At 71.8% G+C, this 89,655-nt stretch carries 85 protein-coding genes, 2 pseudogenes and 1 riboswitch; of the genes and pseudogenes, 48 read left to right on the plus strand and 39 right to left on the minus strand.

Annotated elements, in window-relative coordinates; all coding sequences use genetic code 11:
- Positions 1–219: 219 nt before the first annotated feature.
- The 4 genes from DSC45_RS32120 to DSC45_RS32135 all read left to right on the plus strand — a co-directional run bounded on the left by DSC45_RS32120 (position 220) and on the right by DSC45_RS32135 (position 3,588).
- Complete coding sequence (locus tag DSC45_RS32120; RefSeq protein WP_119295545.1) at positions 220–1,125, plus strand: MerR family transcriptional regulator; 906 nt, start codon at positions 220–222, stop codon at positions 1,123–1,125.
- A gap of 88 nt (positions 1,126–1,213) precedes the next feature.
- Entirely contained in the window at positions 1,214–2,089 is an 876-nt protein-coding gene (locus DSC45_RS32125; RefSeq protein ID WP_119295546.1) for an alpha/beta hydrolase, read from the plus strand.
- A gap of 330 nt (positions 2,090–2,419) precedes the next feature.
- A complete protein-coding gene (locus DSC45_RS35940; protein WP_162929408.1) occupies positions 2,420–2,659 on the plus strand; it encodes a hypothetical protein in 240 nt (79 codons plus the stop codon).
- Entirely contained in the window at positions 2,656–3,588 is a 933-nt protein-coding gene (locus DSC45_RS32135; protein WP_119295548.1) for a protein kinase family protein, read from the plus strand. The genes DSC45_RS35940 and DSC45_RS32135 overlap by 4 nt, the downstream gene beginning before the upstream one ends.
- A 171-nt stretch (positions 3,589–3,759) precedes the next feature.
- On the opposite strand, the gene DSC45_RS32140 is transcribed toward DSC45_RS32135, so the two are convergent.
- Positions 3,760–4,614, minus strand: coding sequence for an NAD(P)H-binding protein (locus DSC45_RS32140; protein WP_119295549.1), 855 nt, complete (start codon positions 4,612–4,614; stop codon positions 3,760–3,762).
- A 190-nt stretch (positions 4,615–4,804) separates the two neighbouring features.
- Here DSC45_RS32140 and DSC45_RS32145 point away from each other — a divergent pair, with 190 nt between their 5' ends.
- Complete coding sequence (locus DSC45_RS32145) at positions 4,805–5,398, plus strand: TetR/AcrR family transcriptional regulator (protein ID WP_119295550.1); 594 nt, start codon at positions 4,805–4,807, stop codon at positions 5,396–5,398.
- A 66-nt stretch (positions 5,399–5,464) separates the two neighbouring features.
- On the opposite strand, the gene DSC45_RS32150 is transcribed toward DSC45_RS32145, so the two are convergent.
- The 5 genes from DSC45_RS32150 to DSC45_RS32170 all read right to left on the minus strand — a co-directional run bounded on the left by DSC45_RS32150 (position 5,465) and on the right by DSC45_RS32170 (position 10,447).
- Positions 5,465–6,334, minus strand: a complete 870-nt coding sequence (locus DSC45_RS32150; protein ID WP_119295551.1) for an alpha/beta fold hydrolase — start codon at positions 6,332–6,334, stop codon at positions 5,465–5,467.
- Positions 6,335–6,414: 80 nt separating this feature from the next.
- Entirely contained in the window at positions 6,415–7,284 is an 870-nt protein-coding gene (locus DSC45_RS32155; RefSeq protein ID WP_119295552.1) for an SGNH/GDSL hydrolase family protein, read from the minus strand.
- A gap of 1,169 nt (positions 7,285–8,453) precedes the next feature.
- Positions 8,454–9,290 carry an NAD(P)H-binding protein gene (locus DSC45_RS32160; RefSeq protein WP_119295553.1) on the minus strand — a complete coding sequence of 279 codons (837 nt, stop codon included), beginning with the start codon at positions 9,288–9,290 and terminating at the stop codon, positions 8,454–8,456.
- 66 nt (positions 9,291–9,356) lie between these two features.
- Entirely contained in the window at positions 9,357–9,614 is a 258-nt protein-coding gene (locus tag DSC45_RS32165) for a DUF397 domain-containing protein (protein WP_119295554.1), read from the minus strand.
- Positions 9,611–10,447 (minus strand): helix-turn-helix domain-containing protein, encoded by an 837-nt coding sequence (locus tag DSC45_RS32170; protein WP_119295614.1) that lies wholly within the window; start codon positions 10,445–10,447, stop codon positions 9,611–9,613. The genes DSC45_RS32165 and DSC45_RS32170 overlap by 4 nt, the downstream gene beginning before the upstream one ends.
- A 146-nt stretch (positions 10,448–10,593) precedes the next feature.
- On the opposite strand from DSC45_RS32170, the gene DSC45_RS32175 reads away from it, so the two are divergent.
- Complete coding sequence (locus DSC45_RS32175) at positions 10,594–10,992, plus strand: hypothetical protein (RefSeq protein WP_119295555.1); 399 nt, start codon at positions 10,594–10,596, stop codon at positions 10,990–10,992.
- On the opposite strand, the gene DSC45_RS32180 is transcribed toward DSC45_RS32175, so the two are convergent.
- Positions 10,959–12,455 (minus strand): MFS transporter, encoded by a 1,497-nt coding sequence (locus tag DSC45_RS32180; protein WP_276145484.1) that lies wholly within the window; start codon positions 12,453–12,455, stop codon positions 10,959–10,961. The two genes, DSC45_RS32175 and DSC45_RS32180, sit on opposite strands and share 34 nt — an antisense overlap.
- 142 nt (positions 12,456–12,597) lie before the next feature.
- Positions 12,598–13,596, minus strand: coding sequence for a helix-turn-helix transcriptional regulator (locus tag DSC45_RS32185; protein ID WP_119295556.1), 999 nt, complete (start codon positions 13,594–13,596; stop codon positions 12,598–12,600).
- A gap of 108 nt (positions 13,597–13,704) precedes the next feature.
- Here DSC45_RS32185 and DSC45_RS32190 point away from each other — a divergent pair, with 108 nt between their 5' ends.
- Complete coding sequence (locus DSC45_RS32190) at positions 13,705–14,103, plus strand: VOC family protein (RefSeq protein ID WP_119295557.1); 399 nt, start codon at positions 13,705–13,707, stop codon at positions 14,101–14,103.
- Between the two features lie 55 nt (positions 14,104–14,158).
- On the opposite strand, the gene DSC45_RS32195 is transcribed toward DSC45_RS32190, so the two are convergent.
- Positions 14,159–15,763: a hypothetical protein gene (locus DSC45_RS32195; RefSeq protein WP_119295558.1), complete on the minus strand. Its 1,605-nt coding sequence runs from the start codon at positions 15,761–15,763 to the stop codon at positions 14,159–14,161.
- A 165-nt stretch (positions 15,764–15,928) separates the two neighbouring features.
- Here DSC45_RS32195 and DSC45_RS32200 point away from each other — a divergent pair, with 165 nt between their 5' ends.
- From DSC45_RS32200 to DSC45_RS32220, 5 genes are all read left to right on the plus strand, one after another.
- Entirely contained in the window at positions 15,929–16,948 is a 1,020-nt protein-coding gene (locus DSC45_RS32200) for an ABC transporter ATP-binding protein (protein ID WP_119295559.1), read from the plus strand.
- Entirely contained in the window at positions 16,945–17,685 is a 741-nt protein-coding gene (locus DSC45_RS32205) for an ABC transporter permease (RefSeq protein WP_119295560.1), read from the plus strand. The genes DSC45_RS32200 and DSC45_RS32205 overlap by 4 nt, the downstream gene beginning before the upstream one ends.
- Positions 17,686–17,798: 113 nt before the next feature.
- Positions 17,799–18,935 carry a sensor histidine kinase gene (locus DSC45_RS32210; protein ID WP_119295616.1) on the plus strand — a complete coding sequence of 379 codons (1,137 nt, stop codon included), beginning with the start codon at positions 17,799–17,801 and terminating at the stop codon, positions 18,933–18,935.
- Positions 18,936–18,945: 10 nt separating this feature from the next.
- Positions 18,946–19,602 (plus strand): response regulator transcription factor, encoded by a 657-nt coding sequence (locus DSC45_RS32215; RefSeq protein ID WP_276145483.1) that lies wholly within the window; start codon positions 18,946–18,948, stop codon positions 19,600–19,602.
- Between the two features lie 163 nt (positions 19,603–19,765).
- Complete coding sequence (locus DSC45_RS32220; RefSeq protein WP_119295561.1) at positions 19,766–20,008, plus strand: hypothetical protein; 243 nt, start codon at positions 19,766–19,768, stop codon at positions 20,006–20,008.
- A gap of 184 nt (positions 20,009–20,192) precedes the next feature.
- On the opposite strand, the gene DSC45_RS32225 is transcribed toward DSC45_RS32220, so the two are convergent.
- Positions 20,193–21,206 (minus strand): helix-turn-helix transcriptional regulator, encoded by a 1,014-nt coding sequence (locus tag DSC45_RS32225; protein ID WP_119295562.1) that lies wholly within the window; start codon positions 21,204–21,206, stop codon positions 20,193–20,195.
- Between the two features lie 108 nt (positions 21,207–21,314).
- Here DSC45_RS32225 and DSC45_RS32230 point away from each other — a divergent pair, with 108 nt between their 5' ends.
- Positions 21,315–21,737 carry a VOC family protein gene (locus tag DSC45_RS32230; RefSeq protein WP_119295563.1) on the plus strand — a complete coding sequence of 141 codons (423 nt, stop codon included), beginning with the start codon at positions 21,315–21,317 and terminating at the stop codon, positions 21,735–21,737.
- On the opposite strand, the gene DSC45_RS32235 is transcribed toward DSC45_RS32230, so the two are convergent.
- The 5 genes from DSC45_RS32235 to DSC45_RS32255 all read right to left on the minus strand — a co-directional run bounded on the left by DSC45_RS32235 (position 21,651) and on the right by DSC45_RS32255 (position 27,770).
- The gene (locus DSC45_RS32235; RefSeq protein WP_119295564.1) at positions 21,651–22,568 is read right to left on the minus strand and encodes a methyltransferase domain-containing protein; all 918 of its coding nucleotides are present in this window, start codon (positions 22,566–22,568) and stop codon (positions 21,651–21,653) included. The two genes, DSC45_RS32230 and DSC45_RS32235, sit on opposite strands and share 87 nt — an antisense overlap.
- 145 nt (positions 22,569–22,713) lie before the next feature.
- Positions 22,714–24,291 carry a substrate-binding domain-containing protein gene (locus tag DSC45_RS32240; RefSeq protein WP_119295565.1) on the minus strand — a complete coding sequence of 526 codons (1,578 nt, stop codon included), beginning with the start codon at positions 24,289–24,291 and terminating at the stop codon, positions 22,714–22,716.
- Between the two features lie 174 nt (positions 24,292–24,465).
- Positions 24,466–26,490, minus strand: a complete 2,025-nt coding sequence (locus DSC45_RS32245; RefSeq protein WP_119295566.1) for a serine/threonine-protein kinase — start codon at positions 26,488–26,490, stop codon at positions 24,466–24,468.
- 90 nt (positions 26,491–26,580) lie between these two features.
- Positions 26,581–27,090 carry a MarR family winged helix-turn-helix transcriptional regulator gene (locus DSC45_RS32250; protein WP_119295567.1) on the minus strand — a complete coding sequence of 170 codons (510 nt, stop codon included), beginning with the start codon at positions 27,088–27,090 and terminating at the stop codon, positions 26,581–26,583.
- Positions 27,087–27,770: a type 1 glutamine amidotransferase family protein gene (locus tag DSC45_RS32255; protein ID WP_119295568.1), complete on the minus strand. Its 684-nt coding sequence runs from the start codon at positions 27,768–27,770 to the stop codon at positions 27,087–27,089. The genes DSC45_RS32250 and DSC45_RS32255 overlap by 4 nt, the downstream gene beginning before the upstream one ends.
- Before the next feature lie 259 nt (positions 27,771–28,029).
- Here DSC45_RS32255 and DSC45_RS32260 point away from each other — a divergent pair, with 259 nt between their 5' ends.
- The 4 genes from DSC45_RS32260 to DSC45_RS32275 all read left to right on the plus strand — a co-directional run bounded on the left by DSC45_RS32260 (position 28,030) and on the right by DSC45_RS32275 (position 33,721).
- On the plus strand, positions 28,030–29,382 hold the full coding sequence (locus DSC45_RS32260; RefSeq protein WP_119295569.1) for an aspartate aminotransferase family protein: 1,353 nt from the start codon (positions 28,030–28,032) through the stop codon (positions 29,380–29,382).
- A gap of 469 nt (positions 29,383–29,851) precedes the next feature.
- Positions 29,852–30,505, plus strand: a complete 654-nt coding sequence (locus DSC45_RS32265) for a GntR family transcriptional regulator (protein WP_119295570.1) — start codon at positions 29,852–29,854, stop codon at positions 30,503–30,505.
- On the plus strand, positions 30,502–33,000 hold the full coding sequence (locus DSC45_RS32270; RefSeq protein ID WP_119295571.1) for a dolichyl-phosphate beta-glucosyltransferase: 2,499 nt from the start codon (positions 30,502–30,504) through the stop codon (positions 32,998–33,000). Before DSC45_RS32265 ends, DSC45_RS32270 begins: the two co-directional genes overlap by 4 nt.
- A 70-nt stretch (positions 33,001–33,070) precedes the next feature.
- Positions 33,071–33,721 carry a hypothetical protein gene (locus DSC45_RS32275; RefSeq protein WP_119295572.1) on the plus strand — a complete coding sequence of 217 codons (651 nt, stop codon included), beginning with the start codon at positions 33,071–33,073 and terminating at the stop codon, positions 33,719–33,721.
- A 344-nt stretch (positions 33,722–34,065) separates the two neighbouring features.
- Here DSC45_RS32275 and DSC45_RS32285 read toward each other — a convergent pair whose 3' ends face one another.
- On the minus strand, positions 34,066–34,719 hold the full coding sequence (locus DSC45_RS32285) for an SLATT domain-containing protein (protein ID WP_119295618.1): 654 nt from the start codon (positions 34,717–34,719) through the stop codon (positions 34,066–34,068).
- Positions 34,720–35,320: 601 nt separating this feature from the next.
- Between DSC45_RS32285 and DSC45_RS32290 the strand changes: the two genes are divergently transcribed.
- The 3 genes from DSC45_RS32290 to DSC45_RS32300 all read left to right on the plus strand — a co-directional run bounded on the left by DSC45_RS32290 (position 35,321) and on the right by DSC45_RS32300 (position 37,076).
- Positions 35,321–35,662, plus strand: coding sequence for a YbaB/EbfC family nucleoid-associated protein (locus DSC45_RS32290; RefSeq protein ID WP_119295573.1), 342 nt, complete (start codon positions 35,321–35,323; stop codon positions 35,660–35,662).
- Positions 35,663–35,776: 114 nt separating this feature from the next.
- The gene (gene recR / locus DSC45_RS32295) at positions 35,777–36,376 is read left to right on the plus strand and encodes a recombination mediator RecR (RefSeq protein ID WP_119295574.1); all 600 of its coding nucleotides are present in this window, start codon (positions 35,777–35,779) and stop codon (positions 36,374–36,376) included.
- Between the two features lie 52 nt (positions 36,377–36,428).
- On the plus strand, positions 36,429–37,076 hold the full coding sequence (locus DSC45_RS32300; RefSeq protein ID WP_119295619.1) for a DUF5063 domain-containing protein: 648 nt from the start codon (positions 36,429–36,431) through the stop codon (positions 37,074–37,076).
- 31 nt (positions 37,077–37,107) lie between these two features.
- On the opposite strand, the gene DSC45_RS32305 is transcribed toward DSC45_RS32300, so the two are convergent.
- Positions 37,108–37,461: a MerR family transcriptional regulator gene (locus DSC45_RS32305; protein WP_119295575.1), complete on the minus strand. Its 354-nt coding sequence runs from the start codon at positions 37,459–37,461 to the stop codon at positions 37,108–37,110.
- Between the two features lie 80 nt (positions 37,462–37,541).
- On the opposite strand from DSC45_RS32305, the gene DSC45_RS32310 reads away from it, so the two are divergent.
- Both DSC45_RS32310 and DSC45_RS32315 read left to right on the plus strand, forming a co-directional pair.
- The gene (locus DSC45_RS32310) at positions 37,542–38,186 is read left to right on the plus strand and encodes an RBBP9/YdeN family alpha/beta hydrolase (protein WP_119295576.1); all 645 of its coding nucleotides are present in this window, start codon (positions 37,542–37,544) and stop codon (positions 38,184–38,186) included.
- A 54-nt stretch (positions 38,187–38,240) separates the two neighbouring features.
- Complete coding sequence (locus DSC45_RS32315; protein WP_119295577.1) at positions 38,241–39,467, plus strand: cytochrome P450; 1,227 nt, start codon at positions 38,241–38,243, stop codon at positions 39,465–39,467.
- 22 nt (positions 39,468–39,489) lie between these two features.
- Here DSC45_RS32315 and DSC45_RS32320 read toward each other — a convergent pair whose 3' ends face one another.
- The 6 genes from DSC45_RS32320 to DSC45_RS32345 form a co-directional block, all read right to left on the minus strand.
- Positions 39,490–40,830, minus strand: a complete 1,341-nt coding sequence (locus DSC45_RS32320; protein WP_240434971.1) for a cytochrome P450 — start codon at positions 40,828–40,830, stop codon at positions 39,490–39,492.
- Positions 40,827–41,441: a GTP-binding protein gene (locus tag DSC45_RS32325; protein WP_119295578.1), complete on the minus strand. Its 615-nt coding sequence runs from the start codon at positions 41,439–41,441 to the stop codon at positions 40,827–40,829. The genes DSC45_RS32320 and DSC45_RS32325 overlap by 4 nt, the downstream gene beginning before the upstream one ends.
- A complete protein-coding gene (locus tag DSC45_RS32330; protein WP_119295579.1) occupies positions 41,422–41,781 on the minus strand; it encodes a DUF742 domain-containing protein in 360 nt (119 codons plus the stop codon). The genes DSC45_RS32325 and DSC45_RS32330 overlap by 20 nt, the downstream gene beginning before the upstream one ends.
- Positions 41,778–42,200 (minus strand): roadblock/LC7 domain-containing protein, encoded by a 423-nt coding sequence (locus tag DSC45_RS32335; protein ID WP_119295580.1) that lies wholly within the window; start codon positions 42,198–42,200, stop codon positions 41,778–41,780. The genes DSC45_RS32330 and DSC45_RS32335 overlap by 4 nt, the downstream gene beginning before the upstream one ends.
- 111 nt (positions 42,201–42,311) lie before the next feature.
- Positions 42,312–44,300, minus strand: a complete 1,989-nt coding sequence (locus tag DSC45_RS32340; protein WP_119295581.1) for an ATP-binding protein — start codon at positions 44,298–44,300, stop codon at positions 42,312–42,314.
- Positions 44,301–44,738: 438 nt separating this feature from the next.
- Positions 44,739–45,407 (minus strand): class I SAM-dependent methyltransferase, encoded by a 669-nt coding sequence (locus DSC45_RS32345; RefSeq protein ID WP_119295582.1) that lies wholly within the window; start codon positions 45,405–45,407, stop codon positions 44,739–44,741.
- A gap of 365 nt (positions 45,408–45,772) precedes the next feature.
- Between DSC45_RS32345 and DSC45_RS32350 the strand changes: the two genes are divergently transcribed.
- The 4 genes from DSC45_RS32350 to DSC45_RS32365 all read left to right on the plus strand — a co-directional run bounded on the left by DSC45_RS32350 (position 45,773) and on the right by DSC45_RS32365 (position 50,334).
- Complete coding sequence (locus DSC45_RS32350; protein WP_119295583.1) at positions 45,773–47,053, plus strand: aspartate kinase; 1,281 nt, start codon at positions 45,773–45,775, stop codon at positions 47,051–47,053.
- Positions 47,053–48,126: an aspartate-semialdehyde dehydrogenase gene (locus tag DSC45_RS32355; RefSeq protein ID WP_119295584.1), complete on the plus strand. Its 1,074-nt coding sequence runs from the start codon at positions 47,053–47,055 to the stop codon at positions 48,124–48,126. The genes DSC45_RS32350 and DSC45_RS32355 overlap by 1 nt, the downstream gene beginning before the upstream one ends.
- A 415-nt stretch (positions 48,127–48,541) precedes the next feature.
- A complete protein-coding gene (locus DSC45_RS32360) occupies positions 48,542–49,189 on the plus strand; it encodes a SigE family RNA polymerase sigma factor (RefSeq protein ID WP_240434975.1) in 648 nt (215 codons plus the stop codon).
- The gene (locus DSC45_RS32365) at positions 49,186–50,334 is read left to right on the plus strand and encodes a hypothetical protein (protein ID WP_240434972.1); all 1,149 of its coding nucleotides are present in this window, start codon (positions 49,186–49,188) and stop codon (positions 50,332–50,334) included. The genes DSC45_RS32360 and DSC45_RS32365 overlap by 4 nt, the downstream gene beginning before the upstream one ends.
- Here the strand turns inward: DSC45_RS32365 and DSC45_RS32370 are convergent.
- From DSC45_RS32370 to DSC45_RS32380, 3 genes are all read right to left on the minus strand, one after another.
- A complete protein-coding gene (locus DSC45_RS32370; RefSeq protein WP_119295585.1) occupies positions 50,318–51,211 on the minus strand; it encodes an SURF1 family protein in 894 nt (297 codons plus the stop codon). The genes DSC45_RS32365 and DSC45_RS32370 overlap by 17 nt on opposite strands.
- 64 nt (positions 51,212–51,275) lie before the next feature.
- On the minus strand, positions 51,276–51,656 hold the full coding sequence (locus DSC45_RS32375; RefSeq protein WP_119295586.1) for a VOC family protein: 381 nt from the start codon (positions 51,654–51,656) through the stop codon (positions 51,276–51,278).
- Between the two features lie 156 nt (positions 51,657–51,812).
- Positions 51,813–53,615, minus strand: a complete 1,803-nt coding sequence (locus tag DSC45_RS32380) for a S9 family peptidase (RefSeq protein ID WP_119295587.1) — start codon at positions 53,613–53,615, stop codon at positions 51,813–51,815.
- 207 nt (positions 53,616–53,822) lie between these two features.
- Between DSC45_RS32380 and DSC45_RS35945 the strand changes: the two genes are divergently transcribed.
- The 8 genes from DSC45_RS35945 (at position 53,823) to DSC45_RS32415 (ending at position 66,453) form a co-directional block, all read left to right on the plus strand.
- On the plus strand, positions 53,823–53,981 hold the full coding sequence (locus DSC45_RS35945; protein ID WP_158574116.1) for a hypothetical protein: 159 nt from the start codon (positions 53,823–53,825) through the stop codon (positions 53,979–53,981).
- A 390-nt stretch (positions 53,982–54,371) separates the two neighbouring features.
- Complete coding sequence (locus DSC45_RS32385) at positions 54,372–54,794, plus strand: BlaI/MecI/CopY family transcriptional regulator (protein WP_119295588.1); 423 nt, start codon at positions 54,372–54,374, stop codon at positions 54,792–54,794.
- Positions 54,795–54,806: 12 nt separating this feature from the next.
- Positions 54,807–55,790 (plus strand): M56 family metallopeptidase, encoded by a 984-nt coding sequence (locus tag DSC45_RS32390; RefSeq protein ID WP_119295589.1) that lies wholly within the window; start codon positions 54,807–54,809, stop codon positions 55,788–55,790.
- Positions 55,791–56,069: 279 nt separating this feature from the next.
- Positions 56,070–56,540: a cation:proton antiporter regulatory subunit gene (locus DSC45_RS32395; protein ID WP_119295590.1), complete on the plus strand. Its 471-nt coding sequence runs from the start codon at positions 56,070–56,072 to the stop codon at positions 56,538–56,540.
- Position 56,541: 1 nt separating this feature from the next.
- Positions 56,542–58,020 (plus strand): cation:proton antiporter, encoded by a 1,479-nt coding sequence (locus tag DSC45_RS32400; RefSeq protein WP_240434973.1) that lies wholly within the window; start codon positions 56,542–56,544, stop codon positions 58,018–58,020.
- A gap of 337 nt (positions 58,021–58,357) precedes the next feature.
- Entirely contained in the window at positions 58,358–59,089 is a 732-nt protein-coding gene (locus tag DSC45_RS32405; RefSeq protein ID WP_240434974.1) for a hypothetical protein, read from the plus strand.
- A 147-nt stretch (positions 59,090–59,236) separates the two neighbouring features.
- Positions 59,237–61,282 carry an SPFH domain-containing protein gene (locus tag DSC45_RS32410; protein WP_119295591.1) on the plus strand — a complete coding sequence of 682 codons (2,046 nt, stop codon included), beginning with the start codon at positions 59,237–59,239 and terminating at the stop codon, positions 61,280–61,282.
- Between the two features lie 224 nt (positions 61,283–61,506).
- On the plus strand, positions 61,507–66,453 hold the full coding sequence (locus DSC45_RS32415; protein WP_119295592.1) for a DNA repair ATPase: 4,947 nt from the start codon (positions 61,507–61,509) through the stop codon (positions 66,451–66,453).
- A gap of 80 nt (positions 66,454–66,533) precedes the next feature.
- Here DSC45_RS32415 and DSC45_RS32420 read toward each other — a convergent pair whose 3' ends face one another.
- Entirely contained in the window at positions 66,534–67,112 is a 579-nt protein-coding gene (locus tag DSC45_RS32420) for a TetR/AcrR family transcriptional regulator (protein ID WP_119295593.1), read from the minus strand.
- 91 nt (positions 67,113–67,203) lie between these two features.
- On the opposite strand from DSC45_RS32420, the gene DSC45_RS32425 reads away from it, so the two are divergent.
- Together DSC45_RS32425 and DSC45_RS35950 are read left to right on the plus strand one after the other, a co-directional pair.
- On the plus strand, positions 67,204–67,650 hold the full coding sequence (locus DSC45_RS32425; RefSeq protein ID WP_119295594.1) for an anthrone oxygenase family protein: 447 nt from the start codon (positions 67,204–67,206) through the stop codon (positions 67,648–67,650).
- A gap of 127 nt (positions 67,651–67,777) precedes the next feature.
- Positions 67,778–67,924: a hypothetical protein gene (locus DSC45_RS35950; protein ID WP_162929409.1), complete on the plus strand. Its 147-nt coding sequence runs from the start codon at positions 67,778–67,780 to the stop codon at positions 67,922–67,924.
- 24 nt (positions 67,925–67,948) lie between these two features.
- On the opposite strand, the gene DSC45_RS32435 is transcribed toward DSC45_RS35950, so the two are convergent.
- The 3 genes from DSC45_RS32435 to DSC45_RS32445 all read right to left on the minus strand — a co-directional run bounded on the left by DSC45_RS32435 (position 67,949) and on the right by DSC45_RS32445 (position 69,642).
- On the minus strand, positions 67,949–68,416 hold the full coding sequence (locus DSC45_RS32435; RefSeq protein WP_346426693.1) for an SgcJ/EcaC family oxidoreductase: 468 nt from the start codon (positions 68,414–68,416) through the stop codon (positions 67,949–67,951).
- Complete coding sequence (locus tag DSC45_RS32440; protein ID WP_205571479.1) at positions 68,413–69,045, minus strand: PadR family transcriptional regulator; 633 nt, start codon at positions 69,043–69,045, stop codon at positions 68,413–68,415. The genes DSC45_RS32435 and DSC45_RS32440 overlap by 4 nt, the downstream gene beginning before the upstream one ends.
- A gap of 153 nt (positions 69,046–69,198) precedes the next feature.
- A complete protein-coding gene (locus DSC45_RS32445) occupies positions 69,199–69,642 on the minus strand; it encodes a hypothetical protein (RefSeq protein ID WP_119295596.1) in 444 nt (147 codons plus the stop codon).
- Between the two features lie 250 nt (positions 69,643–69,892).
- Between DSC45_RS32445 and DSC45_RS32450 the strand changes: the two genes are divergently transcribed.
- Positions 69,893–70,870 carry a DMT family transporter gene (locus DSC45_RS32450; RefSeq protein ID WP_119295597.1) on the plus strand — a complete coding sequence of 326 codons (978 nt, stop codon included), beginning with the start codon at positions 69,893–69,895 and terminating at the stop codon, positions 70,868–70,870.
- Positions 70,871–70,885: 15 nt separating this feature from the next.
- On the opposite strand, the gene DSC45_RS32455 is transcribed toward DSC45_RS32450, so the two are convergent.
- On the minus strand, positions 70,886–71,959 hold the full coding sequence (locus DSC45_RS32455; protein WP_119295598.1) for a PucR family transcriptional regulator: 1,074 nt from the start codon (positions 71,957–71,959) through the stop codon (positions 70,886–70,888).
- Positions 71,960–72,161: 202 nt separating this feature from the next.
- Here DSC45_RS32455 and DSC45_RS32460 point away from each other — a divergent pair, with 202 nt between their 5' ends.
- The gene (locus DSC45_RS32460) at positions 72,162–74,102 is read left to right on the plus strand and encodes an NAD-binding protein (RefSeq protein ID WP_119295599.1); all 1,941 of its coding nucleotides are present in this window, start codon (positions 72,162–72,164) and stop codon (positions 74,100–74,102) included.
- Between the two features lie 113 nt (positions 74,103–74,215).
- Here DSC45_RS32460 and DSC45_RS32465 read toward each other — a convergent pair whose 3' ends face one another.
- The 3 genes and pseudogenes from DSC45_RS32465 to DSC45_RS32475 form a co-directional block, all read right to left on the minus strand.
- On the minus strand, positions 74,216–74,791 hold the full coding sequence (locus tag DSC45_RS32465; protein WP_119295600.1) for a TerD family protein: 576 nt from the start codon (positions 74,789–74,791) through the stop codon (positions 74,216–74,218).
- A gap of 546 nt (positions 74,792–75,337) precedes the next feature.
- Positions 75,338–76,144: pseudogene (locus DSC45_RS36675) on the minus strand (SigB/SigF/SigG family RNA polymerase sigma factor); the annotation flags it as partial.
- 478 nt (positions 76,145–76,622) lie between these two features.
- On the minus strand, positions 76,623–77,483 hold the full coding sequence (locus tag DSC45_RS32475; RefSeq protein WP_119295601.1) for an alpha/beta hydrolase: 861 nt from the start codon (positions 77,481–77,483) through the stop codon (positions 76,623–76,625).
- 217 nt (positions 77,484–77,700) lie between these two features.
- Positions 77,701–77,927, plus strand: a riboswitch (cobalamin riboswitch).
- Positions 77,928–77,956: 29 nt separating this feature from the next.
- Here DSC45_RS32475 and DSC45_RS32480 point away from each other — a divergent pair.
- The 4 genes and pseudogenes from DSC45_RS32480 to DSC45_RS32495 all read left to right on the plus strand — a co-directional run.
- Positions 77,957–78,607 (plus strand): annotated as a pseudogene (locus tag DSC45_RS32480) (energy-coupling factor ABC transporter permease); the annotation flags it as partial.
- 134 nt (positions 78,608–78,741) lie between these two features.
- Positions 78,742–79,188: an energy-coupling factor ABC transporter substrate-binding protein gene (locus tag DSC45_RS32485; RefSeq protein WP_119295602.1), complete on the plus strand. Its 447-nt coding sequence runs from the start codon at positions 78,742–78,744 to the stop codon at positions 79,186–79,188.
- A 15-nt stretch (positions 79,189–79,203) separates the two neighbouring features.
- Entirely contained in the window at positions 79,204–79,968 is a 765-nt protein-coding gene (gene cbiQ / locus DSC45_RS32490; protein WP_119295603.1) for a cobalt ECF transporter T component CbiQ, read from the plus strand.
- Between the two features lie 82 nt (positions 79,969–80,050).
- On the plus strand, positions 80,051–80,932 hold the full coding sequence (locus tag DSC45_RS32495) for an energy-coupling factor ABC transporter ATP-binding protein (protein WP_119295604.1): 882 nt from the start codon (positions 80,051–80,053) through the stop codon (positions 80,930–80,932).
- Positions 80,933–81,099: 167 nt separating this feature from the next.
- Here the strand turns inward: DSC45_RS32495 and DSC45_RS32500 are convergent, their stop codons facing one another.
- From DSC45_RS32500 to DSC45_RS32510, 3 genes are all read right to left on the minus strand, one after another.
- Complete coding sequence (locus DSC45_RS32500; protein WP_119295605.1) at positions 81,100–81,930, minus strand: phosphotransferase; 831 nt, start codon at positions 81,928–81,930, stop codon at positions 81,100–81,102.
- Positions 81,931–82,012: 82 nt separating this feature from the next.
- Positions 82,013–82,555, minus strand: a complete 543-nt coding sequence (locus tag DSC45_RS32505; protein ID WP_119295606.1) for a GNAT family N-acetyltransferase — start codon at positions 82,553–82,555, stop codon at positions 82,013–82,015.
- Between the two features lie 120 nt (positions 82,556–82,675).
- Complete coding sequence (locus tag DSC45_RS32510) at positions 82,676–83,647, minus strand: zinc-binding dehydrogenase (RefSeq protein WP_119295607.1); 972 nt, start codon at positions 83,645–83,647, stop codon at positions 82,676–82,678.
- 224 nt (positions 83,648–83,871) lie between these two features.
- Here DSC45_RS32510 and DSC45_RS32515 point away from each other — a divergent pair, with 224 nt between their 5' ends.
- Complete coding sequence (locus tag DSC45_RS32515; protein WP_119295624.1) at positions 83,872–84,291, plus strand: DUF6336 family protein; 420 nt, start codon at positions 83,872–83,874, stop codon at positions 84,289–84,291.
- A gap of 72 nt (positions 84,292–84,363) precedes the next feature.
- On the opposite strand, the gene DSC45_RS32520 is transcribed toward DSC45_RS32515, so the two are convergent.
- Both DSC45_RS32520 and DSC45_RS32525 read right to left on the minus strand, forming a co-directional pair.
- Positions 84,364–84,969: a TetR/AcrR family transcriptional regulator gene (locus DSC45_RS32520; protein ID WP_119295608.1), complete on the minus strand. Its 606-nt coding sequence runs from the start codon at positions 84,967–84,969 to the stop codon at positions 84,364–84,366.
- Positions 84,962–85,351: a DUF6204 family protein gene (locus tag DSC45_RS32525; protein WP_119295609.1), complete on the minus strand. Its 390-nt coding sequence runs from the start codon at positions 85,349–85,351 to the stop codon at positions 84,962–84,964. Before DSC45_RS32525 ends, DSC45_RS32520 begins: the two co-directional genes overlap by 8 nt.
- Positions 85,352–85,419: 68 nt before the next feature.
- On the opposite strand from DSC45_RS32525, the gene DSC45_RS32530 reads away from it, so the two are divergent.
- The 5 genes from DSC45_RS32530 to DSC45_RS32550 all read left to right on the plus strand — a co-directional run bounded on the left by DSC45_RS32530 (position 85,420) and on the right by DSC45_RS32550 (position 89,560).
- Positions 85,420–86,856: an amidase family protein gene (locus tag DSC45_RS32530; protein WP_119295610.1), complete on the plus strand. Its 1,437-nt coding sequence runs from the start codon at positions 85,420–85,422 to the stop codon at positions 86,854–86,856.
- Positions 86,853–87,422, plus strand: a complete 570-nt coding sequence (locus tag DSC45_RS32535) for a DinB family protein (protein ID WP_119295611.1) — start codon at positions 86,853–86,855, stop codon at positions 87,420–87,422. The genes DSC45_RS32530 and DSC45_RS32535 overlap by 4 nt, the downstream gene beginning before the upstream one ends.
- A 71-nt stretch (positions 87,423–87,493) precedes the next feature.
- Positions 87,494–87,847, plus strand: coding sequence for an ArsR/SmtB family transcription factor (locus DSC45_RS32540; RefSeq protein WP_119295612.1), 354 nt, complete (start codon positions 87,494–87,496; stop codon positions 87,845–87,847).
- Entirely contained in the window at positions 87,840–88,463 is a 624-nt protein-coding gene (locus tag DSC45_RS32545; protein ID WP_119295613.1) for an SRPBCC family protein, read from the plus strand. The genes DSC45_RS32540 and DSC45_RS32545 overlap by 8 nt, the downstream gene beginning before the upstream one ends.
- 266 nt (positions 88,464–88,729) lie before the next feature.
- A complete protein-coding gene (locus tag DSC45_RS32550) occupies positions 88,730–89,560 on the plus strand; it encodes an alpha/beta fold hydrolase (RefSeq protein ID WP_240434977.1) in 831 nt (276 codons plus the stop codon).
- The last annotated feature ends 95 nt before the right edge of the window (positions 89,561–89,655 follow it).

An 89,655-nucleotide genomic window follows, 5' to 3' on the forward strand; every position in this document is an offset into this window, starting at 1 on the left:
GGTCTTGTTGCAGGGTCGGCTTCCCTGCGCGCCTCGCGCCCGTCCTCGACCGCGCGGACCGACAAGGGCACGCGGGCGAATGCGGGATCACCCGCATCGAGCAGCACCGGGCACAGGGCGCGGGACGGTGCTTACGGGGTTGCACCTTCCGTAGCGGCATGTGGTCCGGTGGACTCCGGTGGACTTACGTCCCGATGCCTTGAGGAAAGGTCCTTGCTCATGCATTCGTCTTTCGTGCCGCCCCGCCGGGTCAAGATCGGTGACGCGGCGGCCTTCGCCGGCAGCACGCCACGGGCGATTCGCCACTACCACGAGATCGGCCTGCTCCCCGAGCCCGAGCGGGGCAGCGATGACCGCCGCCGCTACGGGTACGAGGACATGATCCGGCTGCTGTGGATTCGCAGGACGGCCGATGCCGGGATCGCCCTGGACGACATCCGGGACGCCTTCACCACCGGCCCGGCTTCCGCCGGTGCGGACGGCGCAGCAGGTATCGCGGACATCCTGGAACGGTTGAAGGAAACCCTCGCCGAGCGGGAGGCGGAATTGCGGCGGCAGCGGGCCTCCGTGCAGCGGATGCGCACCCGAGGCAGCCGGATGGGCCTGCTCTCCGACTTCGTCACCGAACGCCTCGAGGGCCTGCCCGAGGGCTCCCTGCGGCAGGCGGACCTGGACAGTCTGCTGGTCACCGAGCGGATCTTCGGCCCGCTCGGCGCGGCCGTCCAGGCCACCCGCTTCGTCGTCCTGGCCACGCATCCCACTCTGCGGGAGGAATCCGACCGCATCGATGACGCCGAGGAGGCACTCGACGACACTGTCGCCGTCGACGATCCACGGGTGGCGCGAGTGGCCGTCGAGCGGCACGCCTTCGAGAGCGCCCTGCACGCCGTCATCGAGGAGTCCGGCCTGGACGAGGACGACGACGCGCTCTTCGACGCCTGGGACACCTTGCACCCGGCCACCGCCGACGACGGCGAGGACGGCGTCAGTCCCGGCAGGCGCGAGGCCGACTCCATGAGCGTGCTCGAAGCCACCGGCAAGATGCCCTACGACTTCTCCCCGGCCCGCCTGCGCTGTATGGAACTGGCCGTAGAACTCTCCGTCCGAGACTCACCCGCTGCCTGAGACACGTGCTGGTCGTACGGCCCGAAGCGCCCTGCACACGCCGGGCACTGCCGGCGGGGCGGTATCCGGGCACGGCACAATACGAGCCATGGACTACGGGGTGCGGGAACCAGCCCGGCTCGGACAGACCCGGTTGCCGGACGGCCGTCTCCTCGGCTGGGCGGAATGGGGGCCGGCTGACGGCGCACCGGTGCTGGTGTGCCCGGGTGCGGCCACCAGCAGACGGCTCGGGTTCGGCGGCGACGTCGTCGACTCGGCGGGTGTCCGGCTCATCAGCGTGGACCGCCCGGGCCTGGGCGCGTCGGACCCGGCCCCCGGCCGTTCGCTGACCGGCTGGGCCAGGGATATCCGGCACCTCGTCCAAGTGCGGGCGCTGCGCGCGCCGTTGGCGGTGGGGTTCTCGCAAGGAGCGCCGTTCGCACTCGCGTTGGCGGCGGACGGTCTGGTGGACGCGGTGGCCGTGGTGTCCGGCAGCGACGAACTCGCCCACCCTCGTTTCACCTCCTCGCTGGACCCGCAGGTGCGGGACCTGGTCGACGCCGTGGCGTCCCGACCCGAGGACGCCGAGGCCGACTTCGCCCGCTTCGGCAGCGCCGATGCGCTCTGGGACCTGATCATCAGGACGAGCCCGGAGGCCGATCGCACGGTCTACTCCGACCCGGTCTTCCGGCGCGCGTTCCGGCGGGCGATGCGCGAGGCATTCGGTCAGGGCCCGGCAGGCTACGCGCGTGACACCGTCCTGGCGATGGGCCGCTGGCCCTTCGACCCGGCCGACATCGCCGCGCCGGTCGACCTCTGGTACGGACAGCAGGACACCAGCCCGACCCACTCTCCGGACCTCGGCGCCTCGCTCAGCCGACTGCTCCCGACATCGACCCGTCACCTGCTTCCCACCGCCGCGGGATCATTGCTCTGGACCCACGCCGACGACATCTTGCGCACGTTGCTGAGCCGCGCCCGATGAACGCCCACCGGGTCCGCCACGTCGTAGGTGCGGGCTGTTCGTCACGCCGTTCGCCCGGGAGGTCGTGTGACGGTGAAGGCCGAGCGTTCCGGCGCAAGGTGCGCAGGGCTCTGCGGGGCGGGGGTGACCGTGGCCGTGCTGACGGCCGCCGGGTGTGATGCAGGAGCGAAGGACGCTGGTGATGCTCTGCGGGAGCGGGCCCGGGAAGTCGCCGCGGCCTGGGACGAGCGGGCCGTCACAGCCTCGCCGCCGACGAGGCCTCCCGTCGCGCCGAACCGAGATCTCCCCGGCCACCCGGTCCGCGGGTCGATCGCTGTCGAGGGGCTGAGGGTGACGGTCATCGCCGTCCGCGGCGCCTGCGACACCGGTGCGCAGGTAGATGTACTGGAGACGCGCCGCAGCGTCGTCCTGTCGGGATCGGTCGAGGGCCACCAGGACGGCGGCTCGTGTACGAAGCAGGCGAAGCAGCAGGAGGTGACGGTGAGGCTCGAACGGCCCCTGGACGAGCGTCACTTGCTCGACGCCCGCACCGGGCGGCCCCTGCGCCACAAGGGGGCGTCGCCGTCATGACCGACCTGCTGCAGGCTCACGGTGCCGCGCGCGCGATCGCCGCGTCGGTGCTGGGGCGTGACCCGGGGCCCATGGCCACCGCACAGAGCAGTTCCCACCACGTCTACGTCGGCGACGAGATCGTCGTGAAAATCATCGAGGCCGACGGTCACACCCGCCTGGACCGGGAGACGGCTCTCGCACCGCACCTGCCCAGCGGACTCACCGCACGACTCCTCGACGCCGGGCTCCACAGGCTGGGAACGCGCCACGTCCGCTACGCCTGCTACGCCCGTGTGCCGGGAGCGGTCCTCGGCATGGGCCTGCCGGGAGTGGACGCCGCGACCGCACGCTCATCGGCCGAGGAAGCGGTCCGTCAACTCGACCGCCTGCACGCCTGGTTGCCCGGCAGCGACAGCGAGCGGGTGTTGAGCGAACCACTCGACCACGGCGGCTTCACCACCCGGACCGCGCTCTTCGCCGAACTCGAGCGCATCGCCGCCCTGGACCGGCACGGCACCGTCCCCCGCCCCTTGCTCGCCGGCCTGGCGGCCATCGCGCGGCGCGCGCCGACGGGCGGCGCACGAGCCGTCGTCCCCGTTCACGCCGACTGCCACTGGGGCAACTGGCTTGTGCGCGGGGCGGGTGTGGCGGTGCTGGTGGACTTCGAGTGGGCCCGTTTCGGGGAACCCGCCGACGACTGGTTCTTCCTCATTCGATTCAGCGGCCCGCACCTCGACGCCGTCCTCGACGTGGTCGCGTCGGCGACGGGGGCCGTACCGGAAGACCTCCGAGCGGAATGCGAGGTACGCGAAGCGGCCCATCTGGCGTCCGACCTTCGCATCGCCCTCGGACAGCCCGATACACGAAGGCGGTTGAGCACCGAAAGGCTGCGCGCACTCGACGACCTGGTCACCGGGCGTACCTGGCACGCGTCCAGGCCCTCGTGACGGTGGGCGTGCGCTGTCCGGAACGCCACCTGCTCAACCGGTGACGTCCCGGTCGGCGTTCCGGGGGCGGCGCCCGGAACGCCGGGCTCCCCGCGGGCAGGCACCGGCCCGGTCGTGCAGAGGTCGGGCGTCTCGCCCGCCGCTGTCGCTCCGGCGCGAACGGCGTGGGCCTCAGGCGGCGATCTGGGCGGCGAGCCGGTCCGCGGCGGTGCGGGGCTCACGGCCGAGGAGTTCGGTCAGGAGGGGGCCGGTCTCGGCGAAGTGGCCGGCGCGGGTGGCCTGGTACCAGGTGAGCATGAAGCGGGCCATCGGCTCGGGGACGCCGGCCGCGATCTGGTCGGCGATCCACTGGTCGTCGTCCAGGACGGTGCGCTTGACGGTGCGGCCGGTGAGGTCGGAGGCGATCCTGGCGAAGTCGTCGAAGGTGACGGCGGTCGGCGCGGTGAGGTCGACCGGGCCGTCGACGGTGCGGTCACCGGCGAGGAGGGCCGCAGTGGCCTCGGCCACGTCGTCACGGTCGGTGTACGGGACGGGGCCGTCCTGCGGCTGTGCGATCTCACCGGTCCGCTGCCACGGGCCGAGTACCTGGTCGAGCGGTCCGTAGGCGCCGTTGCGCAGTGCGGTCCAGGCGACCCCGGAGTCGGCGAGGGCCGCCTCGGTGTCGATGTGGAGGGCCGACGCCGGGTACGGGTTGCCGGGGACGGCGCCCTGCTGGCTCGTGTAGAGGATGCGCCGGGCGCCGGCCTCGACGGCGGCCTCGATGGCCGTGCGGTGCAGGCCGGCGATGTCGGCGGCCGGGTCGTTGCCGGACACGAGCAGGACCTGCTCGGCACCGGCGAAGGCGTCGCGCAGCGCCGCCGGATCGTCGTAGGAGCCCTGGCGTACGCGCACGCCGCGGTCGGCGAAGTGCCGGGCCTTTGCGGTGTCGCGGACGCTGACGCCGATCCGGTCCGCGGGTACGCGCTCGAGGAGGTGCTCGACGGTGGCGCCGCCGAGACCACCGGTGGCGCCGGTGACAACGATCATGTTCTCTGCCTCTTCCTGTGCCCGCGCCGTCCGTCTCGGAGATGGGCGGCAGCGTAAGTTGACCACGGTGGTCAGTTTCTCTTCCGTCGACGAGCGTAGGTAAGCTGACCGCAGGAGTCAATTTATGGCCCAGAGGTGCAGAGACGCAGCGACGCAGTGGCGTCGGCGACAGTGGAGAGGGTGAGCGGACATGGCCGGTGCGGTGCCTTCGTCGGAATCCCGGTTGCGCGCCGACGCCAGGCGCAATTCCGAGCAGATCCGTGCCGCCGCGGTCGGCGCCTTCCAGGGGCGGGGCCTGACGGTCCCGCTGGATGAGGTCGCCAGAGCGGCAGGGGTGAGCAAGGCGACGGTCTTCAACCGGTTCGGCGGCCGGATCGGCCTCATCGACGCCGTCATCGAGGAGGTCGTCGCGGCGGAGCTGCTCGCCGTCATCGATCGCGCCCGGACCATCGGCGACATCGACGAGCGGATCGTGTACTACTTCACCGCGCTCCGCGATCTCCAGTACCGCCAGCCCGCCGTGAACGACGTCCTGCTGCAGACCTATCCCAATTCGCAGCCACTGATGGAGATCTGCCGGGCGGGGAGCGAGGCGAACGAGGAACTCATCGCAGCCGCACGGGTCTCCGGCGCGCTGCGGCCGGAGTTCACGGCGGGCGACCTGCACGCACTCGTCGTCGACAACGCCCTCGCCCTGAAGCACGGTGAGCGCCCTGCCCGGGACGACTACGACCGCCGCACCACGTACTTCCTTGACGGAATCCGCGGCCGCCCGTCCGCTTAGGACGCACGGCCCCGCGGATGCACGGCCCCGCGGACGCACGGTGGAGCCGCGGGCTGAGCGGCGGGGTCAGGAGGCGCCGTCGAGGACTTCCCGCAGTCGCTGCGCGAACTCGTCCGGCTTCCCCGGGTATCCGAACTCCTCGTCGCAGAACCCGCTGTGGTGGCTCGGGAACACCGTCACCCGCTGCCCGAGCAGTTCGGCGGCCGCGACGGACGTACGCCCGGTCTGCACGGCGTCGGACTCCTCGCCGACGGCGATCACCGTGCGGGTCGGCGCGGCGGCGATCGCGTCGACGTCCGGCCGATAGTCGCTCAGCGCCCAGGACAGGTCGGACAGCAGCGGATCGCCGCGCGACCCGTCGTCCTCCGCGGGCATCCCGAACGCGGCGGGATCGGCCTCCGGCTGTGCGAAGTACGCGTCCGTGAACTCGCCTTCCCACGAGGTCATGACCACGAACGCCGCCATCCCGGCTCCCCACCCCCGCTTCTCGTACGCGTCCCGGACACCGGCCCGGGCCCGCACGGCCGCCGGACCGTCCGGCGTGAGCGTGATGAGCGGCGGCTCGTGCGCGACCAGGGTGGTCACGTCGGCGGGGTACTCCGCCACGAGCGCGAGCGCGGTCACCGCTCCACCGCTGCTCGCGAACAGCTCGACCGGCCCGGCCCCGAGCGCCTCGATCACGGCGTGCACGTCCCCGGCCTGGGTCTGCGGCGTGTGGTCCACTCGCCCGTCCTTACGGGTGCTGCGGCCGAGCCCGCGCGGGTCGTACGTGACGACGGTCCGTTCCGGAAACCGCGCGGCGAGCGCGGCGAAGCCGGTGGCGTCCATGGGCTGCCCGATCATCAGCAACGGCGGGCGTCCCGCTGGGGCCGGCAGCGGCCCACGCACGTCGTACACGAGGTCCGCGCCGGCTGTCTCAAGCGTGTGAGTCTTCATACCCATGGTGACCGGCCACGTCCCGCGAACTCATCGGAGCGGCGGGAGGGGGCCGGCCCGCGACGGGTGTCTGCCTTCCGTCAGCGCAGACCGAGGGCGTCCATGGTGATGTCGGCCATCTGCTTCTCGCCCTCCGCGTTGGGGTGCACGGGCACGAAGTTGGTGCCGAACAGGGCCGGTTCGACCCAGCGGTCGCCGGAGCAGCTGTCGTGGCCCTCGGACTTCTCGGCCAGGTCGACGAAGGTGGACCCGGTCTCGTCCGACGCCTGCTTGACGACGCCGTTCAGGGTGGACTGCAGGGAGCGCAGGTACGGCACGTCGCCTTCGGCGATCGGCATCTTGGCGAAGCAGGACTTGTCGAAGGCGGCGGGCATGATCCAGGGGTACCCGAGCACGGCGACCTCGGCGTCGGGTGCCTTCTCGTGCACCGCGGCCAGTGCGGCCTTCACGGCGGGGTACGTCTTGTTCCGCACGTCGTCCTCGAAGGAACTGCCGTTCTTGTCCTTGCAGGGGCTCCCCTTGCCGAGGCTGCCCGCTCCGGCCAGTCCGCAGGCGAGCACGGCGTCGAGGAACGTGCCGTTGTCGTTGCCGCCGATAGTGAGGGTGACCAGCTCGGTGTTCTCGCTCACGGCATCCAACTGCGGTGCCACACCCGCGTATTGCGAGTTCGCGAAGTGCTCCGTGGTGGCGCCGCCGCAGGTGGCGTCGGTGAGGTGTGCGCCGGTGGCCTGCGCGATGACGTTCGGGTAGTTCTTGGTGGACCGTGCGCAGAGCAGGTGTGCGGTGGGGTCGAGGGGCAGTACGCCGGACGCGGCGCTGTAGCTGTCGCCGAGCGCCGCGTACTCGGACCCGTCCGAGGGTGCTGCCTGTGCCGGAGATACGAGGGCGGTTGCTCCGAGGACTCCGGTGACCGTCGCTGTCACAGCCGCGGCACGAGCGAGCTTGCGCATGGCGTCTCCAATGTCGTCTCAAGGTGGGGGGAGTGACCGGCCGGGTGCAAGTGGAGGCCTCTCCAAGAGAGTTGGCTCATCATGGGGCAGTCCACGCGTGCGCACCAGACGCCGGATGCAGGGATCTGGATGACTCCGCGTGTGGTTCGTGGAGTATTCATCCGGGCTCGGAAGTGGTACGGGACGGCTCCTGAGGGAAGTTGAATGGGCGTCAGACAACTCGCTCGGTGAAGTCGGTGAAGTCGGTGACGTCAGCGACTTCGGTGAATGCGGGCGGATCGGGCAACTCGGACAACATAGTCGCGATGGTCGACTGTTCGGTGGAACGGCGCCCGGTGCCCGTGTCTGCCGCGGCCGGACGCCCTCGTCGAGTTCGCGGAACTCGGGGCCTGGTTCGACTGCGCGTACTCGGGTCAGGGTGTCCGCGGGGGTGTACCGCCGGCTGGGCATGCACGGGAACGCCCGCCCCGTCCAGCTCTCCATCGGCGTGAGCTTCCTCGGCGAGTCCCTCGTGATCGGCTACCGCGGCGTGACTTCGGGAACCCCGTTCGCCCCGTCACGCGCCCCGTCGCGAGTCCGGTCGGGCCGCCGTACGTAGGCCGTATGCCGGGGCGGCGCACGGACGGGGCCCGCCCCGCGTGGACGCTGCGACCGCGCGCCCGTCGGGCCGGGGGAGCGGTCCAGCAGCTCGGCCGACTGCACAGCTGGGCGCCCGGGGACGGACGCCGAACCGGGGCTGAGCGGCCCCCGATCACGGCGGTCTCACCGGCCGGCCCCGCGCCCCGCGCCCCGCGCTCTGCGTCGAACTCGAGCGCATCGCCGCCCTGGACCGGCACGGCACCGTCCCCCGGCCCGTGCGCGCCGGCCTGACGACTCGTGCGGGCAGCGGCGCGCGCCTCGACTCCGTAGTCGACGTGATCGCGTCGGCGGCGAGGCCCGTGCCGGAAGACCTCCGGGCGGACCGAGGTGCGCGTAGCGGCCCCACCTCGTGTCCGACCTGCTCGCGTCCGACCTGTGTACCGCGCTCGAACAGCCCGATACACAGCAGCAGTTGGGTGCAGACAGGCCCCGTGCCCCCGACGTCTGCCAGCGGGCGAACGCGCGGCATGCCGCCGAGCGTCGCGACGGGCGGGTGCCGCATGCCGTGAACGGGCGCGGCGCCGGACGGATCAGCGGAAGGCGGCGGCGTTCTCCGAGACCCACTGACGGAAGGGCCGGGCCGGGGAGCCGGTGAGCTGCGAGACCGTGTCGCGGACCTTCAGCAGCTCGTCGTTGACGTCACCGCCCGTCACGTCGAGCACCGCGTCCGCGGCCTCGTCGCCCAGGAATGCCGCCATGTGCCGGTGGGCCTCCTCCCGGCTGATCTCGGCGAAAGGCACCTCCCGCCCCAGTGCCGCCGCGACGGTCGCCACCTGTTGGCGGGCAGTCACCGGCTCCGGGCCGGTCAGGGCGTACGTACGGCCTCGGTGACCGGGCTCGGTCAGCGCCACTCGCGCCACCGACGCGATGTCCGCGGGGTGGATCGTGGGGAGAGCGATGTCCGCGTACGGCACCTGGACCGGTTGGTGCCCGCGGATCGCATCGGCCCACCACAGGGCGTTCGAGGCGAACTGCGTCGGCCGCAGAATCGTCCACGCCATGCCGCTGTCCTTGAGCAGCTGCTCGACAGCCCGGTTCTCGGCGGCTGGGCCGAGGTGTGGATGTGTCTGGACGGTGATGGACGACACCACCACCACGTGCTCCACGCCTGCCTGCCGGGCCGCGTCGAGGATGTCGGCGTCCGAGCCCATACGCGATACGAGAAACATCAAGCGCACCCCTGCCAGGGCGCGCTTCAGCGACGCTCCGTCCTCGAAGTCCCCTTCGATCGCCTCGACTTCGTCCGGGAACGAGGCCGCCCGGGCAACGTCACGAGTGAGGCCCCGCAGTGGCCCGGCCCCGCTCGCGTGCAGCTCCCTCAGCAGCGAACTTCCTGTGTTCCCGGTGGCTCCCGTCACGAGAATCATGAGCGCGTTCTCCCCTCCTCGGATGCTCGACCGAAGGGGACGCTAGAAGCTCAATCGCGCTTCAGGTCAAGGGGACGCGGGGGACGGCTCGGACCAGGTGGCGAGGAAGTCGGTCCAGGTGGCAGGGGCGACGGTGAGGTGCGGTTCGTCGGGCTGCTTGGAGTCGCGGATGTGGATGGCGGTGGGGTGGCCGGCGATTTCTACGCAGTCGCTGCCACTGCTGGCGCTGTAGCTGGACTTGTGCCAGTCGTGGGCAACCTCTACGCACTGGCCGCCGCTGCTGTCGCTGTAGCTCGACCTGAACCAACGCAGAGTGCTGGTCACTGTTCTTCTCCCGCCAGCCGTTCGATGAGGGTCAGGGATTGGTCTGGGTCCAACGCTTGTGCGCGGATCTTCGCATACTGCTGTGCTCGTGAACTCACCTTTTCAGGTTCGCTGATCAGCAGACTCTCGTCCTGGATCTCCATGTAAAGCAGGTGATCGTGACTTGGGGTCTCGATGAGGGTCATGCCGCCTCGGGCGCCAGCGTGATCGCCCCTGATTCCTCGTTCCAGCGGAAGAACCTGCAACGTCACGTTGCGTCGCTCGCCCAGTTCCGTCAGATACAGGAGTTGTTCCCGCATGATCTCGCGGCTACCGAACGGGCGTCGAAGGACGGCTTCTTCAACGACCAACTCGACGAGGGCGACGGGTACGCGATCGAACAATGCGCGACGAGCCAATCGTGCTTCGACGAGCTCCTCGACTCGTTCCTCCTCGAGTGGCGGGTAACCTCCGCCGATGAGCGCGCGTGCGTAACGCTCGGTCTGGAAAAGGCCGTTGATAACGAAGGTTTCGTATGAGGACATCGTCAAGGCCGCCTGCTCCAGGGGAACGAAGTTCTTGAACTGCACCGGATACTTCTCCAGCCGTACGAACTCCCGCGCATCCTCGAAGAGCCCCAATCCGCCCCCGAGCGCTGCCTCCAGCGCGATCAGCATCTGATCGCTGGCGGGCTGTGCGCACGTCTCCATCGCGCTGATGGCTGCCGCAGTGAAGCCGGTGCGTTCGCCCAACTCCCGTTGGGACAGGCCTTGTTTCTCGCGGAGTTTGCGGGCCATGCCGGCGACGTAGCGCGTGGCGGAACCTGCCGTGTGCTTGTTCTGTGCCCGCGCCATCGCGGTCACCCCCGGGCTCGACGGGACTCGACTCTGACTCAACCGAAATCAACCGGTCACAACCGGGCCGCGCCCCGCCGCAACCATCCTCGGCAGTTGATCCGCAGCCCTGGAAAACGCTAGTCCGACCTGCGGAAACTGACCCCATGAATACGGAAAGTGACAGGCTGTGTCCCGCTTGGGTGCCCCTGCGCGGGTTCCAACTCCGCAAGGCGGGCGTGCAGTTCGATGCCGTGAGGGTCGACGGGGACGGCGGGCGCGCGCTCGCGGACGGGCTGGCTCGGCTCACCGCCGGTGACCCGGGGCCCGTGGTGGAGGAGGCGAACGGGCGGCGTTCGGTCTACTTCCTGGTCGCGGCGGGCAGTACGGCCTACCGACCGTGGCCGGTCGAGGTGACTCGGCTCGCGGCAGGCCCGGGGCACATCGCGTACATCCCGGTGCCCGCTCTCAACGGCTGTACGTGGCCGCTGAGTTGGCGGCACCGGCCGCGCGGCGCGGACCTGGTGCACACTCAGCTCTTGCGCAGTGCGTTGTTCGCCCTGTGATCCGGGCCCGGAGCCGTCTCGCCGTCCTCGGCGATCAGCAGCCGCGCGGTGCGTTCCGCCGTCCCACGCGCCCACCGCCCCGAGGTGACCGCGCCGAGGATCAGTACGGCGAGGCCGCAGCCGGCGAGGATCCACCAGGCGATGCGTTCCGTGTCGCCGAAGTTGCCGTACGACCCGCTGCCGACTGCTGCCGAGGCCATCACCGCTCCGACCACGGCGACGCCCAGCGAGGAGCCGACCTGGCGACTGGTGGAGGCGACCGCGGCGGCGACACCGGCCTGGGCACGGGGCATGCCGGAGACGGCGGTGTTGGTGATGGGGGCGTTGACCATGCCGAAGCCGATGCCGAACAGGACGTACCCGGTGAACAGGACCCCGAGGTGCAGTTCGGCGGACGAGGTCAGGGCGAAGAGGACGCCCGCCGCCGTCATGCCGGTACCCGCGGCGAGCAGTGGGAGGCGAGGGCCGCGGGCGCCGACGATGCGGCCGGACAGCGGCGCGAACACCAGGGTCATCGCGGCCATCGGCAGCAGGTGGAGCCCGGCGTCGAGGGCGTCCATGCCCCGTACGTCCTGCAGATACAGCGAGGTGAGGAAGAGGAAGCCGCCGAGTCCGGCGAACGCGCACACCGCGATCGCGGTGGCTCCCGCGAACGGTGCGCTGTGGAAGAACCGCAGGTCGATGAGGGGTTCCGAGCGCCGTGCCTCGTAGCGGAGGAGGGCGAGCAGGGCGAGGGCCGCGATGCCTGCGCAGGAGAGCACCAGCGGGGAGCCGAGGCCGTGATGCGGACTCTCGATGATCCCGTACGTGAGGGACACGAGCAGGACGATCATCAGGAGCTGGCCGACGGGGTCGGGGCGGCGGGCGCGCGGGGCGCGGGACTCGGGGACGTAGCGGGTGGTGAGGAGGAGGGCGGCGATACCGATGGGGACGTTGACCCAGAAGATCGCGCGCCAGCCGCTGAGGTCGACGAGGAGTCCGCCGAGTACCGGGCCGGCGGCCATGCTGAGGCCGACGACGCCGCCCCAGACGCCGATCGCGCGGGCGCGCTCGCGGGGCTCGGTGAAGGTGTTGGTGATGATCGACATGGCGACCGGGTTGAGCATCGAGCCGCCGACGGCCTGCATCGCGCGGGCCGCGACCAGCCAGCCGAGCCCCGGCGCGAGGCTGCACAGCAGCGATCCGACGACGAACACCGTCAGACCCCAGCGGAACACTCTGCGCCGCCCGATCCGGTCGGCTGTCGCGCCGGACAGCATGAGCAGGGCGGCGAGGACGAGCGTGTAGGCGTCGATGACCCACTGCAGGCCGGAGACGGAGGTGTCGAGGTCGCGGCGGATGTCGGGGAGCGCCACGTTCAGAGCGGTGGTGTCGAGGCTGACGATCAGCAGGCTCATGCAGCAGATGGCCAGGACGAGGAGCCGGCGGCGGCTGCTGAGCGGTTCTGCCGGATGCGGTTCCACGTGACGCTGTTCTGCGGGACGCGGTTCGATGGGACCGGGCACGGTGGAGCCAGCCTCCTTCCGCCCGACAGGTACGTGCGGCACACGGCGCGGCCGACAACCGTTTCAGCGTACAACCATCTGCGGTGGGGTGCGGGGCCGGTCAGGGGGCCCGGCGGGCGGAGGACTTGAGCCGGTCGGCGAGTGCGGTGACGAGGTCGCGCAGTGCATCCGGGCGCTCGATGACGAACGGCCGGTCGAGGGCGGCGAGTACCGGCGGCAGCCAGTCGAGCCGCTCCGCCCGCAGCTCGACGCGCAGCCAGCGCTCGGCCTCCGGGCCCGCGTCCGCCGAGGTCCCGGGGTCGGCCTCCGCCACGCTCGCCACGCCGGCGGGAAGCCGGACGCGGACCTGCTCGACCGTCCCGTGGATCCGCAGCGTCACGCGATGCCGGTACTCGGCCGTCGCGAACCCGGACAGCACGCGCTCGGCGGGGCCGGGTCCCTCGGGCTCGTCGAAGGAGCCGGGCAGGGCCCTCGCGTCCGCGATGCGGTCGAGCCGGAAGGTCCTGTTCTCGCCGATCTCGGGGTCGGGGCCCGTGACGTACCACCGGCCGGAGTGGGCGACGATCCCGTACGGGTGCAGCGTGCGTTCGCTGCGCCGGCCGTCGCGGTCGGTGTACTTGACCGAGACCGGCCGGCGGTGGCGTACCGCGTCGGCGACGGTGAGCAGGACCCCGGCGTCCGGGGTGTCGAACTCGCCGGGCGGGGCGGTGAAGGCGAGGGATTCCAGGACGGTGTCGAGCCGGCGGGCGATGCGTGCGGGCAGCACCCGGCGGATCTTCGCGGCGGCCGTCTCGCCCGCCGTGTCCGCGGCCGTCATCAGCCCCGCTCGTCGGCCCGCGACCAGGCCGAGCAGTACGGCGAGCGCCTCGTCGTCGCTGAGCATGAGCGGGGGCAGGCGGTAGCCGGGGCCGAGCCGGTAGCCGCCGTAGCGGCCGCGCACCGCTTCGACGGGTACGTCGAGGTCGATCAGGTGGTCCACGTACCGGCGGACGGTGCGGCCGTCGACGCCGAGCCGTTCGGCCAGTTCGGCGATCGTCCGGGTGCCGCCCGACTGCAGCAGCTCGAGGAGGGTGAGTACGCGGCCGGTGGGGCGGGACATGGGCAAGAGCCTAGCGTCGATAGTGGACCGATTCTGTCCACTATCTGTCCTAGCGTGCGAAGGGCAAGGGCTCCACGGCGGGCCGCCCGACAGCTCATGGAGAGCACCATGGAATTCGTCTCGATCCGGATCATCACCGACGACGTCGCACGCCTCGTCGAGTTCTACGAGCGGGCCACGGGCGTCCGGGCGGCCTGGTCCACCGACGACTTCGCCGAACTCCGCACGCCCGGCGCCACGTTGGCGATCGCGGCCACCCGCACAGTGCCGCTGTTCGGGCCGGGCGCCGCACGCCCGGCCGACAACCGCAGCGTGATCATCGAGTTCCTCGTCGACGACGTGGACCGCGTGCACGGGAACCTGGCCGGGTTCGTCACCGACTTCGTCAACGAGCCCACGACGATGCCGTGGGGCAACCGGTCGCTGCTGTTCCGCGACCCGGACGGCAACCTCGTCAACTTCTTCACCCCGGTGACCGAGGCGGCCGTCGCGAAGTTCGCCCGCTGAGGCCGGCGCGGGTGCGGCCACCGGGAGTCGTGGCCTGCCGAGGAGCCCTCCGCCGTCACTGCACGTCGGAGCCGAGCGTGTCGGACTTCGGTCCCGGCCCGTGCGCGAAGTCGCCCGGCCGGTGCAGACGTGCCGTGTCCTGCGGCCACTTCCCGTCCCGGGCGGGGAAGGTCCACAGCGCGCCGTCGAAGTCGCCCGTACGACTTGCTCCGATGGTCAGGTCGCCGGAGCCGTCGCCGTCCGTGTCGCCCAGGCGCAGGCCGCTGCCGAACCCGGAGCGGGGGTGCGTCTCGTCCTGCTCCCGGGCTTCCTTCCGGGACGAGGCGGGTTCTTCGGCCAGGCCGGCGCCGCGTCCGGTGAGGCCCTCGGGTCCGCCGTGCAGCAGGACGACGCCGTTCCTGCCGTCGTCCTCGCCCAGGGACGCGCTCGCCGCGACATCCGCGTAGCCGTCGCCGTCCGCGTCGCCGGCGTCGATGGTGCCGGCGAATCCGTCGAACTCCCGCTTGTGGCCGGGCACTCCGGGGGAGTCCTGGTCGAGTTCGGTACGCCGCTCCGGGTCGGGTCCCTGCTCGGAGCCGGGGAAGACCTCGAGGGGGCCGGTCCGGCCCGATTCCGGTCCGACGTCCTTCGGGTAGCGGCGCATGATGAAGTCCGTGAAGCCGTCCTTGTCGACGTCGCCGAAAGTCGCGGTCTGGATGCCGGGCAGCACGTCGGTGTCGGGCTTGCGGAAGCCGTCGGGGCCGCCCGCCGTCCAACTGGTCTCGACCTTGCCGCTGTCCATGCCCTCGGGATCGGTGCCGTGGGAGCTGATCAGGTCGTCGCTCCCGTCGCCGTCCAGGTCCGCGGCGAACACGCCGACGAGTCCGTCCGTGTCGGGGAGCGGCGCGGGGACGGCGGCCGTACCGCCGGTACTGCCGTCGCGGCCGAACGGGCCCTTGAGCAGGCCCTGTCGGGACCCCAGCCGCAGAACGAGATCACTGTGTCCGTCGCCGTTCATGTCGCCGGCGACGAGCTGGTCCTCGTCGAGCGAGGTGCGCAGGTAGTTCTTCGGTACGCCGTCCAGGTACGAGCCGCCGTCGAGGCCCTTGGGCGATCCCCACAGGACGACGATGCCACCGTGGGTGCCCCCCGGCAGCTTGCTCTTCTTCCTCCACGTCTCGACCGACGCCGCCAGGTCCGTGTAGCCGTCGCCGTCGAAGTCCCGGGCCACGGTCAGCCCACCGAAGCCGACACCGTCACCCTCTGCCCCGGGAACGCCGGGGCTGTCGAGGGTCATACGTATCCGACCCTGCTCGCCGACCCCGGAACCGGCTTTGTCCGCCCCGGACTTGGCCTTGTCGCTGCCCGAACGACCCTTGTGCGACCCGTAGATGACGTAGACGCCACGACCGACGCGGCCCTCGCCCGTGCTGTGGACGTCCTGCGTACCGTCGTTGTCGAAGTCCGCCACCGGTGAAGTTCCCGCGGGCCCCTCCAGCGCTGCGGAGCGCGGCTTCGGATCCTCGGCCTCCGTGTCGTCGCCGCTCAGCGATCCCCACAGCAGCGGGACCGCGGCGATCACGGCGACGGCCACCGCCGCCGCGACGAGCGCGAGGCGCCGCCGGTGGCGGGAGGGCCCTTCGGGGGCCGGTTCTGGTGTCGTCTCACCGAGGTCGTGCACGGGCGGTTCCCCCAAAGCCGAACGCTGTGTGGTGCGGGTGCGCGGGTCAGGCCCCGCGGAGCGGGTGACCACCGGCCCGCCCCTGCCCCGTATGACAGCTGTCATGCCGGAGTCCCGACGGCAGACACTGCCGCACGACCCGCCCCGACGGCCAGGATCGGGGGCATGAAGAGGACAGAATCCGGGACCACGACGGGCACAGCACCCGAACCCACGACGGGCACCACACCCGCGGTCGCCTTCACGGCGGTCACCAAGTGTTACGGCCGACTCCGGGCGGTCGACGGCATCGACCTGAGGCTGTACCCGGGAGAGACGGTCGCCCTGCTCGGGCCGAACGGCGCCGGCAAATCCACCGCCCTCGACCTCTTGCTCGGCCTGCGCCCGCCGGACAGCGGCTCGGTCAGCCTCTTCGGCACCAGCCCGCGCGAGGCGATCGTGCGCGGCCGGGTCGGCGCGATGCTGCAGAGCGGCGGCCTGATGGACGAGGTGACGGTCGCCGAGCTGGTACGACTCGCCTGCGACCTGCACCCGCGTGCGTACCGGCCGGAGGAGGTCATGACCCGGGCCGGTGTCGCCTCGATCGCCGACCGGAAGGTCAACAAGCTCTCCGGCGGCCAGGAGCAGCGCGTCCGCTTCGCGCTCGCCACCGCCGGTGCGAACGACCTGATCGTCCTGGACGAGCCGACCACCGGCATGGACGTCACGGCACGCCGGTCCTTCTGGGCCACCATGCGGGAGCAGGCGGGGCAGGGCCGTACGGTCCTGTTCGCCACCCACTATCTGGAGGAGGCGGACGCGATCGCCGACCGGGTGATCGTGCTGCACCGGGGCCGGGTGCTCGCCGACGGCACGGCCGCGGAGATCAAGGCGAAGGCCGGGGCGCGCAGTATCGCCTTCGATCTGGAGGGCGAGGCCGACGAGGCGGCGCTGCGCGGCCTGCCGTTCGCGACGACCGTCACCGTGTCGCCGTCCGCCGGCAGCCGCGGTGTCCGGATTCAGTCCACCGATGCCGACGCGACCGTGCACGCGCTCTACGGGCTCGGCGTCTACCCGCGCAATCTCGAGGTCGCCGGTCTGGGTCTCGAGCAGGCCTTCGTGGCGATCACCGAGGCCGGGGAAGCGATCACCGACCGGCAGCAGCAGGCAGACACCGACCGGCAGCAGGAGGCGACGACCAAGTGAACAGCCTGATCAAGCTGGAGATCACCCGCGCTCTGCGCAACCGCAAGTTCCTCTTCTTCTCGGTGGTCTATCCGTCGCTCCTCTTCCTGCTCATCGCGGGCGGCGCGGACAGCAAGACGCTGGTGGACGGCACGGGCCTGAACCTGGCCTCGTTCATGATGGTGTCGATGGCCTCCTTCGGCGCGCTGACCGCCGTACTCCTCGGCAACAGCCAGCAGATCGCGAAGGAGCGCGAGAACGGCTGGGTGCGCCAGCTCCGCCTCTCCACACTGCCGGGCCGCGGCTACGTCCTCGCCAAGACGGCGAGCGCTGCCGTCGTCTCGCTGCCGTCGATCGTGATCGTCTTCGTGGTGGCCGCGGTGTTCAAGAACGTCACGTTCGACGCCTGGCAGTGGCTGGCGCTGACCGGCGCGATCTGGGCCGGCAGCCTGTGCTTCGCGGCGCTCGGGGTCGCCATCGGGTACCTGGTGAGCGGGGACGCGGTGCGGCCCGTGGCGATGCTCGTGTACTTCGGGCTCTCGATCCTGGGCGGCCTGTGGATGCCCACCACGACGTTCCCGCAGTGGCTGCAGGATGTCGCCGACTGGATGCCGACGCACGCGTACGCTGCACTCGGCCAGGCCATCGAGCTGGGCAACGCCCCGCACGCGCAGGACGTCGCACTGATCGCCGTGTACTTCGCGCTGTTCGCGGGCGGCGCTGCCTGGCTGTACCGGAAGGACACGTTGAAGGCGTGAGCGACAGCACCCGACCGGGGCCGGCGGCCGGCGGCACCGGCGACCAGGCCCCGGACTCGTTCCTCGACGGGACCTGGACCGGCACCGGATCCGGCCCGGGCGAGGGCCGCGGGATCGGCCCGGGCTTCGGAATCGGTCAATCCCCCGATGCCCGGCGGGCGTTGACGGCCAAGGTGCTGTGGATCGGACTGTGGCTGTTCTTCCTCGCCGAACCGGCCGACGACCTGCTGCACGGTCGGCACGGCGTCGTCGCCAGGGTCTGCGGCACACTCGGACTGCTGCTGTTCGTCGGCACGTACGTGGTGCTCGTCTTCCGGCACACCAGCCGGCTCACCGACCGGGTCGTCGTGCGCATCGTGCTCGGCGCCCTGCCGGCCGGCGCCGTGGTGCTCGCCCTCACCCTCGGCGAACCCTGGCTCGTCCTCTTCGTGTACGTCGCCGTGGCCTGCGGTGCCGTACTGCCCGCCCGCCGCGCCCGGTTCGCGATCCCGGCCGCGACCAGTCTGATGGTGGTGACCGCGCTGGTGCTCGGCGTGGGGCCCGAGGTGGGTCTGATGATCCCGGCGCTGCTCGGCGGGTTCTCCATGGTGGCGGTGGGCCAACTGGTCCGTACGACCGTGCAGTTGCGGGAGGCGAGGGCACAGGTGGCGCAGCTCGCGGCGAACGAGGAGCGACTGCGGCTCGCCCGCGACCTGCATGATCTGCTCGGCCACTCGCTGTCCCTGATCACGCTCAAGAGCGAGCTGGCGGGGCGGATGCTGCCCGACCGGCCGGAGCAGGCGGCGAGTCAGGTCGCCGACATCGAGGCGGTCGGCCGCCAGGCACTTGCGGACGTACGGGAGGCCGTGACCGGTTACCGGCGACCGCGTCTCGCGGGCGAACTCGCCGCCGCACAGGAGGCGTTGCGGGCCGTGGGTATGACGGCGGCGGTGCCCGGCGAGCTGCCGTCCGCGCTGGGCGACGCCCAGGAGGCGGCGCTGGCCTGGACGTTGCGTGAGGCGGTCACCAATGTCGTACGGCACAGCGGCGGGCACCGTTGCGTGGTGGGTGTCGTACGGCGCGAGACGCTCGACGGGCCGGTGGTCGAGCTCTCGGTGGAGGACGACGGCGCGGGCCCCTCCGGCGCCGCCCCGGGCAACGGCCTCGCAGGCCTGACCGAACGCCTCGCCGCGGCCGGCGGCACGCTCGAGACCGGCGCCGCCCCGGGGCACGGCTTCCGCCTGGTGGCCCGGGTCCCGGCGGCTCCGTAGGATCCGGGACGTGAACGGCGAGGGCGACGACGAGCAGGACACTGCGGCGGCGGGCGGTGGCACGGTCCGGGTGCTGCTCGCCGAGGACCAGGCGATGGTGCGCGAGGCACTCGCCGCGCTTCTCGGGCTCGAACCGGACATCGAGGTAGTCGCGCAGGTGTCGCGCGGCGACGAGGTGGTCGAGGCGGCGCGTCGGCACGCGGTGCACGTGGCGCTGCTCGACATCGAGATGCCGGGCAGTACGGGAATCGAGGCGGCGGCCCGACTGCACGCGGAACTACCCGGGTTGAAGGTGATCGTCCTGACCACCTTCGGCCGCCCCGGCTACATGCGCAGCGCCATGGAGGCCGGCGCGCACGCCTTCCTGGTGAAGGACGCCCCCGCAGCCCAACTCGCCGACGCCGTACGCAAGGTGCTCGCGGGCGAGCGGGTCATCGACCCCGCCCTGGCGGCGGCGGCCCTCGCGGAAGGCGCGAACCCGCTCACCGACCGCGAACGCGAGGTCCTGCGCGCAGCCGCCGACGGCCGCACCAACGCCGAACTCGCCACCGCCCTCAACCTCTCGCAGGGCACGATCCGCAACTACCTCTCCACGGCCATCCAGAAACTCGCCGCCCGCAACCGCGCCGAGGCGATCGCCCGGGCCCGCGACAAGGGCTGGCTCTGACCGGGTGACTCCCACCCGCCGTCCGGGGATCCGTTTCGGGGGACGGCGCCAACACGCCTTCTGTACCGTCGAGTCCGCGCGCCTCGGGTCGGGCCGGACACAGAGAGCCGGAGCCTGAGCCGGAGCCGGGGCGTGACGGGGAGCATGCAATGGGGGCAGTTCAATGATGTCGGCACCGGACGGGCTTCCGTGGTGGTACCGGACGCGGCACCAAGTAGCTGGTTTCGTCGGGTACTTCGTCTCGCTCGGCATCGCGCATCTCGTCTCGGACGTGTCCTGGGACGCGGGCCTCGCCTGGGGCATTCCGGGCGCTGTCGTCGCGACGGTGGGTCACGGCGCGGCCAAGCGGCGCTACGAGACGTTGCACGACCTCGACATGGAGGGCCGGCCGCGCGACTGGGCCTGAGGTAAGGGGGCGTCGACCATCCCTGGTGCGCGATCGGTTCGAGCAACGCTCGTCTGCGCGACTGATCCGGACGACGGCCGGGCGGCGCAGGGAAGGGCGAACCGGCCCGCATCCGGCTGGCCGCTCCTGCAGAGCGCCATGCTTCCGGTCGGTGCGGTCGGTGCGGTCGGTGGGTCGGTCTGCACTACTCCCGGACGGCCTGTCCCTCTGCTCCCTCTGCTCCCTCTGCCGCGTCCGCGTACCGAGCCGCGAGGTGGCGGAAGGCTTCCGTGAGGGCGGGTGGGCCGACGACTTCGACGGCGGTGTCGAAGCGGCCGATCGCGGAGGCCAGAGCGATCCAGGACCAGGAACCGAGGGTCAGCCGGCAGCGGTCGGGGCCGAGCGCCTCGACGAGTCCGTCCCCGGCGAACGGCGCGACGTCGGCCGCCGGTCGGCCGAGCACCACCACCCCCTGACACGGCCAGTCGGAGCCGGTGCCGTCCGAGCCGCGGAACCGGCTCATGACGAAGGCGGAGACATCGCCGCCGGGCACCTCGCGCGGCGTGAAGCGGGGGCCCGTGGGAGTACGCGGCCGGATGCGGTCGACGCGGAACGTCCGCCAGTCCTCCCGGTCGAGATCCCACGCGAGCAGATACCAGCGGCCGTGCCGGGTGACCAGGTGGTGCGGCTGGACGCGGCGGCGCTGCCCGGGAGCGGCGGTGTCCGCGGCGCCGTCCGGGACGTGGTCGAAGCGGAGTTCGGCGTGGGCGTGGACGGCGGTGGCGAGGTCGGTGAGGACCTGGGTGTCCGGGGTGGGGTCGTGCGCGTCGCCCGGTGGGTGGACGGCCGTGACGCGCAGCGTGTCCATGCGGTGCCGCAGCCGCGGCGGCATGACCTGGCGGATCGTGGCGAGCGCGCGGGCCGCGTCCTCGGCCAGCGTGGTGCCCGCGACCGCCGACTGCAGCGCCAGGGCGACGGCGACGGCCTGATCGTCGTCGAAGATCAACGGCGGCAGCTGCGCCCCCGCCTCGAGCCGGTATCCCCCGGCAGGCCCCTTGACGGCGGTGATCGGATACCCGAGCTCGCGCAGGCGGTCGACGTCGCGGCGGACCGTGCGCGCAGTGACGTCGAGCCGCCCGGAGAGCTCGTCCCCGGACCAGTCACGGCGGGTCTGCAGCAGGGAGAGCAGAGCGAGCAGGCGCGAGGACGTCTTGTGCATGCCTCTCAGGGTGCCCGCAGTACAGGACACAACCTGTCCGCCATCCCTGTGACAGTCGACGCAGAGCGGGGAACGACCGAACGACCCGCACCCGAGCGAGGAGCCGACATGACCGTGACGACCACCACCCATCTGAATTTCCGGGGCGAGGCGCGTCAGGCGCTGGAGCACTACGGCGACGTCTTCGGCGGGCGCGCCGTCGTCGTCACGTACCGCGACGTCGGCAACGTGCGGCGGGAGGACGAGGCGGACTGGGTGACCTGGGGCGAGGTGCGGGGGGAGAACGGCTTCCACGTGATGGCCTACGACGTACCGTCCGCACTCCCTTGGAGCCGGGGTGAGAACCCGTTCTTCGTCTCTGTGCGCGGCGAGGGCACCGCCGAGATCGAAGCGCTCTGGAAGCGCCTCGCGGAGGGCGCCACGGTGGTGCAGCCGCTGGCCGCCTCACCGTGGGCGCCGCTCTACGGCATGCTGACCGACCGCTTCGGCATCACCTGGGTCCTGGACGTCGCCGCCCCGTACAACGGCTGACGGACGCCTGGGCGCCGGCGTTGTGCACGGGTGTCGGCGGCCCCAGGCCGAGATCATCGGGGCCGTGGCCAGGTCGAGGGTGCCGGTGGCGACGTTCGCGAGATGCCGTTCGATCTCCTCGTCGGTGGCCAGGCCCTCGGCCACCAGAAGGCCGCGGATCTGCCGTACGGTCGCGGCCTCGAGTACGGCACACGCGGGCGAGGTGATCGGGAAGAAGGCGTCCGCCCGGACGTCGTCGAGGCCCGCCTCACGCAGCAGCCTCGGCAGCGTTCTGCCGTACGCGAGGTCGGCGCCGCGTGCCGCCATCAGCTCGCGGAAGCCGGTGCGCAGCCGGTTGGCGAGCCGCTGTTCGGGCCCCGATTCGTCCGGGCAGAGCAGCGGCTGCAATCCGGGATCGGCGTCCTCGAGGAGCAGTCGGCCGCCGGGGCGCAGCGCCCGGACCATGCTGCGCAGCGCCGCGGCGCGATCGGTGACGTGGACCAGGACGAGACGGGCGTGGACGAGGTCGAAGCCGCCGGGCGGTGGGGGGTCGGCGGCCACGTCGTGGCGCAGCACCTCGATCACGTCGTCGGCGGCGTCCCGGGTCCAGGAGACGTCCAGGTCGGTGGCGACGACCCGTCCCGTGGGGCCGACGCGTTCGGCCAGGCCGAGGGGTACGGAGGGGCCTCCGGCACCGACCTCCCAGCACCGCATCCCCGGACCGATACCGAGTGCGTCGACGTGCCGGAACGTCACCGGATCGAAGAGCTCGCCGAGCGCGCCGAAGCGGATCCCCGCCTCGGTCTGCCGGTTGTCCAGGAGGTAACCGCGATCGTCGTCGTGCTGGGACATGCCGGGATTCTGCCACGGGGTTGTCGAGGGCAGCGGGCACTGAGCAGCGGGGCCAAGGGGCAGGTGGCGGGCGGCGGGTGCGCTGCGACGGTTCTTGCCCGGGCTCACTGCACCCGGCTGAGGATGCCCTCGGTGGATCCGGCCGTCACGTCCCCGGCGGATCCGATCCCGCGCACAGCGCGACCCCGTCCGGTGCCGCGCACGGCACATGGCCGTGGGTGCGCATGACGTCCTGGCCGCTGCCCCGGCTCATGTAGTTGAGGAAGCTGGAGACCAACGAGTTCGCGGGCGGCCGCCCGTAGGTGTAGGCGTACTCGGTCTCCCGGAACGGGTACGCCTCCCCGCTTCCGCCCGACCCTCCGCCCGACGGATCGGCCTCCTCGCCGACGGTCGGGGTGTGCCCGTCCAGGCGCAGCACCTTCGTGCCCTCGGGCCGGCTTCCGGAGCGCAGTTCGCTGTAGCCGATGGCGCCCGGTGTGCGGGCGACGGTGTCCAGGACCTGGGGTGTGGAGTCGAGTTCGCAGCGGATGACCGCGGCCCCGGGGTCGTCCCTGGTACGGCAGTCGCGGGACGAGTTGGCGGGTTCGTTGCGGCCGAGGACGCGGCGCTGGAAGACCTCACGGGTGCCGGAACCGGCGTCGCGGCTGATCAGGACGATGGGCAGGTTCGGGCCGCCGAGCGGCTGCCAGTTGCGGATGTCGCCGCGGTAGATCCGCCGGACCTGGTCGAGGGTGAGGTCGTCGACGCCGCTGACGCCCTGGTGGACGACGAGGGCGAAGGCGGACACGGCGACGCTGTTCTCGCGCAGGTCGCCGAAGCCGCGCGGCTTCGGTCCGTCGGACATGCTGATCACGGCCGGTGATCCGCCGTCCGACGCGCGCCCCTCGGCGTCGAGCGCCTGGATGCCCGCCGTACTGCCGCGAGTGTCGACGTCGACCTTCGAACCCGGGCAGTCGCGCATGTACTTCTCCGCCAACTCCTCGGCGACCGGCTCGAACGCGGTGGATCCGGTGACCTTGATCGTGCCCTTCTCGCAGCCCATCGGAGGCCCGGGGTCTTCGTTGCCGCGCAGCAGGATCATCGACGCGAGGACGAGAACGAAGAGGGTCAGGACGGTGGTGAGGCCCTTGGCCATCCGGTGGAAGCGGGTGGGGCGTTCGTCCAGGGTGGTGGACTGGTTGGGCTCCACCGAACCGTTCGCGATGCCGCCCCGCACGTCGATCCTGCTGTCCGCGGGCCCGCCGGTGAGCATCACCAGGATCTTGTAGAACTCGCCGCTGTTGATGGGCACCTTGGGCAGCCGTACGAGGTTGTCCTCGCTGGTGTAGCCGGAGTCCGTGCCGAAGTGGTCCGTCAGGTCGTCGATGTTGCGTTCGGTCAGCGCGACCCCGCGGACCGTGCGGCCGGCGAACTCGACGGTGAGCCCGTGGGCGCGCGGACTGGTGTAGTCGGCCGCCAGGATGGCCGCTGATCCGTCGTTCTCGATACGGATCAGTACGAGGGTGGCGTCGGGCAGTCCGGCTATCTGGTCGAAGACGCCGAGGCGCGACTCGTCCTCCGCGTCCACCTGGGCGCTGCCGATCGGGGCGTCCATCTGCACGCGGTGGCCGATCCGCCGCCGGCGCGGCACGCGGCGTTCGTACCAGAAGATCGCCACGGGTGCGATGACACCGACGATCAGGGAGAACACGGCGATGACGTTCTCGGCGTTCAGCCACTCCACGGGTGCCTCGCACGGTGATCCGGCGGTGTTCCGGCGGGTGGTTCCGGCCGGTCGGTCCGGTCACCGTACGAAGTTCCGGCGGGGTGTGGAGGAGGGTCGCCGAGTACGTCGACCCGTGTTCGTCGATTGTTCAACTGCCGTGCCTGCACGGCGAGTTCCAGCGCCGCGGAGGCGTCAGTCCTTGCGGTACGTGAGCGGGTCGCCGCCGCTGCCGACGAGTTCGCGCTCCAGGGTGTCGGCGTCGCGCAGGTGCAGCACGCTGATCTGGCCGGGCTGACAGCTGCCGGTGTCGCCCCTGATGACGGAGGACGGGCCGAGGGTCAGTTCGTCGCCGGTGCCGGAGCGCAGCGTCGCCTCCCAACGGCAGTCGTGGTTCGGGCCCTTGCCGTCCAGGGTCATCACCACGTCGTCGGTGTCGCCCTGGACGATGGTCATGACGCGGGTGTTGGCGCCACCCTGCGCCTGGAAACTCGCCCGCCAGGTGCCGATATAGCGTTCGGGCACGGTGCCGGCCCCCGAGGGCGAGTCGCTCGGCGACGGGCTCTCCGGGGCCGGCGAACGTCCGCCGCCGTCGGATCCCGGGGAGGCGTCGCCGCGCTGCTTCGGGTCCTGGCTGCTCCCGGCTCCCGCCCCGGTCCTCCCGTCGTCGCCCTGCATCAGCGCGTACACGGCCCCGCCCGCACCGATCGCCACGACCAGCGCCACCGCGACGAGCACGGCGGTACTCCGGCCGCTGCGCCGCGGCGGCGGGGGGCCGTACGGGGGTGTGTGGCCGTACGGGGAGGTGGTGCCCCACCCGTCGGGGCCGTACGGGGGCCTGGGGGACTGGTAGTTGGGGTGGCCGTGGGCGCCCTGGGGGTGCGGGTAGCCGTAGGCGATGCCCTGCGCGTGTGCGGGGCCGTGGGTGGGGGTGCCGCCCGGGTACGGGGCCCCCGCTGCCGCGGCGCCCGGTGGCGGGCCCGGGGGTGGGGCACTGCCGGCGGCCATGGTCGGGAGGTGGTCGACGGGGGCGGCGCCTGGGGTGCCGGGCGGGGGCGGGGTGGCGTTGTCCGCGGGGGTGCCGGGGGTGCCGGTGCCGTCGGCCCGGTCCTCGCCCGGCCGGTCTCGGCCCTCCCGGTCGTCGCTCTCCCGGGCACTCGCGGGGCCGTCGTCGGACGGTGCGCCGTCGGCCGGTTCTCCTGCTGCCGATCGACCGTCGACCGGAGCCGCCGCCGCCTCTTCCGCCCTCGCCGCCGCTCCCGCGTTCGCCGCGTCCTGAGGCTCCGGCGCCGACAGGTCATCCGGGCCCTCGGAGTCGAGCAACTCGACCGCATGGCGGCCGAGTTGGGCCACCAGGACCCCGGGAAGCCAAGGGTCCCCGGTGCGGCCGCCGTCGACCGTTCCCTCGGCGTCGGTGCGTTCCAGGATCGTCTCGAGCGAGGGTCGTCGCTCCGGGTCCTTGGCCAGGCAATCAGCCACCAACTCCTGGAGGGACTCCGGAAGTTCGGAGAGGTCCGGGTCCTCCTGCGCGATCCGGAACATCAGTGCGTGCACCCCGCTGGTGGCGGTGCCGAAGGGCAGTACGCCGCTCGCCGCGAACGCCAGGACGGAGCCCAGGCAGAACACGTCGCAGGCGGGCGTGATCCGGTCCCCGCGCACCTGCTCGGGCGCCATGAACCCGGGCGATCCGACCAGCGCGCCGGTACGGGTGAGTCCGCCGTCGGTGACGGTCTCCAGAGCGCGGGCGATGCCGAAGTCGATCACGCGGGGGCCGTCGATGGTGACCAGGACGTTGGACGGCTTGAGGTCGCGGTGCACCAGGCCCGCCGCGTGGATGTCCTGCAGCGCGTGCGCGAGACCGGCGGCCAGGATGCGGGTCGAGCGCTCGGGCAGCGGCCCGTGGTCGCGCGAGACGACCGTGCCGAGCGAAGGGCCGACCACGTAACCGGTGGCCACCCAGGGGACGGGCGCCTCGGTGTCCGCGTCGAGCACCGGCGCGGTCCAGCGGCCGCCGACCTGCCGGGCCGCCCGCACCTCCTGCCGGAACCGGGCCCGGAATTCCTCCTGTTCGGCCAGTTCCTGCCGGACGAGCTTCACTGCGACCGTACGGCCGCGCGCCGAACGCGCCAGGTAGACCTGCCCCATTCCTCCCGCGCCGAGCCGCGCGATCAGCCGGTAGGCCCCGATCCGCTGCGGATCCGTCGGCCCGAGCTTGTCCATGAAGGCACCTTTCCCCCGTTCCCCCGTACCAGCCGTACGCAGTGAGAATAGTGCCGAATTCCAGGCGCCCGACCGACCGTGCCGCAATGGTTACCCGGGTCCGGGGGCTGCCCGCTGCGCCGTGTCCCGGCCCTGGCTCCGCACCCCGTTCTCGCTCTCCCCGAGCACGGCGTCCATCGCTGCGGTGAGCCGCCCGAGGGTGCGGGCCGTGCGGGCGAACTCCTCCTCGCCCAGCTCGGCGGCGAGGCGCGTCGCGAGGAGCGCGTGTCCCGGGTCGATGCGCCGCACCGCCGCCCGGCCTCGTTCGGTGGGGGCGACGAGTTTGGCCCTGCGGTGTGCCGGGTTGGGTGCGTAGTCCGCGAGGCCGTCGGCGACCAGGCGGTCGGCGACGCGCTGCACGCTCTGCCGGGTGATGCCCATCGTGCGGGCGATGCCGGACACCGACCTGGGTTCGTCGAGCACGGCGCCGAGCACCTGCCACCACGCCGCGGTGAGACCCGCCGGGCCGGCCAACTCCTCGGAGATACGCAGGAATTGACCATTCAGCCGGAAGACGTCGAGCGCCGTACGGCTGAGCAGATCCTGCTGCGCGCGGGTCATCGGGCGTCCTCTCCGGATCCCGCGCCCGCCTCGCCGTCCGCCGCCCCGGCCTCCGCTTCCGCCTCCGCCTCCGCCGCGGCGACGATCTCGTACGCGGCCGGGTCCGAGTCGTGGAACAGGCGGTACCAGGCGTCGAGCACCTTGCCCTCGTACACCCCGAGCAGGCCGAGCAGCTCGCGGGCGAACGCCACGGGCTCGGTCGGGCCGGCCGTCACCACGCCTCGGTCGGTGACCGCGTCCGTCTCGACGTAACTCTCGCCGCCGCCGTAGCCGGTGGCCGCGAGGTAGTACGAGATGGCGCTGGTGTGCTTGCGGTCGTCGAGCAGTCCCTCGCGGGCGAGACCGGCGGTCGCGCCGCAGATCGCGCCGACGGGCACGCCCGCGTCGACGAACTCGCGGGCCTTGCGGGCGAAGGGCGCCAGTTCGTCGCCGGTGTCCCAGCGGCCGCCTCCGGCCAGGATCAGCAACTCGGCGTCCTCGGGGCGGAGTTCGTGGAGAGCGAGGTCGGGGGTGATGCGGAGGCCGCCCATGGTGGTGACCGGGTCGCGGGTGAGGCCGACGGTGCGGATGTCGTAGGCGCCGGCCAGATGGGCGGTCGCGTGGCCGGTCTCCCAGTCGGCGTAGGCGTCGTAAACGGCTGCGTAGACGGTCTTGCGGGGTGCGGCGGTGCTGGTGCTCATGACGTCCTCCGGGTAACCCACTGGGATGCGTTCTGTAAGCATGCTGTCAAAAAGGCAGCATGCTGTCAATCGCAACGGAGGTCACTCCGCTCACCCACACCGTCCGTGCCCCTCGTGACCTCGGTTTCACGTGAAACTGCCGGTCACCCGCCGCCGGTGCTCCGTGCCGCCGGGGCGGACACTGTGTCGCGTGGGGCCGGGCAGGCGCAGACAGGGCGCCGATGCACAGCTCACATGCCGGACATCTACCCTCGGCCGCATGACCCCTCATGCCGATCCCGCCCAAGGTGCCGCGGTCAAGGCCGCGGACCGTGCCCATGTGTTCCACTCCTGGTCAGCGCAGGAGCTGATCGATCCGCTCGCCGTCGCAGGCGCCGAGGGAGCCCACTTCTGGGACTACGACGGCAATCGCTACCTCGACTTCACCAGCGGCCTCGTCTACACCAACATCGGCTACCAGCACCCCAAGGTCGTCGCAGCGGTCCAGGAGCAGGCGGGCAAACTCACCACGTTCGCGCCCGCCTTCGCGATCGACGTACGGTCCGAGGCCGCACGCCTCATCGCCGAGCGCACCCCGGGCGACCTGGACAAGATCTTCTTCACCAACGCGGGCGCGGAGGCCGTCGAGAACGCCGCCCGGATGGCCCGGCTGCACACGGGCCGCCCCAAGATCCTCAGCGCGTACCGCTCGTACCACGGTGCGACCGCGGCGGCGATCAACCTGACCGGGGATCCCCGGCGTTGGGCCTCCGACAACGGCAGTGCGGGCGTCGTCCGCTTCTGGGCTCCGTTCCTGTACCGCACACCGTTCTACGCCGAGACCGAGGAGCAGGAGTGCGCCCGCGCGCTGCAGCACCTCGAGGACACCATCGCCCATGAGGGCCCGCAGTCGATCGCCGCGATCTTCCTCGAGACGATCCCCGGCACCGCGGGCATCATGGTCCCGCCGCCCGGCTACCTGCCCGGCGTCCGCGAGATCTGCGACCGGTACGGCATCGTGCTCGTCCTCGACGAGGTGATGGCCGGCTTCGGGCGTACGGGTGCATGGTTCGCGGCCGACCACTTCGACGTCGTTCCCGACCTGCTGACCTTTGCCAAGGGTGTGAACTCGGGGTACGTGCCGCTCGGCGGGGTGGCGATCTCGGGCGAGATCGCGGACACCTTCGCGCGCAAGCCCTACCCGGGCGGGCTCACGTACTCGGGCCACCCGCTGGCCTGCGCGGCCGCGGTGGCGACGATCAACGTCATGGAGGAGGAGGGCGTCGTCGAGCACGCGGCCCGGATCGGCCGCGAGGTGTTCGGTCCCGGCCTGCGAGAGCTCGCGGAGCGGCACCCTTCGGTGGGCGAGGTGCGGGGTCTCGGCGCGTTCTGGGCGCTCGAACTGGTCCGTGACGCGGAGACGCGCGAGCCGCTGGTCCCGTACAACGCGACCGGCGCGGCGGCGGCGCCGATGGCCGCGTTCGGCGCGGAGTGCAAGAAGCGGGGCCTGTGGCCCTTCATCAACATGAACCGCACCCACGTGGTCCCGTCGTGCAACATCTCCGAGTCGGAGGCGAAGGAGGGCCTGTCCATCCTCGACGCCGCACTGTCGTCCGTGGACGACGCCCTGTGAATCCACAGGCCTAGCCCTGCCGGCTGGTCCTCAACCGCCGACCCCGCCCTGCCGGCTGGTCCTCAACCGCCGACCCCGGAGCCCGCCCGGCGTTTGAGGACAAGCCTGCGAGGGCGAATCCGGAGCCCGTGCGGCGTTTGGGGGCGAGCCTGTGAGGGCGAATCCGGAGCCTGTCCGGCGTTTGGGGACGAGCCTGTGAGGGCGGGCACACCCGGAGCCCGCCCGGCGTTTGAGGACGAGCCCGCCAGGGCCGAAACAGAGCCCGTCCGGCGTTTGAGGACAAGGCGCCCCAGCGCCGGGGCTGGAGAAGTGCCCCCACCCCACCGGCAGAGAACGAGACGATCGGCTGAAACCCCACCCCCTGTCCGGGAGGACATAGGGTGGCTGCCGACCAGGCCCGCAAGGGCCACCCGCACCACCGAACCACCAGCCCGTGAGGGCACTCGCACCCCCGGGGGAGGGCAGCCGCATGCGCGTGACCCGCAGCACCCTGCGCCAGCAGATAGCCGACGCCCTGCGCGACGAGGTGCTCGCCGGGCGCCTCCACCCGGGCCACGAGTTCACGGTCAAGGAGATCGCCGACCAGTACGGCGTCTCCGCGACCCCCGTGCGCGAAGCGCTCGTCGACCTTTCCGCGCAGGGCCTCCTGGACTCCGTCCAGCACCGCGGATTCCGCGTGCACGAGTTCACGCTCCCCGACTACCGCGGCATGGTCGAGGCCCGCCGCCTCGTCGCCGAGGCGCTGTTCCAGGGCATCGCGGAACGCCCCCTGCCGGATCTCGCGGACGCCGTGCTCTCGGTGCGGCGCCGTGCGGAGGAGGCCCAGCGTGCGGCCGGCGCCGGCGACCTGGACGTACTGATCGGCTACGACCTGCGCTACTGGCGCGAGCTGAGCACGCTGTTCGGCAACCCGTACCTCTCCGAGTTCCTGCACCGGATGCGCGTACAGGCCTGGGTGTTCCTGGTGCCGCTGCTGCGCCGCGACGACCGCCGCGAGCAGCTGTGGTGCGGCCACCTGGAACTGGCGGCCGCGGTCGAGGACCGCGACGCGGAACGGGCGCGGGCCCTGGTCAGGGAGTACTACGCGGACGCGCTCGCCCAGGCCGAGCGCCTCGCCGGATGACCGGCGTGGCCGTGGACGCGGGGACCGGCGCGGACGTGGCCGAGGTGGAGCTGACCGTCGTGGTGCCGGCTTACAACGAGGAGCACCGGCTCGGCCCCACGCTCCGCTCGATCGCCGACCATCTGCGGAAGAGTCGTTTCGCCGGCTGGGAGCTGATCGTCGTGGACGACGGTTCCACGGACGGCACCCGCGCGGTGGCCGAGGCGGCCGCGGCCGAGGAACCGTCCGTGCACGTCGTCTCCGGCGACGTCAACCACGGCAAGGGCCACGCCCTGCGGCTCGGCGTCTGCGCCTCGTACGGCCGCCGGGTGCTGGTGACCGACGCGGATCTGGCGACGCCGATCGAGGAACTCGACCGGCTCGACCGGGAGCTGACCGAGGCGGGTGCGACGGCCGTGATCGGCTCGCGCGCGCTGCCGGGCGCATCGATCGAGACCCACCAGCACCTGGCCCGTGAACTGCTCGGCCGGGGCGGGAACTTCCTGATACGCGCGGTCGCGGTGCCGGGGATCAAGGACACCCAGTGCGGGTTCAAGTTGTTCGACGGTGACCGGGCGCGCGAGGCGTTCGCGGCGACCCGGGTGGACGGCTGGGCGATCGACGTCGAGGTACTGCAGTACTTCCGCCGCAAGGACTGGCCGCTCGCGGAGGTCCCGGTGCGGTGGGCGCACCAGGAGGGGTCGAAGGTCCGGCCCCGGGACTACGCGGGCGTACTCGCGGAGCTGGCGGCGCTGCGGACGCGGCGGCTGCCCGGCCGGGGCCGGAGGCCTCGGGCGGCGAGGGATCCGAGGAATCTCGCCGTGGCCGGTCTCTTCCTGCTCGCCGCGTTCCTGCTCCAGGTCGGCCGCTGGGTCGATCCAGGGGGCCGGTACCTGCCGGACTCCCTGCAGGACCAGAACCAGTGGGAGTGGTTCTTCGCGGTCACCGCGGACAACGTCCTGCATCTGCGGAATCCGCTCTTCACCGACCTCCAGGGCTTCCCCGACGGCGTGAACCTGATGGCGAACACGGTGATGCTCGGCCTCTCCGTCCCGTTCGCCCCGATCACCGAACTCCTCGGCCCCGCGGTCAGCCTGGCCCTGGTGATGACGCTCGGCCTGGCCGCCACCGCCTACGCCTGGTACTGGCTGATCCGGCGCAGACTCGACGTGGGACGGGCCGCGGCGGTGACCGGCGCGGCCCTCGCGGCGTTCGCGCCGCCGATGGTCAGCCACGCCAACGCGCACCCGAACTTCGTCGTCCTGTTCATGCTCCCGCTGATCGTCGACCGCGCGCTGCGGCTGTGCGAGGGCACCCGTGTGGTGCGCGACGGGGTGCTGCTCGGCCTGTTCACCGCGTACCAGGTCTTCCTCGGTGAGGAGCCGCTGCTGCTTGCGGCGATGGGGCTGCTGCTGTTCGCGATCGGCTACGCGGTGGTGCGCAGGGACGTGGCGCGGGAGGCGATCCGGCCGCTGGCCCGCGGGGTCGGCATCGCGCTCGCGGTGTTCCTGCCGATCGTGGCGTTCCCGCTGTGGTGGCAGTTCTTCGGTCCGGGGAGCTACCACTCGGTGCTGCACGGCGACGGCGCGGGCAACAGCCCGTTGGCCCTGCTCTCGTTCGCGGAACGCTCGCTGGCCGGCGACCGGGAGACCGCGGACGGCCTCGCGCTGAACATCACCGAACAGAACGCCTTCTACGGCTGGCCGCTGGTCCTGCTCGCCTTCGCGATCGTCGTACGGCTGTGGGAGCGGCCGGTCGTCAAGGCGCTCGCGTGGACGGCGCTCGCGGCGGCCGTCCTGTCGCTCGGCCCGGAGTTCCGGATTCCGGGGACGGACACGGTGCTGACCGGGCCGTGGCGGGCTCTCGCGCACCAGCCGCTCTTCGAGTCGGTCATCGAGTCGCGGGTGGCGATGGTGTGCGCCCCGGCGCTCGGGATGCTGGTGGCGCTCGGCATCCATCAGCTCGTCACGGCGCGCGGGGTGCGGCGTCCGCACCGGGTCGCGGGACTCGCGGCGGTCGCGGCGGCGCTGCTGCCGATCGTGCCGGGGCCGCTGCACACGGTGGACCGGGCGGAGGTGCCGGAGTTCGTCGCGGACGGAACGTGGCGCGATTACGTCGACACCGCGGCCGGTGAGTCCCTGGTGCCGGTACCCCTGCCGGATCCGGGTGCCGCGGAGGCACTGCACTGGCAGACCACCGCCGGTCTCGGCTTCCGGCTGCCGGGCGGCTACTTCAACGGCCCGTACGGCGAGGACCGCAAGGGCATCTACGGGGCGGTGCCGCGGCACACCTCGAACCTGCTGCGGGAGGTCGCGGTCAGCGGCCGCGTACCGCAGCTGTCGAAGGCCTGGCGCGAACAGGCCCGCGCGGACCTGGAGTTCTGGCGGGCGGGCGCGCTGGTGGTGGCACCGCAGCGGCACACCGAGGCGCTGCGGGCGACACTGGAGGGACTCCTGGGGCGCAAGGGAACGTGGATCGGCGGCGTCCTGGTCTGGGATCTGCAGGGGGGCAGCTGACCGGGCCCTTCGGCCATTACGCTGCCTGGACGGCCGCCCACCTGGCCGGACGACGAAGTGAGGAGCTCTCTTGGCCTGTGACCTGTGGCTCGTCCCCTTGGTCGATGTGCTGTGCCACAGCCCCGACAACCCCTTCTCCGAAGAGCTCGCCCTCTACGACAGAACACTCGGCGAGGCAGGACTGCCGCCGGTACCGGTCTTCTCCTACATGCCGGGACTGTCCGGGGACGTCGCCCCGGTCGCCGGCTTCGACTACGACGCGCTGCACTTCCTGCGCCGTGCGTACCTCCTGCAGATGTGCGGTCTTCCGGTGACGCCGGTGGACGAGCTCGGCGGTGACTACGAGCAGCTCCTGGAGATGTTCGAGACGACCGCGCAGCAGTCGCACCTGGTCTGGCACTACGACCACGCCGGCGCCTACGTCCCCGTCGACTTCGCCGAGCCGCTGGTGAACGACGACCTCCTGGAGGGCGGCGGCCCGCTCGGCTCGGCGCAGGCCCTGCTGCGGGAGCTGGAGTTCGTGGGCCCCGCGATCGGCATCGACCCGGCGAACCCGCCGGCCGCGCCGCAGGCCCCCGAGGGCCCCACCGACCTCGAGGAACCGGCGGCACCCGCTCCGCACGACGACAGCCCCTTCGCCCGCGAACGCCACGTCTGGCTCGGCCTCCACGCGGCCGCAACCCGCAGCCTCGGCCAGGGCTCCATGATCGTCTTCAGCTGAACCGGCGAGTGGCCGGAGTGTCCGCCTCCACCGTGACGGCGTTCCGCTCGCCGGAGCGGGTGGCCCGTCCACGTCGGGGTTCCCGCGCTTCCGGGAGCCCCGCCGGAGGGGCCTCGTCGCCTTCCACGACCCGCTGCGGGAGCCTGCTGCACCGCTTCCTCAGCCGAGTACGAGGGACTCGTCCCCGAAATCGGCGACGCGCTTCAAGCGGCCGCCGAGGGCGGCGACACGGGCAGCCGAGGTGTCGACCTCGGCGCGCGTGACGGCGCCACTCTCGAACCCGGAGACATACGGGGGCGTCCGGAAGACGTGCCCCCGACTCGAACGACCGGAGTCGGCCGTCGTCAGATTTCCGGCGGCCGCTGGCGCGGCATGTTGGGACGGGGGACCGGGGGAGTCGGGAAGCGGCCCGGCGGCGGGGTTTCGGGGCGGAAGGACGGGCCCGAGGCCTGGATCATCAAAGGGGTCGGGCCGGAGCGGAACTCGACCATCCAGTCGGCTGTCTCCGAGCGGACGAGTTCGGTGACGTCCTCCGAGAAGCGGCGCAGGACACCGAGGCAGCGCTCGGCCGCCTCGCTCGCCGTGCCCTCCGTGGGGCCGAGCATCTCGCGCACACTCTCCGACGCCCAGTCGAACTGCAGGACCTGCAGGCGCCGTTGGACCGCCTGGGCGGTGGCGACATCTCTTATCCAGCCGGAGGTGAGACCGAAGTACCGGTCACAGCCGACGCAGGCCACCGCGAGCAGCAGGGCCAGATAGCCCCACGGTGCGGCGCCGTCGGCGGTCGCCGTCAGGTCGAGCAGGGGCAGCGCGGCGCCGGCGACCGCGCCGAAGGCGGCGCCGCTGCGCAGCGCGCGGGCGAGGCGCCGCTTCCATGAGCGGTCGTCGAGATACCAGCCGGCGGTGCGCAGGGCGTTCGACTCGACCCAGCGGTAGAGCTCGTCGAGCCGCTCGGCCGGTGCGCCCCAGTCGCCGAGCGGGAAGGGGCGGCCGGTCAGGTCCCCGCGCGCGGTGTCGGCGCTGTCACTCGCGGGGGAGTCCGGGCCGCCGGCCGCTGCGCCCCGGTCCGTGGCGCCGTGCGCCGGCGCCGTGCCGCCCGTCGTCTCGTGGTCGTCCGCGCGCTCGGGCTTGCCCCCGTCGGGGCGGGGAACCTCGGGTTGCCTCTCCGGCTGGCTCACCGGCACTCCCTCGACTTCTACGGCTGGGACCGGGGCGTACGCCACCGCTCGGCGCGGGCGCCGCGGAGGGTGCCGCGGAACCACGGAGGGTGATCGGTGCGCGCCCCAGGGCCCGGCTCGGGGAGGCGGGCCCTGCTGTGCAGCCCCCTTCCTACCGCCGTGCGGGTGGCTGTGCGGCCCGTTTGGCGCCTTTTCCGCCCGGAAGGGGGCCTTGATCAGGTATAGGGCCCCGGTGCCACTCACTCGAAAGAGTGCTGGGGCGATCCGTCCCCCGAGCACGTACGCTCGTGCCAGGCGGGAAAAGCCGCACCCGAGGCGACTTCCCGCCCCGCGGAACAGCAAGAAGCACACCGTCCGGGGGCAGGCCCTCGGAACGGCGGCAGAACCCCAGAAGCCGTACGACGAGAGCCAGGAGCTGATCGTGATTCCCGGTGGTGGCCAGCCCGACATGCAGCAGCTGCTGCAGCAGGCCCAGAAGATGCAGCAGGACCTCGCCGCCGCGCAGGAGGAACTGGCGAGGACCGAGGTGGAGGGGCAGGCGGGCGGCGGTCTCGTGAAGGCCACCGTCAACGGCTCCGGCGAGCTGCGCGGCCTCGTGATCGACCCGAAGGCGGTGGACCCCGAGGACACCGAGACCCTCGCGGACCTGGTCGTCGCGGCGGTCCAGGCGGCGAACGAGAACGCGCAGGAACTGCAGGAGTCCAAGCTCGGCCCGCTGGCGCAGGGCCTCGGCGGCGGTGGAATGCCCGGACTTCCGTTCTAGGTGTCGGCGGGGCGACCGCAGATGTCCGAGGGATGTCCCTTCGGAGTATCTCTTCTGGGGTCGGCCCCGCACCAACTACCGTACGAGCCAGGCAAGTGACAGGAAGGCAGTCCGTTGTACGAAGGCGTGGTCCAGGACCTCATCGACGAGTTGGGCAGGTTGCCCGGCGTCGGTCCCAAGAGCGCGCAGCGGATCGCCTTCCACATCCTGCAGGCCGAGCCGGCCGACGTACGGCGGCTCGCGCACTCGCTCCTCGAGGTCAAGGACAAGGTCCGCTTCTGCGCCGTGTGCGGCAATGTCGCGCAGCAGGAGCTGTGCGGTGTCTGCCGCGACCAGCGCAGGGACCCTGCGGTCATCTGCGTCGTGGAGGAGCCGAAGGACGTCGTGGCGATCGAGCGGACGCGTGAGTTCCGCGGTCGTTACCACGTGCTCGGCGGTGCGATCAGCCCGATCGAGGGCGTCGGACCGGACGACCTGCGGATCAGGGAACTGCTCGCCAGGCTCGCCGACGGCACCGTCACCGAGCTGATCCTGGCGACCGATCCCAACCTGGAGGGCGAGGCCACGGCCACGTACCTCGCCCGGATGATCAAGCCGATGGGCCTGAAGGTCACACGCCTGGCCAGCGGACTCCCCGTCGGGGGAGATCTGGAGTACGCGGACGAGGTCACCCTGGGCCGCGCCTTTGAAGGGAGACGACTCCTCGATGTCTGAGCTGACCGAGACCCACGCCCCGAACCCCCCGATCGCCGAGCGGTCGGACGCGATGCTGCACGCCAGGGCGCACGACCCGGGTGATTTCGCAGTGCAGATCGCGGACCAGGTCGAGAGTTTCCTCGTCGCCGTCACCGAGGTCGCGAAGGGCGACGAGCCGGACTCGGCCGTCCCGTTCCTGCTCCTCGAGGTGTCCCAGCTGCTCCTCGCGGGCGGCCGGCTCGGCGCGCACGAGGACATCGTGCCGGACGAGCGCTACGAGCCGGACCTCGGCCCGGAGCCGGACGTCGACGAGCTGCGCGAGCGGCTCGCCGCGATGCTCGACCCGGTCGACGTGTACTCCGAGGTCTTCGACCCGTACGAGCCGCACAAGGCGCCCGTCCCCTGCCGGATCTCCGACGACCTGGCCGGTGTGATCACCGATCTGCGGCACGGCATGGCGCACTACCGCGCGGGCCGCACCGTCGAGGCGCTGTGGTGGTGGCAGTTCTCGTACTTCTCCAACTGGGGCTCCACGACCTCCGCTTGCCTGCGCGCCCTGCAGTCCCTGGTCGCGCACGTGCGCCTGGACCAGCCGCTGCAGGAGCTGAACGGCCTGGACACCGACCAGGACCTGGGCGAGGACGAACTCGCCGAGGAGGCGGGGCGCGTCATGGCGGAGGAACTCGCGGGCCCGCTGGGGCTGCAGGACGGCAAGTAGGCGTCGCTGGGCCGCGACGCGCTCCCGTCCGTCAGCCGGTCAGCATCTCCAACCGCCCCCGCGTGTCGCGGAGTTCGGCCATCTGTGCGTCCAGGCGGGCGGCCAGGGCGTCGAGTTCCGCGCGCAGGTCGGGGCACATGTCCAGGCGGATGCCGTGGGTGCCGTGGGTTCCGGTGCGGGCGCAGTCGAGGTAGCGGCGGATGACCGCAGTGGAGAGGCCCGCGCAGAGCATCGCGCGGATCTGTGCGACGCGGGCGGTGTCGGACTCGGCGTAGACCCGGTATCCGCTGCCGTTGCGTGCCGGGGCCAGCAGGCCCCGGTCCTCGTAGTGACGCAGTGCCCGCGCGCTCACTCCGGTGCGCTCGGCGAGTTCGTTGATCAGCACCGTCACTCCTCTCCCTGCTGTCCCGACCCCGTCGGGCGGCTTGACCTTGACACCGGCGTGAACCGTTAACGTCCCGCCGTATGACGAACGGAACAACGCCTCGGCACGCCACGATCTTCCACGGGTACGGAGCGACCCCCGACGACCACTGGTTCGGATGGCTGGCCGGCCGGCTCGCCGCGGACGGCATCGAGACGACCGTCCCGCCGCTCCCCGACCCGCAGTCCCCGGACACCGAGCGCTGGGCCGAGGCCCTGCGGGCCGAACTCGCCACCCCCGCACGGGATTCGGCCGTGATCGCGCACAGCCTGGGCACTGTGGCCGTACTGCGCCACCTCGCCGGGCTGCCCGGGTCCTGGCGGCTCGGCACTCTGGTCCTGGTCGCCGGATTCGTCGACCGGCTTCCCGCACTGCCGGAGCTCGACGCCTTCATCGGGGGCGCGTTCGCGGACGCCGGGCGCGCGGAGGCCGCCGCGCGCCAGATCGCCGCCCGGGTCGACCGGATCGCGGTGATCAGGTCCGATGCCGACCCGCTGGTGCCGACCGGACACACCGACCGGCTGGCCGGACTGCTGGGCACGGACGCCCAAGTAGTGCCCGGGGCCGGTCACTTCCTCGCGTCGGACGGGGCCACTGAGTTGCCCGAGGCGTATGCGGCGGTACGGGCCGGACGGGAGGCGGCGATGTCCGGACTTGGCCGGGAGGCGGGGATGCCAGGACGTTGATCCGTCAATAGGGTGACCGTTGTTGGCAGTTGACCCGCTCGACGGAGGTGCTTGGTGACTACGGTTCAGGACGTTCCTGACATACTTTCGCCCGAATTCGCGAGGAATCCGTATCCCGTCTATGCGTTGATGCGGGAGCGGACGCCGCTTTTCTGGCACGAGGCGACGCAGAGCTACGTGGTCGCGCGCTACGACGACGTGGAGCGGGTCTTCAAGGACAAGGAGACCCAGTTCACCACCGACAACTACGACTGGCAGATCGAGCCCGTGCACGGCAGGACGATCCTGCAGCTCAGCGGCCGCGAGCACGCGGTGCGGCGGGCGCTCGTCGCACCGGCGTTCCGCGGCGCCGATCTACGGGACAAGTTCCTGCCGGTGATCGAGCGCAATTCGCGCGAGCTGATCGACGCCTTCCGGGATCGCGGCGAGGCCGACCTCGTCGCCGAATACGCGACCCGGTTCCCGGTGAACGTGATCGCCGACATGCTCGGTCTCGACAAGGCCGACCACGCCCGTTTCCACCGCTGGTACACGAGCGTGATCGCCTTCCTCGGCAACCTCTCCGGTGACCAGGACGTCGCCGCCTCCGGCGAGCGCACCCGCGTCGAGTTCGCCGAGTACATGATTCCGATCATCAGGGAGCGGCGTTCCGCGCCGGGCGACGATCTGCTGTCGGCGCTCTGCGCCGCGGAGGTCGACGGGGTGCGGATGAGCGACGAGGACATCAAGGCGTTCTGCAGCCTGCTGCTCGCCGCCGGTGGCGAGACCACCGACAAGGCGATCGCCTCGATCTTCGCCAACCTCCTGGCGAACCCTGACCAGTTGGCGGCCGTGCGGGAGGATCGTTCGCTGATCGAGCGGGCCTTCGCGGAGACCCTGCGGTACACGCCGCCGGTGCACATGATCATGCGGCAGTCGGCGACCGATGTGGAGCTGTCCACCGGCAAGCTGCCCGCAGGCGCGACCGTCACCTGCCTGATCGGCTCGGCCAACCGGGACGGCGGGCACTACGCCGAGCCGGACCGGTTCGACATCTTCCGGGACGACCTGACGACGACCAAGGCGTTCTCCGCCGCCGCGGACCACCTGGCGTTCGCGCTCGGCCGGCACTTCTGCGTCGGCGCGCTGCTCGCCAAGGCCGAGGTGGAGACGGCCGTGAACCATCTCCTCGACGCCATGCCCGACATGCGCCTCGCCGACGGCCATGTCCCGGTGGAGACCGGGGTGTTCACCCGCGGGCCCTCGTCCCTGCCCGTACGGTTCACGCCGAACGGGGCCTGAGTCCCGCCATGGACGCCCCCGGCTAGCGGGTCATGGGGGTGAACTGGACGGGCATGGCCGACAGTCCGCGCATCCAGATCGAGTCCCGCCAGGTCAGCTGGTCGCCCGGCACGCTCAGCATCAGGTCCGGCAGGCGCTCGAGGAGCGTCTCGAGCGCCGTACGGGCGATGAGGTCGGCGAGCAGCGGTGCCGGATAGGGGCAGCGGTGTTCGCCGCTGCTGAACGACAGATGGGCGGCGTTCTCGGCGCCGACGTGGCCCTCCGGCCAGATCTCCGGGTCGGAGTTGGCCGCGGCGAGGCCGAGGACGACGCAGTCGCCGGAGCGGATCTGGCGGCCGCCGAGTGTGGTGTCGCGGGTGGCCCAGCGGCCGATGAAGTTCTGCGTCGGGGTGTCGCGCCACAGCACCTCGTTGAGGGCCTGGTCGACGCTGAGCCGGCCGCCGGAGACGTTCAGGGCGAAGCGTTCGTCGGTGAGGAGCAGCCGCAGCGAGTTGCAGATCCAGTTGGCGGTGGGCTGCTGGGCGGCGGCGATCACCGAGATCAGGTCCTGGACGATCTCCTCGTCCCGCAGGCCCGCCGGGTGGGCGAGCATCCGCGAGGTGACGTCGTCGCCCGGTTGCTCCTTCTTCTCCTGGACGAGGCGGTGGACGCGCTCGCCGACCCTGACGTACGCGGAGGCGGGGTCGTCGCCCTCGGCGGCGTCCAGGGAGATCCGCAGGTCCTCGACGAGCTGGTCGGTGTCGGCGGTCCCGGACGGCATCCCGCACATGTGCACCGCGGCCCGCATCGCGAGCGGGTGGGTGTACTCGGTCATCAGCTCGGCGCCGCCGCCGCCCGCGAAGGTGTCGATCAGGGTTCCGGCGATGTCCCGGCATTCCTGGGACAGTTCGAACTGGTCGACCTGCTGCAGTGCGTTGGTGATCACTCCGGCCCGTCGCTGGTGCTCGGCGCCCTCGGCGAAGAGCACGGAGGGCTGGTAGCCGACGAACGGGAGCAGTGCCCAGTCGGCCGGGATGTGCGGCCACTGGTTCCAGCGGCGCGAGTCGCGGGCGAAGAGGGCGTCGTTGTCGGTGACGGCCTTGAGCTCGGGGTAGCCGAGCACCAGCCAGGCCGGGATGCCGCCCTCCAGGAGTACGGGCGCGACGGCGCCGTGGTCCTTGCGCAGGCTGCGGTACAGGTCGGACGGCGACTGCTGGTACTCGAGCCCGCTGAGCTCGATCGCCGACGACTGGTGGGCGGGGCATCCGGCGGCCGCGGCGTGCGCGGACGGGCTGCCCGGCGACGGGTCGTCGGCGGGGAACGTCTGCGCGGGCGGTGTGTTGGCGGCGGGGGCGTGCGACGACGGGGCGTGGGCATCGGTCATGGCTGGATCTCCTGGGCCTGGATGAGGTCCTGCAGGTGTTCCACGAGGGTGATCAGGACCCTTTTCACCGAATCGCGGCCCCGGGCGTCGCAGTCGAGGAGCGGCACGTTGTCGGGCAGAGCGAGAGCCATCCGGATCTCCTCGAGCGTGAAGCGGGCCGTGTCGGACTCGAAGCGGTTCACCGCCACCACGAAGGGAGTGCCGTGGTGTTCGAGGCGGTCGATCGCGTACCAGGAGTCGTTCATGCGGCGGGTGTCGACCAGCACGATGGCTCCGAGGGTGCCGGAGAACAGCCGGTCCCACAGGAACCAGAAGCGTTCCTGGCCGGGGGCGCCGAACAGGTAGAGCACGACGCGTTCGCCGATGCTGATCCGGCCGAAGTCGAAGGCGACGGTGGTCGTGGTCTTCTTCTCCACGCCCAGGTTCACGTCGACGCCGGCGCCGGCCTGCGTCATGACTTCCTCGGTGTTGAGCGGACGTATTTCGCTCACCGACCGTACGAGGGTGGTCTTGCCCACCCCGAAGCCGCCGACCACCACGATCTTGAGTCCGGTGTCGGCGGACTGGCCGAGTGGTGTGCGGGCGGGCAGCTCAGAGGTTGCGAAGCCCATGGAGAACCTCCGTGAGAAGGGCGGAGTCGGGCAACGAGCCTGTGGATCGCGCCAGTTGGGGGTGACGTGCCGTGATGTGTCCCATGTCGAGCAGGTCCTCGAGCAGGATGCGCACCACGGTGACGGGCAGGCCGAGCTCGGCCGAGATCTCGACCATGGCCGTGGGCCGCGCGCAGATCTGCAGGATGCGGGCGTGCTCGGACTGCATGCCGGAGGTGGCGACGCTCTCGGCCACCACGAGGGTGACGAGGTCGAACGCCTTGCCGTCGGCGTGGCTGCGGCCGCCCGTGACCGTGTAGAGGCGGTGCGGGCTGCCCAGGTCCACGGGCCGCCGTGTCATGCCGTACCCGCGCCGGCACCGTCTTCGGCGCGCGGGGCCGCCCGCAGGTGGTCACCGATCTGCTCGACGAGCTCGCTCATCTCGTGCCCGATCATCCCGGCGTCGGCGGAGTCGTCGGCGACCAGGGCGAGGTGGGCACCGTCACCGGCCTCGACGACGAAGAGCAGTCCGCCGTGGAACTCGGTCATCGAGTGCCGGACGCCGCCGCTGCCGTCGCCGAACTCGACCGAGGCGCCGTGCGAAAGGGCCTGCAGGCCCGCGCAGATGGCGGACAGCTGGTCGGCCTGATCGAGGGTGAGGTGCGGTGTCCAGCAGAGTTTCAGGCCGTCGCGCGACAGGACCAGGGCATGCCTGGTGCCCGGGGCGCGTTCGAGCAGGGTTTCCAGCAACCAGGTCACGCTGTTGTCCGTCGTCTGCATCGCGCTTCGGGCCCGGTCTCACCGGCCGTGGCCCGTGCCTCCATTCGGGGTTCTGGGGCGGGGTGGGGTCGTGCGGCGCTCGGGGGATGCGCCGCACCAGGAGAGCGGGTCCTAGCGGTGAGTGCCGCCGGCCTCCTCGGGTGCGTTGCCGTCGGGGCTTTCGGCGGTGTCGCCGGATCCGTGGCCCGCCCCGGCTTCCTTGCCGGTACGCCGGGAGCGGTGGAACGCGCCGAACTGGGCGCCCAGGTCGCGGCGCGGCGCGGACCGTGCCGCGGGCCGGGAGCCCGCGTCGGGGTGCTCGTCCTGGCCGGTGTGCGCGGCGGCCATGGTCCGGCCCGCGGGGCGTACGGGCAGGCCGTTGGGCGTGGACCAGGTGGAGGCCGCCGGGGCGGGTGCGGCGTGCCGTCCGGCGGGGGGCTCGGGCGGGGTGCCGGTGTCGGGTGCGGGGGTGCTGCTGTCGGTACTCGTCGAGGTCGCTGCGTCCGCGGCGTTCGTGCGGCGTACCCGTCGCGGCAGCCCTTCCGGTGGCTGGGCCGGTGCCGGTACCTGCGGTGACCGGGCGGGTGCCGCGGGCGGTTCAGGCGTGTGACCGGCGGCGGGTGCGGGGGCCTCGTCGGCGCGGGTGTGCGGGAGGCCCGGCGACTGCGGGACGTCCGGCGACTGCGGCAGGCTCGGCGGTTGCGGGGCGCCCGGTGCCTGCGGTGCCTGCGTGTGCGGTACGCCCTGCGGGTCGGGCAGGCCGACCGCGGCCGCGAGCGGGGACGACTGCGGCAGTCCCTCCAGGAGCGGCGTCTGGTCCGCCTCCTGGGAGACCAGACGCGTGGGGATCAGGACGACCACGCCGGTGCCGCCGCGCGAGGACGGACGGAAGTTGACGTCCACGCCGTACTTGGCGGCGAGCCGGCCGACGACCGGGAGCCCGAGCCGGGTGCCGTGCAGCACGGCCAGGTCGTTGTTGCGTCCGCTGACGGACTCCTCCGCGCGCACCATCGCCGCGTCGGCCATCTTCAGTCCGCTGTCCTCGATGGTGATCACGACACCGGCGCTCGCCTCCTCGACGTACACCGGGACGATGTCGATCGGGGGTGAGAACTTGGTGGCGTTGTCGACGAGTTCGGCCAGCAGGTGCATCAGGCCCTCGGCGGCGAATCCGACGATCTTGGCGTCCGTGGCGCAGTGCAGTCGCACGCGCTGGTACGCGGCGATGCGGCCGATGGCGCCGCGCAGGATGCTCTCCATCTCGATCGGCCGGTTCCAGGCCCGGCTCGCGCGACCGCCCATGAGCAGCGCGATGCGGTCGGTCTCCATGCCGAGCTGGGACGTCTTGTGGTCGAGCTGCAGCAGGTCGCCGAAGATCTCGCCCTCGTAGCGGTCCTGCATGTCGCGCAGGTCGGCGAGGATGCTGACGGTCTTGGCCTGCACCCGGCCGAGCGCCTTGGAGCTGGCGCCCTGCGCGGCGGCCGCCCGTCGCTCGCTGATGCCGAGTGCGCGGACCGCGGTGTCGACGAGGCTGTGGAGGCGGGGATCGGCCGGCTTCTCCATCTTGTTGATGACACGTGCCACGGCCTGGCCCTCGGCGAGCGAGGTGATGGCGAACGGCAGGATCCTGCCGTTCACAGCGTCCAACTCCTCGCTGAGCGCGGCATGTTGGCGCCGCAGCAGCTGATGGTCGGCCACCGCTGCCGCGTACGACTCGATGATCTGGCGGTGTGCCTCCTCCTGCGGAGCCACCGTCGCCAGTACGTCGCCGACGCCCGCGCCGTCGCGCACCATGCCCGCCACCGCCGGCAGGGTGGTGTGCCCGAGCGCGCCGACGGCGCGGGCCTGGCGCTGCGCCTGGTCGTGCAGGCCCCGTATCTCGTCGTTGCTACGGGTGAGGAGAGCCTGCCGGCGCCGCAGCACCGTCACGCTCACCGCCAGTGTGAGAGCCAGCACCGCCCAGGCCACCACCACGCACCCGACGACCCAGCCGCGCGCGGCGTCCGGCGCGACGGCGGCTGCCGTCCCGCCGCCCGCTGCCGCGACGCCGAGCAGTCCGACCGGCCACCATCGCTCCCACCAAGGAGTGCGCTGTGGACGGCGATTGGCGTGGAAAGACATTCCGCGGCCCCTTGGGGGAAGGTGATGCAGAGGCGGGCCGGGTGGCCCTTCGGCGGCGCGACGAAGGGGCGTTGACGGGTCGTCACCCTGGCCGCGTGTGGCGTTCATGCTATCCATCGTGCAGCGCGGCGATGCGGTGCATTCGGCATATGACGCCCCGAGGGTCAGATCGGCGCGAAGTCGCCGCAGCCGCTTACCACTTGTGGTATTCCCGCTTTCTGCGCCCACCCGGCCCGGCGCCCCCACCTGCGCATTCTCCCGGGTGCCCGCGTTCCCGGGGTGCGCCTCGCCCGCCGCCGCGCCTCCGCTTCTGTTCGCCAAGTCCCGCACACGGGCACGCAATTCGGACGCGCGTGCTGCCGGATGCGACCGTACCGGCCACCGGATGCAGCCCCGTCCGCGGTGTGACGCCCGGTGGTCCGGGGCGTCGCCCGGGGGTCAGGAGGCCGTCGCGCGCCGCCGGGCCAGCACCGTGTGGTCCGTACGCGTGCCGGGGGTGCCGTCCGGGCGGGTCTGGGCGCGCTCGTGCTCCGCGCACAGCAGCACCTCCCATTCCGTGTCCGGGAGTCGGAGGAAGGCGAGGGTCTCGGCGGCGGTGGGGAAGTCGATGTCGGGCCGGCCGTGTCCGGTCTCCCAGTCGGGGAATCCGGCGTGGCTCTCGATCAGCAGGTGCCCGCCGGGCGCGACGGCCGCGGCCGCCCTGCGCAGCACCTGCTCCCGGGGCAACTTGCCGGGCGAGTACAGGAATTGGGCCGACACCAGGTCGTAGGTGCCCTCGGGGAAGGAGTCCGAGAGGTTGCTCGGACGCCAGTCGATCCGGTCCGCCACCCCTGCGTCGGCGGCATGCTCGGCGGCGCGTTCGAGCGCCACCTGCGAGACGTCGGTCGCGGTGACCCGCCAGCCGCGTCCCGCCAGCCACACCGCGTCGCCGCCCTCGCCGCAGCCGAGGTCCAGAGCGCGACCGGGGGTGAGCTGTGCCGCCTCGCGGGCCAGCACCGCGTTCGGCTCGCCGCTCCAGACCCGCTCGCTCTCGCGGTACCGCTCGTCCCAGAGCTGCGCCTCGTCCTCGGCGGGGCCGCCGTCGTCGTGCTGTGCCGTCGTGGTCATAAGGGGCCTCCTCGGCCATGCGGGACCCCCCGGTCGTACCCGGGGTCTCCTCGGTCGCACGGGCTTCCTGCCCGTGTCCCGCCACGGTGCGTCCGCCGCCCGCGGGGCGGCAAAGTTTCTTGCGGGTACGGCAAAACCCGGTCCGGGGACGGGTACGGGCCGGCCCGTCGCCCGCACCCGCTGTGTGAGCACGGCCACTTTCCGGAGTGCGGGCGGCAGATGGGGGCAGATGACGTCTCGGAGCGGGCCGGGGAGCCCTCTGACCGGGTCGTGGGCGGGACATCTCACGATGCGGTACGAACGGGGTGCATCCCGGCCGCTCGTTAAACTGAGCCGACCGAGACAGAAATGAGCGAGGAGCGCACGTGGGCCTTGTCGTGCAGAAGTACGGAGGCTCCTCCGTAGCCGATGCCGAAGGCATCAAGCGGGTCGCCAAGCGGATCGTGGAGTCCAAGAAGAACGGCAACCAGGTGGTTGCCGTGGTCTCCGCGATGGGCGATTCGACGGACGAGCTGATCGATCTCGCAGAGCAGGTATCCCCGATCCCTGCCGGACGTGAGCTCGACATGCTGCTGACCGCGGGAGAGCGGATCTCCATGGCCCTGCTGGCCATGGCCATCAAGAACCTGGGCCACGAGGCCCAGTCGTTCACCGGCAGCCAGGCAGGTGTCATCACCGACTCGGTCCACAACAAAGCGCGCATCATCGATGTCACGCCGGGCCGCATCAAGACCTCCGTCGACGAGGGCAACATCGCCATCGTCGCCGGGTTCCAGGGCGTGTCCCAGGACAACAAGGACATCACCACGCTCGGCCGCGGCGGTTCGGACACCACCGCCGTCGCGCTGGCGGCGGCGCTCGACGCCGACGTCTGCGAGATCTACACCGACGTCGACGGCGTCTTCACCGCGGACCCGCGGGTCGTGAAGAAGGCCCGCAAGATGGACTGGATCTCCTTCGAGGACATGCTGGAGCTGGCCGCGTCCGGCTCCAAGGTGCTGCTCCACCGCTGTGTCGAGTACGCACGCCGGTACAACATCCCGATCCATGTGCGGTCGTCCTTCTCCGGACTGCCCGGCACCTGGGTCAGCAACGAACGACCCTCTGAAGGGGGAGCCGAGCAGGTGGAGCACGCGATCATCTCCGGAGTCGCCCATGACGTCTCCGAGGCCAAGGTCACCGTCGTCGGCGTCCCCGACAAGCCCGGCGAGGCCGCGGCCATCTTCCGCGCCATCGCGGACGCGGAGATCAACATCGACATGGTGGTGCAGAACGTCTCCGCGGCGTCCACCGGTCTGACCGACATCTCCTTCACGCTGCCCAAGACGGACGGCAAGAAGGCCACCTCCGCCCTGGAGAAGATCAAGCCGAAGGTCGGCTACGACTCCCTGCGCTACGACGACCAGGTCGCCAAGATCTCCCTGGTCGGCGCCGGGATGAAGACCAACCCGGGCGTCACCGCGCAGTTCTTCGAGGCGCTCAGCGACGCCGGGGTGAACATCGAGCTGATCTCGACCTCCGAGATCCGCATCTCGGTCGTGACCCGCGCCGACGACGTACTCGGTGCCGTGCAGGCCGTGCACACCTCGTTCGGCCTGGACAGCGACTCCGACGAGGCCGTGGTCTACGGAGGCACCGGCCGCTGATGGCCGCCGCCGCGCCGCACCCGGCGCTCCCCACTCTCGCGGTCGTGGGAGCGACCGGCGCCGTCGGCTCGGTACTGCTCCAGATCCTGTCCCAGCACGCGGACATCTGGGGCGAGATCCGCCTGGTCGCCTCACCGCGTTCCGCCGGCAAGAAGCTGGTGGTGCGCGGTGAGGAGGTCGAGGTGCTCGCACTCGCCGACGAGGTCTTCGACGGCGTGGACGTCGCCCTGTTCGACGTACCCGACGACGTGGCGGCCCGCTGGGCGCCCGTCGCGACCGCCGAGGGAGCGGTCGTCGTGGACAATTCGGCGGCCTTCCGGATGGACCCCGAGGTGCCGCTCGTGGTGCCGGAGGTCAATCCGCACGCCGCACGGGTACGCCCGCGCGGCATCGTCGCGAACCCCAACTGCACGACGATCTCGATGATCGTCGCGGTCGGCGCGCTGCACGCCGAGTTCGGCCTGCGCGAGCTGGTCGTCTCCTCGTACCAGGCGGTCAGCGGGGCCGGACCGGCCGGAGTGGCCGCGCTGCGCGACCAGGTGAAGATGGTGGCCGGCACCGAGCTCGGCACGTCGCCGGGCGACGTACGGCGGGCCGTCGGCGACGCCACCGGACCCTTCCACGAGCCCATCGCACTCAACGTGGTGCCGTGGGCCGGCTCGCTCGGCCCGGACGGCTGGTCGTCCGAAGAGCTCAAGGTCCGCGACGAGTCCCGCAAGATCCTCGGCCTGCCGCATCTCAAGGTCTCCGCGACCTGCGTACGGGTCCCGGTGGTGACCACGCACTCGGTGACCGTGCACGCCCGCTTCGAGGACGAGGTCACCGTCGACCGCGCGCACGAGATCCTCTCCACCGCTCCCGGCGTCGTGCTCTTCGACAATCCGGCGGCAGGCGAGTTCCCGACCCCCGCGGACGTGGTCGGTACGGACCCCACGTGGGCCGGCCGGGTACGCCGATCCCTGGACGATCCGACCGGCCTCGAGCTGTTCGTCTGCGGCGACAACCTCCGCAAGGGCGCCGCTCTGAACACCGTGCAGATCGCCGAACTCATCGCCGCGGAAATGCGCGCATAGGGCTCACAACCGGCCTGAAGGGGGCGGCGTCGGGACCCCGCCGCCGCACCGGCCCCGTCCGTACCTGTGTAATTTATGTGAGCGGGCCGAGGGGGAACCCGGCCCGGTGCCGGTCGACGTGGCCCGGTACGAAGGACCCGCCGCACGACTCGATCCCCGTCCCGTGCAACCGCGCACAGGGCGGGGTGCGTCTTTGCCGACGCCCTGCGCGCGGGCTTGCAGGGGATGCCGCACCGGACGCGGTCAGCCGCGGGGGCACAGGGGAAGAGCGGGTACGCATGAGGGCAGGGAATGCTGGTACGCGGACGCGAGGCGCCGGAATCGCGCAGGCCGCCGCAAATACGACGCCTTACGCGTACAACCCTCGCGGGGGGACGCGTGTCCAACAGACGTGGCAGAGGTACTGGATTTCCCGATGGTCCCCGGCGTCGTCGGCGCCCGGCCCCGCCGTGCCCGTCCGGCCGGCGGGAGCAGCTCCGCCGGCGGGATGCCGGTGATCGCCCCCATGCCCTCCACACGACCGGCCACGGTGCCGGGCCAGCGTGAGGGCGCGGACGACTCGATGACGGCAGGGACCACGGTCGACCACCTCACCGAGACGTACCGCGCGCACTACCGCTCGCTGCTCGGTCTCGCGGCCCTTCTCCTGGACGACACCGCCTCCTGCGAGGACGTGGTGCAGGAGGCGTTCATCCGGGTGCACTCCGCGCGCAAGCGCGTCCGAGACCCCGAGAAGACCCTCGCCTACCTGCGTCAGACGGTGGTCAACCTCTCCCGTTCCGCGCTGCGCCGCCGCATCCTCGGTCTCAAGCTGCTCTCCAAGCCGATGCCGGACATGGCGAGCGCGGAGGAGGGGGCGTACGACCAGCTGGAGCGCGACGCCCTGATCAAGGCGATGCGCGGACTGCAGCGCCGCCAGCGCGAGGTGCTGGTGCTGCGCTACTTCTCGGACATGACCGAGGCCCAGGTCGCCGAGACCCTCGGCATATCGCTCGGCTCGGTCAAGGCTTACGGTTCGCGTGGCATCGCCGCTCTGCGCGTCGCCATGGAGGCGGGGGCATGAGTACGCAACGACCGGGCGAGCCGGGGCCGGAAGGCCACGAGCACGGACAGCATGGTGGGAACGAAGCAGTGAACGGCCCCTGGAACACCCCCTTCGGACGCGGATCCGAGGACCACGCACCGGACGCCGGTGCGGCGGGCCCCGACGGCCCGGACATCGGCGGGCCGGGTGGCCCCGGCGGCCTGGACGCCGACGAGGAGGCGCTGCGCGCGATGATGCGCGGCGCCGTGCGGGAGATCGAGCCGTCCGACGCCTCGCTCGAGCGGCTGCGCCGCGCGGTGCCGGTCCGCCGGGCCCGTAAGCGGCAGGCCGTGGTCGGGATGGCGGCGGCCGCGCTCTTCGTCGGCACCGCGGTGCCCGCGCTCCTGCACGTGACCAACTCGCCGGGTTCCTCCGACGATCATCCGTCCGCGGTGGGCCACACCTCGCAGGTGCCGGGGGACTCGGCGCACGCCGACGGCGGCAGGTCCGGCACGGACGAGGAGCGTCCGTCCGGCAAGGACGGCCAGAAGGACAAGGACGGCGACAAGGGCAAGGGCAAGGGCGGCAAGGGCGAGGAGACCGGCGGCGGCGCCACGGCCGGCACCGGACCCTCGGACCCGGGGATGGCGCCCGCCTCCACCTGCGGCGCGGGACAACTGGGCAACGCGGTCGGCACGGTCGGCGAGCCCGCGGCCGACGGCAAGGTCTACGGCTCCTTCCGGGTGTCCAACGTCTCCGCGAGCGACTGCACCGTCGGTGGCGGCGGCAGCGTGACGTTCGAGGTACTGGGCTCGGCGGAGCGCGCCAAGGTCGGCATGGCGGAGGTCGCCGCGGGCGACTCGTCGGTGGGCCTCCCGGCCGCACCCGCCGAGGGCACGGTGCGGCTCGCGCCGGGCGAGGCGTACGAGGTGCACTTCGCCTGGGTGCCGTCCGAGACCTGCCCCACCGAGGGCAGTTCGCCGGATCCGACGCCGAGCGAGGGCGGTACGGGCGGCGGCGACCAGCCGGCGACGGAGCCCCAGCTGGCTCCCGGTGAAGGCACGGCGGACGGCAGCGTCGCGCTGTCCCACACGGCCCAGCCCGGCGCCCCTTCGGCGGCCGCGACGATCCCCAACGCCTGCGCGGGGACGGTCTATCGCACGGGAGTCATGGCCGCGTCGTAGGCGCTGCCACGGAAGCGGCGGCGTCCTCCGACGACTCCGAGCCTTCGGCGTCGTCGGTGTCGGTGGCGTCCTCGGCATCGGTGGGTTCCTGTTGCTGGGCGTCCGCCCCCAGCAAGCCGAGCTCCGCGTCCCGTGCGAACTCGAGCTCACGGCGGAACAGCCGGAACCACATGAAGAGCACGAAGCCCGCGAAGATGAACCACTCGCCGGTGTACCCGAGGTTCTGGAACGCCTTCAGATCGAGCCCGCTGCCCTGCGCGACCTTCGGCGGCACCGGCCGCATCCCGTCCGTGGCCTTCTCCGACGTCACCCAGGCGTCCTCGACGTCGTACGGCACCAGGTTCACCAGGGAAGCCGCGCTGATCACCGCGAGCTGGCCCTTCGGCAGGCCCGCGCGGTCGCTGACGCCGTTGCTGCCGGCGCTCTCCGAGGCCTGCAGTGCGCCGGTCACCTCGACCTCGCCCCCGGGCAGTGCGGGTGCCTTGCCCGCGGCGGCGTCGCCGGGCAGCCAGCCGCGTACGACGGGCAGGACCTTGCCCTTGCCCTCGCCGGGGCCCTCGGTGCGGAGCAGGCCCAGGACGTAGTAGCCGTCGCGGTCGTCGAGCATGCGGTCGGGCACCAGGAGTTGGCGGTCCCAGGTGCCGCTGGCCGTGGCCCGCCGGCCGGAGGTGTCCTGGCTGACGGGCAGGAGTTCCGCGAGTGGGGCCGATGCGCCCTTGCCGGCGGAACGGCTCTGCTGCTCGGCCTCCTGGTGGGTGTCCACGCGGTCCTCGAACCGGCCGAGCTGCCAGGACCCCATGAAGATGCAGAAGGGGATGGCAAGAACGAGAAAGACGTTGATGCCCCACCAGCGCGGAGTCAGCAGAAACCGGTACACGCCCCCAACGGTACGGGGCGGGGCCCGTGACGGTGGCTGCAGGGTGCGGATCCCCGGGGCACGCTCAGGCCGTGACCGGACCCTGCAGGAACTGCACGTAGTTGCCGACCGGGTCGGTGATCGTGGAGAAGTACCAGCCGTCGCCCACGTCCTCGACGGGGCGTACCCAGGTCACGCCCAGGCTGTTGAGATGGGACTCGGCCGCGCGGATGTCCCGCACCAGCACGTTGAGCATCTGGCGGCCCGGTTCGACGGACTTCTCGGCCACATCGTCGCGCTCGTCGAAGCCGATGATCGTGGGGCCGACGACCAGCATGTGCTGGTCCCAGCGGCCGCCGAGCGGCTCGAGAGCGGCGCGGTACCAGTCGATCAGGGCGTCGGCCTTCCGGCAGCCGAGGATCACGCCGAGGCCGATGGCGTTGGGCTCGGGGGGTGTGGACGTCATCGGGGTCCCGCCTTTCGGGTGCTTGCTGCGTGCACAGTGCAGACCGGCGCGGGGTGCGGAAGTCATCGGAGCTGCCGCCCCGCCCTCTCCCGGAACTCCCCGGAGGGGCTCCTCGGACGCCGGAGGGGCCGGACCAGCCCCTCCGGCGACGGAGGGTCAGCGCAGGTACCGCTCCGCGAAGTCGATCTCCAGGCGGACCTGCTTGATGCGCTCGTCGACGACCAGCGACCCATGACCCGCGTCGTACCGGTACACCTCGTGCGGAGCACCCTTCGCGGCCAGCCGGTCCACGTAGTTCTCGACCTGCCGGATCGGGCACCGGGGGTCGTTCACCCCGGCCGAGATGTAGACCGGCGCCCGTACGTCGTCGACGTACGTCAGCGGGGAGGAGGCGGCGAACCGCTCCGGCACCTCCTCGGGCGTACCGCCGAGCAGCGTGCGGTCCATCGCCTTCAGCGCCTCCATCTCGTCGTGGTACGCCGTGACGTAGTCCGCGACCGGCACCGCCGCCAGGCCCACGGCCCAGTCGTCGGGCTGGGTGCCGAGGCCGAGCAGGGTCAGATAGCCGCCCCAGGAGCCGCCGGCGAGGACCAGCTTCGCCGGGTCCGCGAGACCGGAGGAGACCGCCCAGGCGCGGACCGCGGCGATGTCCTCGAGTTCGATCAGGCCGACGCGGTGCTTGAGTGCGTCGGTCCAGTCGCGTCCGTATCCCGTCGAGCCGCGGTAGTTGACCCGTACGACCGCGTATCCGTGGTCGATCCAGGCCGCCGGGCCGGCCGCGAAGGCGTCGCTGTCGTGCCAGGTCGGGCCGCCGTGGATCTCGAACACGGTCGGGAACGGGCCCTCGCCCGCCGGCTTCTGCACCAGGGCGTGGATCCGCCCGCCGGGCCCCTCCACCCAGGCGTCCTCGACCGGCACCGAGCCGGGGCACTTCATACCGGGCGGGTCCAGGACGACGCCGCCCGCGGTGGAGCGGACCTGCGGCGGCTCGGCGGCGGACGACCAGAGGTATTCGACGGCCCCGTCGGGCCGGGCGGTCGCGCCGGACACCGAGCCGGGCGGGGTGTCGATGCGCTCGAGCGCGCGGGTGGCGAGGTCGAGGCGCCACAGGTCGCTGCGCGCCTCGAAGCTGTGCGCGACCAGCAGGGCGGAGCCGTCCGGGTACCACTCGGCGGAGACGTCGCCGGGCAGATCGAGGGCGAGGTCGCTCTCGACGCCGGACGTCACGTCCCACACCATCGGCTCCCAGCGGCCGCGCCGCTGATGGCCGACGAGCAGCCGGGTGTCGCCGGCGACGGGCGCGAAACCGAGGATGCTCAGGCCGAGTTCCTCGGTGCCGTCCTTGGTGTCGTCGAGTTCGGCGAGGGTGCGGCCGTCGAGGTCGACGACGCGGATCGCGGAGTGCATCGCGTCGCCGTGCTCGGTGTGCTCGAGGGCGATCAGGGTGCCGTCGTGGCTCAGGTCGCCGACGCCCGCCGATTCGCGGTGCCGGTAGATCTCGGCCGGCTCGCCGCCGTCGCGTACGACGTGCAGCGTGGAGCCGTCCTCGTCCGTCGAGCGGCCGACGACGACGGTGGCGCCGTCGCGCGCGATGGCCAGGCCCGCGGGGTAGGAAGGGGCGAGTGCCGGCACGGCCGGGGTGTCGTCACCGCCTTCGAAGGGCTGCCTCTTCCAGACGCCGAACTCGTCGCCGTCCTTGTCGTCGAACCACCAGATCCAGTGGCCGTCGGGCGACAGCAAGCCGTCGGTGGTGCCGTTGGCCCGGTCCGTGGCCTGCCGCTGTGCGCCGGTCGTACGGTCCCAGGCGTACAACTCGTAGGTCCCCGTCGCGTTCGAGACGAACAGCGAGCGCTCGGGTGCGTCCTCGGCCCAGTCGGGCAGCGAGACGCGGGGCGCCCTGAAGCGCTTCTCCCAGTCGGGCAGGTCATTGGTTCCGGGCGTGGCCGCTACGTCACTCATGCGTCCATCAAACCCGATCGCGCGGCAGGGCGGTGGCGGTGCCCTGCCCCAGGTCGCCCGCCGCTCGCGACGGGCGCTTTCGAGGCCCGCTGACTGCGTCGGCTTCGCAGGTCAAGGCGCTGCGGATGCCGATGCCCCGGGGCGGGGTGACAGTGGAAGGACGGGCGCTGTTCGGTCTGCCGCGCCCGACGAGGAGGAGGCTGCATCATGGCCAAGGAGCGAAACCACCCCAAGGACCCGCAGCACGCGAAGATCTCCGCCGCTCAGGCTCGGATGAAGAGCACGAGCCCCGAGGTGAAGTCGATCTCGGCGAAGACGCGCGGTATGCAGCAGAAGGCCCAGGCCCGCCGCCAGGGCAACCGCTGACGTTCCGCATTCTTCGAGAGGCCCGTCCCGTTGTTCCCGGCGGGACGGCCGACCTTCCGAGGGGGTACGAGCCCGTCTCCTGAGGTGGGACCGGGGAAAGGGGGCCGGCGGGCACCGGAAGTCACTTCCGGTGCCCGCCGGTTGTGCGCGGAGCGGGCTCGGGGACCGTCGTGTAGCGCTGAGTTCGCCCCTCGATCCGGTCGCGCTGAGTGCTCGTCCGAAGACTCCGTGCGACGCGTGCCTCCACTGCGGCATCCGCGCCCCTGGTCACCCCGGCCCGCACCGTCTCCCCGCACCCGCTCCGCCCGGAGACCGCCGGAATCCGCCGCGTACGATGGGGCGCTCCCCGCCGCTGTCCGCGCCGGGGATGCGGCCGGAGGGAGGCGGGCGATGACGCGCAGCGACGACGACCGGCAGCACCGTCCCCGCAGAAGGGGCCAGGGCGAGCTCGAGGCGCAGGTACTCGCGGCGCTCGGTGCCGCGGACGGTCCGGTCACGGCGGGCTGGGTCCAGGAGCGCGTCGGCGGCGATCTCGCCTACACCACGGTGATGACGATCCTGACCAGGCTGCTCGCCAAGAACGCGGTCACCAGGCAGCGCGACGGCCGCTCCTTCGTCTGGACCGGCGCCGCCGACGAGGCGGGTCTCGCGGCGCTGCGGATGCGCAAGGTCCTGGACGGCGAGGAGGACCGCAGCGCGGTGCTCGCCAACTTCGTGACCGCGCTGCCGCCGGGGGACGAACAGCTCCTGCGCACACTCCTCGACCGCGCGGACGAGGCCGGCGAGGGTCCGCCGCCGGCCCGGGAGAGTTAGGTCGCGGCTCGTATGGGCGTCTTCGTCTTCCTGCCGCTCTTCCTGCCGCTCACCGCCTGGCCGGTCGCCAGGCTCGCCGGGCACCGGCTGCACCCGCGCACCGCCACCCGCCTGCTCACCGCGGTCGCCGTGGTGATGGCCCTGTGCAGCACCCTGTGCCTGGCGCTCCTGATGGTCGTCGGCACCGCCCAACTGCCGGGCAACCCACTGCCCGACGGCTGGTCCGACCCTGAGGTGCGGGCGGCCGTACCGTACGACGCGCTGGTCGGGCAGGCCGCGATCCCGGCACTCGCCGCGGTGGCGATCGCCTGCGGCCGCACGCTGCGACGGCATCTGCGCCGCACCCGTGACGCGCATCGCGCGCTCGACGATCTGCCCGGTTCGCCGGTTGCGGTGCTGCGGGACGGCAGGCCGTACGCGTACGCCCTGCCGCCGGCCGGGACCAACGGCGGCCGGGTCGTCGTGACGACGGGACTGCTCGGGCAGTTGGCGTCGCCGGAGCGGCGGGCGTTGTTCGCGCACGAGCGGGCCCATCTCGCCGGGCGGCACGACCGCTATCTGCTCGCGGTGCGTCTCGCGGCGCGAGCGAATCCCTTCCTGCTGTCGTTGCGTACGGCCGTGGAGTACGGGGCGGAGCGCTGGGCCGACGAGTGTGCGGCGCAGACCGTGGGGGACCGTGCGCTGGTGGCGCGCGCCATCGGCAAGGCGGCACTCGCACTGTCCACCGCGCGGTCGGCGGGCCTGCCCGGATTCGCCGGGATCACCGGAGGGTTGGGTGGGAGCGCAGGTCAGGGTGCGGGCCCCGGGCCGGTGCCGCGTCGGGTCGCGGCGCTGCTCGGCCCCGCGCCCGCGGCGCACGCCTGGCCGCCGTCGGTGTTCACCGCGGCCGGGCTGGCGGCCTGGGCGGCGGCCGGGGGCACGGTGCTCTCGGCGATGTCGTCCGCGAACTCCGCGGTGACGATGGTCCTGCTGCTGCACGCGGCCACCCCGCTCTGACCGCGGCCGACGCCACCGGCCACCCGGCGACGACGGCACCCTGCTCCGCACCGGCCACCCCGCGACGACGGCACCCCGAACCCCAGCGGCCACGCGCCGCACTCCCGTGCGCCCGGAAAGTGCCGACAGATACCGCATTTCATGGCATACGTCACACATCAACTTGCCCTGGTAAGGCAAGGGTTCGGCAATGATAGGGTCAACGCCCACTCAACTCGTCGGCGCGGTGGGCTGTGCCGCCCCGGCTGCTGTCCTCCGCCTGTCTTACGGAGGCAGACCATGGGCACGCGGCGCACCAACCTTCCCGGTGTCGGTACACAGATCGACTTCACCACCGAGGCCGGACGGCACATCTCCGTGGTGATCCACGAGGACGGCCGCCGCTTCATCGGGTTCTACGACGTCGACGACCCCGATTCGTGCCAACTGTCGGTGCCGCTGTCGACGGAAGAGGCCACCGCGCTCGCGCATCTCATCGACCCCGCGCCGATCGACGCGGTGCGCACCGACGGGATCGACCTCGTCACCGAGCACATCCCGGTGACCTCGCGCTCGCCGTTCGTGGGCCGGCTCCTCGGTGACACCGGGGCCCGTACCCGTACCGGCGCCTCGATCGTGGCGGTGCTGCGGCGCACCGCCGCGCACCCGTCACCCGGGCCCGACTTCCGTTTCGCGGGCGGCGACACGCTCGTCGCCGTGGGTACCCGCGAGGGCGTGGACGCGCTCGCCGAGATTATTTCTGGAGGGTGACGTGCACGACACGACCGCACTGCTCATCGAACTGGGCGCCGTCATCCTCGGCCTCGGTCTCATCGGCCGGTTCGCCGGCCGGATCGGACTGTCTCCGATCCCGCTCTACCTGCTCGCCGGGCTCGCCTTCGGGCACGGCGGGCTGCTCCCGCTGGACGCCAGCGAGGAGTTCACGATGGTCGGCGCCGAGATCGGCGTCATCCTGCTGCTTCTGCTGCTCGGTCTCGAGTACACCGCGTCCGAACTGGTCACCAGCCTCAAGACGCAGTACCCGTCGGGTGCGGTCGACTTCTGCCTGAACGCACTGCCGGGTGCGGCGGCGGCACTGATCCTCGGCTGGGGCCCGGTCGGTGCGGTCGCGCTCGCCGGTGTCACCTGGATCTCGTCCTCCGGCGTGATCGCCAAGGTGCTCGCCGACCTCGGGCGGCTCGGTAACCGTGAGACCCCCGTCATCCTCGGTGTCCTCGTCATGGAGGACCTGGCGATGGCGGTCTACCTGCCGCTGCTCACCGCTCTGCTGGCCGGGGTCAGCCTCGCGGGCGGCAGCCTGGCGCTGCTCATCGCGCTCGGCACCGTCGGCCTCGTGCTCTATCTCGCGCTGCGGCACGGCCGGTTGATCAGCAAGGCGGTCTCCTCGGACAACCCGGAGATGCTGCTGCTCGTCGTGCTCGGCCTGACCCTGCTCGTCGCCGGTATCGCGCAGGAGCTGCAGGTCTCCGCCGCGGTCGGTGCCTTCCTGGTCGGTATCGCGCTCTCCGGTGAGGTCGCCGAGGGCGCGCGCAAGCTGCTCACGCCGCTGCGCGACCTGTTCGCCGCGGTGTTCTTCGTCTTCTTCGGGCTCTCCACCGACCCCGCGGCGATCCCGCCGGTCGTGCTGCCCGCGCTGCTCCTCGCCCTGATCACCACCGGCACGAAGATCTACACCGGCTGGTTCGCCGCGAAGCGGGCCGGTGTCGGCCCCCGCGGCCGCCTCCGGGCCGGCGGCACCCTGGTCGCCCGCGGTGAGTTCTCGATCGTCATCGCCGGTCTCGCGGTCGGCGTGGAGCCCCGCATCGGGCCGATCGCCACCGCGTACGTGCTGCTGCTCGTCATCATCGGCCCGCTGGCGGCCCGTTGGACCGAGCCGCTGGGCCGCAAGTTCCTGAAGCTCGACGCGAAGGGCGGGCCCGCCGGGGCCGCCAAGGCGCAGCCGCTGCCCGCCGACGGCGACCCGCTGGCGAAGGAGAGCGCGGTGGCTGCGGAATCCGGTGGCGCGGAGGCTGCAGTGGGTGCCGAGTCCGGTGCCGCGGAGTCGGCCCGTAGCGAGTCCGCCCGTACCGAGTCGGCCGCCGCCGAGGTCGCGTCCGAGGTCGCGTCCGAGCGGGAGCCTGCCGCGGAACGCGCTGCCGTGACTTCCGCAGGCGAGCAGGACGGTGCCGGGGACTCGGCCACGCGGTCGTCCTCCACCACCGGTTCCTCCGGGGGCGGTTCCGGCTCCTGACGGAGGCCGAAGCCGATGCTCAAAGGCCCTGCGCCGCCTTCCCCGCGAAGGCCGGCGCGGGGCCTTTCGCTGTCTCCGCGGATGTCACCGGCTGATGACACCAGGCATTAAGAACCCGTAAAGATTGCCGGATCACGGCAATGTGCCGAGGTCCTCCCGGATGTCAGGATGGACCTGCACAACCGGGGGACGAATCCCGGATGCCGGGTTACGGAAGCGTAGCCCGGCATCCGGATCCCGTCCGGTCGCCCGCAAGGGAACCGCAGGGGGCGAACCGTAGTCCCTACAGATGCAGCACAGCGCACAAGATCGACGGCCGAACCGGGGGGTGAATCCGATGAACGAGTTCTTCGACGCAGCGCTCGGTTTTCCGGCCGCTCTGTTCACGGCGGCTCTCGTCGTGGTCGTCTGCTTCTGGCTCCTGGTCCTGCTCGGGGCCTGCGAGCACGACTCCTTCGACGGTGACGTCAACACCGGTGCCGCGGGCCTCGGGGGCGTCCCGGTGGCCATCACGGCCTCCCTGGTCATCACCGTCGCCTGGGGACTGAGCCTGACCGGCTCGGTGCTTGTGGAACGCAGCGCCGCCCAGGGAACGCTCCGCCAGGCACTCTCGGCCGCCGTCCTGGTCGTCGCGCTGCTGCTCGCCTGGGCCGTCACCCGGATCCTGCTCCGCCCGCTGCGCGCGCTGTTCCCGGACGAACCCGAGCCGTCCCGGCTCGACTTCATCGGCCTCACCTGCACCGTGCGCACCTCGCGCGTGGACCAGTCCTTCGGACAGGCCGAAGTCACCGCCGCGGACGGCGCCGTCGCCCTGGTCCAGGTCAGGGTCGATCCGCACGCTGCGGACTCGGGACTCACCGCCGGCAGCACCGCGCTGCTCTACGCGTACGACGACGACGGCGAGTTCTTCTGGGCCGCGCCCTACGACGCGGAACTCGACCCGCGCCGCGGCCGGAACTCGGGCCTCGGCGGCCCCGCACTCGGCGGACCGCCCACCGGGAGTATCGAGTCCGTCCGTTCGCGCCCGCCGCGAACCGGCCTCGGCCGGTCCGGACCCGAACCGGCCTGACCGCGCCGCCCGCACACGGGGCGCAGCCACCCGTCGCACCTACCGAGCCGACGTCAAGCACTCCGTCATCTGTCGCACCCCCGACAGCGATTCACCTTCCGCTCACGAGGCGTCGCACGCCGGCGCCTCCGGCACTCTAGGACTCCCATGGACGCCATCTCCTTGGGCATCGGCGTGACGATCGCCGTTGGCCTGCTGCTCGTGATCGCCCTTCTCTTCACCGTCACCCGGCTCTTCCGCAAGGTCGAGCAGGGCAAGGCGCTGATCGTCTCCAAGATGCGCAAGGTCGATGTGACCTTCACCGGACAGGTCGTCCTGCCGGTGCTGCACAAGGCCGAGATCATGGACACCTCGGTGAAGACCATCGACATCGCGCGGACCGGCCACGACGGCCTGATCTGCCGGGACAACATCCGTGCCGACATCCGCATCTCGTTCTTCGTACGGGTCAACAAGACCGTCGAGGACGTCATCCGTGTCGCCCAGGCCATCGGCACCGCCCGGGCCAGCGACAAGGAGACGCTGCAGGAGCTGTTCAACGCCAAGTTCTCCGAGGCGCTGAAGACCGTTGGCAAGCAGATGGACTTCACCGACCTGTACACCAAGCGGGACGAACTCCGCGACCGCATCATGCAGTTGATCGGCACCGACCTCAACGGCTACAGCCTCGAGGACGCGGCGATCGACTACCTCGAGCAGACACCGCTGGCCCACCTGGACGCCAACAACATCCTCGACGCCCAGGGCATCCGGAAGATCACCGAGCTCACCGCCGTGGAGCACGTACGCACCAACGAGTTCCAGCGCCACGAGGAGAAGGAGATCACCCGGCAGAACGTCGACGCCCGGGAGGCCATCCTGGAGCTGGAACGCCGCCAGGCCGACGCCGAGATCAAGCAGAAGCGCGAGGTCGACACCGTGCGGGCCCGCGAGGAGGCCGAGACCGCACGGGTCGTCGAGGAGGAGCGGCTGCGCGCCCAGACGGCGTTCCTCACCACCGAGGAGCGGCTCGGGGTGCAGCGCGAGAACCAGGCGCGCGAGGTCGCGGTGGCGGCCAAGAACCGCGAGCGCGTCATCGCCATCGAGAACGAGCGCATCGAGAAGGACCGCCAGCTCGAGGTCATCGCCCGTGACCGGGAGACCGAACTGACCCGTATCTCCGCCGACAAGGAGGTGGAGACGGAGCGGCGCGACATCGCCGACGTGATCCGCGAGCGCGTCGCCGTCGACCGTACGGTCGCCGAGCAGGAGGAGTCCATCAAGAAGCTGCGGGCCACCGAGGAGGCCGAGCGCAACCGGCTGCAGGTCATCATCGCCGCGGAGGCCGAGGCGCAGGAGAACCTGGTCAAGGACATCAAGGCGGCCGAGGCCGCCGAGACGGCCGCGGGCCACCGCGCCGCCGAGGAAGTCACCCTGGCCGAGGCCCGGTTGAAGTCCAGCGACCTGGACGCGCGCGCCAAGCTGCGGCTCGCCGAGGGCATGCAGGCGGAGGCCGCGGCCGAGGGCCTTGCCCTGGTGCAGGTGCGCGAGAAGGAGGCCGACGCGATCGAGAAGGCGGGCCGCGCCGAGGCCGAGGCGACCGAGGCACGGATGCGTGCGGAGGCCGCGGGAAGCCGCGAGAAGGCGCTGGCCGAGGCTGCCGCGATCGGCGAGAAGCTGAAGGCGGAGGCCGAGGGTCTCACCGAGAAGGCCGCCGCGATGGCCGCGCTCGACGAGGCGTCCCGCACGCACGAGGAGTACCGGCTGCGTCTGCAGGCCGAGAAGGACGTACGTCTCGCCGGTCTCGACATGCAGCGGCAGGTGGCCGAGGCGCAGGCCACGGTGGTGGCGACCGGTCTGGAGAAGGCCGACATCTCCATCGTCGGCGGCGAGTCCGTGTTCTTCGACCGGATCGTCAACTCGATCTCGCTCGGCAAGGGCGTGGACGGGTTCATGCAGAACAGCGAGACGGCGCAGACGCTCGCCGGGCCCTGGCTGGACGGGAGCAAGGACTTCACCGAGTCGCTGACGTCGGTGCTCGGGTCCGTGTCGACGGGGGACGTGCAGAACCTGACCGTGTCCGCGCTGCTCATGAAGTTGATGAACGGGGGAGGGGCGCAGGCCTCCCAGGTTCGTGAACTCCTCGATAAGGCCGGTCAGTTGGGGATTGCGGAGATGCCGATCGCGGAGCTGAACGGGGTTGCCGCGAAGTGACCTCCGGTCCGGGTGGGCCGGGTTGAGCCGGGGACCGGAGCTGCCGCACGGGGGGCGGCGGGTCCGGTCCCCTTCGGGGCGCGTGCCCCAGGCCCGCACCTTCCCGAAACCGGGGCATCGCCCCTGGACACCCTTGTCCTCGAACTCCCCCCGGACTCCGTCCGGGGCGACCCCCGGACGGGCTGAGACCCCCGGGACGGGCTGGAAACAAGGAGCTATTCACCATGACCACCACCGTGGACGCCGGCACCTACGAGGTGCTGCGGGACCGGCTGGTCGCGCAGGCCAAGGAACTGGCCGATCGTGCCGGACAGTTGAACGTGCGCCGGACCGAGGAGTTCGGGTCGGCCGAGCTGAAGCTCGTCGGGACCGAGCGGCTGCGGACCGAGCACAACTCCGTACCGCGCGACATCCTCGCCGTCGGTGACGTCCTGCTCTTCGGCTACAACGTCCACGCGGGCGTCCGGCCCGAGACCACCGTTGCCGACGTATTCGCCCTGCACGACCGCGAGTTGGAGCCACTGCCCGCGGACGCCGTGCCGGGGCTGCTCGACGACCCGGCGTTCCGGCGGGAGTTCGAGGCCCTCTACCGCTACTACCGCGAGACGCGGCTGATGCAGCTGCGGCACGTCGACGGCAAGGTGCTCGCCGTCTTCCGCACCGGTGAGCGCGCCGCGGACATCCGGGTGCTGCGCTGGGCCGTCGGCACCGACGGCACGGCGACGTTCCTGGACGCCCGGGGCGAGCGCGACCACGTCTTCCCGGACTCGCACGACTTCGACTGGACGCCCGCGCCGCGCGAGGCGCACGTCCTCGGCCGGCACCCGCACATCTCCATCGGCGACGAGGTGTTCGTCTCGGCCGTCGGCGGGGCGCTGACCGTCAAGCTCGACAACGACACCGAGACCGACGAGGGCATCCACTCCGAGCCCGTCGACGAACCGCTGCAGTCCCTCGCCGACGCGAGCGTCGAGCACGCGCGCGTGGGCCCGCTCCTGCTGCTGCGGATCCTGCCGTACAAGGAGAAGCAGCACCGCTACCTGGTGTTCAACACGCTCACCAAGGGTGTCGTCCGCCTGGACGGCATCGGACAGGCCTGCCGCCGCCTGCCCGAGGACCAGGGCATCGTCTTCCCCGGCGGCTACTACATCGCCGCCACCGGCTCCGCGAAGACCTTCGACACCGACACCGCCGACCTGGAGTACGAGCGCACCGTCCGTTCGCCCAACGGCGAGGACGTGCTCTTCGCCTTCCACGCCCGCGAGGCCGGCCGCACGCTGCTCCTGCCCTACAACGTGATCCGCAAGGAGGTCGCGAGCCCGCTGTCCTGCCACGGGTACGCGGTCTTCGACGACGGCACCCTGTTCGTGCTGCGCGCAGGCGACGACGAGCCGGCGCGGGTGCATCCGCTGCAGGTGTGGCAGTCACCGTTCGTGTCGGACACCTACGCCGCGGCCACGCCCGCCGGCTCCGGTCCGCTCGCCCGGATCGGCAACGCCGACCTGGTCCGCGGCATCTCCGACTCGCTGTCCGTGGCCCGCGCCGTCACCGAGACCACCCCGACCGCCGAGGTCTACGACGCGCTCGCCGCCTCCTGCGTACGGGCACTCGACCAGTACCACTGGATGTCCGACCCCGAGGCGGGCGGGCTGCTCGAGCCGCTGACCGGCATCCGGGACACCGCCCAGCAGGTGCTCGCCGAGTTCGAGACCGTGCAGTCGCTGACCCGCGAGGCCGCGGGGGCGCTCACCGAGGCCGCCGAACAGCTCACCGCCCTGGTCCGCCGGGTGCGCGGAGAGAGCCCGCGCAGCGCCGACGTCTGGGTCTCCCAGCTGACCGAACTCCGGCACGCGCAGGGCCATCTGCTCACCCTGAAGGAGATGCGGTACGCCGATGTCGAGCGTATCGACGAGCTGTCCGACGGTGTCGAGGCGGACATCGCCTCCACCGCGGGCCGCGCCATCGAGTTCCTGCGCCGCGACGACGCCTTCGACGACCAGCACGCCGAGGTCGCCCGCCTCACCGAGCAGGCCGCCGGACTCGCCACCGTCGCCGAGGCCGAGCCGGTCGCCGCCCGACTGGACGAGCGCACCGAGGGCCTGCAGATCCTCACCGAGACCGTAGCCGGGCTCGACATGGGCGACGCCACCGTGCGGACCGCCGTGCTGGAGCGGATCGCCGAGGTCCTCGGCGGAGTCAACCGTGCCCGCGCCACCCTCGACGCCCGCCGCCGCGAACTGCGCGGCCAGGAAGGCCGAGCAGAGTTCGCCGCCGAGTTCGCGCTGCTCGGGCAGGCCGTCACCGGGGCACTCGCCGCGGCCGGCACCCCCGAGGCCTGCGACGAGCAACTCTCGCGTCTGCTCCTGCAGTTGGAGAATCTGGAGTCCCGGTTCGCCGAGGACGACACGTTCCTCGGCGAGCTCGCCGACCGGCGCAGTGAGATCTACGAGGCCTTCTCGTCCCGCAAGCAGACCCTGCAGGACGCCCGCGCCCGGCACGCCGAGCGGCTCGCCGAGTCCGCCGTCCGCGTGCTCGACACCGTCACCCGGCGCGCAGCGACCCTGCCGGACCAGGACGCGGTCGCCACCTTCTTCGCCTCCGACCCGATGGTCGCCAAGGTCCTGCGCACCGCCGACGAGCTGCGCGAACTCGGCGACCAGGTAAGGGCCGAGGAGCTGGCGGGGCGGATCAAGTCGGCCCGCCAGGAGGCCACCCGCGCGCTGCGCGACCGCACCGAGCTGTACGCGGACGGCGGCGACACCATCCGTCTCGGCCGGCACCGCTTCGCCGTCAACACCCAGCCGCTCGACCTGACCCTGGTCCCCTCCGGCGACACCCTGGCGTTCGCCCTGACCGGCACCGACTACCGCGCCCCCGTCACCGACCCCGGCTTCGCCGCGACCCGCCCGTACTGGGGCCGCTCGCTGCCCTCCGAGACCGCGGAGGTGTACCGGGCCGAACACCTGGCGGCCCGGCTGCTCGCCGAGCACGGCCACGAGGCGCTCGCGGCCGCCGACCTGCCGGTCCTGGTGCGCGAGGCCGCCGAGGCGGCGTACGACGAGGGCTACGAGCGCGGGGTGCACGACCGGGACGCCACCGCGATCCTCACCACCCTGCTCCGCCTGCACGCCACCGCCGGCCTGCTGCGCTTCCCCGCGCGCGAACGCGCCGCCGCCCAGCTGTACTGGGCACACGGCACCACCGACGACGAGCGCACCGCACTCACCCGCCGCGCCGTCTCGCTCGCGCGCGCCCGTGAAACCTTCGGCCTGGCCCCCGCGATCGATGAACTGACCGCCGAACTGGCCCTGTCCCTCGGGGAATTCGCGTCCACGCACCAGATCGCCGACGCGGACCCGGCGCTCGCCGCCGGCTACCTCTTCGAGGAACTCACCTCCGAACAGGCCGGGTTCGTCACCGGCGCACCCGCCCGCGCACTCCTCGACGGCTTCCGCGCCGCGCTCGCCGACAAGTCCGAGGGTTACGACGCCGACCTCGTCTCGCTCGCCACCCTGCGGTCCCGCCGCCAACTCGTCGACGGATGGCTCGCCTCGTACGCCGCGACGCTCGACCCCACGGCCGACCCGGGCGACCTCGCGGAGGCCGCGGCCGTCGAACTCTGCCCCGATCTGGAGCGGTACGCGCCGGACGCCCCGCTCACCGCCACGGTCGACGGACTGCTCGGCGCGCATCCGAGGGTCGAGGGCGGCAGCCTCGCGGTACGCGTCGACGAACTCCTCACCCGTACCGCCCGGTTCAGGTCCGAGGACGTGCCCGGCTTCCGCGCCTACCAGCGCCGCCGCACCGAAGTGGTGGACGCGGAGCGGCGCCGGCTTCGCCTGGACGAGTTCCGTCCGCGCGTGATGTCGTCCTTCGTCCGCAGCCGCCTCATCGACGAGGTGTATCTGCCGCTGATCGGCGACAGCCTCGCCAAGCAGATCGGCGCAGCGGGCGACAGCAAGCGCACCGACACCGGCGGCCTGCTGCTGCTCGTCTCACCGCCCGGCTACGGCAAGACCACCCTCGTCGAGTACGTGGCGGACCGCCTCGGCCTGGTCCTGGTGAAGGTCAACGGCCCCGCCCTCGGCCACGACGTCACCTCGCTCGACCCCGCTCAGGCGCCGGACGCCACCTCCCGCCAGGAGGTGGAGAAGATCAACTTCGCGCTCGAAGCCGGGAACAACACCCTGCTCTACCTGGACGACATCCAGCACACGTCGCCCGAGCTCCTGCAGAAGTTCATCTCGCTCTGCGACGGGCAGCGCCGCATCGAGGGTGTCGTCGACGGTGAGAGCCGCACCTACGACCTGCGCGGAAAGCGGTTCGCGGTGTGCATGGCCGGTAACCCGTACACCGAGTCCGGGCAGCGATTCCGCATCCCCGACATGCTCGCGAACCGGGCCGACGTGTGGAACCTCGGCGAGGTCCTCACCGGGAAGGAGGACGCTTTCGCGATGAGCTTCGTCGAGAACTCGCTGACCTCCAACTCGGTGCTCGCCCAGCTCGCCGGCCGCGACCGCGCCGACCTCGACCTGCTCGTCCGCCTCGCCGAGGACGACCCGACGGCCCGCCGCGACCGCCTCACCCATTCCTATCCGCCGGCCGAACTCGACCGGATACTTCGCGTGTTGAGGCATCTGCTCGCAGCCCGCCGCACCGTCCTCGCGGTCAACGAGGCGTACATCGCGTCCGCGGCCCGGACCGATGAGAGCCGCACCGAGCCGCCGTTCCAACTCCAGGGCTCCTACCGCAACATGAACAAGATCGTGGCCCGTATCGACCCGGTCATGAACGACGAGGAGCTGGCCGCCGTCCTCACCGACCACTACGCCGGCGAGGCCCAGACCCTCACCTCCGGCGCCGAGTCCAATCTGCTGAAACTGGGGGAGCTGCGCGGGACGTTGACCGCCGAGCAGGCCGAGCGCTGGTCCGCCGTCAAGTCCACGTACCAGCGGGGCCAGGCCCTGGGCGGCCCGGAGGAGGACCCGACGGTCCGTGCGGTCGCCGCCCTCGTCCTCCTCGCCGACCGCATCACCGCCGTCGAGACCGCCATCACCCGGGCCACCGACCCCCGCCACCTGCTCGCCAACCCCGAAGCACGGCATGCCGTGCCGCGCAACGGCGCGGGGCCGGCGCTCGGCGGAGGCTCTCGCGAGGCCGATGTGATCTAGAGGTCCGGGAGCGGGGCCACCGCCTCAAGCGGCTCAACAGGCCGGCAGATACGGGTAGTTCGGCGGTGCAGGAGGTGGCCTCAGGTCACGGCGAGGCGGTCCACCAGCAGTTCCACCCTCGGTTCGATGTCTGCCGGCGGCAGCCGTCCCGCTCGGGTCAGGGTGGCCAGCCCGTGCAGGGACGCCCAGAACGTTTCGGTGAACAGCCCCGGGTGGACGCCGTCCCCGGCGACCTCGCCGAGAGTCTCCAGCAGTGCGGCGAAGGCGTCCTTCAGCGGCTCGGGCGTGTCCTCGTGTGCGAACGCCAGGCCGCCGTCGAGCTGGAAGATGGCGTCGTAGACCGCCGGGTTGCGTGCGGCGAAGTCGAGGTAGGCGCGGGAGAGAGCGGTGACCCGGGCGCGCCGGCCCTTCGCGGCGGAGGCCGCGGCCCGCACCGCCGCGGCCAGCTCGGTGGCGCCGTCGAGGGCGACGGCGCCGATGATCTCCCGCTTGCCGCGGAAGTGGCTGTAGAGGACGGGTTGGCTGTACTCGATGCGCTCGGCGAGCCGGCGGGTGGTGACCGCGTCCCAGCCCTGCTGCTCGGCGAGCTCGCGGGCCGTCGCCACGATGAGCCGCTCCCGGCTGGCCCGCTCACGCTGCTTGCGTTCCTGTACCGACATGATGCGAATCTAGCATCGCTAGACAATCGAGCGATAGCAGTACTAGCGTCACCTCACCGGCTAGCGATGCTAGATATTTGGAGGGGTCGTCATGCTCGACGCACTCGAGGTCGTCACCACCGTGGTCGTCGGCCTGATGGTGGGGGTGGAGTTCTCCGTCGCCTTCGTCATCAACCCGATCCTCAACGCCCTCCCCGACGACAGCAGGGTGCAAGGCCAGGCACACGGAGGCCGGATGCTCGGCGCCGTGATGCCGGTCTGGTACATCGGGTCGCTCGTCCTGGTCGGCGTCCGGGCTGCCGCCGGATGGGACCGCCAGGGCACCGGCCTCGTCGTCACCGCCGCGGCGCTGCTGCTGGTGAGCGTGATCATGTCGGTGCTGCTGCTCGTCCCGATCGCCAACCGCGGCAAGACCTGGACCCCGGAGAACCGTCCCGAGGACTGGAAGGAGCAGACGGGTCGCTGGGACCGCCTGCACTACGTCCGGGTGGCCGTCATCGTCACCGCGTTCACGCTCCTGGTCGCGGCGCTTGTCTGACGGGGGCCTCTTGCGCGGCTGGGGAGTTGTCCGGCTTGGAAGCGGGCGTGACGACGACCCCGTGCGGCGCTCGTGGTGGGCGTGGTGCGGGGCTCGTGCGCTGGTGGCGCGCGGGGGCGATGCCCACGTGGCGGGTGAAGTGCCGGTTCGGCCGGGCCTGATCGTGCAGGCCGACGGTCGCGGCGACCTCGGCCGGGCGCAGACCGTCCTCGACGCGGGTGGCTCGACCGGCTCGACCGGCCTCATGGCCGAGCCGGCCGAGCCCCTCGGCTGAGCGTGCGCGACGAGCGGCCGGCGGTCACCTCGGCGGACCGGGGATCTCCTGCTTCCTGGTGTTCTGGAACGAGGCGAACCGCCACCGCTCCGCCTGTCGCACGGCCGTGAAGCTGACCACCGACGCCTGTCCGGCCAGGCCGCCCGCACTCAGGACGAACGCCACGTCGGGCGCGAGGAACCGGACGCTCGCCCCGCCGTCGTCCGCCGCGGCGCTGTTGCTCAGCTTCGTGCCCTTGAGCGGCCCGGCGAACAGGAAGCGGTGCGACTCCTCGATCGCCTCGCGCCCGCTGCTGTGCGACCCGAACCAGGTCACGTAGTCGGCGTCCTCGGTGAAGAGGTCGGCGTAGGCGGTCGCATCACCCGCGTTCCACGCAGCGGTCATGTCCTGCAAAAGTCGGTGTACGTGAAGCTCGTCGCGGCTCCGCACGCGGTCGGACATCGATCCACACTCCTCTGCCAGGTCGTTGGTCGCTCTTCGGTCGCTCTTCATTCGCTCTTCTCGCCCGGCTCGTCGGGCTCGTCCCCGGGCATCGGCATGAGTTCGGCGAGGTTCTCCGGCCAGCTCAGCGCGTCATCGTCCAGATCGCTCAACAGGCCGCGCGTCCAGTCCAGTTCGGCCCCGATCCGGCTCTGCTCGTACTCCAGCTCGACGAGCAGCACCCGGGGCAGACGCACGCTGAGCGTCTTCAACTGCTCGCGTGCGGTGGTGAGTTGCCCCTCAAGCCCCGCCACCCGCTCGCCCAGCGCCGCCCGCGCCCCCGCCACCGGCAGGCAGCCGATGAACGACAACGCCGCATGGAACAGCGTCGCGTCCGCATCGGGCGTGGCCAGCAGTCGATGGACCCGCGAGCCCAGCTCGGCCCGCCCTTCGCCGGTGAGTCGATAGGTGATGCGCTCCGGCCGGTTCCCGTCCTTGCTGGTGCCGGTCGACTCGATCAGTCCGTCCCGCACCAGCCGCTCGACCGCGTGATACATGCTCCGCGGCAGCCCGGTGACGAAGTCCTTGTGCGTGTCCAGGATCAGCCGATGCATCTCGTACGTATGCCGGGGCCCCTGCAGCAGCAGGGCCAACACGGTCACCGCCACCAGATCCCGCTCACTCTTCCGCAGCCGCACCATGCTTCCTCCCTCGCTAGTATATTGCAGTCTGCACTATGGCAGATTGCAATACAAGGGCGAGGGGGCGCTCGGGGTCAGGGGTGACCCGACGGCAGCTGTGTACGCCGGCGGGGGTGGCTGCAGATCGCGCACGAGGCGGGTCGTGCGGCCAGGTCAGTGGCCCGTGGGCTCGACCGCGGTGATGCGCAGGCGCCCCTCGCCCAGTACCGGCGGACCGTAGGCGTAGGTGATGTGCAGTGCCGGGCAGTCCTCGAACGTCTCGCCGTCGATCTCGGTGACGTACTCGGAAGGTTCGCCGGTGGGGCGGCCGAGTCGCGGGTTCTCGTCGAGCAGGAGGGCCAGGGTCCTGACGGCGTACGCGACTCCGGCGGCCACTTCCGCGCAGCGGTGGTGTATCTCCGGCGGGATGTCCACGGCCGCGATGGCTGGGCGCCTCTTTCGCGGCGCGGGGTTCTCGGCCCTGGCCTGCGCCGGGAAGTCGGAGTCGGACGCGATCGTGCGGGTTCGTATGAACGTCAGTGATGACGAGTTGGACGTGCCGGGGTGCGGAATGGGCGTGTATTCGGGAATCTCGTCGTCGGCGGGTGGTGAGGGCAAGGGGCGGGGCCTCCGGTTCGGCGGGGAGGGTGCGGCAGTCTATGGCTCGGGTCGGACAGGGGGTCCGGGTGGCTCGTCGGGCGTCAATCGTTCAGATGTACTGAATGGTGGTGGCGCTTTTTTTCGATGGACCTGGATGGATGAGGGCTGGCACCTTGGGGGCGCAGGGCCGTTCAGCCGGCCTGCGATGCAGTTGCCCGTCTCCCGCCCGCCCCCGCGCCGCTCCACGCGGTCAAGTACCGAGGAATTCATGGCAGTTGATACCGAGCCGCATGCCGGCTCCGCCGCGTCCGTCGCCACCACCACCGCCCGTGCCGAGTCTGCCGACTCCCCAGCGCCCGCCGGCCTCCGCACCTCCGCCCTCGTAGGTCTCCTGCTCGCCCTCGTCGCCACCGTCGTCTGGTCCGGGAGCTTTGTCACCAGTCGGGCGCTGCATGACACCGTGCCGCCGGTGCAGCACGCGTTCTGGCGCTGGATCATCGCCATCGTCGCGGTCGCGCCGTTCGCGGCCCGTGCCGCGTGGCGGCAACGGGCGCTGATACGGAGGCACTTCGGGTTCCTGAGCCTGGCCGCGTTCCTCGGCGTCGCCGTCTACAACACCCTCGTCAACCAGGCCGGCGTGACGACCCCCGCCGGCACCATGGGCATGATCATGGCGGCCTCGCCGGTCCTCATGGCGCTCGGCGAACGGCTCGGCGGTACTCGGCTCGGTGCCCGCCGGGTCACCGGGCTTGCGATCGCCTGTGCCGGAGTGCTGCTGCTCACCGTCGGCGGCGGCTCCGGCACGTCGCTCGGATCGGGCGCACTGTGGATGGCGGGAGCCGCCGTCAGCTTCGGCTCGTACAGCGCGCTGCTGCGCCGTCGCCCCGCCGAACTGGCCGGCTCCGTCGTCCTGTTGACGACCTTCGTCCTCGGCGCGCTGATGCTGGCGCCGGTCTACGCGGTCAGCCTCGCCACGCAGGGCGGCTTCCAGGTCACCACGGGCACCGGGCTGCCCCTCCTCTACGTCGGCGTCTGCTCCTCCGCCCTGGCCTTCTTCGCCTGGAACCGCGCCATCGCCGTCATCGGCGCCGCCCGCGCCGGCCTCGTCTACTACCTGCAGCCGGTCTGCGTGGCCCTGCTCTCGGCCGTACTCCTCGCCGAGACCACCGGCCCCCTGCAGTGGCTCTGTATGGCCCTGATCCTCGGCGGCGTCGCCTTCGGCACGACCACCACGCGCACGCGCTGAGGTGCCCGCTCCTCGTCAGATCGCTTCCTCCCACGTCGGCCAGTCCAGGAGGCGGGCGCCGATGACCGCGGTCTGGAGGGTGTAGCGGTGCAAGGGGTCCGAGGGGTCGGAGCCGGTGAGCTGGCGGATGCGGTCGAGGCGGTAGGTGAGGGCGCGGACGCTGAGGTTGAGGCGGCGGGCGGTCTCGGCGGCGACGCAGCCGGAGTCGAAGTAGGCGTTCAGGGTCTCCAGGAGCGGGCCCGGGCCGCCCCTGGCCTGGCGGAGCGGTCCGAGCGCACTGCTCACCAGGTCCGCCATGGCCTGGCGGTCGCGGGTGAGGACCGGGTAGACGAGCAGTTCGGCGACGCGCAGGACCGGGTCGTCGAGGTGCATGCGGTCGGCGAGATCCAGTACGCCGACGGCCTCCTCGTACGACTGGACGACGCCGCCCGCGCCGGGGTGCGCCCGTCCGATCGCCGTGCGGCCGCCGTCCGTCGCGTCGTGCGCCTGCTTCGCGAAGTACGTCAGTACGTCCCCCTGGTCGCCCGGGGCGATGCAGATGAGGCGGCCGTCCTTCGTGGTGAGCAGGATGCTCCGGTCCCCGAACCGGCCGTGCAGGGCGGCCTCCACGCGGCGGGCCACCGGGTCCGCCTCGTGGTAGCTGTCGGGGCCCTCCGCCACGGCGACGGCGTGGGCCAGGGAGAGGCGCAGGCCGAAGCGTTCGGCGCGTTCGACGAGGCTGCCCAGGTCGCTGCGGCCGTGCAGCAGGTCGTCGATGAACTCGCGCCGGGACCCCTCCTCCTGGCGTACGGCGAGGTGCTGGGCGCGTTCGTAGCCCTCGGCGAGCGCGTCGACGGCCTGCTCCACGGCAGCCAGCACGCGGTCCGCGGAGTCCTGGGCCGAGGCGGCGGGCGGCCAGCTCTCGCGGGTCGCGGCGAGGTGCTGGCTGATCAGGGCGCGGAGGCTGTGGCCGGCCTCGGCGGCCTGTTCGCCGACGACGCGGCGGGCCTTGAGCTCTTCACGGTTGAGGCGGCGGCCCGTACGGGCCACCTCCGTGAGCATGTCGGCGTAGCCGTCGAGGAACTCCTCGGGTATTTCCCAGCGTGGCATGGGGGACAGGATCCCAGACGGGGCCGCTTGCCGGCCGCCGCCCTCCGGACCGCGTCGACCCACCCGCCCCGACCGGGAAGACCGGCCGGGGCACCTTGATCCGTATTGCCGTACGGGGCACGCTCGTTGTGTGACTCATGTGCCTCCGCAGCCGTACCCACGGCCGCAACCGCAGCCGCCCTCGGGGACCACCGCAGGCCACATGGTCGTCTGCGGGGACGACGCCCTCGCGCAGCGGCTCGCCTCCGAGCTGCGGGACGTCTACCGGGAGCGGGTCACCCTCGTCGTACCGCCCGCGGAGCGCCGTCCGGCGATGCCGCTCACCGGCCGTGCCCGGGCGACCGCACTGCTCGGGCGGATGTCGGCGGCGATGGGGCGCGGCGGTGCGAACGGCGGCGACGAGCCCGAGCGGCTGATCGAGGCACCGGACCTGACCGACGAGGTGCTCCTCGACGCCGGCGTGGAGCACGCCGGTGCGCTCGCGCTCGTCCACGACGACGACGAGGCGAACATCCGGGCCGCCCTCTCCGCCCGCCGTCTCAACCCCCGCCTCGCCCTGGTCATCCGGCTCTACAACCGCAAGCTGGGCCAGTACCTGAAGGATCTCCTCGACCAGGCCGCCGTCCTGGCCGAACCGGACGCTCCGGACACCGGGCCGGACGCGCAGGGCTTCCCGGCCGACTCCGCGACGACGGTCCTGTCCGACGCGGACACCGCCGCGCCGTCGCTCGCCGCGACCGCCGTGGCCGGCACCAGCAAGGTCATTCAGGCCGACGGGCTGCTGTTGCGTGCCGCGGAGCGGCAGCCGCCGCGCCCGGGCGCCGTCCCCGATCCCGGCCTGTGCACCCTCGCCCTACTGTCGTCGACGAGCAGTGACCCGCAGGGCGCGGAGGGGTCCGACGACAGCCGCGACGCACCCCAACTCCTGCCCGACGACGCCACGGTGGCCGCCGCGTCCGACCGCGGAACCGTCGTACTGGAAGCCGTCTCGCACGCGGGCCCGGCCGTGCCGCCCGGGCGCCGGCTCGCGCGGCGCGGGGCCCGGCTCTCGCACCTGTTCTCGCTACGGCTCCGCTGGTCGCTGTTCGGCCTGATCGTCTCGGTCCTGGTGCTCGCGATGGCGTCCTCCTGGCTCACCGACGACCATCCGCTGCACGCGATCTATCTGGCGTTCCTCGACCTGTTCTCGATCAATGAGCCTGCGACGGAGGGTCCGTTGAGCAGGCAGATCCTTCAACTCCTCTCCGGCTTCGTGGGATTGCTGCTGCTGCCGGTGCTACTGGCCGCGGTACTCGAGGCGTTGGGCGCCTTCCGCTCGGCCTCCTCGTTGCACCGGCCGCCGCGCGGGCTCGCGGGGCACGTCGTACTCCTCGGGCTCGGCAAGATCGGCACCCGGGTGCTCGCCGATCTGCGCGAACTCGACATCCCGGTGGTCTGCGTGGAGGAGGACCCCGAGGCGCGCGGTATCGCGCTCGCCCGGCGTCTGCGTGTCCCGGTGGTGCTCGGCGACGTCACGCAGGACGACGTCCTGGAGGCGGCCAAGGTTCACCGCGCGCACGCCCTGCTCGCCCTGACCAGCATCGACACCACGAACCTCGAGTCCGCCCTGTACGCCCGCACCCTCAAGCCGGGTCTGCGGGTCGCCCTGCGGCTGTACGACGACGAGTTCGCCACCGCCGTGTACCGCACCCTGCGGGCCGCGCACCCCGACGCGTTCACCCGCAGCCGCAGTGTCACCTCGCTGGCCGCGCCGTCGTTCGCGGCGGCGATGATGGGCCGGCAGATCCTGGGTGCGGTGCCGGTCGAGCGCCGGGTGCTGCTGTTCGCCGCGGTCGAGGTCGCGGGGCATCCGCTGCTCGAGGGGCACAGCGTCGCCGACACCTTCCGGCCCGGTCACTGGCGGGTGATCGCGCTCGACTCCAAACCGGCGGCCGAGGGCCTGCCGGACCTGACGGCGGCCCCGTCCCCGTACACCGAGGAACCGCACGAACCGCGCCTGATCTGGGACATGCCCGCCGACCGCGTACTGACCGCCCGCGACCGCGTCGTGGTGGCCGCCACCCGCCGTGGTCTCGCCGAACTCCTCGGCCATGGCAACTCCCCGGACAGCAGCTCGGCGGCGCGGGGGCGCACGGCGCCGTGAGTGCTTCGAGCGCTGTGATTGTGCTGTGAGTGCCGGGAACGAGCGGACCGGCCGGCCCCTGGTGGGGTCCGGCCGGTCCGTCTGGGTGCGGAGGTACCGCTGACGCCGAGAGCTCAGACGTTGACGCCGAAGTCCTGGGCGATGCCGCGCAGGCCCGAGGCGTAACCCTGGCCGACCGCGCGGAACTTCCACTCGGCGCCGTGCCGGTAGAGCTCGCCGAAGACCATGGCGGTCTCGGTGGAGGCGTCCTCGGAGAGGTCGTAGCGGGCGATCTCCTGATTGTTGGCCTGGTTGACGACGCGGATGAACGCGTTGCGGACCTGGCCGAAGGACTGCTGGCGGTTCTCGGCGTCGTGGATGGACACCGGGAACGAGACCTTCGCGACCTGGGCGGGCACGGCGGCCAGGTTCACCTTGATCGACTCGTCGTCGCCCTCGCCCTCACCGGTGAGGTTGTCACCGGTGTGCTCGACGGAGCCGTCGGGGCTGGTGAGCTGGTTGTAGAAGATGAAGTGGCTGTCGGAGAGGACGCGGCCGTCCTCGCCGCAGAGCAGCGCCGACGCGTCGAGGTCGTAGTCGGTGCCGGTCGTCGTACGGACGTCCCAGCCGAGGCCGATCAGGACCGCGGTCAGACCCGGTGCTTCCTTGCTGAGTGAGACGTTGCCGCCCTTGGCGAGGGAAACCCCCATGCTGATGTCTCCTTTCGGTGCGCCCGTGCCGGACGCTCTGCGATCACGCGCTGACTCGTTGGCTCGTTGACTCGTTCGCTCACTGATTCGTTAAGCCGGATACCGAAAATCTACAACACTGTAGAAATCCACCGTACGGCCACCCGTGCGGCTGTGCGTCCGGTCCGCCTTCGTAGGGCTCCAGTATCCGGCCCCGCATCCTTGGGGGACGCTGCTTCGGCCGAGCCGGTTCACTGTCGGCCGTGACGGATCGGGGCGGGGCGGCAATCAGCGGGAGGTCTGGCCCGAGGTCTGGCGCGCGGCCTGGCTTGAGTCGGTGCGCGGCTTCGGGGGCCTTGCCGACTTCACGGACTGCACGGATGTCGCCGCCTTGACGGCTTTCAGGGATGTCGCCGACTTCGCCGACTTCACCGACTTCACCGCCTTCACCGGCTTCATCGACTTCACGGACTTCACGGACTTCACGGACTTCACGGACTTCACGGAAGGGGTGACTCCGCGCGAGTCCGGGCGGAGGCCCGTGCGTGCGGACGCGCGGCGGGGGCGTTCGACGGCCAGGCCCTGGCGTTCCATCCGGGTGCGGAGGGTGGTGAGGATGCGGGTCAGCAGGCGGGAGACATGCATCTGCGTCACTCCGATCTCCTCGCCGATCTCGCTCTGCGTCATGTCCGCGACGAAGCGCAGCGCGAGGATGTGGCGCTCGCGCTCGGAGAGGCCGGCGATGAGCGGCTTGAGGGTGTGCAGGTCCTCGACCAGGGCGAGGTCGGGATCCTGGTAGCCGATGTGGCCGGCGATGGTGTCGTCGAAGTCCGGGCTGTCGGCGGGGAAGTCGAGTGAGGTGGCGGTGTATCCGTTGGCGGCGGCGAGGCCCTCGGCGACCTCGGCCGTGTCCAGGCTCAGATGGTCCGCGAGTTCGGCGGTCGTCGGCCGGCGCCCGTTCTGCTGCTCCAGATCGGCGGTGGCGCGGGACAGGTCGAGCCGGAGTTCCTGCAGGCGGCGCGGGACGTGCACGGCCCAGGTGGTGTCGCGGAAGAACCGTTTGATCTCGCCGATGACGGTCGGCAGCGCGAAACTGGTGAACTCGACGCCACGCTGCAGCTCGAACCGGTCGATGGCCTTGATCAGGCCGATGGTGCCGACCTGTACGACATCCTCGTGCGACTCGGGCCGCGGGCGCAGGCGGGTGGCCGCGTAGTGCACGAGGTTCAGATTGAGCTCGACCAGACTGTTGCGCACGTAAGCGAACTCCGGTGTGCCTTCCTGGAGTTGACTCAGTCTGGTGAACAACGTCCGTGACAGGCGCCGCACATCGGCCGTGGGCAGCTGCCCGGCCGGGACGACGGGACGCCCGATCTCTTTCCCGAGGCGGAGCGCACCGGGCCCGCCGGTATGTCGCTCCCGACCTGCCTGGGTTCCGGGGCGCGCGGCCGCCGCGGTGGAGCTACTGCTGACCCGAGTCGCCATCGTCTCTCCCGAGGTCGAGCGCGCCCTCCGGCCGAGAGCACGGCGTGGCCCGCACCTACCCGGGAGTTCCCGTTACATGTCCGTGACTTGACTTCCCCCACGCCGACACGGCGCCACCCCCACCGCCCTCACCTCACCGGGATGCCTTCTTGATCCAGGAACTCCCTTACGCGGTAAGGGTCTTGGCTCAGTGGTCGAGTACTGGAAAGTGCCTCGCCGTCGTTCGTATTTCACACGTGGACCGCGGCAAGGGGCGGGCGGAGCGCCGGGTCCGCCCCCGGCCGCCGGATCGCCCACCGCGCGCCGGGCATTGGCTCGGTGGCTGCAGTGGGACCACCTCGGGCGGAGGGGGCGGGAGTGAGTAGTCCTACAGGGTGGACAGTTCGGCCAGCATGCGGGCCGCCGGGGCGGGATCGACGAGCCACTTGAGGTGGCTGGAGGGGACGGTGCGGACGTCGTAGGGGTTGTCCGGGTTGAGGGCGTTGCCCTCGCGGATGAGGCGGTCCTGGAGGGCGAGCGGCATGCTCGTGTCGTGCTCGAGCCGGATGTACGTCTTCGGGATGCTGCCCCAGGTGTCGGCCCGGGCGCGGTCCGCGGAGGTGCCGGCGTCCAGGTTCTCGTCCGGCTGGAAGGTGTTGAGGAACGTCAGGAACTGCTCGTCCGTACCGTCCGCCAGGAAGGCCGCCTTGGTCGCGGTGAGGAAACTCGCGTCGTTCGTGCGGAAGTTGACCCGCAGCAGGCCGAGTCGGGCCGGGTCGGCAGCTACGCCGGGGCCGAAGGCGCCCGGGTCGACGGTGGCCATCTCCGGCTCGGCGTAGTAGTCGTTCACGTCGAGGTCGACCGGGCACCACGAGGAGACGTAGACGATGCGGTCGATCAGGTCGGGGCGGGCGTTGGCCGCGACCGTGGCCGTGGCGCCGCCGCGGCTGTGCGAGACGAGGATGACCGGACCGTTCTCCTTGGCCCGCTCGAGGATCCCGGTCAGGTGCGCCGCGTTGTCCGCGAGCGTGACGCCCTTGATCGCGCCAGGCGCCGAGGCCAGACCCTCCGGGTCCTGCGGCGCCTGGTAGGCGCGCGTGTACGTGGCCCCGAACCCGTGCCCCGGCAGATCGACGGCCACCGAACGGTGTCCGAGCAGTCCCAGCTCGGCCTGGAGCGGGGCGAACGAGAAGGAGTTCGCGAACGCTCCGTGGACGAGTACGAAGGTCGGTTGTGTCGACTGCGGCATGCGGGAGGCTCCATCTCGTCAGGCCCGGTCGTGGATGTGGTCCGGGCGGGGCGCACCGCGGGCGGAGGCCGATGCCCTACCCGAACGTCACGCTAACCACCAGATGATCATTCGCACACCGGTATCACTCACTCCGTTTGACTCTTTCCGGAGGTCGTGGGCCGAGTCGTCCCCGTATCGCCGTCCGGCGCCGCCTTGTCACCGCCGACGGCCACCACTACTGTCACCACGCCTTGGTGCACGGGAAACCGGTGAAGAACCGGTGCGGCCCTCGCCACTGTGATCGGGAAGTCCGGCTCCAGCCTCCGCCGGGACGACCGCACCACCGAAGTCCGGTGGGCGGCGGCCCTCGGGGGCGGCCACTGGGTCCTCGGACCCGGGAAGGCGGAGTACGGGCGGTGTCACCCGTCAGCCAGGAGACCGGCCAGGGCGCGTCAACCATCCACGAGGTGCTGGAGAGGGTCTGTTGCGCCATGCATATAGCCGAGGGCTTTCTGCCCCCTGTGCACGCGGTCGCCTGGGGCGTCGCGGCCGCACCGTTCGTCGTCCACGGGGTACGGTCGCTCACCCGCGAGGTACGGGAACACCCTGAGAGCACCCTGCTCCTCGGTGCCTCCGGAGCCTTCGCCTTCGTCCTGTCCGCACTCAAATTGCCGTCGGTCACCGGCAGTTGTTCCCATCCCACCGGCACAGGACTCGGTGCGATCCTGTTCCGGCCGCCGGTGATGGCGGTCCTGGGCACGATCACCCTGCTGTTCCAGGCGCTGCTGCTCGCGCACGGTGGCCTGACCACACTGGGTGCCAACGTCTTCTCGATGGCGATCGTCGGCCCCTGGGCCGGTTACGGCATCTACCGGCTGCTGCGGCGGTACGACGTGTCGCTGATGGTCGCCGTGTTCTTCGCCGCGTTCGTCGCGGACCTGTCCACGTACTGCGTGACGAGCGTGCAGCTGGCGCTCGCCTTCCCCGACCCGGGCAGCGGATTCCTGGGCGCACTCGGCAAGTTCGGCTCGATCTTCGCCGTCACGCAGATCCCGTTGGCGGTGAGCGAGGGACTGCTCACGGTCATCGTGATGCGTCTGCTCGTGCAGTCGAGCAAGGGGGAACTGACGAGGCTGGGCGTGTTCTTGACGGGGCGTAAGGAAAAGCTCGGGGCCGGGTCCGGGTCCGGGGCCGCCGCTCCCGCCGCAGTCGACACCGCAGCCGACGCCCACGCCCACGCCGACGCCGACGCCGACGCCGAGGAGGGCGTGACCCGATGAAGCGCAGCACGAGGATCAACGCCCTCCTGCTCCTGGCTGTCGCCGCCCTCGCCGTGATCCCGCTGGTGTTCGGCCTCGGCGACCACAAGGAGGAGCCGTTCGCCGGCGCCGACGGCGAGGCGGAGACGGCGATCACCGAGATCGAACCGGACTACGAGCCATGGTTCACCCCGCTCTACGAACCCCCCTCCGGCGAGATCGAATCCGCACTCTTCGCCCTGCAGGCGGCGATCGGCGCGGGCGTACTGGCCTACTACTTCGGCCTGCGGAAGGGGCGCAGGCAAGGCGAGGCGCGGCGGCGGACGGAGCCCGCGGAGAACGGCACGGGAGAGCCGGCCGACTCCGGCGAGCCGGCGGGCGGTCCGGAGCCCGGCGGCCCGCCGCATCGGGAGACGACCCCGAAGCCGGAGCCGTCATCGAGCCCCGAAGCTCCCCGGCCCTGACCCGGCCCCGCCCGCATGCTCCCCATAGACGCGGCGGCGCACAGCAGTCGCTGGCGCCGCCGCCACCCCGTGGACAAGGCCGTACTGGGCCTCGGCCTCACCGTCCTGGCCATCTCCCTGCCGCCGTGGCCGGGCGCCGCCCTCGTCCTGGTCACCGCTCTGACCACGCTGCTCGGGCCGGCGCGAGTACCGGCGCGGCGGCTCTGGCGCGCCTACCGCGTCCCGCTCGGCTTCTGCGTCACCGGCGCGCTGCCGCTCCTCGTCCGGATCGGCGGTCCCGACGCCTTCATCGGCCTCGCCGACCGCGGCCCGCAGCACGCCGCCGAACTCCTCCTGCGCACCTCCGCCGCCTCCCTCGGCGTGCTGCTCTTCGCGTTCACCACCCCGATGTCCGACCTGCTGCCCCGCCTCGCCAGGGCCGGCGTACCGGCGCCCGTCGTGGACGTCGCCCTGGTCACGTACCGGATGAGCTTCCTGCTTCTGGATTCCGTACGCCGCATCCGGGAGGCGCAGGGGGCGCGGCTCGGGCACACCACGCGGGCGGCGACCTGGCGTTCGCTCGGAGGGCTCGGCGCGACGGCGTTCGTCCGCGCCTTCGACCGTGCGTCCAGGCTGCAGGACGGCCTCGCGGGCCGCGGCTACGACGGCACCCTGCGCGTCCTGGTCCCAGAGACCCGCGTCTCGCCGCGCTTCGTGGGCACGGCGCTCGCGCTCCTCGCGACGGTCGCCGCCCTCACCTTCACCCTGCGGGCCGCACTGCCCTCCGTACTGCACCCCTGACCCCGCCGGCACGCCGTAACTCCTCGACTCCCGCACGCCGTAGTTCCTCAACTCCCGTACCCCGTACCGGAAAGGCCGCCCCGTGAACGACCCCGCAGGAGCCGCCTCGCCCACCGCCCCCGCCGAAACCGCGGCACCGCCCCTGGTCGCCCTGTGCTCCACCGCCTTCGCCTACGAAGACACCCCGCCCGTCTTCGACGACCTGGACTTCGAAGTACCCGAGGGCGAAGCCTGCGCCCTGCTCGGTCGCAACGGCAGCGGCAAGACCACCCTCATGCGCCTTCTGAGCGGCGGACTCCGGCCCACAGCAGGGAAGTTGACGCTCGACGGCGAACCCGTCGCGTACAGCCGCAAAGGCCTGACCCGCCTGCGCACGACCGTCCAACTGGTCGTCCAGGATCCGGACGACCAGCTCTTCGCCGCATCCGTCGCCCAGGACGTGTCGTTCGGCCCCCTCAATCTCGGCCTGCCGGACACCGAGGTCCGCATCCGCGTCACCGAGGCCCTCGACGCGCTCGACATCACCCCGCTCGCCGACCGCCCGACCCACCTGCTCTCCTACGGCCAGCGCAAACGCACCGCGATCGCCGGTGCCGTCGCCATGCGTCCCCGCGTCCTGATCCTCGACGAACCCACCGCGGGCCTGGACCCCGACGGCCAGGAACGCCTCCTCGCCACCCTCGACAGTCTTCGCACCACCGGCACCACGATCCTCCTGGCCACCCACGATGTGGACCTCGCCCTTCGCTGGTCCACCAGAGCGACCCTCCTCACCCCGAACGGTGCCCACACGGGCCCGACTCCCGAAACCCTCTCCCGCCCTGACCTCCTCCGGGCGGCGGGACTCCGCCTGCCCTGGGGTGTTGCCGTCTCCCGACTCCTGCGCGCGCAGGGCCTGTTGGAGCCGCGCACTCCCGGCCCTCGTACGCCCGAGGAGTTGGCGGCCCTGACCGGCGACCGGTGAGTCCGTGTCGAACGCCGTACCGTCCACCACCAGTACGGAAGGCCGATGGTGGCCCTTGCCTTGCCTCGCGTTGCCTTGTCCCTGCGACTCGGCGCGGGGCCAGGAACCGCCCAACCGACCGATCGCGCAGCCGAGTTCGCGGTCAGCGGCGCATATGGCCGGCCCTGCTACTCGAACGCTTCACGGATCTGCCCGAGCCACTGCGTGCCGAGCTCGGTCCCGTTCGGCAGCTGGTCGTCCCGGTCCCAGCGCCAGGCGGTGACGATGGCCAGGACGAGGAGCCGGCACTCGCGCAACAAGTCCCGGTCGACGCCGGGGTAGTGGTCGCCGACTGCCTCGGGCGCATGTGCGAGGTCGAACTCGACAGGCCCGCGGCAGAAGGTCTCGAGGTCGATGAAACGCAGACCGTCGTCGGTGGTGGGCAGCAGGTTGCCCGGGTGAGGTTCGCCGTGCAGCAACTGCTCGGCCGCACCGCGCTCACCGATCGCCCGGCTCACGTTCCGCAGCGTACGGACGAGGAGGTCCCGGTCCGCGTCCGAGAGTGCCGGACTGCGCTCGGGACAGGACACGACCAGCCGGGCCTGCTCCACCCGTTCCATGAAGTGCGGTGCCCTGACGTCCAGTTCACGCATCCCGGCATGCAGCCGCCCGAGCGCACGGGCGTAGTCGGCCGGCGGGACCTCATCCGCAGTCGTGGACGCGTAGTACGTCCAGAACGTGATGGCGAACCCGTCGCGCTGGTAGACGCGCGGCTCGACGCGCGGCTCAAGTGCCGCCACAGGACTGCCGTTTGCCGTGAGCCGCTGGGCGAGATCGATCTCGAACTCCGCGACATGCTGTGCCGCGGGCGCCACCCGCGCCATCACGTCGCACGGCAGCAGCCGCAGTGCGAGCTTGTTCGAGTTCTGCAGGACGACCACGTCGTCGACGTCGAGGCCGAGCGACCGCGCGAGCGCGGTGCCGCCGGCCACGGCCTGCCGCACCTCATCCACCAGCATCTTCGACCGCCCCCTGCCGCGCACTCTCGCGGCTGTACGACAACCCGGCCACGTTACCAATCCGCGCCGCGTCGCGCGCCGTTCACAGCGGGTCGAGAACCATGAGGATCTCGTCCCGGTCGTCCCCGGGCGCCAGCCGCAGCGCACCGGGCCACCGGCCGATCTCCTTCCAGCCGAGCTGTCCGTAGAACCCTTCAAGACCGACACCCGCGCGCGCCGCGAGGCGCAGTTGTTCCAGGCCCATGTCGTCGCGGGCGAGCCTGCGGGCCTCGTTCATCAGCGCGGCCCCGTGCCCGCGACCGCGAACGGACGGACGCGTCTGTACGTGGTGCAGCGTGCCCCAGTGCGAGATCAGCGACCACGGATCACGCCGCACATGCAGCCAGCCGACGAGCTCGCCGCGACGGGTCGCCCTCAGCAGGCGGCTGGTGGCAGGCGCGAGACCGTCGACGATTCCGTCGACCGCTGGCGTCGCCTCGGCGTCACCGATCGGCGGGAACGGAAAGCCCGCGGCCCCACCCGCATTGGTCACCTCGACCCAGCACCTGGCGAGCGCCCGCCGCACCTGCGGCGCGACAGCATCGGCCGACGTGAACTGCCTGAAGACGGATGCACTGTCGATCATCGGCGGATCGTCGCACGAGGGTCTGACAGGGGTGGCTCCGCCTCATCTCCGGCCCGCACCGACCGGCCAGATCGCCAGGGTGCGGGCGGCCGTTGAACGCACCCGGCGAAATGCGCGGCCCTACTCGCCCCCGGCAAGCAGCAGTGACTTGCCCACCGTGGTGCGCGCGGCCAGCGCGCGGTGCGCGTCGGCGGCCCGGTCCAACGGGTAGGTGGCGCCGATCGCGGGGCGGAGACGTCCGTCGGCGGCGTACTTCAGGGCCTGGTCGAGGAGTTCCCGGACGTGCCCTTGGTCCGGCGGGCCGTCCGCGAGCGGCTCGAGCAGCCGTATGTTCCGGCGTTCGGCTGATTCCCGGTCCGGGGCGGCGAAACCGTCGGCGGTGCCGTAGGTGACGAACCGTCCACCGTCCGCGAGCGCATCGAGGGTGCTCGAACCGAGCGCACCGCCGGCGCCGTCGTAAGCGAGCGCCGCACCGCCCCCGGTCGCCTCGCGCACCTGCTCGATCCAGTCCGCCCGCGTGTAGTCGACGACGACCTCGGCGCCGAGGTCGCTGGCGAGGGCCCGCTTCGCGTCACTGGACGCGGCGGCCACCACCCGCGCTCCGGCGTCGACGGCCAACTGCACCAGCAGCGAGCCCGCCCCTCCGGCCGCCGCCGAGACGAGTACCCACTCCCCGCTGCGCGGCGCCCCCAGCCGGTGCAGGTCGAGCGCGGTCACGCCGTCGTGCACCAGAGCGGCCGCCGTCGTGGGGGCCAGCCCGTCCGGGATCGGCATGACCTCCTCCTCGCTCGCGACGACCTGCTCGGCATAGCCGGTCCCGGTCCGTACGGCCACGTGCCGGCCGATCCGGTCCGGGTCCACGCCGTCACCGACGGCCAGCACCTCACCGGCACCTCCGCCACCCGGCACGTACGGCAGCGTGCGCGGGAAGATGTCCTGGCCCCAGCCGCTGCGCAGCAGGGTGTCCAGGAAGATGACGTCGGCCGCCACCATGCCGACGACGACCTGTCCGGGGCCGGGCACGGGATCGGGCAGGTCCACCGGGGCCAGTACCTCCGGTGCGCCGAACGCGGCCACCTGTATCGCACGCATGAGCAGCTCCTTTCGTCGAGGACGACGTTCCGCCCACTGTCCAACCTCAAGTCCGGTCGAGGTCAAGGAGAGCTCCCGGCCGCCGGCTGGACCGCCTTCCCGGCCGCGCCGACTCCGGCGGCCGAGCAGGTGTACCCCGGCGGCCGAGCAGGCGTACTCCGGCGGCATTGCTACCGTGCGCGGTGGCCGAGAGGGTGATCCGGAGCGGGACCCAGGGGGTGGTCATGGCCGAGGTGAGCCGGGGCGAGGACGGCGTGCTCGAGCCGCGTCTGCGGTTGGGCGGGGTCGCGTTGCGCGGGGCTGCGTACGGAGTGGGGGCGGCGGTCTGCGTGGGCGGCGCCGCGTTCGTCTTCCAGGAGCACGACGACCGTGTCGACTTCCTGGAGGCGACCACGTTCCTCGCCCTCCTGACCGGGGCGGTCTGCCTGCTGACGGGGCTGTTCTTCTGGGCCTCCAGCTCCGGCGAGGTCCTGCGCTGGCGCGACTTCTTCACGACGAGCTCGCCCCACGACGTGGTCTCGATCGTCGCCCCTTGGCTGGTCCGCGCCGGAACCTTCCTCCTGGTCCCGGTCCCGTTCGCGTACGGCCTGTCCGAACTCGTCGCATCCGCCACGGTCGGATCCTGGCTGTGGGGCGGCGCCTGACGGGACCCGGGGTGCGTCCCGCGAGCTCGCGCGCCCCGTTCCCCGAGCCGCCATGGGAACGCCGTCGCGGCCTCACGACTCCCCGGTACCCGACCGGCGCAGACCGCGCAGGACGAGTTCCGTGGCCGTCACCACCGCGTCGGCCGGGACCGCGTCCGGGTCGAGGGCGCGCTGGATGGCCAGGCCGTCCTCCAAGGCGTGCACGACAAGCGCGGGGAAGGCGGCCTGACCGGCGTCGATCCCCAACTCGTGGGCCACGGCGCCGGTCAGCGCGTCACGGGCGATCGCCTCGCGGTCGGCGAGGACCGAAGGGCGGCCGAGTTCGCGCTGGAGTGCGTGGCGGATCAGTTCAAGGCGTAGCGCCAGCCACTCCTCGACGTGCTCCGAGCGCGCGCGGTGCCAGGCGCGCAGCGCCTCCCAGGTGTCGCCCTCGGCCGCGGCGAGTTCGGCCACCTCGTCGCGCTCGCGGCGGGTGCGTTCCTCGAGCAGGGCCGCGACGAGGGCGTCCTTGTCGGCGAAGTGGCCGTAGAACGCTCCGCGTGTGTAGCCGGCCCGTTCGGCGATCCGCTCCACCGAGGCCCCGGCCACCCCGGTCTCGGCGAACACCTCGGCGGCCGCGTCGAGCAGCCGGGACCGGGTCCGTTCCTGTGATTCCCGCCGGGAAAGACGCTCAGCCACGCGTGCTCCTCCCCGCGGCGTCGCCGGCAACGCGGCTCCTGCGGCCGCTCGGGCGGCGGATCTTGATGTCGTCCATGCAGGTCACGTCGATGTGGTCGGCGGTCACGGTCACGCCGTAGCGCTCCGCCCAGGCCTGCAGCGCTCCCGCGCCCTCCGCCTCGGCCGCGAGCTGCGGGTCCTCGACGTCCTCGTCCAGGCGGGTCTCGAACCGGAAGGCCAGACCGTGCAGTTCGGGCCCGTACGTCACCGTGCCCTCGGCGGTGTACCGAGCCGAGAGGACCCCGTGCTCGCCGGCCTCGGCCGCCAGCCGGCCGCGGGCACGTGCGGACAGCTCCACGAACTTGCCTCTGATCGTCACCCGGTAAGTACGCGACGCACCCATGGCTCCCTCAGCACTCCCTCACTCAAAAACATCGGCGAATCCAGATACAAGTATGTATCTTAAATGCCATGACCGCCACGACGCACCACGTGCACGACCTGCACCACCCACACGACCCCACCACCTGGACCGCGACCCGGATCCGGGGCTCGGTCGCGTCCGGCGACACCCGCGCGGCCGACGTCGTCGAGGCCCACCTGGCCCGTCTCGACCGCCTCAACCCCCGTATCGCGGCCGTGACTTCACGCCGTGACGAGGAAGCGCGGCGGGACGCGGCGGCCATCGACGACGCCGTCGCACGCGGCGAGGAGGTCGGGCCGCTGGCCGGAGTGCCGATCACGGTCAAGGAGACGACCGACGTCGCCGGCCTCGCCACGACACACGGTCTACGAGCCTTCGCCGGCCGCGTGGCCCAGGCCGACGCCCCGCCGGTCGACCTCCTGCGCCGCGCCGGCGCGATCGTCATCGGCCACACGAACATGCCGACCCTGACCCTGACCGGCATGCACCCGCGCAGCGAACTCTTCGGGGACACCGTCAACCCGTGGGACCCGCAGGTCACCCCGGGCGGCAGCAGCGGTGGCGACGCCGCGGCCGTGGCCGCCGGACTGGCCGCCTGCGGGCTCGGGAACGACGCCGGCGGCTCCACCCGGCTCCCCGCGCAGTTCTGCGGCATCGCCGGAATGAAGCCGACGCCCGGACGATTCCCCGCCGATCACCGGATCGGCCCGGACGACCCGTCGCCGGCCTCGGCGCTGTTCCCCGTCGACGGCCCCCTCGCGCGGACCGTGGCCGACCTGCGCGCCGTCTTCGAGGTGCTCGCCGTGGCCGACCCGCGCGATCCACGAGCCGTGCCCGCCCCGCTGTACGGCCCGGAGGTCCCCCGCACGGTCGGCATCGTCCGCGACCCGGGCGGCCACGGAGTGGACCAGGCCGTGCTCACCGCGCTCGACGACGCAGCCCAGGCGCTCACCGACAGCGGATACCGCGTCGTCGAGACCGACGTGCCGATGCTCGACGAGGCGCTCGAGGTCTACACCGGCATGGTCCTCACCGAGTTCGCCGGAAACTGGCCCGCGATCAGCGCCCTCGTCGGCCCGGACGCCTCGCGCTACATCAACTTCGACCTCGACGAACACCCGCCCCTGGACCTCCCGGGCTACCTCGGCCGCGCCGCCCGGCACCTCACTGTCCGCAGGGCATGGGCCCGGCACGCGGTGGACATGCCGCTCCTGCTCGGCCCGGTCAGTACCAGGGCGTCCTTCACGCCCGGCCAGGAATCCAGCTCCGCCGAGGAGAAGCGCCGCTTCGGGCACTCGATGACGCTCAACGTCTGGTCCACCGCCGTCGGCGCCCCCGCCGTCGCCGTACCGACCGGACTCGCCGACGGCCGGCCGGTCGGTGTCCAACTGATCGGCCCCGCATGGCGGGAGGACGTCGTACTCGACGCCGCGCAGGCCGTCGAGAACACCTGCGGCGTACTGACCCCGACGGAGCCCCGATGACCGACACCGGCGCCCCCACCCTCGCCACCGTCCTGCGCAACCAGTTCGAACTCACCTGGGCCCTGGCCGAGGTGCACCTCGGCCCACTCACCGACGACGACCTGCTCCGGGCGCCTGCCGCCAACCACTGGACCGTCCGCCGCGACGGCGACGGCACCTGGCGCCCGGACTGGGACCTCGACGAGGACGGCCGCGAGCCCGACCCCGTACCCGCACTCACCGGCGCCTGGGTGAGCTGGCACCTCGGGTGGTGGTGGACGACCGCACGCGACCACCTGCGCGGTCTCGAGCCGCCGCGGCGCGAGGACGTCACCTGGCCCGGAGCCGCCACCGAGACGGTCATCTGGCTACGCGGCCTGGCCGACGACTGGCGCACCCTGCTCACCGACCTCGGCAACGATCCGGACGCACTCGCCGCCCCGGCCCCGTACCCCTGGCCACCGGGCTCGGACCGCACGGTCGCGGACACCCTCGCCTGGGCCAACGCCGAACTCATGAAGAACGTCGCCGAGCTCGGCCAGCTCCGGATGCTGCGGCACGCGGACGCGCCGCCGCAGAGCGACTGACGAACCACCGCCGGCATCGCGGCTCTGTATCAGGCTTGGCTTATATAAGCGCTGCATGGCATGGTTGGCGTATGCACGCCTTCGACGTACTCGGCGATCCGGTCAGGCGCCGGATCCTGGAGCTGCTCGCCCTCGGCGAGCACACGTCGGGCCAGGTCAGCGCCGTGATCAGGGGCGAGTTCGGGATCTCCCAGCCGGCCGTGTCGCAGCACCTGCGGGTGCTCCGCGACAGCGGCTTCGCGTCCGTGCGAGCGGAGGGCACCCGGCGGCTGTACGCCGTCGAGGCCGAGCCGCTGCGTGAGGTGGACGCCTGGCTGGAGCGGTTCCGCGGGTTCTGGGAGCAGCGGCTCGACGCGTTGGGCACGGAGCTCGCGCGCGGCAAGCGCGAGGGTAAGCGAGTTGAGGAAGCGAGCGGTGATGAGTGACATCGTCGAGGAGATCAACCGGATGCACCGCGAGGTCGGCAGCCGCACGGTGCCGACGGGCGAGGCACACACCGTGCTGCTGCGCCGCACCTACGAGGCGGAGATCGCCGACGTATGGGACGCGGTCACATCGCCGGAGCGGCTCGGACGCTGGTTCCTGCCGGTGAGCGGCGAGTTCAGGATCGGCGGGCGGTACCAGCTGGAGGGCAACGCCGGCGGCGAGATCCTCGAGTGCACCCCGCCGGAACGACTGCGGGTGTCCTGGCTGTACGGACCCGACCCCGGATTCAGCGAGGTCGAGGTGCGGCTGACGGCCGACGGACCGGGGCGGACCGTGTTCGAGCTGGAGCACGCGGCGGTGGTGCCGGAGGAGTTCTGGGGGCAGTTCGGTCCCGGAGCCACCGGCGTGGGCTGGGATCTGGGGCTGGTCGGCCTGGTCCGGCACCTCGCGGGAGACGGCCCGGTCAGCGACTGGGACTCGTCACCGGAGGGCAAGGCGTGCGCGGCACGGTCCGGCGAGGCGTGGGGAGCGGCATACGCGGCCTCGGGCGCGGACCCCGAGACCGTCGCGGCCACGACGGCGGCGACGGTCTCGTTCTACACGGCGGCCGGGTAGGGCTCGTCGTTGCGACCAGCAAGTGAGGGCCGACTCCGTAAAAACCATTTGGCGGACGAGAGCGAGCCCCGCTACATTTCCGGAGGCCGTGCGAAAGATCGAGGAGGTGGTACCCGTGAACGTTGTATCGACATGGGTGCTCCCCTCCGGGGTCACGGTCGGGCGATAGGCAGGTCGTCCGGGAGCGCCGATCCAGTGTGCTCCCGAAAGGCACGACCATGCATTCCACTCCGCAGGCCCCCTCGCATTCCCCTTCTGACGCCACCCTGCGTTTCACCTCCGAGCAGCGCCTCGACGACGGCGTCCTCGAACGCGAATTCACCCTCGGTGAGACCCCCGGGGACACCGGCATCCCGGGCATCCTGTGGACGCCCGCAGCCGCACCCTCGCTCAGCCCGGCACCGCTGATCCTGCTCGGCGTCCCTCCCCTCGGGCTGCGCAGGATGCACCCGCGCCTGGTGGCCAGGGCCCAGCAGGCCGCGGCGGACGGCTTCGCCTCGGCCACCATCGAACTCCCCGGAAGCGGCGACCGTCCCCACTGGCCGGCCCTCGACCAGGCACGCGCCGATCTGCGCCGAGCGCTGGAAGCCGGCGAGCCGGTCAGCGACGAGATCATCGACGGCCTCACGCTCCCACTGGTCGACAAGGCGGTGCCGGAATGGCAGTCCGCCCTGGACGCCCTCCTCACGCTCCCCGAGATCGGCGGTCCGGTCGCGTACTCGGGCGGGTTGATCTCCATCGGCGTCCGCCTCGCGGTGGTCGAGCCGCGCATCGTGGCCGCCACGTTCTTCGCCGGGAGCTTCGTGCCGCGCGCCACGTTCGAGGAGGCGCGACGGCTCACCGTTCCGCTGCACGTCCTGCTGCAGTGGGACGACGAAGGCAACGATCGTCAGGCGGCCCTGGACCTCTTCGACGCCTTCGGCTCCGAGGAGAAGTCCCTGCACGCCAACATGGGCGGCCACAAGGGCGTCCCGCAGTTCGCGGGCGACGTCGCGGCCCAGTTCTTCACCCGCCACCTGACCCGAGACCTGACCCGAGACCCGAGCCAAGAACCGGGCCAAGAACCGAGCCAAGTCCTGAGCCAGGATCTGACGTGAGTCCGGAGCGTGAGTCCGGACCATCGGGGCGGCGTCGGCAGAGGTAGTTGACGTCGCCGACTCCAGTCCTTGCACCGTGGGCCCTGCCGAACCTC

It is taken from the genome of Streptomyces sp. YIM 130001 (assembly GCF_003574445.1).
Classification (GTDB): Bacteria; Actinomycetota; Actinomycetes; order Streptomycetales; family Streptomycetaceae; genus Streptomyces.

What these genes read in the sequence shown, in the direction of transcription:
- DSC45_RS32145 (WP_119295550.1), top strand. Translation starts at nt 4,805, where the DNA reads ATGGCCGGTGCGGTGCCTTCGTCGGAATCCCGGTTGCGCGCCGACGCC.
- DSC45_RS32225 (WP_119295562.1), bottom strand. Translation starts at nt 21,206, where the DNA reads ATGCACAAGACGTCCTCGCGCCTGCTCGCTCTGCTCTCCCTGCTGCAG.
- DSC45_RS32155 (WP_119295552.1), bottom strand. Translation starts at nt 7,284, where the DNA reads ATGCGCAAGCTCGCTCGTGCCGCGGCTGTGACAGCGACGGTCACCGGA.
- DSC45_RS32270 (WP_119295571.1), top strand. Translation starts at nt 30,502, where the DNA reads ATGACCGGCGTGGCCGTGGACGCGGGGACCGGCGCGGACGTGGCCGAG.
- DSC45_RS32485 (WP_119295602.1), top strand. Translation starts at nt 78,742, where the DNA reads ATGAAGCGCAGCACGAGGATCAACGCCCTCCTGCTCCTGGCTGTCGCC.
- DSC45_RS32385 (WP_119295588.1), top strand. Translation starts at nt 54,372, where the DNA reads ATGACGCGCAGCGACGACGACCGGCAGCACCGTCCCCGCAGAAGGGGC.
- DSC45_RS32330 (WP_119295579.1), bottom strand. Translation starts at nt 41,781, where the DNA reads ATGACACGGCGGCCCGTGGACCTGGGCAGCCCGCACCGCCTCTACACG.
- DSC45_RS32160 (WP_119295553.1), bottom strand. Translation starts at nt 9,290, where the DNA reads ATGATTCTCGTGACGGGAGCCACCGGGAACACAGGAAGTTCGCTGCTG.
- DSC45_RS32415 (WP_119295592.1), top strand. Translation starts at nt 61,507, where the DNA reads ATGACCACCACCGTGGACGCCGGCACCTACGAGGTGCTGCGGGACCGG.
- DSC45_RS32375 (WP_119295586.1), bottom strand. Translation starts at nt 51,656, where the DNA reads ATGACGTCCACACCCCCCGAGCCCAACGCCATCGGCCTCGGCGTGATC.
- DSC45_RS32360 (WP_240434975.1), top strand. Translation starts at nt 48,542, where the DNA reads ATGGTCCCCGGCGTCGTCGGCGCCCGGCCCCGCCGTGCCCGTCCGGCC.
- DSC45_RS32265 (WP_119295570.1), top strand. Translation starts at nt 29,852, where the DNA reads ATGCGCGTGACCCGCAGCACCCTGCGCCAGCAGATAGCCGACGCCCTG.
- DSC45_RS32515 (WP_119295624.1), top strand. Translation starts at nt 83,872, where the DNA reads ATGGCCGAGGTGAGCCGGGGCGAGGACGGCGTGCTCGAGCCGCGTCTG.
- DSC45_RS32250 (WP_119295567.1), bottom strand. Translation starts at nt 27,090, where the DNA reads ATGACCCGCGCGCAGCAGGATCTGCTCAGCCGTACGGCGCTCGACGTC.
- DSC45_RS32200 (WP_119295559.1), top strand. Translation starts at nt 15,929, where the DNA reads ATGAAGAGGACAGAATCCGGGACCACGACGGGCACAGCACCCGAACCC.
- DSC45_RS32135 (WP_119295548.1), top strand. Translation starts at nt 2,656, where the DNA reads ATGACCGACCTGCTGCAGGCTCACGGTGCCGCGCGCGCGATCGCCGCG.
- DSC45_RS32230 (WP_119295563.1), top strand. Translation starts at nt 21,315, where the DNA reads ATGACCGTGACGACCACCACCCATCTGAATTTCCGGGGCGAGGCGCGT.
- DSC45_RS32435 (WP_346426693.1), bottom strand. Translation starts at nt 68,416, where the DNA reads ATGAAGAGCGACCGAAGAGCGACCAACGACCTGGCAGAGGAGTGTGGA.
- DSC45_RS32235 (WP_119295564.1), bottom strand. Translation starts at nt 22,568, where the DNA reads ATGTCCCAGCACGACGACGATCGCGGTTACCTCCTGGACAACCGGCAG.
- DSC45_RS32245 (WP_119295566.1), bottom strand. Translation starts at nt 26,490, where the DNA reads ATGGACAAGCTCGGGCCGACGGATCCGCAGCGGATCGGGGCCTACCGG.
- DSC45_RS32540 (WP_119295612.1), top strand. Translation starts at nt 87,494, where the DNA reads ATGCACGCCTTCGACGTACTCGGCGATCCGGTCAGGCGCCGGATCCTG.
- DSC45_RS32395 (WP_119295590.1), top strand. Translation starts at nt 56,070, where the DNA reads ATGGGCACGCGGCGCACCAACCTTCCCGGTGTCGGTACACAGATCGAC.
- DSC45_RS32335 (WP_119295580.1), bottom strand. Translation starts at nt 42,200, where the DNA reads ATGCAGACGACGGACAACAGCGTGACCTGGTTGCTGGAAACCCTGCTC.
- DSC45_RS32525 (WP_119295609.1), bottom strand. Translation starts at nt 85,351, where the DNA reads ATGGGTGCGTCGCGTACTTACCGGGTGACGATCAGAGGCAAGTTCGTG.
- DSC45_RS32355 (WP_119295584.1), top strand. Translation starts at nt 47,053, where the DNA reads ATGGCCGCCGCCGCGCCGCACCCGGCGCTCCCCACTCTCGCGGTCGTG.
- DSC45_RS32390 (WP_119295589.1), top strand. Translation starts at nt 54,807, where the DNA reads ATGGGCGTCTTCGTCTTCCTGCCGCTCTTCCTGCCGCTCACCGCCTGG.
- DSC45_RS32380 (WP_119295587.1), bottom strand. Translation starts at nt 53,615, where the DNA reads ATGAGTGACGTAGCGGCCACGCCCGGAACCAATGACCTGCCCGACTGG.
- DSC45_RS32420 (WP_119295593.1), bottom strand. Translation starts at nt 67,112, where the DNA reads ATGTCGGTACAGGAACGCAAGCAGCGTGAGCGGGCCAGCCGGGAGCGG.
- DSC45_RS32535 (WP_119295611.1), top strand. Translation starts at nt 86,853, where the DNA reads ATGACCGACACCGGCGCCCCCACCCTCGCCACCGTCCTGCGCAACCAG.
- DSC45_RS32140 (WP_119295549.1), bottom strand. Translation starts at nt 4,614, where the DNA reads ATGATCGTTGTCACCGGCGCCACCGGTGGTCTCGGCGGCGCCACCGTC.
- DSC45_RS32260 (WP_119295569.1), top strand. Translation starts at nt 28,030, where the DNA reads ATGACCCCTCATGCCGATCCCGCCCAAGGTGCCGCGGTCAAGGCCGCG.
- DSC45_RS32510 (WP_119295607.1), bottom strand. Translation starts at nt 83,647, where the DNA reads ATGCGTGCGATACAGGTGGCCGCGTTCGGCGCACCGGAGGTACTGGCC.
- DSC45_RS32300 (WP_119295619.1), top strand. Translation starts at nt 36,429, where the DNA reads ATGCTGCACGCCAGGGCGCACGACCCGGGTGATTTCGCAGTGCAGATC.
- DSC45_RS32340 (WP_119295581.1), bottom strand. Translation starts at nt 44,300, where the DNA reads ATGTCTTTCCACGCCAATCGCCGTCCACAGCGCACTCCTTGGTGGGAG.
- DSC45_RS32125 (WP_119295546.1), top strand. Translation starts at nt 1,214, where the DNA reads ATGGACTACGGGGTGCGGGAACCAGCCCGGCTCGGACAGACCCGGTTG.
- DSC45_RS32465 (WP_119295600.1), bottom strand. Translation starts at nt 74,791, where the DNA reads ATGGGGGTTTCCCTCGCCAAGGGCGGCAACGTCTCACTCAGCAAGGAA.
- cbiQ (WP_119295603.1), top strand. Translation starts at nt 79,204, where the DNA reads ATGCTCCCCATAGACGCGGCGGCGCACAGCAGTCGCTGGCGCCGCCGC.
- DSC45_RS35945 (WP_158574116.1), top strand. Translation starts at nt 53,823, where the DNA reads ATGGCCAAGGAGCGAAACCACCCCAAGGACCCGCAGCACGCGAAGATC.
- DSC45_RS32255 (WP_119295568.1), bottom strand. Translation starts at nt 27,770, where the DNA reads ATGAGCACCAGCACCGCCGCACCCCGCAAGACCGTCTACGCAGCCGTT.
- DSC45_RS32320 (WP_240434971.1), bottom strand. Translation starts at nt 40,830, where the DNA reads ATGACCGATGCCCACGCCCCGTCGTCGCACGCCCCCGCCGCCAACACA.
- DSC45_RS32310 (WP_119295576.1), top strand. Translation starts at nt 37,542, where the DNA reads ATGACGAACGGAACAACGCCTCGGCACGCCACGATCTTCCACGGGTAC.
- DSC45_RS32190 (WP_119295557.1), top strand. Translation starts at nt 13,705, where the DNA reads ATGGAATTCGTCTCGATCCGGATCATCACCGACGACGTCGCACGCCTC.
- DSC45_RS32505 (WP_119295606.1), bottom strand. Translation starts at nt 82,555, where the DNA reads ATGATCGACAGTGCATCCGTCTTCAGGCAGTTCACGTCGGCCGATGCT.
- DSC45_RS32175 (WP_119295555.1), top strand. Translation starts at nt 10,594, where the DNA reads ATGAATACGGAAAGTGACAGGCTGTGTCCCGCTTGGGTGCCCCTGCGC.
- DSC45_RS32545 (WP_119295613.1), top strand. Translation starts at nt 87,840, where the DNA reads ATGAGTGACATCGTCGAGGAGATCAACCGGATGCACCGCGAGGTCGGC.
- DSC45_RS32460 (WP_119295599.1), top strand. Translation starts at nt 72,162, where the DNA reads ATGGTCGTCTGCGGGGACGACGCCCTCGCGCAGCGGCTCGCCTCCGAG.
- DSC45_RS32500 (WP_119295605.1), bottom strand. Translation starts at nt 81,930, where the DNA reads ATGCTGGTGGATGAGGTGCGGCAGGCCGTGGCCGGCGGCACCGCGCTC.
- DSC45_RS32120 (WP_119295545.1), top strand. Translation starts at nt 220, where the DNA reads ATGCATTCGTCTTTCGTGCCGCCCCGCCGGGTCAAGATCGGTGACGCG.
- DSC45_RS32440 (WP_205571479.1), bottom strand. Translation starts at nt 69,045, where the DNA reads ATGGTGCGGCTGCGGAAGAGTGAGCGGGATCTGGTGGCGGTGACCGTG.
- DSC45_RS32455 (WP_119295598.1), bottom strand. Translation starts at nt 71,959, where the DNA reads ATGCCACGCTGGGAAATACCCGAGGAGTTCCTCGACGGCTACGCCGAC.
- DSC45_RS32530 (WP_119295610.1), top strand. Translation starts at nt 85,420, where the DNA reads ATGACCGCCACGACGCACCACGTGCACGACCTGCACCACCCACACGAC.
- DSC45_RS32425 (WP_119295594.1), top strand. Translation starts at nt 67,204, where the DNA reads ATGCTCGACGCACTCGAGGTCGTCACCACCGTGGTCGTCGGCCTGATG.
- DSC45_RS32450 (WP_119295597.1), top strand. Translation starts at nt 69,893, where the DNA reads ATGGCAGTTGATACCGAGCCGCATGCCGGCTCCGCCGCGTCCGTCGCC.
- DSC45_RS32220 (WP_119295561.1), top strand. Translation starts at nt 19,766, where the DNA reads ATGATGTCGGCACCGGACGGGCTTCCGTGGTGGTACCGGACGCGGCAC.
- DSC45_RS32365 (WP_240434972.1), top strand. Translation starts at nt 49,186, where the DNA reads ATGAGTACGCAACGACCGGGCGAGCCGGGGCCGGAAGGCCACGAGCAC.
- DSC45_RS32185 (WP_119295556.1), bottom strand. Translation starts at nt 13,596, where the DNA reads ATGTCCCGCCCCACCGGCCGCGTACTCACCCTCCTCGAGCTGCTGCAG.
- DSC45_RS32475 (WP_119295601.1), bottom strand. Translation starts at nt 77,483, where the DNA reads ATGCCGCAGTCGACACAACCGACCTTCGTACTCGTCCACGGAGCGTTC.
- DSC45_RS32405 (WP_240434974.1), top strand. Translation starts at nt 58,358, where the DNA reads ATGAACGAGTTCTTCGACGCAGCGCTCGGTTTTCCGGCCGCTCTGTTC.
- DSC45_RS32345 (WP_119295582.1), bottom strand. Translation starts at nt 45,407, where the DNA reads ATGACCACGACGGCACAGCACGACGACGGCGGCCCCGCCGAGGACGAG.
- DSC45_RS32170 (WP_119295614.1), bottom strand. Translation starts at nt 10,447, where the DNA reads ATGGCGCGGGCACAGAACAAGCACACGGCAGGTTCCGCCACGCGCTAC.
- DSC45_RS32410 (WP_119295591.1), top strand. Translation starts at nt 59,237, where the DNA reads ATGGACGCCATCTCCTTGGGCATCGGCGTGACGATCGCCGTTGGCCTG.
- DSC45_RS32150 (WP_119295551.1), bottom strand. Translation starts at nt 6,334, where the DNA reads ATGAAGACTCACACGCTTGAGACAGCCGGCGCGGACCTCGTGTACGAC.
- DSC45_RS32325 (WP_119295578.1), bottom strand. Translation starts at nt 41,441, where the DNA reads ATGGGCTTCGCAACCTCTGAGCTGCCCGCCCGCACACCACTCGGCCAG.